Annotated in this window: 107 protein-coding genes and 3 riboswitches (2 of these 110 running past the window's edge); of the genes, 25 read left to right on the top strand and 82 right to left on the bottom strand. The window is 46.2% G+C overall.

Translation table 11 applies throughout. From position 1 onward, the window contains the following. The 6 genes from AB4Z30_RS13315 to AB4Z30_RS13290 all read right to left on the bottom strand — a co-directional run. A protein-coding gene (locus tag AB4Z30_RS13315; protein WP_441927027.1) for an HD domain-containing phosphohydrolase crosses the window boundary here: on the bottom strand, positions 1-281 show its 5' end (the start). 1243 nt of this gene lie to the left of the window's left edge; 281 of the gene's 1524 nt are visible here — the first part of the coding sequence; its start codon is at positions 279-281; its stop codon lies beyond the left edge, outside the window. 256 nt (positions 282-537) lie between these two features. After that, a complete protein-coding gene (locus tag AB4Z30_RS13310) occupies positions 538-1527 on the bottom strand; it encodes an anti-sigma factor domain-containing protein (RefSeq protein WP_441927025.1) in 990 nt (329 codons plus the stop codon). After that, positions 1524-2120: an RNA polymerase sigma factor gene (locus AB4Z30_RS13305; protein WP_441927024.1), complete on the bottom strand. Its 597-nt coding sequence runs from the start codon at positions 2118-2120 to the stop codon at positions 1524-1526. Before AB4Z30_RS13305 ends, AB4Z30_RS13310 begins: the two co-directional genes overlap by 4 nt. Before the next feature lie 1698 nt (positions 2121-3818). After that, positions 3819-3938 carry a sporulation protein YjcZ gene (locus AB4Z30_RS13300; protein WP_441927151.1) on the bottom strand — a complete coding sequence of 40 codons (120 nt, stop codon included), beginning with the start codon at positions 3936-3938 and terminating at the stop codon, positions 3819-3821. A gap of 392 nt (positions 3939-4330) precedes the next feature. Then, positions 4331-4435, bottom strand: a complete 105-nt coding sequence (locus AB4Z30_RS13295; RefSeq protein ID WP_222128662.1) for a YjcZ family sporulation protein — start codon at positions 4433-4435, stop codon at positions 4331-4333. A gap of 42 nt (positions 4436-4477) precedes the next feature. Beyond that, positions 4478-4582: a hypothetical protein gene (locus AB4Z30_RS13290; RefSeq protein WP_017690880.1), complete on the bottom strand. Its 105-nt coding sequence runs from the start codon at positions 4580-4582 to the stop codon at positions 4478-4480. Between the two features lie 525 nt (positions 4583-5107). Between AB4Z30_RS13290 and AB4Z30_RS13285 the strand changes: the two genes are divergently transcribed. Next, a complete protein-coding gene (locus tag AB4Z30_RS13285) occupies positions 5108-6229 on the top strand; it encodes a PsbP-related protein (RefSeq protein WP_441927021.1) in 1122 nt (373 codons plus the stop codon). A 311-nt stretch (positions 6230-6540) separates the two neighbouring features. Here AB4Z30_RS13285 and AB4Z30_RS13280 read toward each other — a convergent pair whose 3' ends face one another. After that, positions 6541-6867: an MTH1187 family thiamine-binding protein gene (locus AB4Z30_RS13280; RefSeq protein WP_090918642.1), complete on the bottom strand. Its 327-nt coding sequence runs from the start codon at positions 6865-6867 to the stop codon at positions 6541-6543. Between the two features lie 767 nt (positions 6868-7634). Between AB4Z30_RS13280 and AB4Z30_RS13275 the strand changes: the two genes are divergently transcribed. From AB4Z30_RS13275 to AB4Z30_RS13260, 4 genes are all read left to right on the top strand, one after another. Beyond that, positions 7635-9968: a ribonucleoside-diphosphate reductase subunit alpha gene (locus AB4Z30_RS13275; protein WP_441927018.1), complete on the top strand. Its 2334-nt coding sequence runs from the start codon at positions 7635-7637 to the stop codon at positions 9966-9968. A 233-nt stretch (positions 9969-10201) separates the two neighbouring features. Then, complete coding sequence (locus AB4Z30_RS13270) at positions 10202-11233, top strand: ribonucleotide-diphosphate reductase subunit beta (protein WP_434748235.1); 1032 nt, start codon at positions 10202-10204, stop codon at positions 11231-11233. Between the two features lie 230 nt (positions 11234-11463). Next, entirely contained in the window at positions 11464-12837 is a 1374-nt protein-coding gene (locus AB4Z30_RS13265) for an Imm51 family immunity protein (RefSeq protein WP_441927015.1), read from the top strand. A gap of 22 nt (positions 12838-12859) precedes the next feature. Further along, a complete protein-coding gene (locus AB4Z30_RS13260) occupies positions 12860-13894 on the top strand; it encodes a phosphotransferase family protein (protein ID WP_441927013.1) in 1035 nt (344 codons plus the stop codon). 250 nt (positions 13895-14144) lie between these two features. Here AB4Z30_RS13260 and AB4Z30_RS13255 read toward each other — a convergent pair whose 3' ends face one another. Further along, positions 14145-15956: a S9 family peptidase gene (locus AB4Z30_RS13255; RefSeq protein WP_441927011.1), complete on the bottom strand. Its 1812-nt coding sequence runs from the start codon at positions 15954-15956 to the stop codon at positions 14145-14147. 139 nt (positions 15957-16095) lie between these two features. Then, positions 16096-16515 carry a metallothiol transferase FosB gene (fosB, locus tag AB4Z30_RS13250; protein ID WP_441927009.1) on the bottom strand — a complete coding sequence of 140 codons (420 nt, stop codon included), beginning with the start codon at positions 16513-16515 and terminating at the stop codon, positions 16096-16098. Positions 16516-16675: 160 nt separating this feature from the next. Here fosB and AB4Z30_RS13245 point away from each other — a divergent pair, with 160 nt between their 5' ends. Both AB4Z30_RS13245 and AB4Z30_RS13240 read left to right on the top strand, forming a co-directional pair. Next, the gene (locus tag AB4Z30_RS13245) at positions 16676-17575 is read left to right on the top strand and encodes a glucose 1-dehydrogenase (RefSeq protein ID WP_441927007.1); all 900 of its coding nucleotides are present in this window, start codon (positions 16676-16678) and stop codon (positions 17573-17575) included. Positions 17576-17763: 188 nt separating this feature from the next. Beyond that, positions 17764-19374 carry a gamma-glutamyltransferase family protein gene (locus tag AB4Z30_RS13240; protein ID WP_441927005.1) on the top strand — a complete coding sequence of 537 codons (1611 nt, stop codon included), beginning with the start codon at positions 17764-17766 and terminating at the stop codon, positions 19372-19374. Positions 19375-19483: 109 nt separating this feature from the next. On the opposite strand, the gene AB4Z30_RS13235 is transcribed toward AB4Z30_RS13240, so the two are convergent. Continuing rightward, the gene (locus AB4Z30_RS13235) at positions 19484-19951 is read right to left on the bottom strand and encodes a hypothetical protein (RefSeq protein WP_441927003.1); all 468 of its coding nucleotides are present in this window, start codon (positions 19949-19951) and stop codon (positions 19484-19486) included. Positions 19952-20554: 603 nt separating this feature from the next. Between AB4Z30_RS13235 and AB4Z30_RS13230 the strand changes: the two genes are divergently transcribed. After that, positions 20555-21562, top strand: coding sequence for a BMP family lipoprotein (locus AB4Z30_RS13230; RefSeq protein ID WP_441927001.1), 1008 nt, complete (start codon positions 20555-20557; stop codon positions 21560-21562). A gap of 25 nt (positions 21563-21587) precedes the next feature. Further along, positions 21588-23240, top strand: a complete 1653-nt coding sequence (locus AB4Z30_RS13225; RefSeq protein ID WP_441926999.1) for a methyl-accepting chemotaxis protein — start codon at positions 21588-21590, stop codon at positions 23238-23240. A gap of 905 nt (positions 23241-24145) precedes the next feature. Here the strand turns inward: AB4Z30_RS13225 and AB4Z30_RS13220 are convergent. From AB4Z30_RS13220 to AB4Z30_RS13195, 6 genes are all read right to left on the bottom strand, one after another. Continuing rightward, the gene (locus AB4Z30_RS13220) at positions 24146-25882 is read right to left on the bottom strand and encodes an NAD(P)H-hydrate dehydratase (protein WP_441926997.1); all 1737 of its coding nucleotides are present in this window, start codon (positions 25880-25882) and stop codon (positions 24146-24148) included. A 48-nt stretch (positions 25883-25930) separates the two neighbouring features. Beyond that, the gene (locus AB4Z30_RS13215) at positions 25931-26563 is read right to left on the bottom strand and encodes an NAD(P)-dependent oxidoreductase (RefSeq protein ID WP_251509811.1); all 633 of its coding nucleotides are present in this window, start codon (positions 26561-26563) and stop codon (positions 25931-25933) included. A gap of 355 nt (positions 26564-26918) precedes the next feature. Further along, positions 26919-27332 carry a GNAT family N-acetyltransferase gene (locus AB4Z30_RS13210; RefSeq protein ID WP_441926994.1) on the bottom strand — a complete coding sequence of 138 codons (414 nt, stop codon included), beginning with the start codon at positions 27330-27332 and terminating at the stop codon, positions 26919-26921. 76 nt (positions 27333-27408) lie between these two features. Further along, a complete protein-coding gene (locus AB4Z30_RS13205) occupies positions 27409-28038 on the bottom strand; it encodes an imm11 family protein (protein WP_441926992.1) in 630 nt (209 codons plus the stop codon). Positions 28039-28295: 257 nt separating this feature from the next. After that, positions 28296-29123 (bottom strand): imm11 family protein, encoded by an 828-nt coding sequence (locus AB4Z30_RS13200; RefSeq protein WP_441926990.1) that lies wholly within the window; start codon positions 29121-29123, stop codon positions 28296-28298. Positions 29124-29233: 110 nt separating this feature from the next. Further along, positions 29234-29791, bottom strand: a complete 558-nt coding sequence (locus tag AB4Z30_RS13195) for an imm11 family protein (protein WP_441926988.1) — start codon at positions 29789-29791, stop codon at positions 29234-29236. Positions 29792-30178: 387 nt separating this feature from the next. Here AB4Z30_RS13195 and AB4Z30_RS13190 point away from each other — a divergent pair, with 387 nt between their 5' ends. Beyond that, positions 30179-31096 carry a hypothetical protein gene (locus AB4Z30_RS13190; protein ID WP_441926986.1) on the top strand — a complete coding sequence of 306 codons (918 nt, stop codon included), beginning with the start codon at positions 30179-30181 and terminating at the stop codon, positions 31094-31096. A gap of 162 nt (positions 31097-31258) precedes the next feature. On the opposite strand, the gene AB4Z30_RS13185 is transcribed toward AB4Z30_RS13190, so the two are convergent. The 4 genes from AB4Z30_RS13185 to AB4Z30_RS13170 form a co-directional block, all read right to left on the bottom strand. Then, positions 31259-31498, bottom strand: coding sequence for a YezD family protein (locus tag AB4Z30_RS13185; protein ID WP_441926984.1), 240 nt, complete (start codon positions 31496-31498; stop codon positions 31259-31261). A gap of 202 nt (positions 31499-31700) precedes the next feature. After that, positions 31701-32579, bottom strand: a complete 879-nt coding sequence (gene cysW / locus AB4Z30_RS13180) for a sulfate ABC transporter permease subunit CysW (protein ID WP_441926982.1) — start codon at positions 32577-32579, stop codon at positions 31701-31703. Between the two features lie 149 nt (positions 32580-32728). After that, entirely contained in the window at positions 32729-33568 is an 840-nt protein-coding gene (gene cysT / locus AB4Z30_RS13175; protein WP_441926980.1) for a sulfate ABC transporter permease subunit CysT, read from the bottom strand. Between the two features lie 171 nt (positions 33569-33739). Then, entirely contained in the window at positions 33740-34825 is a 1086-nt protein-coding gene (locus tag AB4Z30_RS13170) for a sulfate ABC transporter substrate-binding protein (protein ID WP_441927149.1), read from the bottom strand. Between the two features lie 628 nt (positions 34826-35453). Here AB4Z30_RS13170 and AB4Z30_RS13165 point away from each other — a divergent pair. After that, complete coding sequence (locus AB4Z30_RS13165) at positions 35454-36137, top strand: S-layer homology domain-containing protein (protein ID WP_441926978.1); 684 nt, start codon at positions 35454-35456, stop codon at positions 36135-36137. Between the two features lie 210 nt (positions 36138-36347). Here AB4Z30_RS13165 and AB4Z30_RS13160 read toward each other — a convergent pair whose 3' ends face one another. Together AB4Z30_RS13160 and AB4Z30_RS13155 are read right to left on the bottom strand one after the other, a co-directional pair. Further along, a complete protein-coding gene (locus AB4Z30_RS13160; protein WP_441926976.1) occupies positions 36348-36974 on the bottom strand; it encodes a nitroreductase family protein in 627 nt (208 codons plus the stop codon). Positions 36975-37237: 263 nt separating this feature from the next. After that, positions 37238-37699: an RrF2 family transcriptional regulator gene (locus AB4Z30_RS13155; protein ID WP_441926974.1), complete on the bottom strand. Its 462-nt coding sequence runs from the start codon at positions 37697-37699 to the stop codon at positions 37238-37240. Positions 37700-38130: 431 nt separating this feature from the next. Here AB4Z30_RS13155 and AB4Z30_RS13150 point away from each other — a divergent pair, with 431 nt between their 5' ends. From AB4Z30_RS13150 to AB4Z30_RS13140, 3 genes are all read left to right on the top strand, one after another. Continuing rightward, positions 38131-38856, top strand: coding sequence for an MBL fold metallo-hydrolase (locus tag AB4Z30_RS13150; RefSeq protein WP_441926972.1), 726 nt, complete (start codon positions 38131-38133; stop codon positions 38854-38856). Then, on the top strand, positions 38853-39428 hold the full coding sequence (locus AB4Z30_RS13145) for a TetR/AcrR family transcriptional regulator (RefSeq protein WP_441926970.1): 576 nt from the start codon (positions 38853-38855) through the stop codon (positions 39426-39428). Before AB4Z30_RS13150 ends, AB4Z30_RS13145 begins: the two co-directional genes overlap by 4 nt. A 1114-nt stretch (positions 39429-40542) precedes the next feature. Beyond that, positions 40543-41028, top strand: coding sequence for a CcdC family protein (locus AB4Z30_RS13140; protein WP_441926968.1), 486 nt, complete (start codon positions 40543-40545; stop codon positions 41026-41028). 439 nt (positions 41029-41467) lie between these two features. On the opposite strand, the gene AB4Z30_RS13135 is transcribed toward AB4Z30_RS13140, so the two are convergent. The 4 genes from AB4Z30_RS13135 to AB4Z30_RS13120 form a co-directional block, all read right to left on the bottom strand. Continuing rightward, positions 41468-42481: an NADP-dependent oxidoreductase gene (locus AB4Z30_RS13135; RefSeq protein ID WP_441926966.1), complete on the bottom strand. Its 1014-nt coding sequence runs from the start codon at positions 42479-42481 to the stop codon at positions 41468-41470. Between the two features lie 266 nt (positions 42482-42747). Then, positions 42748-43494, bottom strand: a complete 747-nt coding sequence (map, locus tag AB4Z30_RS13130) for a type I methionyl aminopeptidase (protein ID WP_441926964.1) — start codon at positions 43492-43494, stop codon at positions 42748-42750. Between the two features lie 606 nt (positions 43495-44100). Continuing rightward, complete coding sequence (locus AB4Z30_RS13125; protein WP_441926962.1) at positions 44101-44922, bottom strand: serine/threonine protein kinase; 822 nt, start codon at positions 44920-44922, stop codon at positions 44101-44103. 152 nt (positions 44923-45074) lie between these two features. After that, positions 45075-45773, bottom strand: a complete 699-nt coding sequence (locus AB4Z30_RS13120; RefSeq protein ID WP_441926960.1) for a hypothetical protein — start codon at positions 45771-45773, stop codon at positions 45075-45077. 556 nt (positions 45774-46329) lie between these two features. Between AB4Z30_RS13120 and AB4Z30_RS13115 the strand changes: the two genes are divergently transcribed. After that, positions 46330-47283, top strand: a complete 954-nt coding sequence (locus tag AB4Z30_RS13115; RefSeq protein WP_441926958.1) for an L-lactate dehydrogenase — start codon at positions 46330-46332, stop codon at positions 47281-47283. A 168-nt stretch (positions 47284-47451) separates the two neighbouring features. Here the strand turns inward: AB4Z30_RS13115 and AB4Z30_RS13110 are convergent, their stop codons facing one another. The 6 genes from AB4Z30_RS13110 to AB4Z30_RS13085 form a co-directional block, all read right to left on the bottom strand. After that, positions 47452-50160, bottom strand: a complete 2709-nt coding sequence (locus tag AB4Z30_RS13110; RefSeq protein ID WP_441926956.1) for a PAS domain S-box protein — start codon at positions 50158-50160, stop codon at positions 47452-47454. Between the two features lie 304 nt (positions 50161-50464). Next, the gene (locus AB4Z30_RS13105) at positions 50465-51199 is read right to left on the bottom strand and encodes an ABC transporter permease (RefSeq protein WP_441926954.1); all 735 of its coding nucleotides are present in this window, start codon (positions 51197-51199) and stop codon (positions 50465-50467) included. Position 51200: 1 nt separating this feature from the next. Further along, on the bottom strand, positions 51201-51917 hold the full coding sequence (locus tag AB4Z30_RS13100) for an ABC transporter permease (protein ID WP_441926952.1): 717 nt from the start codon (positions 51915-51917) through the stop codon (positions 51201-51203). Then, positions 51914-52828 (bottom strand): ABC transporter ATP-binding protein, encoded by a 915-nt coding sequence (locus AB4Z30_RS13095; RefSeq protein WP_441926950.1) that lies wholly within the window; start codon positions 52826-52828, stop codon positions 51914-51916. The genes AB4Z30_RS13100 and AB4Z30_RS13095 overlap by 4 nt, the downstream gene beginning before the upstream one ends. Before the next feature lie 98 nt (positions 52829-52926). Continuing rightward, on the bottom strand, positions 52927-54408 hold the full coding sequence (locus tag AB4Z30_RS13090; RefSeq protein ID WP_441926948.1) for an ATP-binding protein: 1482 nt from the start codon (positions 54406-54408) through the stop codon (positions 52927-52929). Positions 54409-54509: 101 nt separating this feature from the next. Then, complete coding sequence (locus AB4Z30_RS13085) at positions 54510-55193, bottom strand: response regulator transcription factor (protein ID WP_441926946.1); 684 nt, start codon at positions 55191-55193, stop codon at positions 54510-54512. Positions 55194-55560: 367 nt separating this feature from the next. Between AB4Z30_RS13085 and AB4Z30_RS13080 the strand changes: the two genes are divergently transcribed. Next, positions 55561-57315, top strand: a complete 1755-nt coding sequence (locus tag AB4Z30_RS13080; protein WP_441926944.1) for an alpha-glycosidase — start codon at positions 55561-55563, stop codon at positions 57313-57315. Between the two features lie 267 nt (positions 57316-57582). On the opposite strand, the gene sdaAA is transcribed toward AB4Z30_RS13080, so the two are convergent. The 7 genes from sdaAA to AB4Z30_RS13045 all read right to left on the bottom strand — a co-directional run bounded on the left by sdaAA (position 57583) and on the right by AB4Z30_RS13045 (position 64384). Further along, a complete protein-coding gene (gene sdaAA / locus AB4Z30_RS13075; protein WP_441926942.1) occupies positions 57583-58539 on the bottom strand; it encodes an L-serine ammonia-lyase, iron-sulfur-dependent, subunit alpha in 957 nt (318 codons plus the stop codon). Then, on the bottom strand, positions 58529-59218 hold the full coding sequence (gene sdaAB / locus AB4Z30_RS13070) for an L-serine ammonia-lyase, iron-sulfur-dependent subunit beta (protein ID WP_441926940.1): 690 nt from the start codon (positions 59216-59218) through the stop codon (positions 58529-58531). Before sdaAB ends, sdaAA begins: the two co-directional genes overlap by 11 nt. A gap of 116 nt (positions 59219-59334) precedes the next feature. Then, a riboswitch (glycine riboswitch) is annotated at positions 59335-59472 on the bottom strand. 4 nt (positions 59473-59476) lie between these two features. Then, a riboswitch (glycine riboswitch) is annotated at positions 59477-59659 on the bottom strand. A gap of 291 nt (positions 59660-59950) precedes the next feature. Next, positions 59951-61036 (bottom strand): LolA family protein, encoded by a 1086-nt coding sequence (locus AB4Z30_RS13065; protein ID WP_441926938.1) that lies wholly within the window; start codon positions 61034-61036, stop codon positions 59951-59953. Then, on the bottom strand, positions 61033-62547 hold the full coding sequence (locus AB4Z30_RS13060; RefSeq protein WP_441926936.1) for a sensor histidine kinase: 1515 nt from the start codon (positions 62545-62547) through the stop codon (positions 61033-61035). The genes AB4Z30_RS13065 and AB4Z30_RS13060 overlap by 4 nt, the downstream gene beginning before the upstream one ends. Next, positions 62544-63254 carry a response regulator transcription factor gene (locus AB4Z30_RS13055; protein WP_441926934.1) on the bottom strand — a complete coding sequence of 237 codons (711 nt, stop codon included), beginning with the start codon at positions 63252-63254 and terminating at the stop codon, positions 62544-62546. The genes AB4Z30_RS13060 and AB4Z30_RS13055 overlap by 4 nt, the downstream gene beginning before the upstream one ends. A 629-nt stretch (positions 63255-63883) precedes the next feature. Further along, positions 63884-64159, bottom strand: a complete 276-nt coding sequence (locus AB4Z30_RS13050; RefSeq protein WP_441926932.1) for a hypothetical protein — start codon at positions 64157-64159, stop codon at positions 63884-63886. A gap of 18 nt (positions 64160-64177) precedes the next feature. Continuing rightward, positions 64178-64384 carry a helix-turn-helix transcriptional regulator gene (locus AB4Z30_RS13045; RefSeq protein WP_441926930.1) on the bottom strand — a complete coding sequence of 69 codons (207 nt, stop codon included), beginning with the start codon at positions 64382-64384 and terminating at the stop codon, positions 64178-64180. Positions 64385-64805: 421 nt separating this feature from the next. Here AB4Z30_RS13045 and AB4Z30_RS13040 point away from each other — a divergent pair, with 421 nt between their 5' ends. Continuing rightward, positions 64806-65378, top strand: coding sequence for an RNA polymerase sigma factor (locus AB4Z30_RS13040; RefSeq protein ID WP_441926928.1), 573 nt, complete (start codon positions 64806-64808; stop codon positions 65376-65378). Positions 65379-65692: 314 nt separating this feature from the next. Here the strand turns inward: AB4Z30_RS13040 and pstB are convergent, their stop codons facing one another. The 24 genes from pstB to AB4Z30_RS12920 form a co-directional block, all read right to left on the bottom strand. Then, positions 65693-66448, bottom strand: coding sequence for a phosphate ABC transporter ATP-binding protein PstB (pstB, locus tag AB4Z30_RS13035; RefSeq protein ID WP_441926926.1), 756 nt, complete (start codon positions 66446-66448; stop codon positions 65693-65695). A 13-nt stretch (positions 66449-66461) separates the two neighbouring features. After that, positions 66462-67349 carry a phosphate ABC transporter permease PstA gene (gene pstA, locus AB4Z30_RS13030; protein WP_434753124.1) on the bottom strand — a complete coding sequence of 296 codons (888 nt, stop codon included), beginning with the start codon at positions 67347-67349 and terminating at the stop codon, positions 66462-66464. 2 nt (positions 67350-67351) lie between these two features. Beyond that, a complete protein-coding gene (pstC, locus tag AB4Z30_RS13025; protein ID WP_441926924.1) occupies positions 67352-68287 on the bottom strand; it encodes a phosphate ABC transporter permease subunit PstC in 936 nt (311 codons plus the stop codon). Between the two features lie 118 nt (positions 68288-68405). Further along, positions 68406-69341 (bottom strand): phosphate ABC transporter substrate-binding protein, encoded by a 936-nt coding sequence (locus AB4Z30_RS13020; protein WP_434748279.1) that lies wholly within the window; start codon positions 69339-69341, stop codon positions 68406-68408. Between the two features lie 682 nt (positions 69342-70023). After that, positions 70024-71316 (bottom strand): arsenic transporter, encoded by a 1293-nt coding sequence (locus tag AB4Z30_RS13015; RefSeq protein ID WP_441926921.1) that lies wholly within the window; start codon positions 71314-71316, stop codon positions 70024-70026. Between the two features lie 168 nt (positions 71317-71484). Continuing rightward, positions 71485-73575 (bottom strand): methyl-accepting chemotaxis protein, encoded by a 2091-nt coding sequence (locus AB4Z30_RS13010; RefSeq protein WP_441926919.1) that lies wholly within the window; start codon positions 73573-73575, stop codon positions 71485-71487. 204 nt (positions 73576-73779) lie between these two features. Beyond that, entirely contained in the window at positions 73780-74844 is a 1065-nt protein-coding gene (locus tag AB4Z30_RS13005; RefSeq protein ID WP_441926917.1) for an EAL domain-containing protein, read from the bottom strand. Between the two features lie 217 nt (positions 74845-75061). Further along, the gene (locus AB4Z30_RS13000) at positions 75062-77329 is read right to left on the bottom strand and encodes a bifunctional 2',3'-cyclic-nucleotide 2'-phosphodiesterase/3'-nucleotidase (protein WP_441926915.1); all 2268 of its coding nucleotides are present in this window, start codon (positions 77327-77329) and stop codon (positions 75062-75064) included. Positions 77330-77839: 510 nt separating this feature from the next. After that, positions 77840-78256 carry a pyridoxamine 5'-phosphate oxidase family protein gene (locus tag AB4Z30_RS12995; RefSeq protein WP_441926913.1) on the bottom strand — a complete coding sequence of 139 codons (417 nt, stop codon included), beginning with the start codon at positions 78254-78256 and terminating at the stop codon, positions 77840-77842. Positions 78257-78770: 514 nt separating this feature from the next. Beyond that, positions 78771-79229, bottom strand: coding sequence for an NUDIX domain-containing protein (locus AB4Z30_RS12990; protein WP_441926911.1), 459 nt, complete (start codon positions 79227-79229; stop codon positions 78771-78773). A gap of 46 nt (positions 79230-79275) precedes the next feature. After that, the gene (locus AB4Z30_RS12985; RefSeq protein WP_441926909.1) at positions 79276-80055 is read right to left on the bottom strand and encodes a LamB/YcsF family protein; all 780 of its coding nucleotides are present in this window, start codon (positions 80053-80055) and stop codon (positions 79276-79278) included. Then, positions 80055-81077: a biotin-dependent carboxyltransferase family protein gene (locus AB4Z30_RS12980; protein ID WP_441926907.1), complete on the bottom strand. Its 1023-nt coding sequence runs from the start codon at positions 81075-81077 to the stop codon at positions 80055-80057. The genes AB4Z30_RS12985 and AB4Z30_RS12980 overlap by 1 nt, the downstream gene beginning before the upstream one ends. Beyond that, a complete protein-coding gene (pxpB, locus tag AB4Z30_RS12975; protein WP_441926905.1) occupies positions 81077-81874 on the bottom strand; it encodes a 5-oxoprolinase subunit PxpB in 798 nt (265 codons plus the stop codon). The genes AB4Z30_RS12980 and pxpB overlap by 1 nt, the downstream gene beginning before the upstream one ends. A gap of 25 nt (positions 81875-81899) precedes the next feature. After that, a complete protein-coding gene (locus AB4Z30_RS12970) occupies positions 81900-82742 on the bottom strand; it encodes a DUF2785 domain-containing protein (RefSeq protein WP_441926903.1) in 843 nt (280 codons plus the stop codon). After that, on the bottom strand, positions 82743-83336 hold the full coding sequence (locus AB4Z30_RS12965) for a histidine phosphatase family protein (RefSeq protein WP_441926901.1): 594 nt from the start codon (positions 83334-83336) through the stop codon (positions 82743-82745). Positions 83337-83364: 28 nt separating this feature from the next. Further along, on the bottom strand, positions 83365-83931 hold the full coding sequence (locus tag AB4Z30_RS12960; protein ID WP_441926899.1) for a DUF1572 family protein: 567 nt from the start codon (positions 83929-83931) through the stop codon (positions 83365-83367). Positions 83932-83955: 24 nt separating this feature from the next. Beyond that, positions 83956-84285 carry a DUF952 domain-containing protein gene (locus tag AB4Z30_RS12955; protein ID WP_090918766.1) on the bottom strand — a complete coding sequence of 110 codons (330 nt, stop codon included), beginning with the start codon at positions 84283-84285 and terminating at the stop codon, positions 83956-83958. A 53-nt stretch (positions 84286-84338) separates the two neighbouring features. After that, on the bottom strand, positions 84339-84896 hold the full coding sequence (locus AB4Z30_RS12950) for a GNAT family N-acetyltransferase (RefSeq protein WP_441926896.1): 558 nt from the start codon (positions 84894-84896) through the stop codon (positions 84339-84341). Positions 84897-84925: 29 nt separating this feature from the next. Further along, complete coding sequence (locus tag AB4Z30_RS12945) at positions 84926-85339, bottom strand: DUF2809 domain-containing protein (RefSeq protein ID WP_441926894.1); 414 nt, start codon at positions 85337-85339, stop codon at positions 84926-84928. Further along, positions 85336-85887 (bottom strand): GrpB family protein, encoded by a 552-nt coding sequence (locus AB4Z30_RS12940; RefSeq protein WP_441926892.1) that lies wholly within the window; start codon positions 85885-85887, stop codon positions 85336-85338. Before AB4Z30_RS12940 ends, AB4Z30_RS12945 begins: the two co-directional genes overlap by 4 nt. A gap of 178 nt (positions 85888-86065) precedes the next feature. Continuing rightward, positions 86066-87172 carry an Ig-like domain-containing protein gene (locus AB4Z30_RS12935; RefSeq protein ID WP_441926890.1) on the bottom strand — a complete coding sequence of 369 codons (1107 nt, stop codon included), beginning with the start codon at positions 87170-87172 and terminating at the stop codon, positions 86066-86068. Positions 87173-87620: 448 nt separating this feature from the next. Then, on the bottom strand, positions 87621-88919 hold the full coding sequence (gene serS, locus AB4Z30_RS12930; protein ID WP_441926888.1) for a serine--tRNA ligase: 1299 nt from the start codon (positions 88917-88919) through the stop codon (positions 87621-87623). Positions 88920-89421: 502 nt separating this feature from the next. After that, positions 89422-89640 carry a helix-turn-helix domain-containing protein gene (locus AB4Z30_RS12925; RefSeq protein WP_441926886.1) on the bottom strand — a complete coding sequence of 73 codons (219 nt, stop codon included), beginning with the start codon at positions 89638-89640 and terminating at the stop codon, positions 89422-89424. Then, positions 89637-90071, bottom strand: a complete 435-nt coding sequence (locus AB4Z30_RS12920; RefSeq protein WP_441926883.1) for a sigma-70 family RNA polymerase sigma factor — start codon at positions 90069-90071, stop codon at positions 89637-89639. Before AB4Z30_RS12920 ends, AB4Z30_RS12925 begins: the two co-directional genes overlap by 4 nt. A gap of 326 nt (positions 90072-90397) precedes the next feature. Here AB4Z30_RS12920 and AB4Z30_RS12915 point away from each other — a divergent pair, with 326 nt between their 5' ends. After that, positions 90398-90577 (top strand): hypothetical protein, encoded by a 180-nt coding sequence (locus tag AB4Z30_RS12915; RefSeq protein WP_441926881.1) that lies wholly within the window; start codon positions 90398-90400, stop codon positions 90575-90577. Between the two features lie 343 nt (positions 90578-90920). On the opposite strand, the gene AB4Z30_RS12910 is transcribed toward AB4Z30_RS12915, so the two are convergent. Next, positions 90921-91406 carry a hypothetical protein gene (locus AB4Z30_RS12910; RefSeq protein WP_441926879.1) on the bottom strand — a complete coding sequence of 162 codons (486 nt, stop codon included), beginning with the start codon at positions 91404-91406 and terminating at the stop codon, positions 90921-90923. 305 nt (positions 91407-91711) lie between these two features. Further along, a riboswitch (TPP riboswitch) is annotated at positions 91712-91824 on the top strand. 215 nt (positions 91825-92039) lie between these two features. Here AB4Z30_RS12910 and AB4Z30_RS12905 point away from each other — a divergent pair. From AB4Z30_RS12905 to AB4Z30_RS12885, 5 genes are all read left to right on the top strand, one after another. Beyond that, positions 92040-93080 carry an ABC transporter substrate-binding protein gene (locus AB4Z30_RS12905; RefSeq protein ID WP_441926877.1) on the top strand — a complete coding sequence of 347 codons (1041 nt, stop codon included), beginning with the start codon at positions 92040-92042 and terminating at the stop codon, positions 93078-93080. A gap of 470 nt (positions 93081-93550) precedes the next feature. Continuing rightward, complete coding sequence (locus AB4Z30_RS12900) at positions 93551-93841, top strand: MTH1187 family thiamine-binding protein (protein WP_090918785.1); 291 nt, start codon at positions 93551-93553, stop codon at positions 93839-93841. Then, a complete protein-coding gene (locus tag AB4Z30_RS12895; protein ID WP_441926874.1) occupies positions 93841-94599 on the top strand; it encodes an ABC transporter permease in 759 nt (252 codons plus the stop codon). Before AB4Z30_RS12900 ends, AB4Z30_RS12895 begins: the two co-directional genes overlap by 1 nt. 52 nt (positions 94600-94651) lie before the next feature. Next, complete coding sequence (locus AB4Z30_RS12890) at positions 94652-95683, top strand: ABC transporter ATP-binding protein (protein WP_441926872.1); 1032 nt, start codon at positions 94652-94654, stop codon at positions 95681-95683. Positions 95684-95783: 100 nt separating this feature from the next. Further along, complete coding sequence (locus AB4Z30_RS12885) at positions 95784-96593, top strand: TatD family hydrolase (RefSeq protein WP_441926870.1); 810 nt, start codon at positions 95784-95786, stop codon at positions 96591-96593. A gap of 246 nt (positions 96594-96839) precedes the next feature. Here AB4Z30_RS12885 and nfsA read toward each other — a convergent pair whose 3' ends face one another. The 6 genes from nfsA to AB4Z30_RS12855 all read right to left on the bottom strand — a co-directional run bounded on the left by nfsA (position 96840) and on the right by AB4Z30_RS12855 (position 103255). After that, positions 96840-97583, bottom strand: coding sequence for an oxygen-insensitive NADPH nitroreductase (gene nfsA, locus AB4Z30_RS12880; RefSeq protein WP_441926868.1), 744 nt, complete (start codon positions 97581-97583; stop codon positions 96840-96842). Beyond that, positions 97576-98172, bottom strand: a complete 597-nt coding sequence (locus AB4Z30_RS12875) for a TetR family transcriptional regulator (protein ID WP_441926866.1) — start codon at positions 98170-98172, stop codon at positions 97576-97578. The genes nfsA and AB4Z30_RS12875 overlap by 8 nt, the downstream gene beginning before the upstream one ends. A 158-nt stretch (positions 98173-98330) precedes the next feature. Next, complete coding sequence (locus AB4Z30_RS12870) at positions 98331-99491, bottom strand: YhgE/Pip domain-containing protein (RefSeq protein WP_441926864.1); 1161 nt, start codon at positions 99489-99491, stop codon at positions 98331-98333. A 316-nt stretch (positions 99492-99807) separates the two neighbouring features. Next, positions 99808-102273: a heavy metal translocating P-type ATPase gene (locus AB4Z30_RS12865; protein ID WP_441927146.1), complete on the bottom strand. Its 2466-nt coding sequence runs from the start codon at positions 102271-102273 to the stop codon at positions 99808-99810. Between the two features lie 324 nt (positions 102274-102597). Beyond that, on the bottom strand, positions 102598-102798 hold the full coding sequence (locus AB4Z30_RS12860) for a copper ion binding protein (protein WP_441926862.1): 201 nt from the start codon (positions 102796-102798) through the stop codon (positions 102598-102600). A gap of 70 nt (positions 102799-102868) precedes the next feature. Further along, positions 102869-103255, bottom strand: coding sequence for a metal-sensitive transcriptional regulator (locus tag AB4Z30_RS12855; RefSeq protein WP_090918802.1), 387 nt, complete (start codon positions 103253-103255; stop codon positions 102869-102871). A gap of 508 nt (positions 103256-103763) precedes the next feature. Between AB4Z30_RS12855 and AB4Z30_RS12850 the strand changes: the two genes are divergently transcribed. After that, a complete protein-coding gene (locus tag AB4Z30_RS12850; protein ID WP_441926860.1) occupies positions 103764-104423 on the top strand; it encodes a hypothetical protein in 660 nt (219 codons plus the stop codon). A 185-nt stretch (positions 104424-104608) separates the two neighbouring features. Here AB4Z30_RS12850 and AB4Z30_RS12845 read toward each other — a convergent pair whose 3' ends face one another. From AB4Z30_RS12845 to AB4Z30_RS12815, 7 genes are all read right to left on the bottom strand, one after another. Next, positions 104609-105094, bottom strand: a complete 486-nt coding sequence (locus AB4Z30_RS12845) for a GNAT family N-acetyltransferase (protein WP_441926858.1) — start codon at positions 105092-105094, stop codon at positions 104609-104611. 189 nt (positions 105095-105283) lie between these two features. Beyond that, positions 105284-105472 (bottom strand): hypothetical protein, encoded by a 189-nt coding sequence (locus tag AB4Z30_RS12840; RefSeq protein ID WP_434748311.1) that lies wholly within the window; start codon positions 105470-105472, stop codon positions 105284-105286. A gap of 229 nt (positions 105473-105701) precedes the next feature. Beyond that, the gene (locus AB4Z30_RS12835) at positions 105702-106154 is read right to left on the bottom strand and encodes a hypothetical protein (protein ID WP_441926856.1); all 453 of its coding nucleotides are present in this window, start codon (positions 106152-106154) and stop codon (positions 105702-105704) included. After that, entirely contained in the window at positions 106151-106807 is a 657-nt protein-coding gene (locus AB4Z30_RS12830; protein WP_441926854.1) for an ATP-binding cassette domain-containing protein, read from the bottom strand. The genes AB4Z30_RS12835 and AB4Z30_RS12830 overlap by 4 nt, the downstream gene beginning before the upstream one ends. 836 nt (positions 106808-107643) lie before the next feature. Next, on the bottom strand, positions 107644-108483 hold the full coding sequence (locus tag AB4Z30_RS12825) for a hypothetical protein (protein WP_441926852.1): 840 nt from the start codon (positions 108481-108483) through the stop codon (positions 107644-107646). After that, positions 108480-109226: a hypothetical protein gene (locus AB4Z30_RS12820; RefSeq protein WP_441926850.1), complete on the bottom strand. Its 747-nt coding sequence runs from the start codon at positions 109224-109226 to the stop codon at positions 108480-108482. Before AB4Z30_RS12820 ends, AB4Z30_RS12825 begins: the two co-directional genes overlap by 4 nt. A 129-nt stretch (positions 109227-109355) precedes the next feature. Continuing rightward, the gene (locus AB4Z30_RS12815) at positions 109356-109790 is read right to left on the bottom strand and encodes a hypothetical protein (RefSeq protein WP_441926848.1); all 435 of its coding nucleotides are present in this window, start codon (positions 109788-109790) and stop codon (positions 109356-109358) included. Between the two features lie 363 nt (positions 109791-110153). Here AB4Z30_RS12815 and AB4Z30_RS12810 point away from each other — a divergent pair, with 363 nt between their 5' ends. Next, positions 110154-110717, top strand: coding sequence for an RNA polymerase sigma factor (locus tag AB4Z30_RS12810; RefSeq protein WP_441926846.1), 564 nt, complete (start codon positions 110154-110156; stop codon positions 110715-110717). Positions 110718-111106: 389 nt separating this feature from the next. On the opposite strand, the gene AB4Z30_RS12805 is transcribed toward AB4Z30_RS12810, so the two are convergent. The 5 genes in view from AB4Z30_RS12805 to AB4Z30_RS12785 are tightly spaced (at most 25 nt apart) and all read right to left on the bottom strand, a layout consistent with a single transcriptional unit that may run on beyond the window. Next, complete coding sequence (locus AB4Z30_RS12805; protein WP_441926844.1) at positions 111107-111907, bottom strand: nucleoside phosphorylase; 801 nt, start codon at positions 111905-111907, stop codon at positions 111107-111109. Between the two features lies 1 nt (position 111908). Continuing rightward, positions 111909-112580, bottom strand: coding sequence for a sulfite oxidase-like oxidoreductase (locus tag AB4Z30_RS12800; protein WP_441926842.1), 672 nt, complete (start codon positions 112578-112580; stop codon positions 111909-111911). A gap of 25 nt (positions 112581-112605) precedes the next feature. Next, on the bottom strand, positions 112606-113529 hold the full coding sequence (locus AB4Z30_RS12795) for an ABC transporter permease (RefSeq protein WP_251509755.1): 924 nt from the start codon (positions 113527-113529) through the stop codon (positions 112606-112608). Continuing rightward, a complete protein-coding gene (locus tag AB4Z30_RS12790) occupies positions 113513-114580 on the bottom strand; it encodes an ABC transporter permease (RefSeq protein WP_441926839.1) in 1068 nt (355 codons plus the stop codon). Before AB4Z30_RS12790 ends, AB4Z30_RS12795 begins: the two co-directional genes overlap by 17 nt. Next, a protein-coding gene (locus AB4Z30_RS12785) for an ABC transporter ATP-binding protein (RefSeq protein ID WP_441926837.1) crosses the window boundary here: on the bottom strand, positions 114577-115343 show its 3' portion. Its footprint extends 733 nt past the window's final position; the window shows 767 of its 1500 coding nt (coding positions 734-1500); its start codon lies beyond the right edge, outside the window; its stop codon occupies positions 114577-114579. Before AB4Z30_RS12785 ends, AB4Z30_RS12790 begins: the two co-directional genes overlap by 4 nt.

Genomic DNA, 115343 nt, shown 5'->3' with positions numbered 1-115343 from the left:
CGGTGAATCCGTTCATACATCCGATTAAGTTCAGCTATTTCATGATGCTCGGCAGCGAAGAATTGCCCTATTGGACCCAATTGAGCCCACAGTGTAATCAACTCCGCAACCAGCATAAACAGAATCGATATGAGTACAATGAAAATCAATCGAACATATTGAATATTGGGAACCTGCAAGGTTGATATCATGACCACGGAACCCACAACAAATACAGCCGATAATGAACCAATTAGATAATTGCGTAGCAGACGGAAGATAAATGTACGATATACTTCCAATCCAATCCCTCGCTCTCTATGTCTAACCCGTTCTGCCCTGATAAAAAGGGGAGAATAAGGATGTTTTCTCCTATATATTTATCGGTTATTCCCACTAAAAAAATTAATAAGATCATGCGAATAATGCTGCAATGTCCTGCTTGGCTCTCTTCGGGGATTGCAGCACAAAAACAGCCGCTCTCCAGGGAGCGGCTGTTTTATGTTGCTTTTGTTTTCGTTACTTATATTCCTTGAAGCTCCTTTGATGATTTGGCGTTTAGCTCGTTTTCATCTTAGCCGCCAAAATCATCGTGCCGCGTGGCTGATCCCCCAAGGCATCCGGTTCAAGCGTGATTGCTACGGTGTCATAATCGTTTGCGGAATCCAGCGTGTAATAAACTGCTCCCGTACCGTCGTGACTTAGGAATGTCCCCGCATTCTTAGGAGTATCCCCCTTGATCAGCCATACTTGGAATGCCTGATTGCCTTCCAGAACAGGCAGTTTCTCTGCCTGTACCACGAGGTGTGTGCCTTTGCTATCGATCACAATGGTCGCTAGACCTTGTGCAACAATATCTTGCGTTGCCGGGCTCAGCTTGACGGCCTCGCCTGTTTGCATGCCCTGCGCCGGTGCAAGCGCTGAGGCGAGTTGCTCTTGCAGCTGCGCATTCTGCGCTTGCGCCTGAGCCAGCTGCTCCTGCGCAGCCGACGTACCATCGACTTGCTGTGTCAGCGAGTCGATGCGGCTCTGCAGCTGCGCCGTGTACACGCCGAGCACCAGCGCTGCTGCCGCGAGGCCCGCACTGGCTGCGCGCCAAGCGCGGCCACCGCGCGCACGCGCGCGCTCTTGTGGCTGCCCCAGCGTTGCCTGGGCAGCCTCTTTGGCCCGGGCCGCTGGCGATGCCGCTGGCGGCAGGCCAAGCCCGGGCTGCGCCGCACGCTCATGCTGCGGCGCAAGATCTTCCTGAAGCACCGCGGCTGCGGGTGCTTCAGGCTGCTGCGCAGGAGCAGCCGGCGCCGTGCCGGTGCTCTCCTGCGCCTGGCCGAGCACGTTGCCCAGCACACGTGCTCGCATGCCTGACGGCGGTGCCACAGGGTCCGCCGCAAGTGGCAGGAAGCCAGTCACTTCCTGCAATTCCCTTACCTCCTGACGACACGCTTCGCAATTTGACATATGTGCTTCGAATGCCGCCACTTCCTCTGCTTCCAGTCCGCCCAGCACATACATCGGTGCCAGATCAGACCACTCTTCATGTCGTTCTATCATGGATGTATGCCCTCCCTTCCCGCGTCCGGATGCAATTCAGCATCAGCGAGCAGCTTCTGGAGCTGCCGCATGGCAAGCCTGACACGGCTCTTCACAGTACCCAGCGGAATCCCGAATCGGCTGGATACCTCTTGTTGCGTTAGACCTGCATAATATATCGATTCAATCACTTGTTTCTGGTCCTCATTCAATTGGGTCAACGCCTCCTTAATGCGTTTGCCTTCCCATTTGCGCTGGACCTCTTCTTCTGTATTTGTATATTCGTCAGCGTACGCCGCCAGTGTCTCATGCTCAACTGAAGTCGCCGCTGCTCCTTTCGATCTCCGCCTCAGCATGTCCACCGCGATGTTGCGCGTAATTGCAAACATCCACGTGGTCAGCTTCCCCTGTGAGGCATCAAATCGTTCAGCATTGTTCCAGATGCGCAGAAAAAGCTCCTGCATGGTCTCCTCTGCCGTCATCGGATCACCGACAATTCGGTAAGCAAAAGAATAAACGGCCCGTTCGTAACGGTCATATAGCAGTTCGAGTGCAGAAGCATCACGTTCTGCAATCTGCTGCATTAACCTGCTGTCCTCTATCGATTCAGTCATCCGAGGGCCCCTTTCTGTATCTTCCCTCATATTATAACCTACGCAGAAACGTTTGAAGAGGATTACCCTTACGAACATTTTTTTATTTATTTCTGCCGAACACTTATTCATTTCTTTCGAGCATTTTTCAAAAAAGTTGTTACCATCAGTCTTTCTGATCATTTTTCCAATATTTCTTCATCATTTTCATAAATATGCTTAACAAAATATAAGCCTTACTCACGATCATTCACTTAGCAGAACACTAAAGACACGATGCAGACTTAAGCCTGCACTTCGTTTTTGTCTTTTTTTAGAGTGTAGACTTGCTGTTAAAGAACGCAACACGCTTTTTTAAAATACTACTCGAATTGCCCTTTCAAGGACTAACCTTCCTTTTTATTGCAATAAATTACAGACTGTGGTATGATATAAAAGTTGTATTAACAACCTCATATGATTTTCCGTCTTCTATTTAACCCCGGAATATTTTCTTCATGCTGCGACCGCAGCGAATAAGCTCAACGAACCTATGGAGATTGACGAACCTGAATTACAATAACCCGGTAGACAGGGTTTACAAGATGTTCCCATTCACACTGGCGCGGTCATCGGAGCCGCAAGGACAAAAGAGAGGTAGGGCTTTTGTTGTTTTGGATATCACTTATTCTTGAGAAGATTGAAAACATACATCAAGCACCCGGAATTGGGTTCCGGGTGCTTTTCTATATCCAATTTTCTTTATCCCTCCCTGCTCCCAAATGAGCAAATTCCGCACCATACTCACCAAGTAATCTTCCCTACAACCTTCTCCTAAAATCTAACGATCTCCAGAAAGCTTATTTCGCCGATTATTGCACTTTACAAATTCTAACGATCACCAGAAACCTTATTTATCGATTTCACGCGATAATCACCTGTATTTTCAGAGAAAAATGAGTAATAGCGTCCGTACAGATCGTTAGAATGACCACACCTTTAAAATACATTAAATAAGGCTTCTCAGGATCGTTACACATGCGCATGTAAGCTGGCGTTGAAATTTCTTTTCTAATCCAAATATCGTAGACCATGATTTAGTTATGTGGGGCTCCAATGATAAATGTCTTTTCGGGTGTTATTTTGCAAGCCATTAGTGGGTTGAGAGAGCCCTCGTTTTCTAAACTAAACGCTCACCATCGCCCGAGTTATGTAAATCTATAGTGATAAATTTCATTTGACTTGCTATGTTGCAAACCTTTGTTACCGTTAGTTACTCTGACTCCTTGGCGGTTATTAATCGTTGGGTTATGTTTGTTGTTTCGCAGAATGTTCCCGTTATATCCAGATCCAGATGCAGTCATATAAACTAAATTAATCACTTGCCGAGTTTAACCCCATCCTGGTCGTCTCTTGACGTCACTTTCTTTTTAAATTGATACATCATCCCTCAGCCTTCAGCACGCTTCTATACGAGATAGTGTTCCTATAACATGTGTTCGTTTGTTTCAGTTCTTTAGTTCTTTTAATCCATGTGCCCCTCACCGTAATAAAGTACTCCTAAAAAAAGATAACCCCGACATTTTGCCGGAGTTAACCTATATACAATTTTCTGTTTTCTTCTTTCCAGAGAACGACTCTCTTCTGAGTAACGGATCTCTAATCGAATGAATCCAGTCAGGCTTTCCGATTGGCCCGATGTTGCAGTTCACGCTTGAACTGCGCCTCTCAGCAGAGGTTTTAAATAAACATCGTTTTGGAGATGATTACAAGCAGAATGAATAAAACAAGAATGGTTCCCATGGAGCTCCAGACGCCTCCACCACAGGCAGGTGCACAACCATGGTGGTACCCCTGCACGATCGGTGCTTGATTTGGCTGGTAGCCATAAGGCATTGTTCCGTAATTGTACATATCTTGACCTGGATATTGGTATCCGTACATATGTTCATCCCCTCCTTGTTGTCCGTATACTTGCCCCTGTCCGTTCGGTGAGTTCGGTTTAACTTCGCTCATCGTCATGCCTCCTTAACATTTGCCTACACCTTAAGCTATGTATTTGCCCTATACGGTGACCGGGCTATGGCCCCTATGATCTCAAAATGGGCGTTTTACCCCTGACCTTTATCTTTATATTTAAATTTTCTCATCATTCTTGATTCCACATCTTCTTAATCTTCTCTCTTCCCTTCCTCAACGTAGCTTGTCCACTCTCGTAAAACCCTGCCGGTTACCCGGCAGAGCACGACACATTATACCCAGAAAGACTTAGTGATGATTACGAGCAGAATGAACAACACCAGGATTGCTCCAGTGGATGTCCAGCCGCCGTATCCGATTCCTCCTACTTCACCCATCTTAAACCCTCCCCTACGTGCGAAGTTTACCTTAACCGTTTATTAGATCAGGAATGCTTTAGAGATGATCACCAGCAAGATAAAGAGAACCAGAATCGCGCCAGTCGATGTCCATGCACCGCCGTATCCACCAACTACTCCACTCATGTAAAACCCTCCTTTGATTTGAGGTACAGTTCACTATATGCATCAGACGTACAACCGACCGGGCGCAGATGTAAAATAGGCTAATTTCCAGTTCAGACTATATACTTCACCAAGTGGAATTGTATTGCTAAAACTTATAAATACATCCTTTATTGTATTTCACTTATCTTAATTACTACTTAGTGCTATAATTTATTAGATTTGCGGCCTTTATGTTCCTAATATCGGGATATTTTCTTTCCCTTTATTCAGAAGGGTTATCTGTTCAAATATCGATATGGAAAGGAGTTATGGAAGGGAGTATTTCTACTTGTCTTAAGCGATGTATTACGAGGTGCAGTAGTTTTTAGAATGAGCCATTCAATATCAATCATTACATGTCTGATTAGATGGAGTAAGTAACCTACAAATGACCAACCTTTATCTTGAAGAATAAAAAAGTACAAATTTTAGAGTTTGGCATTTCACCTGATGACTGGAGTAAAAAAACCCAACCGATGGGAAGCATATTAGGGGATTAGAAAAATGAAAACACGGGTTATGATTCTTGCTTTAACTGTATTGCTCAGCGCTTGCGGTAATTCGGAAACAACTAAAACAGCTGACAACCAAACTTCAGAAACAACGAATGCTGCTGAAACGGTCAAAGCTGAAGCTAAAGAAACAAAATATACTACATATAACGGAGAAGGATTTTCCTTTTCATATCCTGAGTCTTGGAAAAGTGTAGATACAAGTCAAATGCACGCAGCGGTGAAGGGTGCGTTCTCAGACCAATCAGGAACAAAGAAGTTTGCAGATAACATTAATCTAACTGTTGAAGCCAACACTTCAGGTTCCGTTAACCCGGAAGAACTTGCTAATAATACAGCAGACTATTATGTGCAGAATGGCGCATCGATTGGTATATCCGATTATAAGAAGACCAATTTTAGTATTAAGCCTTATAAAGACATAAATGCTGGTGTCCTTGAAGGAAGTTACACTAATTCCACGGGTACTAATGTCGTTCTAGTTCAGTATATGATTCCAACAAATACAGACCTGTATACCTTGACGCTAACTTATGGCAAAGATTCGTATCATTCAGATGAAGTCAGTGACATTATTAATTCCTTGGACATTACTTCCCCTGTGGCGCAAACAGCTGTAACTACATCTGCTGAAGATTCATCGTCCACAGCAACTGCTGCTGATTTCTTTAACGATCTTACATCATCCGTCTCATCTGAGACAGCCGTAATGGAGCAAGTATCTTATCATTTTCTCGCAAAACATACCGACCTGTTCCCTGCAGATACTGCTGAGCTTCGCAAAAAGGTAAACGGACTTGTTAAAGCCGATGTAACCACCCGACATCTCAATAAAAATGTAGCCAACTACTATGAAAATTTTGTCAAAATAAGCGGACAGGTTATTCAGGTGGAAGAAGACAATTCACTCGGATCACCTATTTCTATCTTGCTACTAGAGGACGATTATGCAAATTATATTACAGCCATATACCCTGCCTCGACCGGAGACTTGCTTGATGGGGATTATGCCACTGTTATCGGTGTACCTATCGCTAACTACTCCTTCGACAATGTTAGTGGCGGTTACACCAATTCTACTATAGTGGGTGCGTCTTTAATCATTGCTGAATAACTAAAACCCTGAATAGATACAAACAGGCCAGCTTAATTAAGTCTAAGCTGGCCTGTTTGTATTGCAATTTTTGATCACGTTAAAAGGAGAAACCGTTATGGAAGGAAAGAAATTCAGTTTGAGAGAAATGGTACAAATGACGAAGTTTAAACGAAACCGTATGAATTGATGCCTAAGTTTTTTGTAGCACACTTTGGTTATCAGTCTTGATATAGAGCAGAGCACCACGTATTTCGAGGCACTTGTCAGAAATTCAAAAACGGCAAGCCCCTAGTGGGACTTGCCGCGTAAAATAGGTTTTATGTCGTTTCTTAATTCGGCCTGTTGTGCAGCGAGATCAACTTATCCTGCACCGACTGCAGCTTCTGCACGCTGGAAGCATCCGGTTTGTCACGCCGATCATCGATTTTCACAGATGTGGAGACACGCTGGGCTCCTGACAGAAATGGAGCTTCATGCAAAGCCGCGATAGCGGTGAAAACTTCATTTAGCGGACCTTCAATAATGGTGCTCATCGAAGTCAGCTGGTATGTAATGCCACGCTGCCTCTCCAATATCTTTTGCATGTCCGCAACATAACTGCTCAGACTGGTTGTTCCTGTTCCAATCGGAATAACGGTTACTTCTGCAATTGCCACTTCGCTCTGCCTCCTCTGGGCACCGTTTGAACCGTTGCCGCTCAAGTTTTAGTCGAGTTTTGACTGATTTTATTTTACCAGTTTAAAGTGCTCCAATTCAAACTGACGTGATGACGTCATTCTGAATCTTTCAAATTTTTTTTCGCAGAATCTTCAAATCTTCCAGTCCTTTTCCTTTGCGGATTCCTGGCTTAGATGGTATACTCGGAATTACGTTTTATGGTTTCCACCCTGTTTACAAACACTATATGTTGGGGTACATTAGTAGGACAGTAACAAAATATAGTGAAACGTGATACCCCACTTCTTATATCCAGCATCTGGAATCTATCGAAAAACAAGATGAAATCACCTCCAAAGGCACGTCCCTGTAGGTGTAAATCGCTTTCTCGAAGACAGGGCTGGCACGGAGGTTAACGGGGCTGTTTGGACTGCGTCCGTTACCTTTATTCACAGGTATGAAATGATCAGACAAAAGCTTACATACAGCAACTTGTTCTGTTGAAGGCATGCATAGATAAGCCTGTCAAAAGCCAGAACATGAATGGGCATTTTCAGCCGTAAGGCAAGGGGAATGCTTTTTGTATGAGCAGGTTCTGTCCACTCCTTGTCGCATGATTTCATCCCAAACGTATCTGGTTACCGCCACTGTAGTCCGCAAAATCCGTATTTACTCACCGTTGTAGACCTCCAATTCTTATTTTCAAAGAATTGTTTAATTTATTTTTTTATCATTATTTTTTATCATGTGAAAGCGAGGAATATTCATGCCACAAGTTGTGACCAAGCCGAACAATCGCCAGCTTGCCTTTGACGAGATGCGCATCTCGGTATATGCCGACCGTATCCTGGAAGGACTGGACATGCTCGACAAGGAACGTCTGGTTCGCGGAGTAACGAGCAAACTTCGTCGTGACGAAGTTACCGGAGACGAGATCAGCAACGCTTTTATGATGAGCGCTCTGGAACTGGTAACGAAAGAAGAGCCGAACTGGAAATTTGCAGCAGCGAGATCCCTGCTTACTTCCCTTTACAAAAAAGCAGCAACAAATCGTAGATACAAGTCTTACCCAGACGAGCCTTACGGCGCATTCCACCCGCTGATCGTTGACCTTGTTAAAAAAGGCATCTATCGCGAAGAACTGCTGGAATGTTACACAAAAGAACAGATTGACGAGCTTGCGGAGTGCATTGACTATCGCAACGATCTGCTCTTTGATTACATCGGCTTGCTCACGCTGGCAGAACGTTACCTCGCCAATGATTTTGAAGGAAAAGTCATGGAATTGCCGCAGGAGCGTTACATGGTCATTGCCATGTACCTGATGCACCAAGAGCCTGCCGACAAACGTATGGATCTGGTGAAAGAAGCATACTGGGCGATGAGCAACATGTATATGACGGCAGCTACACCGACAATGTCCAATGCAGGTAAAAAGGTAGCCGGACAGCTCTCCAGCTGTTTCATCGACACAGTAGATGACTCGCTCGAAGGAATCTTCGATTCCAATACAGACGTAGCTCGTTTGAGCAAAATGGGCGGCGGTATTGGCGTGTACCTTGGTAAAGTCAGAGCACGTGGTTCAGACATCCGCGGTCACAAAAATACAAGTTCAGGCGTTATCCCTTGGATTCGCCAGTTGAATAACACAGCCGTGAGCGTAGATCAGCTCGGAACACGTAAAGGTGCGATCGCGGTTTACCTGGATGTTTTCCATAAAGATATTCTGGCGTTCCTCGACCTGAAGCTGAACAATGGTGACGAGCGGATGCGTGCACATGACGTTTTCCACGGTATCTGCCTGCCTGACCTCTTCATGGAGCGTGTCGAAAGTCGTGGTGAATGGAGCTTGTTCTGTCCGCACGAGACGAAAAAAGTGATGGGCTGGAAAGATGAGAACGGCCGCGCACTGGGTCTGGAAGACTTCTACGATGAAACTAAGGGTCAAGGTACATTCCGCGAGAAGTACGAAGAAGCCGTGAATCATCCGCTGTTGTCCCGTATTACGGTACAAGCGATCGACATCATGAAACGTGTCATGAAATCACAGCTCGAAACAGGTACGCCGTATATGTTCTACCGTGATACGGTTAACCGTTCGAACCCTAACCGCGTACATGGCATGGTATATTCGTCCAACCTGTGTACTGAAATTATGCAGAACCAATCCGCTACCGTGGTGGAAAAAGAAGAACTGGTTACTAAAGATGGTCAGACACGCATCGTGATCTCCAAAGTACCTGGTGACTTCGTGGTCTGCAACCTTAACTCGATTCACTTGGCTCGCGCAGTACCTCATAACGTGCTGGAGCGCCTGATTCCAATTCAGGTTCGTATGCTGGACAACGTCATTGACATCAACAACATTGAGGTGCTTCAAGCCCAATACACGAACAGTCAGTATCGCGCTGTTGGTCTGGGAACATTCGGACTCCATCACCTGCTTGCGCTCGAAGGCATTCGTTGGGAATCCGAAGAAGCTGTCACCTATAACGATAATTTGTATGAAAAAATTAACTACTTGCTCGTTCAAGCTAGCATGGAACTGTCCAAAGAAAAAGGACATTATCCGAAGTTCAAAGGCTCCGACTGGGAAAGTGGTCATTACTTCGATCAACGCGAGTACACAACGGGTGAGCGCGTAGGCGAATTTGTAACTACAGATCAATGGAAAGAACTGCAAGCGCAAGTGAAGCAAAACGGCGTACGTAATGCATGGATGTTTGCTATCGCGCCGAACGGTTCCACCTCCATCATTGCCGGTTCAACAGCAAGTATTGATCCACTTTATGAGCTGTTGTCCTATGAAGAGAAAACAACATACAAAATTGCCAACCCGGCACCGGATCTATCCGAAAAAACGATCTGGTACTACAAAACGGCATTTATGGTGGATCAACATGCTTCCATCAATATGGCCGCTGCCCGTCAGCGTCACGTTGACCAAGGTCAAAGCTTCAACCTGTATGTTCGTCCAGATATCAAGGCGACGGAGTTCCTGGAATTGCATCTTCACGCTTGGAGAGCCGGCATGAAATCGACCTATTATGTTCGTAGCCGTGCATTAACAATCGAGGAATGTGATTCCTGCGCAAGCTGATCCACATAAGAATGGTAACATCGTGATGGATATGGGCACCTCCATGCTGTCACGCTGATTATGATGACCACCGGGGCATCCCTGTTTTGAATGCAAAATAGCGTTGCCCTGGTTCTTTTTTGCCCAAAACCTGACCACAACATCGCAAGATGTTCAATATATGCCAAAACAGTACAATCTTGTTCTGCCATCGTTGTTATATAGTGTAAATTCATTCAAGGAGTGAACGGATTATGCAAGTACAGAAAATTTTCAATACCGAAGCACCTAACCAATCAACACGTATTATTGAAGGTGAATGTTCAGGTATCCTCAACTGGAATGACATTCGTATGCCTCATATGTACAAATTGTACAAAGTATTGTTGCTTAACCACTGGATCGCTGATGAGATTCCAATGTCCAAGGATGCTTCCCAATTCGCCCAACTGGACGAAGAAGAGAAACGTACGTTTAAAATTAACATCTCGCTGCTAGCTGTACTGGATTCCATGCAAACGATGTTTGTTGGTGACGTGAAACGTTATTTTACCGACTCTTCCCTGGAAGCCATCTCGGCGATCATCGGACAACAGGAAGTTGTGCATAACCAATCGTATTCCTATGTTCTTTCTTCCATCGTATCCGATCAGGAGCAGAAAGAAATTTTCGAATATTGGAAACATGATCCAGTGTTGCTGGACCGCAACCGTTTCATCGCGGATATCTACCAAACCTTCCGGGACAATCCATCTCCACAGACGTTCTTCCAAGCGATGGTTGCTGACTTGATTCTCGAAGGCATTTTCTTCTATAGCACATTTGCTTTCTTCTACAACCTGGCTCGTGATCAAAAAATGATGGCAACTAGCCAGATGATCTCGTACATCCAGCGGGATGAAAATCAGCACTGCTACTTCTTCGCGGAAGTATTCAAACAGTTGCTTGTGGACTTCCCTGAGCTCAACACACCAGAAAACATGGACTACGTGTACAAAACGATTGACCGTGCAGTTGAGCTGGAAACGAACTGGGCACATTATACACTCAGCAACGTTCGCGGCATCGACCTGAACGAGCTGGAAGACTACATTAAATACACAGCGAATAAACGCTTGCGTCTGATGGGTATGGAAAAAGCGTATGAAGGCGTTGATGTGAACTGCATGCCTTGGATCAAACCATTCTCCGACGAAGCGCTGAACGCAACAAAAACCGACTTCTTCGAAGCCAAATCCCGTAACTACGGTAAAGTTGGCGACGATAACGGATTTGACGATCTGTAAGAGTACTGGTTCAGATAAGGCTCTACAACAGATAAGAAACGACTAATCCAACACCATATTGGATGCCTCGATGTGTCCTGACAATCTCGACGATAACGTCTAGCACTTTATACTCTCTCATGCTGGGAAGCTTTACGACTACCAGCATGGGAGAGTGTTTTTTTGTCTCTAAACCTTGTAAAATAGTGGGTAGAGTTTCCTATTCTTTCACGATGAAATGAGGTCTAATCATGGATAGAGAGTTGCTGGAACAGATTAATGCTTGGCATGAACAGGAACACTATGCGCTCATCGTTAAACGTATTGAGGCATTACCGGAATCCGAGCAGGATGCCGAAACAATCGGACAGCTTGCAAGAGCATATAACAATTTGGAAGAGTATCGCAGAGCCATTAAACTATTACAAGGCGTTAAGGAACAAGGCCAACTAGACCCGTTATGGCACTTCCGGTTAGGTTATGCCTACTGTTACGTCGCTGAATACAAGCTGGCACAGGCAGCTTTTGAAGAAGCTAATCGACTTGAGCCCAATGATGAGTCTACCCTGGAATATCTGGACTGGATTCGCCCCAAAGCAGCTAAAATGGATCGGGATCGCACCCGCTGGGAGGCGGAGCAGGCAGAGTGGGAACAAAACGGAACACTCAACCAGCTCCAGGTTGCTTCAGGCACATACGATCCTGCAACGTTCTGGCGTTATAGCGATTATGCGCGAGATAACCATGTGTCAGCACCTTTTGACGAAGAACTTATCCAATCTATTGAACAGGAACTCGGCTACAAACTGCCTGCTTCCTATATTCAGCTAATGAAAACGCAAAATGGCGGTTTTCCTGCGCGCACAACGTTTCCGACTCAAGAGGAAACCACATGGGCAGAGGACCACATCGCGATTACAAGCATTAGCGGGATTGGCCGGGACAAAATGTATTCCCTTGGTGGAGAGCTCGGCAGTCGCTTTATGATCGAAGACTGGGGATACCCCGACCTCGGGATTGTCATCTGTGATTGCCCGTCTGCTGGTCATGATGTCGTCATGCTGGACTATCGATTCTGCGGACCGAAAGGCGAACCTTGTGTCGTTCATGTCGATCAGGAGAGCGATTATGAAATCACCTATCTGGCACCGAATTTCGAAGTTTTCATTCGGGGTTTGCTGGACGAAGAGGAGTTTAATTTGCTTGACGAGGATGGCTCCGACTCTCTTGATGAAGAACAAGCAATTACTGCTGTATTCACTGAGAACCAAAGCGTGTCAACATTCTCTAACGAAGCCATCGCCCCTTTTAGGTTCATTGATGCAGGAACCAATTCCTATTCTGTGATTCTGAATGCAGGTACATATCTACAGGACGTCTTTGACTCACGCGCAGATGAAGGTTTTGAAGGCGGCGGTTACGATTGGGCCTCCCTCGCATCTGTGTTCCTTGAAGAAAAGATGCCGCATCTGACTTCGGTTATTCGTTTCGATCCGGAAGCCGATATGTTCTGTGCTTATACAGATGACAAAGATGCACTTATATCCTTTATTCTCGGGTTCAAGCAGGCCTGCGAGCAGCGTGATCTTATTCTTGACCTATTTTCAAGAGCGGAGCTGGACTAAACAGAACATAAGGAGCCCTTTTATGACAACTCGCATCTACTTTGCTTCGAATAGTCTCGGACTTGTATCGGAGCCCGATCTTCAACGGGCGCTTGATCATTTCAATCTCGGGGAATTAGTCCATTTCCACCGGACAGCTGAAGGGGTGATGGGGCAAACCTTGCTCGTTCAAACTACGGAAGGTGAATTTATTCTGAAAGGCAATCCGTTATACAACGGACAGTTTCAGGAAGAGCAATTTTTCGTGGAGCAACTGGCGGCGCGCACTACCATCCCTGTCCCTGTTCCCTATCAAATTCAGGAAGACACGCAGCTATTGGGTTGGAGTTATGTAATGATGCCCAAGTTGCCTGGAAACCATCTGTATGATCCTGTTTTCCAAACGACCTTAACTTCACAAGATCATGAAGATATTGCAGATGTGCTGGCTGAAACGTTAGCCGAACTGCATCATTGGAAAGTTCCGGATGCCGGAGAATACGATCCAGTGGCAGACAAAATCATGCCTTTTGCCGGCTCGTATCTGGACTGGCTGTACGGAAGCATCCGCCACTGGTTGCATGATGCGGAGAAGTACTCCGTGATTACTGACGATGATGTACGCTGGGTGGATGAACAATTGAGGCAGTCCGAATCTGCTTTTTTAATCTCGACGGTTCATGAATTTGTCATGGGAGACTTCAAAGTTGAAAATTTTCTTATCCAAAAGGCGGATAATCCTGCATCCCCGTGGGAAATCAGTGGATTATTTGATTTTACGACGGCTTATTTCGGTGATGGCACAGCCGATCTGACTAAAATAACCGCAAGATACCTCCGGGAAGATCGGCCAGATCTGGCTGCGAGATTTCTTCATCATTACCGGGAAAACGTCTGTGCAGACGATGCGGAAAAATGTAAACATTTTCGTTCACGCCTTCTTATTCACCTATTGTATCAACGTATTCTGTGGTGGGGTGAAGCGAAGGCGACCGGAAAAGTGACCTGGGAAGCTGATCTACCTTTTGCCCTTTGGGCTGAACAGTATATCGAGAAGGTACTCTCTTTGCTGGACTGAATATTCAGAAGTTAAGGTCCATTTACTGCTTGCAGGTGCTAGGTGCTAAAGGACTCCGCGACTCCCCGCTGGTCTGAATTAACAGTAGTGGCCCCCCCTGATGTGATAACTCGATACGAAAATAGCCAGTGATCCTAAGGATCACTGGCTATTTTTCGTTTCCTATATAATACCCATGTTACATGCTAATTCAAATGACGCAATTCACATGAATGTTCCACTGAATTCTATAGTGATCGAACGATTCGAATTAAGCCTGTGCAACAGGAGTCTCTTGATGCTTTTGCAAAAACTCTACCATTTTACGATAAACTAAGATTTCATTCGTTTTTCTGGAGAAACCATGGCCCTCATCATCCAATACGATGTACTCGACGTCTACACCTTTCTCCTGTAGTGCGGCTACGATCTGATCCGATTCGGCCTTGACCACCCTTGGATCATTAGCTCCCTGAATGACCAGCATCGGGTTCACCATCTGATCCAGATACGTAATTGGTGAATCCTTGGTTAAGCGTTCGCGGTCACGTACCGGATCACCGAGCCATTTGTCCATCATTGGCTTCCAGTCCTCCGGCACAGATTCCAGGAAGGTGAACAGATTGCATGGGCCAAAGATATCGACGGCTGCGCGGAACAGCTCTGGATGACGACCTGCAAGCAGCAGGGTCATGTATCCTCCGTAACTGCCACCTACAACAAATAAGCGTTCCGGTGAACTGATGCCTTGATCGAACAACCACTGAATACCTGCAACACAGTCCAGTCTCGGCCCTTCGCCCCAGTCTCGCTCAACCATTTTCACAAATTCGGCACCATATCCTGTACTTCCCCGGAAGTTCGGTGCAAAGATATTGTACCCTTGCGCAAGCAGCAACTGGAACATGGGACGGAAAAACTTGGCTTCGGATGCCTGTGGCCCGCCATGCGGCCAGAAGATGCTGTAACCGTTCGCTTGCTCCGGTTTGGCTTTGAATAACAGCGCTTCAATCTCCAGTCCGTCATAGGAATCGTACCTTACCACATCCGGATATACGAGATCGTCCGGGTTCAGACCCGTGACCCGATTGGCTGTTAACGCCTCCCATGACTCAGATCCTGCGACAAGCCGATAGATATTATGCGGTTGCACAGCACCGCGGCCAAGAATGTAAACGTTACCGGATTTAGTCACGTTCACCTGTTCGATCGTATCGAGCGGCATGTCCTTGCGGCGAGGTTTTTCAGCATCTTTTTCCAGCACATACATGTGATACTCTGGCCCGGTCAGTGTCCAGATATATAACGTTTCAGATGCCTCATGCCAGCGGATCTCATCTACATCTTCACCCTCAATATGACACAACGCACGAAACTCTCCTGTATCGATGATGTACTCCGCCACATAGGCATATGCCGAATTATCATTCGTAATCAGCAACAAACGGCCATTACCTGCAAATAGAACATATGGAACCTGACTCTGCCGCTCCGTAACCGGTACTATGGCATGAGATTCCCCGTTCCGGTGCAGATGAGCAGTCTGATACGTATTGGAGTACATTTTCAGGATTACATAGGCTTCTTCATTGGGACTTACCGCAATCAGGCTGCTGGTTACCTCTTCTCCCTCATACAAAAGCTCATCTTCTCCAGTCTCCAGGTCACAAAGGCGTGCATTCAAATAATTCGGATTACCCGAACTGGTGTTGTAATATAAACGCTTCCCATCCTCAGATAAATGAGCATAATAACAGCGGTCACTCGGCTCTGCTGGTACAACAGGAAGCGGAACCCCACCTTCCGGCGGAAGCGCATAGAGGTGATAGTTCTCATTACCATCGTGATCAAAAGCAGTTAGCAGATGACGTCCCTGCGGATCGGCCTTAATAAATTGACTGCTTTGGTTCAAATACGTCAGTGGGTACGGATAACCACCAGGCAAGTCCATCGCCCAAATATTCGGCTGACCATTCAGATTGCTGTCCATATACAACTTCTTCTCATCTGCTGATACGGCAAAATGCAAAATACGATACGTCTGGAAATACTGTTCCACATCCGGTTTCGGAAACTGAATCATGACAAACCTCCTTAAGATTAAACCCATGAATTTAACATTGGTAAATTAAGGTGCTATTTGTCCAGTTTATCGTTTATTCCATTGTTTTCACAATAGATATGTGAGCTTTAATCCCATTTATTTTTTATTTGTACATACCTCATGAATAAAAAGTCATATGCGATTTTTCCTCACGATAATAGGCCAACCGCTGCTTCAAGCTGCCTGTATGCAGCTCAAATAAATGTCCGTCCGGGTCTGTAAAATAGACCGATTTCCCATCCCGCGCATCTCTCGCTCTTCCGGAAATGATATCCGCACCTGCGGCTCTTAACTGCTCCACCGAAGCGTCAAACTCATCTTCTTTTACCGTAAACGCGATATGGGTATAGGTTCGTTCCGTATAATTACGAAGGACATCCTCCTGATTCAAAGCAATCCAAAGACCAGCCAGTTCGAAGTAAGCCAGCTTGCGTCCTTTCACCTGAATTCGGGCACCGAGAGCCTGCTCAAAGAACGTAATGGATCGCTCCAGATTCGATACGGAAAAGCACAAATGATTAATTCCCTGAATGTTCATATGGCTCCTGACACCTCCGACAAATTTAAAGATCTTCATCCTTATTATGGTATATATGCCGTGTGAAAAACAAGCATTCTGCTCCTCCTCACCGCACCTTCTTCTGGGCGGACGCATAGGGTAGATTTATCAAGAAACGTTCGAGGAGGATGTCAAAACCATGAATCCTGTCTATCCATTTTACGGTGAGAAGAACGTGTGCAAACCACATAAACTAGCTTTTCCGCCCCAGCATCAGGATCAGCAGCCTGGTCTGGAATCGCTGATGGTACCCGAACCGATCAGTGAAGATCCTGCTTATATTGGCAGCTGCAAGCTTCAAGGCAAAGTTGCAATTATTACGGGCGGTGACAGTGGTATCGGGCGGGCAGCGGCAATAGCTTTTGCCAAAGAAGGTGCAGACGTTGTAATCGCTTATTTATATGAACGAACCGATGCGGAATGGACACGAGATCGGATCGTGGAGCTGGGTCAGCGCTGTCTGCTCATCGAAACGGATTTGCGGCTAAAACCAAACTGTGAAGCGGTCATTCGCAAAACAATGGAAACGTTCGGGAAAATCGATGTACTGGTCAACAACCATGGCGTACAGTATGTACAGCAAAGCATTGTCGACATCACCGAGGAGCAGCTCTATCATACGTTTCAAACAAATGTGTTCTCGTATTTCTTCCTGATTCAGGCTGCTCTTCCCCATCTGTGCCAAGGGGCATCCATCATCAACACTGCCTCCATTACAGCTTACAAAGGTGATGTACGTCTGATTGATTATTCTTCGACCAAAGGGGCTGTTGTCTCTCTCACCCGTGTTCTCTCCCAATCCCTGGCTGACAAAGGCATCCGTGTAAATGCTGTAGCTCCAGGGCCCATCTGGACTCCGCTTATTCCAGCCAGCTTCTCGGCTGAAGATGTGCAGGTATTTGGCACCGATACACCTATGGGGCGAGCGGGTCAACCTTACGAGCTTGCTGCAGCTTATGTCTATCTGGCGTCACGCGATTCCTCCTACGTCACCGGCGAATGCATCCATGTCAATGGCGGCGATATGGTTACAACGTAAGGGATACTGGCTTGAGTAAGTGTACGTTCACACGGCTTTGCTTATAGTTTATGTTCTTGCCCCTTGATGTCAGGTTGGATTTTTATGTTTGGGCAGGAGATTGGCTTGTTGGTTGCGAAAAGGGTTAGAAGCTACACTCCGGTTAAACAACGGAATCTGACATCTCGCGACAAGGAGCTGATTGACGAATGAACTTTGATCCCCTCTATCAACCTTATTCCTCGTACCGTGTGCCGGTATACGCCAAACAAGGCATGGTTGCCACGTCTCAGCCACTTGCTGCGCAGGCTGGTCTGGATGTGTTGAAACAAGGCGGCAATGCGATCGATGCCGCCATCGCCACAGCGGCAGCACTCACCGTGCTGGAGCCGACCTCCAATGGCATTGGTGGCGATGCTTTTGCCCTCGTCTGGACGGAGGGCAAGCTGCATGGCCTGAATGCCAGTGGGCCTGCGCCTCAGAGCATTTCGATTGAGGCGCTTCAAGCGGCAGGCTATACGGAGATGCCGAAGCTGGGGGTTGTGCCGGTGACGGTGCCTGGCGCACCGGCGGGTTGGGCGGAGCTGAGCCGTCGCTTTGGACGGCTCACGCTGGCGCAAGCGCTGGAACCGGCCATCCGCTATGCGGAGGAAGGTTATCCGCTTGCGCCGGGGCTGGCCCGCCACTGGGCACGGGCAGCCGAGGTCTATGCACGCCAAGGCGATGCGGCAGCAGGGCGTGCATGGTTTGAGACGTTTGCCCCTGGCGGGCGTGCACCCGCGGCGGGGGAACTGTGGCGCTCGCCGGGCCATGCGGCTACGTTGCGCCGGATTGGCGAGAGCGAAGCGCGAGACTTTTACGAGGGAGAACTGGCGGAACGCATTCACGCTTTTATGGCCGAGCACGGCGGTTACCTGACACGGGATGACCTGAAGGCTTATCAGCCGGAATGGGTTGATCCGATCTCCGTTTCCTACCGGGGTTATGATGTGTGGGAGATTCCGCCGAACGGGCAAGGGCTCATCGCCCTCTCCGCGCTCAATCTGCTGAAGGGATTCGACTTTGCCGAGAAGGAATCCGTTCTCAGCTATCACCGGCAGCTGGAAGCGATGAAGTTGGCTTTTGCCGATGGAGAGAAATACATTACGGAAGAACGTAAAATGGGCGTATCCGTGGAAGAACTGTTATCCGAAGCATACGCCGCAGAACGGCGCAAGCTGATTGGCGATAGAGCTCGCTCACCCGAAGCGGGTGATCCGCGCGGAAGTGGAACGGTGTATCTGGCTGCTGCGGATGGTGAAGGCAATATGATTTCTTTTATCCAAAGTAACTATATGGGCTTTGGCTCAGGACTTGTTGTGCCGGGTACGGGCATCGCGCTTCAGAACCGCGGGCATAACTTCTCGCTCGACCCGCAGCATGCGAACGCACTGGAGCCGGGTAAACGCACGTATCATACGATTATCCCCGGATTTCTGACACATGGCAGTGAGGCTGTTGGCCCGTTTGGGGTCATGGGCGGTTTCATGCAACCTCAGGGTCACGTACAGGTCATTATGAATACGATTGATCATCACCTGAATCCGCAAGCCGCACTCGATTCACCTCGCTGGCAGTGGATTAAAGACAAAACGATACTGGTCGAGCAAGGCTTCCCTCCCCACATTGCACAAGCGCTGGCTCGCAAAGGTCATGATATCCAAACCGAGCTCGATTCGTCCCAATTCGGACGTGGGCAGATCATCTGGCGCAACCCGGAAACCGGTGTGTTATGCGGAGGAACGGAAAGTCGAACGGACGGATCAATTGCGGCGTGGTAGATGAAAAGACTTAAAAAAAGAAACCTAAACACTATTAGTAGTTCTAAAGTGTTTAGGTTTCTTTTTAAGGGATGAGGTATTACTGTATAGAATTTATGTAGTATCTGCCTCATTTGTTTTTCATTTTTTTCACAATCTTTAAGATTAGCACTAATCCCCAGTCGATAATATGATAAAAAACCGCTATGGAAAGTGCAGACCAGTAATCAGATATATATATACCATTAAAACTAGAAGCTAAAATGTAAATAATCATGCTATCTATGACAAGTGTAATCGCATTACGAGTATATATAGAAACCTGTCTCTTGAATCCATAATTTAAGATAGTAATAATTATTGGATGAACAAAAGTCTCGAAAAGAAGAAATCCAATCATGATAAGCACTGAAAAAACAATAATATCTCCAATTTGATCAAAATGAATAAAATCACTAACTTTTTCTAAATTATAAAAAAATAAACTGTACAATGTTATAAAAATAACCACAGGCAAGATGATTAAAGAAGCTAATACAGGAATAAGCCATATCTTAACCTTAAGAGAAGGTGGGGGTTCCTTCTCTTTACCACTCATGTAATTGATTATCCAGTTTAGAGCAAGTAACAGAATTAAAAGCATGATGATGATAATGAGCCAGTGTGTTAAATTCATAATTTTTCCAATTATAAATCCATTTTTTTGAATTAAATACCTTATTTAAATAAAAATATACTTTACTTCATTAGAAGTAAAGTATATTTTTGCTTGATTTAAACGAAATAGTAACTAATTTAGAGTCCTGCCAACCAAACGACGTATTTTGTGATCTCATATGCTTCATTCTAACTTCGAACTAAAAAAAAGCTTATGCCGTGTGTCCATTAAATCCCCATTCTAATCATATTGAATTGTCTAGCTATTAATATTTCTTTGCACGTTATCTTTCACAAATAACAAATAAGTTCATATAAGACAGATTTAACAACACAATTGTAAAAACTATGTATAATTCATGAAAACGACTTATATTTATGTAAATTTTCATTATTGATCATAAAAAATCAACATTTTTCACCGATATAGATAAAGGAAAAACTCGTTGCATAGATGATTGGGGTTCTTTCATCTCCTCGTACATCCTCTTCCAGTATATTTCCAGATTGATACATAATAGCATACAGAAATGAGGGCATCTCAATGAAAACAAAGTTGTACATCCGTATGGGAATCACCGTACTTATGGCCCTGACGCTGATCCTGTTGGGGGCTTGTTCAACCGGCTCTAGAACCGCAGTCACTGACGCAAAGACCAGAGTGGGGATTGTACTTACAGAGGTCGGTCTGGGAGATCGATCTTTCAATGATGCTGCTTTTAACGGACTGGTCAAGGCCAGAGACGAGAAAAGCATTGTTTTTGACTATCGCGAACCAAGCAAGGATTTAACTGCGGAAGCTGCATTTGAGGAGTTTTCCAAAGAGAAATACGATCTTATTATTGGACTGAGCAACACCGTGATGGCAGATATGGAGAAGGTTGCCGCTAAATATCCTGACCAGCAATTCCTCTTAATTGATAGTCAGTCTGCCCTGCCCAACATTGCTTCCATTTCATTTCGTGCCGAAGAAGGTAGTTATCTGGCAGGTGTAATTGCAGCCATGGCTTCCAAAGAGAATCATGTCGGTTTCTTGGGCGGAATGGAAATTCCGGTGCTCAAAAATTTTGAGCAAGGCTTCAAACAAGGTGTGCTCGCCGTTAATCCGGAAGCTGCTGTAGAGATTGTGTATGCCGGTGATTTTGGGAATGCCGATCTGGGGAAACAAATGGCTCAAACAATGATTCAGGAGCAAGGTGCTGACGTGATTTATGTAGCCGCTGGCCTTACCGGTGTCGGCGCACTGAATGAGATTCAAACCCTCGGCAAATACGCCATTGGTGTAGATACGGATCAATTCTTTTTGGCGGAAAAAGCGATTCTTACATCCATGCTGAAAAATGTAGATGTCTCCATCTACAACGCCGTGAAGTCGTTTATCGAGAACAAACATACCTTCCCGAAAAAGGAGATCGTAGAAGGACTCGCCGAGAATGCTGTAGGCTTGACTGCGCTTCATAACATCACGCTGAGTGATGAACAACAGCGGACCTTCGATGATCTGAAAGCCAAAATTTCTTCGGGTCAAATCAAAATTACAGTGAATCCATAACCCGCGATCCGAGGAGGTACGCCATATGAAATTACAGGGAAAACTTATTACTAATGCTCTGATCTCACTTCTTCTATGCCTTGCGCTGGTCGCTTATATCATTATGGAACTGCTCAGCATGAATGCGAAAAATCAAAACCTGGTACCTGCCATGCTTAAGGTAACTGAACTAAACTCCAATCAGATTCAGACCCAGCAGGCGCTGGATGTCTATTCTTTCTCCATGACTGCCGGTAACCAGGAAGCCGTACTGCTTCTCCTGAAAGAAGGCCAAGCTATGGTGAAGGAACTGACAGAGGGATTGCTGGAAACGGATCAGGAGCTACAGCTCATTCAGACCGTTCAAACGAAGCTGCAAGCACTCGATCAGGGTGCAACTCAAGCGATGAGCAGCATGGACAGTGCAGAAGCCAAACGTTACAGCGCCCGGGTTCGAGGTATACAGAATGACATCTACTCTCTGAATGAGATAACGCGGGAGCGATACACGCAATATACGTTAGACTTGGAGAGCGACATCCAGAAGACATGGCAGATTGCTCTTGGAGGGGCTGTCCTTTTGTTCATCGCCGTCATGCTCTTTAATATGTACACATCACGTCAGATCGCCAAACGTATTCGTATGATTAAGGATGCGGCCGGGCATATCGCCAGTGGTGACCTGACCCAAACGCTGCCGGAAACTCGGGGTAAAGATGAACTGGATGATCTGAGTCGTTCCTTTGGGCAAATGACAAATAATATTCGCGGGATTATCCAGTCTATCGACACAGCTGGACAGCGTGTCGATCAGATGGCGCAGGATATTGATCGCGGCAATGATACGGTACAAGCCATCGTGCAACAGGTGTCCCGTACCACGGAAGAACTATCTGTTGGCAGCCAAAAGATTGCGGAAGATCTTAGCGAAACCGTTATGGTTGTAGAYAAGATGCAATCTACATTCGACAGTAACCTTCAGGCTACGGCCCAATCCGCTACCGATGGACGCGATGTTTTAGCCACGGTGGAAGAGGGAAATAAAGCAATTGAAGCACAGCTGCGACTCGCTGAAGTAAACCGCCATGCCATGTCCGAAGTAGAACAGACCGTGCTGGAGCTGGAAGAGAGTGCAGCTCGCATTACAACGATGACGGGATATGTATCCGAAATTGCCAAGCAGACCACCATGCTCTCCCTGAACGCTTCCATTGAAGCTGCACGTGCCGGGGAAGCCGGGCGCGGGTTCGCTGTTGTGGCAGGCGAGGTAAACAAGCTGGCTGAGCAGTCCGCTCAATCGGTCAAACATATCTATGCAGCGGTTAACGAAATTACAACCTCAATGGAAAAAGTAAAAAGTTCTGTGCTGCAAAGCATGCAGCTTTTTGGAGAACAGGAACAAGCTACCGGACAAACGCAGCAATCCTTCTCGGCTATTCGCGAGAGTGTGGAGCGCATCAGCTCAGGAATTCAGCAGCTTGCTAAAGACATGACACAATCCAGCAAACTTAGCTCACAGGTGCAGCAGGCGATTGAGAATATCAGTGCGATCACCGAGCAATCTGCTGCCAGCAGTGAAGAAATCACCGCTTCCACCGCGGAGCAACAACGCTCTTTCTCTGAAGCTAGTATCAAGGTCAAATCACTTCGTGATATTAGTGCCGAGATGCATCAGGAACTCCAGCGCTTCCGTCTGTAAGAGCAACACACGAGATATGCGTACCTATACAGTAGAGCGGATGTGTGATGGCTAGTTTAAAAAAAGGGGCTCTCTCCCCTGCTCTCCTTCTGTGTGTGATTGGCGATTGTGGCGGATTGTCGTCTAACTGGGGGTTAATATCACCTAAACAGGCTTCGAGGGGAATTGCAGTATATTCATGCGGAGTATGCGCGTAAATTTTAGCGTAATATAATCGTAAATGGACGTAAATTTTATCGTAACGATCTCAGATGACCTTATTTGAATGATTCTGAGTCGTTTGAAATTCTAACGATCCCCAGGGAGCTTATTTGGGTAAAAACCGAGGAAAATGGCCGCTTTTCATAGTAAAGGATTGAAATAAGGTTCCCTGAGATCGTTAGAAAATAAAATGGGTGAATATGTGCCAAATAAGGTTTCTCATGATCGTTAGAAATTTTCATTCTGAACAACTGGGGATTAACACTGGACAACGCTGCTTCGTCAAAACTGGAGTAGATTAAGTTGGTGGAATTGTTCAACGGTTGCGGGGATGAGTTAGACTGATAGCTTCTGCGACGGACGCATCGATGAGTTAAGTTGGTGGATTTGTTCAACGGTTGCGGGGATGAGTTAGACTGATAGCTTCTGCGACGGACGCATCGATGAGTTAAGTTGGTGGATTTGTTCAACGGTTGCGGGGATGACTATGGTTGATACTGCTGTGACATTTCCAGGTTGGTGCTGTGTACCAAAGATGTAGCGATGTTTCTAGTAATAATAAGTTAGCTTCATATCAAAAAAAGGAGCCTGCCACGATATGGATAGGGCTCCTTTTTGATGTATTTATACTTGAACATGATAAGCATTAAAACGTTAATGCTTTCGTATGATCATCTACGCTGGTTAACATGTTTACATATATCTCACAATGCATCAATGATATCTCCTGCCAGCAGAGAAGATGGATCGCCGCGTAGCAACGCAGCTCGTTCGGCGGCCTGTCCATGCAGGTATACACCGAACGTGGCAGCTTGCTCCGCGCTGAGGCCTTGGGCGAGCAGACCGGCGATGATGCCGGTCAACACGTCCCCAGCGCCGCCCGTTGCCATGCCGGCGTGGCCAGTGGTGTTGATGTACGCCTCGCCGGAAGGCGTTGCGATAACCGTTCGTGCTCCTTTGAGCACAAGGGTCACGCCCTGCTCGCGGGCGTAACGTGCAGCGTGTCCAATTCGGTCACGCTGCACTTCGGGGGTCGACATGCGCAGCAGTCGGCCCATCTCGCCAGGGTGCGGCGTCAGTATGGTCGCCGCACTGCGCTGGCCCCAGGCGCTTGGCCCATCCGGGCCTGCGTCTGCCAACATGTTGAGGGCGTCCGCGTCGATGACGAGCGGGCGATCCGCCTGTTGCCACAGACGGCGCAGCCAGTCGGTGTCGCCTTTGAAGCGACCGAGGCCCGGGCCGGTCGCAAGCACGTCGCGGCTCTCCGCAAGGCGCAGCACCGCTGCGGCGGAAGCCGCGTTCCATTCGCCGCTGTCGCCATCGGCTGCAGCGGCGAGCATGAGCTCGGGCACGGTGCCGATGACATGCGGCAGCAGTGCCGTGGGCAGCGCCCATGTGGCGAGCCCGCAGCCTGTGCGCAGCGCGGCTTTGGCCGAGAGCAAGCCTGCGCCGCTCATCGGCATGCTTCCTGCGGCCAGTAATACGTGGCCGTAGGTGCCCTTATGGCCGTCCGGTGCCCGGCGACGGCCTGTATCCACGCGCAGCGCACCACGCAGCACCTCGTCCGTCAACAGACGGACCGAGGAGCCATGCTCGGGCGCAAGCCGCGCGGGAATGCCGATGGCGCGCACAACGATGCGCCCAGCGGCAGAAGCGCCCGGGTACTGCACCAGCCCGCGCTTAAGCAGCGCAAGGCATACAGTCACCCTGGCTTCAATGCACGGCTCGTGCACCTCCCCGGTGTCGGCGTTCAGGCCGCTAGGCACATCGGCGGACACGATCGGCTTACCGCTGCCGTTCGCCGCCCGAATCAGCGCCGCGTACGCTCCACGCGGCGCACCCCGCGAGCCGGTGCCTAGCAACGCATCGACGATGCCTGTGCACCGGCTAAAGTCCACGGCTTCGCGCCCGTGGACAACGGCAGGGATGCCGAGCTTCGCAGCGGCATCCCGTTGCACTGCGGCTTCGCCCCGCAGTGCCTCCGGAGCATCGGCGTAAACTAGCGTCACGCCCAGCCCCGCTTCAACCAAATGGCGCGCCGCAACCAGCCCGTCGCCGCCATTGTTGCCCTTACCGATCAGCATGTACCAATGCTGATCACCGGTATGCGCCATCACCAGCGCCGAATCGGCGATGATGTCGCCCCCGTAACCTAAGCGATCTCCGGGCCCGGTATGTGCCCGCCACGCTTCTTGCGGCTGGCCGCGATCAGGCCAGCCATCACCACCCTCAACCTGACCATTTCCACGCTGAGCTTTATCAACTTCTCCGCAATTGCCTCCACCACGATCATTATCAAGCATTCCTTCCCGGCACAGCTTGATGACTTCTTCGGCAATCGCTCTGCCTGCGTTCTCCATCAGACTGACCGCAGGAATACCAAGCTGCTGAATCGTATACTCGTCCACAGCCCGCATCTGATCAGCAGTTACGATAAACAACGCTCATCCCCCCAGTCGCATAATGAACAGCAGTCATCCTTATACTGCTTAATAACCCACTGTAAACCGTGCTTGAACAAATTGCGGATCATCCAGTTCATCCACCAACGCTGCGGCAAAATCACCTACAGAAATGCTGCTTTCGCCCAGGTCATCTGTAATGACACGAGTCATGCCAATCCGAAATTGGCCTGTTCTCCGCCCTGTCGTGATCGTTGCTGCCGGACTCATATACGTCCAGTGAATGTTCGATTCTTCAAGAAGCCCATAAGCATCCGCATGAGCCTGCGCGAGAGGTTTGATTTCCTCAGGGAAACCAGGTGTATTCATCAGCATTTCGCCTGAATCTGTCATCAGACTGCCTGCTCCGCCAACAACAACCAGACGTCCGGCATTTGCGCGGCGCACCCCCTCGATCAGTGAACGCGTTACTTCCAGCAGTTCCTCTTCTTCGCCAAACTTCGGCCCGTAAGCACTCACTACCGCTTCTTGTCCCGCCGCAAAATCAGCAACCTGATCCGGGTTAAGCACATCCCCCTGCTCCACACGCAAGCGCTCATGCACCATCTCCACCTTGGACGGATCACGCACAACCGCTGTCACTTCATGACCACGATCCATCAATTCCCACAAAATCGTCTTGCCAATCGCTCCAGTCGCTCCAAAAATCGCTACTTTCATATCCGAATCCCTCTTTTCTGTCGATGTCATCTAATCAGCTATACCGTTATTTTAATACTTAATCCTGTTGTTATATACCTTAAACGGCTCACGCCATCTTAAACCGGATAAACCTACTTGTAAACTCGAATCTTCATTAGCGTTATCAACGCCTCAGTTGAACAACCTGACCCCAATCAAACATTGTAGATCTCTTCATAGGCTTCTTCCGTCCCAATCATCCTGAAAACTCATTCGCATCAGGAATTATCGCCCGATGGGATGAACTCAAGCAAAAAAACCTTTGGTTCCCCAAAGGCTGCGGTAACGATTTGGTTGACCTCTACTGTGTTCGAGGTGTTAACAAGCCTACATTCTACTCCCCCTGCCTCCACCACATGCCTTCGGATTTCGGACTTGTATATTCAAACCCAAACTGTGCGTATAAGCGATCCGCAGGGACATCCGCCAGCAAACTGACCAAGCCACGCGCAGGAACAGCTTCACGCAAATAGTTCATGATTTCGATCATAATCAGTTTGCCGTAACCCTTCCCCTGAAGATCGGGATGCACTGCAATATCAACCACTTGAAAAAAACAACCACCATCCCCAATGACACGTCCCATCCCGATGAGAACATCCGCTTCTCGCAAACTTACCGCAAATAAACTACGCGGCAGTCCAATCTCAGCCCCTTCTCGGCTCATCTCACTAAGCCCCGCGATCTGCCGCAGTGCTAAATATTCAACCGCGGCTGGCGGTGCATGTTCAATCTTCACCTCATTCATCCAATGTTCCCCTCTCCTGTTAGAATCTCTATAACCAGAATTAATTCTAAACTTTAGCTTTTAATTCCTTCATAACCTATGACATTTTTTCTGATGACTTGGCCTCATGCCAAGATTCCAATAACAAGACTGGTGGAATATACGTTGGCATCATCCATTGATAAGACAAATCTTTCAGCAACTCACCCAACCATAATCTCCCCTGATCATCCAGCTTCATTTTCCATCGCCCGCTGATCATCGTTTTTCCCTGAACCACAAGTTCACAGGCTTCGTCATAGGCATACTCTTTTCCTTTGTTTTGTTCGATCGATTCAATTGCTTGTTCATACAATCGTTGCTGTTCGTCTTCCTTCTCTTGGGTAAACTCGGAGTCAAACACGAGCGTAAAATCAAGCCCTTTAAACTTATGCTGATTCACTAATTCTTTAAATTCTTCTGTTACATAGATTTGGTGAGATGCAGTTTCCTTCAGCTTAAAAATCGCTGTCCCTGGTCGTATTTTAGATACATCGAAGAATATTGTATTGAATCTGGAGAAACGCCCCTTAGAGGTATACATCACATCCGAACGTTTCCAATCCACACAATCAAGGATAGTGATCACATTGACAACGTATAGATCCAAACTGTCATGCATTAATTCAAGAAACTCTACATGTGATTGTATCAAAGGAATCAATGCATCTTTTACTTCACCTGTCACAATGAGTTTTCCTAAAATGAAATCCGGGAAATCATGGTAACTCCTCTTGTTTAAAGTAATCACCTTAACCGGACTCCAAAATCCCCTTAATCGATCACCATTAAAGTCCGAGTTAAGCAAGTGCTTGGAACTTGAATCTTCTAAATTTATATCCATACTTTTTTGATGGCCACTCAGTTTGTAGACTTTCAGTATCCTCATCTTCTTTCTAACATTTCTATAGGGTAGGGGCATAGGAATATGTTAATTTCGCATGCTTATTGTTCCAGTAGATCAGCTTTATGCCAAGATTCCAATAACAAGACTGGTGGAATATACGTTGGCATCATCCATTGATAAGACAAACCTTTCAGCAACTCACCCAGCCATAATCTCCCCTGATCATCCAGCTTCATTTTCCACCGCCCGCTGATCATCGTTTTTCCCTGATCTAAAAGTTCACGGGCATCCTCATAGGCATACTTTTTTCCTTTGTTTTGTTCTATCAATTCAAGTGCAGCATCATACAATCGTTGTTGCTCCGCTTCCATTTCCTCAGTAAAGTCAGCATCATACACTTGGGAAAAACTAAGCCCTTTGAATTTATGCTCCTCAACCCATTGTTTGAACTTTTCAGTAACAAAAACCTGTACACCTGGAGTTTCTTTAATCTTAAACATACACGTCCCATGAGGTATTTTTGCAGGATCAAATACAAGCTTGTTAAAACGTGCCCATGATCCGTCTTTAAATCTCCCAATCTCAGAACGGTTATAATCAACACAATCCAAAACATTAACGACATTGAGCATAAACAATTCTTCATTATCATTTGTTAAAGGTAGAAATTCCACTTCACCTTCTAATAATCGATCTTTGTCCATCGCCTCTTTCACTCTTTTTGAGATTATAGGCTTACCAATAACATAATCAGGAAAATCATTATACGTTCTTTTGTAGAGAGTTTCTAAATTTATACTGGTCCATTCCGTTAACTTAGATTCACCATGAAAATCACTATTAATTGGGTGATCATCATTATCGACTGCTGCTAATAATTTCGATTTTTGATCATTTTTTAATGCATAAACTTTTATATTGTCCACCTCGCTAATAAATTACCTAATCCCCAATTCTAATCTTCCTTCGAGTAACCCCTTACGCACACACTCAATTCTATAAGGTAGGAGCATAGAAATAGGTTAATTTCACATGTTCATTGTTCCAGAAGATCAGATTCATGCCAAGATTCCAATAACAACGCTGGTGGAGTATACGTTGGCATCATCCATTGATAGGACAAATCTTTCAGCAACTCACCCAGCCAAAATTGCCCTTGATCATCCAGCTTCATTTTCCATCGCCCGCTGATCATCGTTTTCCCCTGATCCACCAGTTTTCTCGCATCATTGTAGCTGTACTCTTGTCCTTTGTTTTGCTCTATCGTTTCAAGTGCAGCATCATATATTCGCTGCTGCTCATCTTCCTTCTCTTCGGTAAACTCGGAATCATATACTACGTTGAAATTCAAACCTTTGAATTTATATTCTTCCACCACTTGTTTGAATAGATCGGTAACGAACACCTCTACGGTGGCGGTCTCTTTTATTTTAAACATGTATGTATCCACCGGGATTTTAGAAAAATCAAACACCAGCTTGTTAAAGTCAGCCCAAGAACCATCACTATATGTCCTGATTTCAGAACGATTCCAATCCACACAATCTAGTACATTGGTAACATTCACTACGTATAGCTCTAGTTCTTCATGCATTAAAGGAAGAAATTCTACCTCACGGGAAATACGAGGTTCAAGAACCGTTCTAACGTTTCTTTTGATAATTGGTACCCCTGGTAACAATCTAGGAAAGTCACTATATCTTTTTTTGTACAGTGTTTTCACTACTGTTGGAATCCAAATCCCCCCTTTTATACCCCCTTTAAAATCTGAACCCAGTTCATGTTGCCGATCAATATAATTTATCTCCATACAACTATCTTTATGTCTTAGTGCGTATACCCTCAATAAATCCCCTCCTCATTTTTTCTTGATCCACTGCTTCAACTGCTTGAATTCATCTACTTCCTGTGTAATAGTGAGAGAAAGCTTGCGTAAAGCATGTTCCACATACGTCAAGTTGGTTGTAAAGGAGGAAATGTTGTGTTTCAACGTTGGTTGGATAACCTGTCATCACATCCCGATGCTGCGTTCATACTACTGGGTGTGATTGCCTTGCTTCTGGCCGTTTATCTGTGGTCAGCCACAGAAATTCGTCGCAGCCATGAAAGGCGTATGCAAAAGATACGAGATACACTATACATAAGTACGAGACTTTTGGGACAACTCAGCATCGATGAACAACGAAAATGTGCAACAAGTGAACACGAACATCACGAACTGTTAAAAGCAATGCAAGCCTGCAAAACGGCCTCATGTCTCTCCCCGCAGCTTCAGGATCAGATTCGTGACTGTATTAAAAATGAGGATTCAGCCAGACTCGCCCTGATGCACAAAGCACTCGAAAGGGAATGCACCGCACTATCGGACGAACTCAGCCAAAATACACATTCCGTACACTGGGGCCGTGCGATCTGGACAATTATTCGACCTGGCGCTGAACCCGTTGCACTCGCAGCCACCGCCATTTTGATCGGAAACCTGTTCTACACTCAACGGATCGCAGGTACATCTTTAAATACCTGGGACAGCCTGTTGCCTTGGATTCAGGTCCTTTCCCTTATGCTTACGATACTTTATGGTTATTTGCTATGGTCCAGTCCAAAGCGCGGCACTTCAGGAACGTTGGTCAAATGGCTTGCACTCCTGATTGCACTGTGCTCTCTGCTTCACCTGATCGGACTGGCAGCAGCTCCATATGCGCTCGCCCTGCAACTCATCGTGTTTGCTTCAGGCTTCAGAATCACCGGATCACGTTCCCGAAGCGAACGTCCCTATGCCGGGCACACTGAAATGGATAATGACGCCAGCAATATGGCTACGCCGATACATGAGCCTATTGAAGAAGATACCTCTTCCACTGTTACACCCCGCAGATCGGGTTCGGCATCTGATAAATAACAAGTTTAAAGGAAATTGCCAAAATTTCCACACTTCAGAGTTACAACATTTTTCCGCTGGTACCCAGACGCATACAAAAACGGCTGTCCCTAAGTCATCATGACAAAAGGGACAGCCTGTTTATTTTTAGAAGTAACCATATAAGACAGAGATAAAACTGAACTATCCCTTGGCACTCGCGTTTGATCCACGAACGGAACGGGCAGAGCTGCTTCTAGCGGTATTGCCGGGTTTGGAGGCGCTGCCTGAGGGGGTATTTTCAAAACGTTTGCGCTCGGTTCGCTCCATCTGTACAATCTGTCCCTCATGAACCACGATGTGCAATGAACCAAACTCCATGTCATCCAGCTGTCCGGCAATTCGGTTTAACCATACCTCATCCACTTTTAACGGCTTAGCCACTTGAGCCGCCTCCTCTTCTCGGGTTACCACCCGTTATAATCCTGTGAGAACCTGCATTTCGTCCGTTTAATTATAATTCATTCTTATCCAACCTATATACTTGGTTTATACAATATCAGGGCTTCCAGCAGCTGTCAATTGATATTTTACTCCAAACAGCAAGTTTCTTCGGGAGCTTGTTTTCTTGTGCACTCGATCCACGCTACGCCTTTTCCGAAACAGCTTTATGCCCAAGCCAACTCTTGATTAGCAACGTAGCCAAGGCCAGAATCAGCAATAGTGAAGCCACCGCAAAAGAAGCCGAAAACTGATATTCGTTATACAAAATCTCGACGTGAAGCGGCAAGGTATTCGTTTCTCCGCGAATGTGCCCTGACACCACAGACACCGCTCCGAACTCACCCATAGCACGTGCATTACAGAGGATGATACCGTACAAGAGGCCCCATTTAATATTAGGCAATGTTACACTCCAGAAGATACGCCACCCGGAGGCCCCAAGCGTTACAGCCGCTTCTTCTTCCCGGGTGCCTTGATCCTCCATCAGCGGAATGAGCTCTCTCGCCACAAAAGGAAAGGTAATAAACAATGTCGCAATCACAATACCTGGCAACGCAAAAATAATTTTGATATCATGCTCGGCCAGCCATGGGCCAAACCATCCGTTTGAGCCAAACACCAGGACAAAGATCAAACCGCCAACGACAGGCGAGATGGAAAAGGGAAGATCAATCAGTGTGATCAGCAGCCCTTTACCCTTGAACTGGAATTTGGTGATGACCCAGGCTGCCGCCACGCCAAAAATCGTATTTAGCGGAACGGTGATTGCCGCAACGAGCAGTGTCAGCTTCAGTGCAGACCAGGCATCCGGTTCCGTCAGCGCAGCGATGTAGACACCCCAGCCTTGCTTCAACGCTTCCATAAGCACGATGACCAGCGGCAGGATCAGCAGCCAGATCAGGACGAGACTCGCAAGTCCGATCAGTAGCCATTTTACCCAAGGTGCTTCTGTTGTGGCACGATTCGTACTGCGGCCGGTTTTTACAGGTGGAACAGGACTAAGGGGGACAGAACCCGCCATAGATACACCTCCTTCGGTTTGGGTGAGTGTGCCACAAAGTGGCTGTGTATTCCGCCCGGGCCACCACGAATGGGCAAGCCGCACGGACAGAATGTGAAGTTAGAATGAGCAGTTAGCGACTGATCTTGTGGCATTACATGCCGCTGCCATCACACCCTTCCTGCCTTACGACTCCAGCGTTGCAGAGAATTAATGATCAGCAGCAGGATAAATGAGATCAATAAGAGCAGCAAGGCTACGGCTGTAGCTCCTGCATAATCAAACTGTTCCAGCTTCGCCATTATGAGCAGCGGCGCGATTTCCGTTTTCATCGGCATATTGCCCGAAATAAATACAACCGAACCATACTCACCAATACCTCTCGCAAAAGCTAACGCGAAACCCGTCAGCAGCGGTGGAATTAGATCCGGTAGCAAAATGGCACGGAATATCCGCCATCGCCCTGCACCCAGCGTCGCTGCTGCTTCTTCGACCTCGTCTTCAAGCTCTTCCAGTACAGGCTGTACCGTACGCACGACAAAAGGGATGCCGATAAACATCAGTGCGAGTGTAATCCCGACCTGAGAATATGCCAGCTTGATGCCAAGCGGCTCTAAGAATTGTCCGATCCATCCGTTTCCGGCATAGATTGCCGTTAACGCCACCCCGGCTACGGCTGTGGGCAGCGCAAAAGGAAGATCAATGACGGCGTCGAACAATCGTTTGCCGGGAAATTCATACCGAACCAGCACCCAGGCCAAAAGCAGGCCCAGGAACAGATCGATCAAAGCCGCTGCACCTGCTGTAAGGAAACTGACCCGAAACGAAGCCAGCACCCTTGGATTGGTAGCCACCTCCACCATCGTTGCCCAGGTTAATCCCGTAGAGTTTAATAACAGTGCCGTCAGCGGAATCAGCACTACCAGACTCAGATATAACACGCTGTACCCCATCGTTAACCCGAATCCCGGCAATGTTCGCCTTGCCCGGATCACGATTCCCTTGCTCATGCCTATTCATCCTCTCTGCCGTCAGCCGGTCAGGCTGGTTGGCCGCGTACAGCCCAGTATTTGCTTTGATGGGTTTGTTTTGATTTTTTTGCTTCGCTTGGGTACTTCGATTGATTGGTTTGCCTTGATTGATTCTTTTTGCTCACTTTTGATGCTGTTGCCCTTTTGTCCTTAGCTGCCCGGTACGTAAATCTGGTCGAAGATGCCGCCATCTTTGAAGTGTTTGGCCTGGGTATCCCGCCAAGTACCAAAGACATCTTTTAACGTAAACAGCTCCAGCTTCGGAAACTGATCCTTGAATTTCTCCTTTACGCTATCCAGCGTAGGACGGTAGTAATTTTCGGCAGCAATCGTCTGGCCTTCTTCGCTATATAGGTATTTGAGATACGCATTCGCCACGTCGCGAGTGCCTTTTTTGTCTACATTTTTATCCACGATCGCTACAGGAGGTTCAGCCAAAATGCTGATGGAAGGCACGACAATATCGAATTTGTCCGGTCCTAACTCTTTTACCGAAAGGAATGCCTCATTCTCCCAAGCCAGCAGCACATCGCCGATGCCACGTTCCACAAATGTCGTTGTTGATCCACGAGCACCCGAGTCGAGCACAGGCGCATGTTTGAACAACTCTGCCACGAACTGTTTTGCCTTCTCTTCGTCGTTGTTATTATGCTTCAGGGCATAACCCCATGCCGCCAAATAGTTCCACCGTGCGCCACCCGATGTCTTCGGATTCGGTGTAATCACCTGGGTGTCTCCTTTGATCAGATCATCCCAATCCTTGATGCCTTTTGGGTTGCCTTTACGCACCAGAAAAACAATCGTGGATGTGTACGGTGAGCTGTTATGCTCGTATTTATCCTGCCAACCTGCGTTAATCAGGCCTTTATCTTCGATCGCATCAATATCATAGCCAAGCGCCAGCGTAACCACATCTGCATCCAGTCCATCAATGACAGAACGGCTCTGCTTACCCGAACCTCCATGAGATTGTTTGATAGTCACTTCCTGGCCTTTCTCTTTCAGCCAATGCGCGGCAAACGCCTTGTTATATTCCTCATAAAGTTCTCGTGTCGGGTCATAGGAGACGTTGAGCAGTTCAATCGCTTTGTTTCCTTTCTTATTGCCATCTGTTCCTGTTCCCGTTGCTGCACCTGCTGTCTTTGACCCGCCGTTATCTGATCCGCAAGCCGCGAGCACCCCCGTTAACACCAATGCCAGCCCAACTAGAATTCCTTTGTGAACTCTCTTTTTCATCATCTTACACTCCCCCCGATATAAACTTGCATATCAACTCCAGGTCGGCAGAACAGCGATACGCACCAGAAAAGAACAAAAAGACGGAGGAACCCCCTGCGCACTCTTCCCATTATCAAGTCATACCAACCCCTGAGGTCGTGTATGCTTCATCGGTAAAATGCGCTGCGGTGTTCCTCCGTCTATACGGTGAGAACGTTATGCTGTTCACGTGTTTGCCTTGATGTGTCTGTCATGACTGACTCCACTAAAAAATCAGTCAATTTTATTATTCCTACCTGTTTAGTGAGTTATATACGTATAATAAAGGCAGTCTATATGACTGTCAAACATTTTTTCCGTTTTTTACCGAATTCCCGCAACTTTGATTCCCCCTCGCTGCTCTCACCATAATAAGAACGATAAGACCACTACACAGACTACCCCTGTTGGGTAAATCATATAGATTCCGGCAGCAAAAAATAATCTTGTTACCCGAATCTCTCCTGCTGGAAACCTCAGCGTCTCCGGTTACATGGAGATTGACGATATGTTGAAGCAACCTTTTGGACAAAAGGGTCGTCTATAGGGGCAAATCACTTTAAAACAAAGGGATATGAACTCTCCGGAAAAGCGAGGCGACACCGAAATGAAGAAAAATATGATTGCTGCTCTCACCGCAGGAGCTATGCTTACACTCTCATTAAGTGCAGGCCCACTCCATGCTGCACCGTCTAAATTTATGGATATTCAAGGCATTCCAGGCGCAGACAAAATTGAATCTCTGCATCAGGAGGGATTGATCAAGGGAGTTAGTGACAACTTGTTCAAACCAGAAGAACAGCTAAATACAGCACAGGGTGTTCAACTGATTGTGGACGGACTGGATTTAAACTTGAACGCCATTCGTTTTATCAAAATGCCTGTGCCAAGTGATTATTTCTCTGCTGTAAAAGATGGCGTCTGGTACAGCGATGCTTTTATCCGTGCGCAGTACAACAGTATCAAGCTGCCGCAAAATATCGATCCGTCCAAACCGCTTACCCGTGAACAGTACACCCTGTTCCTGATGCAAGCCATCGAGGCAAAAGGTGGTCTGCCTATGATCAAAATCCAGCCGATAGACATCGCGGACGAGAATGAGCTTACACCAGAATACCAAGGTGCGGTACAACGTTCCTTGGTGCTGAAAATCAGCACATTGGATGCGAATGGACAGTTTAATCCGAAACAAGCTGTTACTCGCGCTGATGCTGCCGTGATGATGTACAATGCTATCCAGCACATGCAATCCTTCCATACCCCACAAATCCCGGAGACACCGGAGAAGTAGAGCTGTTCTTTGGGCAAAATGTAGCATCGCAAAAACGAGTACCTTTCTTCCCTGGGAAGGTACTCGTTTTTTATAAGGTAATAGCAACCTTTTATAAGCTCATGATAACGCAGTGTGAATTATAAAATAACAAAAAAGCGAGCAAGACCCCTCCATAAAAGGGTCGTACTCGCTTAGAATATCACTGCTTATAATCCATGTTTTGATAGCTTAGAAAGAACCTTTTACAACCACTTCGGACAATGGGAAGCGACCTGATGGACGAGCTGGCTCAGCAGCTTTACCTACAGTGATCAGCAATGTTGGTACAAAGCGTGCAGGAATGTTGAACGCTTCGATCAATTGTTGTGGGTTGTATCCGCCCATTGGGCAAGAGTCGTAACCCAGGGAACGTGCTGCCAGCATAATGTTTTGGGAAGCAAAAGAAGCATTGCGGATCGCTTCATCACGAGCGATTTGTGGGTTTTGGTAAGCACCGTTAATCTGACCCACCAATGCGTCACGAACTTCAGCAGGCAGTGCGCCAGCTTCAACAGCTTGATCGTAGATGAATGTATTGCGGTTGGCTTCCAGATCACCAAGAACGGCAATCGTAACGGAGCTGTCCACTACTTGTGTTTGTCCGTAAGCGATAGGCAACAATTTTGCTTTGTCTGCTTCGGATTCAATCACGAGGAATCTCCAGTGTTGCAGGTTCCAGGCAGAGGGCGCTTCGGAAGCTGCAGTCAAGATTGCGTTCAGGTCTGCCTCTGGCAATACAAAACCTTTTTCATACTTTTTAACCGCGTGGCGTTCGCTGATGACGCTCAGTGTTTCATTTTTTTCAGTAACGGACATGTGTTCCACTCCTTAGTTTTGTTTGGAATATTATATTTTTACGTTCGCAAAGCACGCCTTGAAAGCCATTCCGCCCCAAGCACAGGCCTTCCGAAAATAACATCAGCGCAGACGAACGCTCCCCATCTGTGTTCACGTTATGCCCGGAATTACCTCAACTTTCAAACCATTTTACACCGGAGCATACGCCTGTTTACACTTCTCCCCCACGCCTGGCTAAGCCAGATCATGTTGCACTTCGTGCATGACATCCACAATACCAATCAGGACTTCTCTTTGGCAGATAAACCTTCCATCGGAAACGGGCCTTCTCCACGCTCAATGCTTTGCTGCACATCATGAATGGATATGCGATCGAAGTAAGCACTTAGTGCCTCTTCCCCTCCATCGTATATAGCTCCCATTACACCCTGCATATTAGAGGAGACTTTGCACGGTGAGCCCGATTCACCTGAACACCAGCTTGGACCCAGTGAACCTCCAGCGACAAGCCTGTACACTTCCCCCAGCTTAATCTCTTCACTCGGACGGCTAAGCAAGTAACCGCCATGAGCACCTTCCTTCGTCGTCAGGTAACCATGTTTACGCAGAACACTCAGAACCTTGCGGACTCTGGCCGGGTGTGTACCCACACTTTGGGACAGATCTTCACTGTTGGCCATACACTCGTTTCTCATGGATAGAAAAACAAGACAATGCACCGCAATGGTAAATTCGCTGTTCATAACTTACTCCCTTCCCGGCATATAGCACCGATGAACTTCATTCCAAGGTAAGTATAACTGTCATTATATGAATAACAGTTATGTTTGTCAACTTTTGCTCTGAACGTAATTAGAGAGCAGATTTCCTTGTTATATCAATACTTACACTCTCTCGATGTTCTTCTGAAAGCTGACTCAAAATATGATATTGAATACGTTCTATGCATAAAAAAAGTGAGCCTTTCGCTTCGCGAAGGGCTCCAATAAGATAGACATATGAAAGGGCTTACGTGATTATTATAATCGGTAATCTCCATTTTGAAAACGCTTTTTTTGTAAAGTTTTATTTTATTCGGATTAGGGGGTCATCAGGTTATTTTTAAAAACACTATTGCCAAAACTAATGCCATTAGTTATATTACTAACATCATTAGTTTTATGGAGGTTTTCCGATGCGTGTTGTCCGTGAATTCGATGTCCACCAAGTCACATTTCTTCCCCGCCTCTTCCCTGTAAATGTCTATCTGGTTGAAGAAGAAGAGAGCCTTACCCTGATTGATGCTGGGATGCCATTCAGTCTCAAAGGTATTCTGGAAACAGCCGTTTCCTTGGGGAAACCCATCACCACCATCATCCTGACTCATGCCCATGCGGACCATATTGGCGCACTTGATGGTCTTAAGTATGCGCTCCCCGATGCTGAGGTATGCATCTCTAGCCGGGATGCCCAACTGTTAACCGGTGACACATCGCTCTTGCCGCACGAGCCGCAGACCCCGATACGCGGCAGTGTGCCCAAAGGCATCCGTACGAAGCCGGATCGCCTGCTCGAGGATGGCGACCAGATCGGTTCGCTGGTCGCCATTGCTTCTTCAGGCCATACGCCTGGGCATATGGCCTTCATGGATACACGCAGCCGAGTATTGATCGTCGGCGATGCGTATCAGGTGCGCGGGGGCCTCGCCGTGTCCGGCCGCGTTCGCCCGCTCTTCCCGTTCCCTGCGCTGGCCACGTGGAATCGCGAAGCGGCACTAGCCAGCGCGAAGCGCCTGGCGGAGCTGGAACCGTCCGTGCTGGCCGTTGGCCACGGACGGATGCTTCGCCAGCCCGCGGCGGCCATGCGTGCGGCAGTCGCTGATGCTCGGCAGCGACTGCAACCAGCCGGGGGGCAGCGATGAGCCCCCGGCAAGGTCTGGATCGCCGCGCGCTGCTAGGCGCCGCGGCCCAGATCGTGGACAGCGACGGCTTTGAGGCGCTGACCCTTGCCGCTCTAGCGAAGCGGCTGGATGTGCGCTCTCCGTCGCTCTATAACCACATCAGCGGGCTTCCCGGGCTTCGCCAGGAGCTGGCGCTGATGTCAGTGCAGCAGCTTGCCCTCGCCGTAAACGCGGCTACGGCGGACCGCACGGGCGACGAGGCCATTCAGGCCATCGCCACTGCTTATATAGGCTTCGTTCGCCAGCATCCCGGGCTCTACGAAGCCTCATACCATGCGCCCGACCTGAATGAACCACAGCTCGTGGCATGCAAGACAGATCTGCTGAACATGCTGCTGCATACCTTGCAGCCATACCCCCTCACCGAAGCACAAGCATTGCATGCTGTTCGGGGGTTGCGTAGCCTCTGCCATGGATTTGCCTCCATTGAGGCACAAGGCGGCTTCGGCATGGATTTCAGTCCGGACGATAGCCTGCGTCTGACCGTGTCCGCCTTTCTCCACGGGCTGCGCCACCTTTCTGAAGACGTATAAACAAGGGCAAAGCTCACTCTGTCGGGACATACTCCAGCATGTTTAACTTATCGTTCCTATGCGCAGGAGGTAAACGTTTCTGGAGAACACTAACGCTAAGTAATCAAACAAGAGAAAACAGCCGCGACTCTCGCAAGTAACCGAACGAAGGAAGACATTCTCGGGAACTGAGCTATACCAAGTAACCGAACGAAGGAAGACACTCTCAGGAACTGAGCTATACCAAGTAACCGAAGTCTGTGTAACCAGACGAACGAAGTTCCCCCGCACCGCTTGTAGCTTCTAGCACACGCGGTGCCCCACTTCATGGCAAGCATGCCCACAACTAAGCTAACCTCCGCCGCCTGATCCGTTGAAGCTGACCGGTCTACTACAATCCCCCTCAACAAAGTTGAGGCTTCATACGTTCATCATAATTCTAACGATCACCACAGACCTTATATGCTCGATAAACAGCCTTTTGGAATTCTAACGATCACCAGAGACGCTATTTCTCAAAATCGGGTTAGAAACCGTGAAAAAGAACGAAAATTCACAAAATAAGGTTTCTCCTGATCGTTAGATTTAAAATGAGCCGAAAATGCGGCAAATAAGCTTCCTGGTGATCGTTAGCCCTGCAGGGCTTGTGCGCAGGAACAGGAGCAGGAGGTTAATGAGTTTAGATACACCATCCCACGCCTGTACATCTGTTGAAATAATGTCTTCTTAGTGCGGCCATTAGTACATCTGTTAGTACAGCCGGTCCATTTCCTCTTATTCGAATAAACGACAACTCAGCGGGAACAATACTAGAGCGTGTCTTGAAACCTACTGAAGTGCATCTTTTCCCCTTTTCGCCCCCTGCTACGTCGCTTACCCTTGACGTGCCCCGGCACGCCTGCGGGAAATTTCCTTGCTTGAAACGAAAATTCGGCAAAATCTGCTTTCTTCAGAGTTTTTCAGACACTCCATACATATTTTCCAAATAGAAACGATCAACATTGCCTGCATTTTTAAAATATATGCGTTCTATCGAACCCCTGCGTTTGTGCTATAATAGGAACTGAAAAATCAGGTCATTCGTATCTCATCCGGTAAATCGGATTACATATCATTCCAGAAAGAGGGCGTTTACGTGGCTCAAATCTCTCCGTACTACCTTCAAATCGGGGCGACCGTTGGCATGCTTGTCATGGCCTTGCTTGCCATCTTTATCCGTATGAAAGCCAGCCACAGGCCGGTCACCATCCGTAAAATTATTATTCCGCCGCTCGGCATGAGCACAGGCTTTTTTATGTTTGTTGTACCAGAGACACATGTTCCATGGTTATGGGCGCTGATCGCACTTCTGGTTGGCTGGTTTATTTTCTCGTATCCGCTTATTCGCAGCACCAAGTTTGAACGCGTAGGAGAAGAGATTTTTGCCACACGCTCCCGCAGCTTTGCCTTCATTTTGCTAGGACTTCTGGCTGTGCGCCTGATTCTGCATGAAATCATCCAGCAATATGTCAGCATTCCGCAAACAGGCGGCCTGTTCTTCCTGTTGGCGTTCGGTATGATTGTACGCTGGCGTGTATATATGTACAAACATTACAAGGAAGTGCTCGCTGTCCAGAACTAGATGGCAGCTAGAATCATCAGACTCTGCCCTGATTCTTTAGGTCTCGTTTAGGTCTAGAGCAATCAGGAAATAAACAATTAAGGTTTGAGCATCTAGCAATCACATCGATCACATTAACATCAACTTAAAAAGACACGTTCAACACACCATCAAAAGGTGCAAAGAACGTGTCTTTTGCTTTTGCGCTACTTTTGTTCTAGTTTGTTCTAGTTTGTTCTAGTTTGTTCTAGTTTGTTCCAGCCTTTGTTTTGCGCTTTTGGTTTCAATTTTTTGTTTCGTCCAGCCCTGGCTCTTACTCCTATTTCTGGTTTGTCTTCAACATCAGAATAGGAGACTCGCAGACTACAACCACTTGACCAGAACTGTCATGCGGAAGTCGCTTTGATAGGTGGAATGAATGAATTCATCCATCAACCCAAATTCAATCGCTCAACGCCATCTATTCAGGATCTGCAACCTTCACCAGCTGTTTGCCCAGATTATCTCCCGAGAAAAGACCCATGAACGCTTCCGGCGTCCGTTCGAAACCTTCCACAATATTCTCTTCATATTGCAGCTTGCCTTCCTGGATCCATTTTGCCAGCTTGGCACGGCCTTCCTTAAAGGACTTGGTATAATCGCCCAGCAGGAAACCTTTCATCAGCGCCGTGTTGGTTAAAAGTAACGTCTGTGGACGCATGCCAATGTCCGGCTTCTCCAGATTATAAGACGAGATCTGTCCGCACAGCGGAATACGTGCATTCCGGTTGATATGACGCAGCACCGCATCCGAAATGTCACCGCCGACATTGTCGAAATATACGTCGACCCCGTTTGGACAAGCCTTTTCAATCGCTGCCGACATATCTTGCTCTGTCTTGTAGTTGAGCACAACGTCGAAGCCGAGCTTTTCTCTCAGATAAGCGCATTTATCTTCAGAGCCTGCAATACCGACCACACGCGCACCGACAATTTTACCGATCTGGCCTGCAATCATACCTACAGCCCCTGCCGCACCAGAGACAACAACCGTCTCACCGTCTTTAGGTTTGCCGATATCCTCCATGCCGAAATAAGCGGTTAAACCGGTCAGGCCCAGTGCACCCAGATAGGCTGTAATTGGAGCCTCGTCCGAATCAATTAGTGACAGATCGGTCGTATTGACCGCAGCATATTGCTGCCATCCCCACATCCCCGTAACCAGATCACCTTTGCGCAAATTCGGCTCGGATGATTCCACAACCTGCCCAATTGCGCCCCCCTTAATGACTTCGTTCAAGGCGTATGGCGCTGCATACGATTTCGTATCTTTCATTCGTCCCCGCATGTACGGGTCAACCGACAAATATAATGTACGAACCAGCACTTGCCCAGCTTCCGGTTCAGGTAACGGCGTCTCAACGAATTCAAAATTCTCTTTGGAAGGAGCCCCTTCAGGACGGGACGCCAGTACGATCTGTTTGTTTACACTCATCAAAATAACCTCCTGATTCCCAGTGGCTTCAAGGTCAACCCTTGTCATCTGCAGTAACGCAGGTACACCACTGGCTCTATGTTGATCTTTCATAATAGTTTAAACCGAAACAGGCGGATCACAAACGTGGGCCGCCCGGAAATATATTAATATCTTCACATGATTGCTCTGAACCATGCTTAGTATCGTTTTTTCAAGCATCCTTATTAGGAATCTCAGTTATCCAGCCTTATCGCTTTTCAAACTAACTTTACCTATCAACCATCTTATTGCGCGGTCAGAATGATTGGTCCATCGGCTGTAATCGCAATGGTATGTTCATACTGAGCGGACAGACTCCCATCCAAAGTACGTGCAGTCCAACCATCTGAATCCAGCTTGCTGCGGAATGTTCCGATATTCAACATCGGTTCAATGGTGATGACCATGCCTTCCTTAAGCCGCGGACCACGATGCGGTGGGCCATAGTGAGGAACCTGAGGTTCTTCATGCATCTTCTCTCCGATACCGTGTCCAATAAATTCACGAACCACGGACAGACCTTCTCCTTCAGCATACGTTTGAATAGCATGCGAGATGTCTCCGATCCGGTTACCGACAATAGCAAGCTCGATGCCTTTATATAGAGAGTTTTTCGTCACGTCCAGCAAATGCTGCGCTTCAGGACTTACATTCCCCACAGCATAAGACCAAGCCGAGTCTGCCAGCCAGCCATTCAAATTAACGACCATGTCGATCGTGACGATATCGCCGTCTTTCAGCACATATTTTCCCGGAAAGCCGTGACAGATCACGTCATTAACCGACGCACATGTCGCATAAGGATATCCATTGTATCCCTTTTGCTCCGGTATAGCGCCATTTTTCTTCATAAATGCCTCTGCGAACTGGTCGATTTCCTGTGTTGTAATCCCCGGACGAATCAGTTTTGCGATCTCTCTATGGCACGCCGCCAGGATTTCGCCTGCTTTTTTCATATATTCAATCTGTTCTTTAGTCTTTATCGTGATCATGCCAACTACTCCTTGTCCGTTATGTTCTTATCCTGTCTTCTATTGTAACGCGAAACGCTCAAAATAAAAAATTCCCTTAACTTAACCAACATCCTATTATACGCCAAGCTACGAATGTAGGAGTACCTTTTTTCTCAAAAACACGAAACCCGTCTTGGATAAGCCACGTATTAGCATAAAATAACTGAAAACGAAAGGATGAACGACTCATGTTTAAGAAGCTTATAGGCAAACTTATCGACTCCAAGTCCTCATCTCACCATAAACGTTACAGTTCCTCCAATAGACGATCCTATAAAAAATACAGCAGTTCCTCCGGCAAACGCAGCTACAAGCGCTATTCCTCATCAGACATGAAGTACAGGGATCAGCGCCAGGGGTCAGGTTATTACAAAAACAGAAAACACAGCTCCAGCTAAGCGTAACAATGGATTTTGCCGGAAGGGAAAACCTTGGCTTGATTTTGACTTGATTTAGCTTGAGCCTGACTCTCGGACTCCAACTATAATAAAGGGATGTTCGCCGATACCGTACTCACGGTCAGCAGAACACCCCTGTTATTTTTATAAATACGCGCTTAGCTTCGTCCGCTTGCACACGTATATCTTAAAACAATAATAGCTTCAAAGATTTCATCTCGCGCTGAAGCTCTCCTGCCCCGCCATCATAACCTGGGCGAAGTCCAAGGAGCCGCTCCAGCATTTCATGCAGTCCAGGCGTAAGCCGAAGCTCTTCCTGCCAGCTGGCAGGAGTGCTGCCTTTCTGCGGCTCGTAGGCGGAGTACAACATGAAAAGTAGAAAGTGACCGATATCCTGCAGATCCTGATCCGGTGTAGCCGGTTCATCTTCAGGCTCAGGCATATCTTTCATTCGGCGTTTTAACTCTGGCAACAACGGCTCCCCCAAGCGTCTTGCCAGGCCAAAATCAATCAAATGTACTCGTCCCTCTCGTACAATGACGTTAGGGATTCGCACGTCGCCATGAATGAATCCCTGCTGATGTACATGAGCTACCGGTGCTAGTAGCTGACAAGCAAGTTCCACGCATTCAAGCTCTGTATATTGCTTTCCTTCTTCGAAGATCAATTGTTCCAACGTCTGTCCCCGCACATACTCTGTCACCATATAATTTCGTCTTCGCACGTTAAAAGTATCCAGAAGCTTAGGAATCGCTGGATGATACAGATGTTGTAACACATCCGCTTCCCTGTTCAGCAGCCTCGCAGCAAGCCTCCCCTTACTCGGCTTCGATTCCTTCAACGCGACTTCCTTTCCCGTCTGCTGATCCACACACAGATAGGTCAGTCCATAACTCCCAATACCTAGAAGCTCCCGTATCACATAACGCTCCCCTATGATCGTCCCTTGCCGCCCGGGGCGGTCTGTAAATAATCCGATCAATCTTTGCCAGCTTCGCTCCAGCTCCACGTTGCCTCCCACGCCAGCTTTCTGATGTCTGATCCGGTTTCCTCTCCTGTCATGAGAAACAGCTGATCAGCGGCTGGACTTCATGTTGGTATTGGAGCTAATTATAGCAGGCTGTATATGTGAAATCACGATCATCCATCATGTAGAATCATTTAGGCTTCATTATGTTTCTTTGGCATCAAGCCAAACAACATGCGAAGCGAAGTGATTTTGGACTTCCGTTTGCGGCCCTGATAACTGCGCAGATTAGTCACGAGTTCGCGATCTCTTTCCTCCTCCAGCTTCTCGTTCATCCACTGACGTTGCTTCTCCATCTGTTCCTGAAGCGCAAGATGAGTCTCCGCCAGATGCTGAAGTGTCAGCTCCAGTTCATCCACCCGATGCTGTAACACCTGCACGCGGTCGTCCTCTTCCGGCTTGGGTTCAACCGCACCGTAAGTGACCTCACTTACAAGCTGGCCGAGTCCTTCATAGGACCTCAATTGCCCGTACTGATCCACCTCCAGCGGCGGTAATGGATCAGATCCAGATACAATCATACTGGCTGCAGCACACTGCTGCTCTGTTTGCTCACGAATGGCTTGGACAGACTGCTGTTCTGTTTTCCCTTCTGCTGGGGATAGCACCGTAACCACTGCATCAGCCAGCGGCAGGTTATGTTCTCTAAGCTCAGTCATCAGACGTTCAATGCACTCGATATCATCGGATTTAAACAATCTGGATTTATTCGCAGAACGTTCAAAACGATATCCCTGCTCCTCAAGTGCTGCCGCATATTTTCGAAGAGTACTGGCACCTATTCCCAGGCTCTTAGCCGTTTCCGTCGTTGCTCCTACTTCTTCAATCATCATGAATTCCCTCCCGGTATGAAGTCTTTTGGGCTTGCAAAATAACGACTTTAGCGCTCCTGCAACGAACTGTCATCGGATCGGGTGACCTTTCTCCTGCACAGTAAGGACTGTGCACATGAAACCTTAAACAATCCTAAAACAACCTTCTACATGTAACCCGCCAGTGCTTCTCTTTTGCATGTCGGTAAGTATTCGTCAATCTGCTTGCAGAACCCTTTGACGGTTTAGTTCTGTTTCTGAGGATTCGTAAGAAGTTTTGTCAGGTACATATTTCGCATAAAATCCTCCTCATCCGACAAGCTACAGGAATGCTGTCGTGTCGAAAACCTTTTATGCAAATGCCGTCTAAATTTCGGTGTGAATCGAATTGATGTCAATTTTGTTAACTCCATTACTCCAATACGCTCCCGCGACAGAGGAAATCATTGCTGTATAGCTTTTCCATGTGTTATCTTATGTAACGTAGAATTGAATACCAGCATAAAATAAAGCACCATACTTAACATAACAATAATCAAGTAACGGATAAATCCAATGTAAACGGAGGCTGAAGGCAGTGTTAGGCAAATCAGGGAAAGTGGCGGTCATCGGGGCGGGTCTTGTAGGTTCAAGTTGTGCATATTCGATGATCAATCAATCGATATGCAGGGAGATTATGATGGTCGATCGGACGTATGACCGTGCGGTAGCACAGGCACTCGATTTTTCCCATTGTATGGACTTTACTCACAACCGAACAAAAGTATACGCAGGAACGTATGACGATTGCGGCAGTATGGATGTCATCATTTTGACCGCAGGAGCCAATCCAAAGCCTGGACAGACCAGACTGGATGTTCTGGAGGAAGCAGAGTCCATTGCCAAAGATATCGTGGTCCCGATCATGAACAGTGGTTTTAACGGCATCTTTGTTGTCGCAGCCAACCCCGTGGACATTGTTACGTATATGGTATGGAAATTGTCCGGTTTGCCGCGTGAGCGTGTCATCGGTACGGGAACTTCAATTGACTCTTCACGGCTCAAAACATTGCTCTCCGAGGTATTCTCCATTGACCCACGCAGTGTACACGGCTACGCACTCGGTGAGCACGGCGAGTCCCAATTTGTGGCTTGGTCACATGTTACCATTGGCGGCAAGCCTATTCTGCACATTTTGGATCAACACAAGGAACGGTTCAAACATCTGGATCTGGACGATATCGCCAAAAAAACGAAGGATGCGGGCTGGGAAATTTTCACCCGCAAAGGATCAACTCAATTTGGCATTGGGAATGCACTTGCCCATATTACTCGATCCATCCTGAATGACGAGCATAAAATCATTGCCGTTTCCGCGATTCTTGATGGCGAATATGGACAGCGGAATGTATGTGCAGGAGTGCCTGCGATCATCGGGGAGGGCGGCATTCAAGAAATTATCGAATTAAATCTCGATCAAGCGGAGGTTGAGAAATTCGAGCGTTCCTGTGAAATTTTGTCCGGTAATATTAACCGCCTAACCATCGCCTAAGTCTCCGTAAATTCTGGGTAATAACAGGTCTAATCTGCGAGCTTGTTGCAAAATACAATACAAAAAACAACCTTCATCTCACCACATTGTGGAAATGAAGGTTGTTCTGCTACACCTATCTTTTTAATCCGCTCTACTCCATCCAATTATTTACACAAGCATCTCGAATTAATTAGATCCAATTCGTGGCTCATCAGAAGGTCCCCATTGCTGAAGGACACGCTTCAACTCACTTAGCATAACGGGTTTGCTGATGAAATCCCGCATGCCTATCTCCAGACAAGCCTCTTTGTCTTCCCGCTTAGAATTGCCTGTTACTGCAATAATTGGAGGAATCCTATCCTCAGGAATCAGCCGGTGTAACAGATTCGTGGCTTTGAGCCCGTCCATCACAGGCATATGAATATCCATCAGCACAATATCATAGGCATTCTGCGAGATGGCATCAATCGCTTCTACACCATTAGTGCACACATCAGCCTCATAGCCCAGTTTCTCCAAATATTCCTTCAAAATCTTCCGGTTGACCGGATGATCTTCCGCCACAAGAATCCGCATAGCCACCTTGTCACTTTGACGTGTACGGTCGTGCTGGAACTCACTTGCAGACTTTTCACCTGATGCTTCAACACGCGTTGTTGGAATGGCAAACCGGAAAATGGAACCTTTCCCCTCAGTACTCTCCACACTGATACTACCACCCATAATCTCAACAAGTCTCTTGGAAATCACAAGCCCAAGTCCTGTACCGCCATATTTTCGGTTGATTACCGGGTGCAGCTGGGAGAACGACTGGAACAGTTGATCCAGCTTGTCGGCAGGAATCCCTATCCCTGTATCCTCCACGGCAAAATCCAACACACTATCCTCTGGTCTGCTTCCCTTGATAATATCGACGGTAATATCAATGCTCCCCTGATCTGTGAACTTCAACGCATTGCCAACAAGGTTGACCAGAATCTGCCGGATTCGCATCGAATCCCCTGCCATATAGTCAGGGATACTCGGATTAAGACGGAAACGAATATCCAAATGTTTCTCGTCCGCTCGCGGCTTGAACAGCTCCGCGACCTGCTCCAGCATCTTGCGTAGCGAAAATGGCTCATAGGCCAGTGCCATTTTACCTGACTCCAGCTTACTGAAGTCCAGAATATCATTCAGGATGTTCAGGAGCGCATCGCCGCTATCTTGAATGATCTGAGCATACTCTCGCTGCTCCTCTGACAAGTCTGTACCCACCAATAGCTCGGTCATGCCAACAATTCCGTTCATTGGTGTCCTGATTTCGTGACTAACGAGAGAAAGAAACTCGGACTTGGCCTGTGCAGCCAGCTCGGCTGTCTCTTTGGCACGAACAATCTCACGTTCACCAGTAACGTCATTAAAGACAACCACTGCACCTCGAATCTGACCTTCATCTATAATTGGAGTGACCTGATATTGAACGAGGAAGCTGCTGCCGTCTTTTCGCCAGAACACATCCTCTGTCACTGAACGTGCAAGTCCATCCAGCACGGTCATATGAATGGGACATTCTTCTTTTGGGAAATAGCTTCCGTCTGCACGGGAATGATGAATAATAGGGTGCGAGCTTTTGCCAATGAATTCATGAGCTTCATAACCAAACATCGAAGCGGCAGCCGGATTCATAAACATCGTAACACCATCCGCATCCAGTCCGTAAATCCCTTCAGTAACCGTATTTAGAATCAGCTCATGCTGCTTGCTCAGCTCCTGAATACGCTCCGTATACTCCTTACGCTCGGTTATATCGGATACAATACCGTAGGCACCCACCATTTCGTTATCCACAATAATGGGCACATTGGTTACTGAAACTTCGATCTTTCGGCCACTGGAACTCACAACACGAGTCTCGTAGTACTGAGGCTGCCCCTGCTTGACAAGCTCAAAGGAGGCTTCGCCCTTACGCATTTCTCTCTTGTCGAGATTGGACAGAAAGGACTGTCCAATCAGCTTACTACGCGGGATATCTAGCATCTGCACCATATTGCTGTTCACCGAGCTATACTTCCCTTCCAGATCCAAGGAATAGGCCGCAGCCGGATTATATTCAAACAAGGATTTGTAGCGCTCGCGACTTTCCCGAAGACGTCTGTCCGCATCCATTTGCTGAGTAATATCCCTGCTTATACTGACAATCTGCGCTATCTTACCATGTTCTCCAGCTACGGGCTTTGCCAGTGTCTCCATCCAGATATAATGTCCATCCTTGTGTAACACTCTCATCTTACACCCATTACCAATATTCGAAATGAGCAAAGGGTCCGGATAATCCCCGGGGTAACAGTAGGATTTAAACGATTTTCCTGTGACTTCCTCCGGCTCATAACCAAGCAGTGTACGAACAGATGGAGAGACATACAAGAGTTCGCCATCTATGGCACAGGTTGTAATCAGATCTTGTGCATGTTCGGCAAGCACCTGATACTTCTCCTGTGTCTCCTGTAGCTCTTGTTCGATGATCACCTTGTCTGTCACATCCTTGGCAATACCGTAGATGCCAACGACATCGTCACCTTCTGTAATCGGTATATAGGTCACCTGTGCATGCTTCACAGAACCATCTTTATGATAGAAAGCCATCGATTCACTGACTGAATGTCCAGCCACTACATCTTCGATGAATTGTATTCGTCTGTTCTCACTTTCAGGCGGGCTGATGCGATCCCGACTCACCCCTGCAAGCTCTTCAATCTTGTAACCGGATAACCGTTCAAAGGAAGGGTTAGCATCGATATGATTGCCTTCAATGTCCATGACATAGATGGCATCCGGGTGATTAAAAAACAATGATCGGTAAGAGCTACCCTCAGAAATAATTCGTTTCAGGGTTTCCGTTTTATTACGATCCAAAGGCCTACCCCTCTTTTCTCAGCCAAATCTTCTTTTCACAATGAGTTTGCGCCACTTTTGGCTGTAAACAGGCTTACCCTCGAATAACCATGTTCGCCTAACTAGAAACAGCTTTTTTTATTTTACCAGATTCTCGTCTAATTTTGCTTTTATTAGAGGATAAAATCTACATTAATCTGGAGGAAAAAGTTGGGATATTCATTCTAAGCATTGACACAAAAAAACCTAAGGCTGCAGACACACCAGTTCATTGGATGCCCAGCCTCAGGGGAGATTCATTGATTATTCTCATCGTACAAATACTTTATACTTCCTTCTTGGAAAAATAGATCATACCGATCGCAATAAATAGCACGGCGCTGCCACCTACTACGGTTAAAAGTGTACCCAGTGGAACATTGAACGCGCCAAACCCTGTTCCCTCAATTGGAAGCATAAGAATCATCGGTTGCGCCCAAGGATAATATGGGCCATATGTTGCGGAGTTTGCAACCAGAATGTTAGGTATCGTTAGCGCGAAGTTCAAGGCAAGCGGCGCGGCGAAACTACTCCAGATTAGAGACACAAACATCTGTAATGCTGCAAGCGGGATACATGCCAGAAGTCCGAGCAGCATTTTGCTCACAAGAAATCCCCAAGGTACCGGTGATTCCATCCCATGAATCAACCCTGTCAATACGATACTTCCAAATAGAAGCAACTGTGTACAGGCCAGGAGTAGCAACACCATCGTGAATTTGCCTAAATATACACCTGTACGTGTAAGCGGCAGAACCAAGAGCTGTTTCCATCCACCTCCTGCATGTTCAAAACGGCACACAAATGAGGTGAACACACCTGTCAGCATTGGCAACAAGAGCATACCGTGAATCATCACCATGGCTGACATCAATGCCCTCCAATCACCTGATGGGGAAGATAACAGACCAATGAGCAGTGCGATCAAGGGACTGATTAGAACCAAAAGCGAGATTGGCGATTTGGCCATTTTCAAACGTTCCGCTGATAAGATACGCAAATAGGTTGTAGCAAAATTCATATCAGGCCACATCCTTCCGGCTGAAATGCATCATGCCTATCAGCAGAATGATGATTCCTAATCCTGCACCCATCCCTGCGTAAAGGTACGCGTTAGGAGCACTCCACGCCATCTGTGCCCAAGCCAGTGGAAATTGTGGAGAGATCATGAGTGAGAACATACCGGTGATGGCAAGAATAATGCCGAACGTAACCGGTAGCGCCTGATTTTTGGATACTAACGTTAACCATAACTCAACAGATAACACCGGCAGGGCGCCAGCTAACGGCATAAGTCCCAGCTTCAGAGCCTGCCCCCAAGGGATATCCTTGGCATCGAAACCAAGTACAAGCCCAAGACCTACAATACCTGCTGTCAACAACAAACAGGAAATGATGAGCAGGAGACAAGCCAGCAAGAACTTAGCCAGATAAACCGCAGGTCTGGGAATAGGCAGTGCAAGCAATTGCTTCCACGAGCCTTGCTCATGCTCAATGCCGGCGATCATCGAACTCAGAATGGTCGCGCCCAGCATTAAAGCGAGTGGCACAAAAACAATCACGTTACCCAGCAGTCCTCCCCACAAATTATCGGCATACTGCTCTTTTAGATAATCCAGCCGTAATCCGAAATTCAAAGCCTGCATGGCCGTTAACCCAATTGGCGCGAGAAAAACCAGAAACCAGATACCTTTGCCACGGATTTTAAGCCAGTCGGCTGATAATGCACGTCCTGTCATAGGGAAGCCCCCTCGCCAATGACACGCATGAAGAGATCCTCCAAAGACTGTCTCTGTTCCTCGACCCGATATACATCGTGGTCCTGTTCAATCAAACGACGTACCAGCAGAGCAACTGCGCTGTTATCCATGTAGGGGAAGGTAAGCTCGGCACCTTGTCTCTGACCAAATTGTCCCTGCTCACGAGCAAGCTTCATGGCTGCCTCCGGTTCCGATACCGTGAGCCTGATTGAGCTGCCTGTCTGACTGTGCAGACTCGCCATCGTATCCTGCATCACCATTTTTCCATCTCGTATGATGCCGACACGGCTCGCCATCTGCTCCACTTCACTAAGCAAGTGACTGGATACAAGAACGGTGATGCCATGCTCCAGCGGCATGCGTTTGATAAGTTCCCGAATCTCCTGAATACCTGCGGGGTCAAGTCCGTTGGTTGGCTCATCCAGAATAAGTAGTTCCGGGTCGCCTAATAACGCGCTGGCAATGCCCAAACGCTGTTTCATCCCAAGGGAATACCCTTTTACATTTCGTTTAGCATCTTTCGTCAGATCAACAATAGATAACACTTCCGCAATTCTTGACTTGGGTACATTGATAATGCGGCGTAACACCTCAAGATTTTCTACCGCATTCAAATGACCATAATAGGAGGGGTACTCCACCAGGGAACCTACGCGACGTAAAATGTCCATACGTTCCTTCCGAATATCTTTATCGAAGACACGGATGACACCTTTGGTCGGTTTAATCAATCCGAGAAGCATACGGATCGTTGTTGTTTTGCCGGCCCCGTTGGGACCGAGGAAGCCGTAGATATCTCCCTTTTTAATATGAAGGTCAAGTTCACGAACCGCTGCACGGTCCTTGTATGTTTTCCATAAATTCGCTGTTTGAATAATATTTTCGCTCATTCATTATCACCTCGGAACTATCGTAACCCTCCAAGGTTAAAGCAAGCGTACGTCCAAGTTTAAGTTTAGTTTAAAAAGAAACCTCTGCTTTCTGGGGCTTAAAGTTCCAGTTCGTCATCTTTTCCGCTGTACAGATAGGTTCGAACACCGCTATCTGAGCTATCCACTCGCTTCCGTAGCCCCATCTCACGAATCAGTAAATCTACGATAGACAAGCCAAGTCCTGTACCTTTCGTACCCGAATCCGGCTGAATCCCCGGCCCGTGATCCTCGATCACTACGGCAGTTTGGCCTTGTATCTGCTCGGTAGATATGCGAATAAACTTGCCGCTCGCCGCATGACGAACTACATTTTGGAACAGATTATCCAGCACACGTCTTAAGCCTTGCTCATCTACATCCCAAATTAACGGAGTTTCCGGTAGATCAATATCGATCTCGAACTCCTCTTTCTCCCACACCGGGTACCAGGAGGCTGCAGCTTCTCTAATCATCCGCAGCACATCTTTCCGCTCCAGCTTTAATGTGTACCTTCCACTAGCCAGCAGATTAAAAGAGAGCATATTATCGATCAATTCACCGAGATCTTGCATTTTGCCTTCCATACGGCTCAACGCATGAACACCTTGTTCACTGAGGTTTTCTTTGTGTAATGCATGCATGTGCCCTCGAATTACGGTCAATGGTGTTCTCAAATCATGCGATAATCCTGCAACTAACCGTTTACGTAGCTGTTCTTCTTCCCGCTCACGCTGGCGGCTGCCCGTTAACTGATGAACCATCTGGTTAAAGGACTCCTCCAAATGTCCAATCTCATCCGACCTTCGAACATCTACAGGAAGCGGTATACCCTCCTTACTCGGAGTGACCATTGCTGACTGCAAATGAATCAGCCTTTTGCGAATTTTAGCGAAGAATAAAACGGACATAATGATAAAGATCACAAACACAATCAGCATCACTGCCCCAAAATAGACAAATTCGAGTAGCCCGTTACTGGAGGACTTCTGGAGCATGTTACGAGGGATTTCTATGACCATAAACCCTTGTCCCTTATTTACATTCCCCCCACCAATAAAAGCTACAATGGTTAGAGGATCACGAAAATTTGCTTTTTTCATGAACTCTACCGTGTAATTTGCGGTCCATACTGCAGGAATTCGGGTCTCTTCCGTCTTGCCGGTTGGCAGAGGCCATTTCAACACAACATCTGTACTTGGAGCCTCCGGCTTCCCTGATGTCATGTCCAAAGGTTTGGATGACCTCGACTTCAACACCTTCGTCCCTTCTCCACCAAGCACCATTGTCGTTCTGCCTGTTGCGTCTACACGATACATGGCTGATTTGGGATACTTCTTCTGCAGCTCTTTCATTCGCGCATTAATAATTGAATCAGATGATCCATCCAGTTTTTTAGATTCAATTGCCCAAAGGCTGGTGATTTGATCAGAGTCACCGTAAGGCGCATCTTCAACAGGATTTACATGATTGATAATTACAACGAAAACCGTAGCTACCACAGGGACCACAACAGGTACAAACAGTACAGCCGCCAAAATCAGAAGCATATATCTGGACATCAGAGATCGTCCAAACTTTATTTTGGGCCGCATAGGCCGTTCCTTGTTGCTTTCTCTGTTTTGTTCGGACTTTCTGGCCTTCCGTTCTTTCACCCACTTGATCATGGCTTCTTCACGCGGTAACCTACACCGCGCACGGTCTGAATAATAACCGGATTCGCCGGATCAAGCTCCAGCTTCTCGCGCAAATGCCGGATATGCACCATTAACGTTTTGTCCCCGTCCAGATAAGGCTCGTTCCAGACCGCTTCATAAATCTGTTCTTTGGTACGGATCATGCCCATATGCCGGAGCAAATAAGCGAAGATGTGGAATTGTTTGCCTGATAGTATAATCTCTTCTCCCGTCTGCTCATTGACGATCCGGTTATCTTGCTCATAGATCGACAGATGATCGAGCGTAAGAACGGCTTCACTGGATACCACCGTGCCTGCCTTCCGTAGCTGAACCTCGATTCGCGCAGCAAGCTCGTCCGGATGGAACGGTTTGGTCACATAATCATCGGCAAAATCAAGCCCATGCAGTTTGTCATCAATGGATGTTCTAGCCGAGAGCATGACGATGGGCACAGCAGGATGTTCTTTTTTTAAACGTTGCCCTACCGTAAACCCGTCAAGCCCCGGCAACATAACATCCAGTATGACCAGAGAACAGTCTAACGCAGCCTCAGCGGCACCTTCACCACTTCCAAGCCAGACAACCTCATACCCGCGCTCCTCCAGATCTTCCCTCACCCATGTTGCAATTTCCGTATCATCCTCGATGTATAACAGTTTAGTTTTCATCTATGTACTCGTTTCCTTTCCATCCTCTTTGGGTTAATGATATATCTGGGCAAAGTTGCTTATCTGTATTGATTTTAGTTTTGATATTGTGACTTTGATTTCGAAGTAGAGACGCTTTCTCGCTAGATTAAATGCAAACCCAACTGCACAAGCTACAATGTCTGTTACCTTGGCTTGATTGCCATCTCAAATTGATTCGTTGGAGTCAGCCTTCTCTTTTTATACCTTCATTATAACGCAATCTGCAGTTACGTAGTATGAGGCCACATGTTTCAATAATTACGATTTACATACTCTACGCACTTCCTGAATGTCTAATATTCTTTACTTTTTATACTTCATTTACATCTGACGGGAGGAACTTCACATGCTGCTCGAAGCTATATTTCATCAACCCAAACGGAACTGGGCTTATGCCTATGATCAGGATACAATCCGCTTGCGTCTGCGTGCCAAAAAGAATGATCTCACCGAGGTGTATGCTCTGACAGGAGACAAATATGCATGGGAAGAAACCCGAGATATGGTTCCTCTGACCAAATTCACGTCAGACACTATGTTTGACTACTATGAAGGGGAAGTGAAACCGCCATATCATCGATTGAAGTATGCTTTTCTGCTCAAAAGTGGCGATGAACAGATCTGGATGACCGAGACGGACTTCCAGGAAGAAGAGCCGGGGGATCCGGGCCGCATGTTCCAGTTCCCTTATATTCATGCCGGAGCTGTTTTCACACCCCCGGCGTGGGTGAAAGATGCCGTGTTCTATCAGATTTTCCCCGAGCGATTCGCAAATGGCGACGCTTCAATTAATCCCAAAGAAGTCGAACCTTGGGGCGGCGAACCTACGCCTTTCAACTTCTTTGGCGGTGACTTGCAAGGTGTGATCAATCATCTCGATTACATCAGTGAACTGGGTATCAACGCAATCTACTTTACTCCTATCTTTGAAGCTACAACCAATCATAAATATGATACCGAAGACTATCTTCGTGTAGACCGTCATTTCGGTGATGCAGATACAGTGAAACATTTGGTGAAGCTGTGCCATGAGCGTAGCATTCGTGTGCTGCTGGATGCGGTGTTCAATCATTCAGGCAAAACGTTCGCCCCCTTCCTCGACGTGCAAAAATACGGTTCCGATTCCAAATACAAAGACTGGTTCCATGTGCATGAATTCCCGCTGGACGTGAAGGATGGCATTCCGACCTATGAGACATTCGGCTTTGAACCCCATATGCCTAAGCTGAATACGGAGAATCCCGATGTGAAGGCCTACTTGCTGGAGGTAGCCGAGTATTGGATTAAAGAAGTAGGCACCGACGGCTGGCGCCTCGATGTAGCCGATGAAGTGGATGATGCCTTCTGGCGGGATTTCAGACGTGTCGTCAAGGCAGCCAACCCGGACGCCTACATTCTGGGCGAGATATGGAACGAATCTTCTGCCTGGCTGCAAGGTGATCAGTTCGATGCTGCGATGAACTATCCATTCACCTCAGCTGTAAATTCTTTCTTTGTGGAAGAAAAGATGCACGCCGAACAATTTGCCAATGCCATTGGGCGCCAGTTATCCCGCTACCCGCTCCAGGCGAGCGAGGTGGCGTTTAACCTACTGGATAGTCACGATACGCCTCGCCTGCTTACGTTATGCGAAGGGGATCAACGCAAGATGAGGCTGGCTGCCTTGTTCCAATTCACTTACATGGGGGCACCCTGCATCTATTATGGTGACGAGATTGGCCTCGACGGCGAACATGATCCGGGATGCCGTAAATGCATGGAATGGGATGAAACGAAGCAAGATCGGGAGTTACTCGGCTTTTATCAGAAGTTGATTGCTCTACGTTATGCGCATCCTGCACTGCGTGCAGAAGGCACGGTTCGTTTCCTGCAAGCTCAGGCAGGCGGTAGTCAGGTTGTGATGGAGCGCCAAAGTGCAGATGAGCGCATTCTGGTTCTGTTCAACCGTTCGGAGGAAACCGCCATCGTTGAACTGGATGCAGGAAGCCAGCCTTGGACTGAGCTGTTTGAAGGTAATCATCGCACCGCTCTGGACAACGGCGTGCTTGCAATCGAACTGCCTGCCTACGGCTATGCAGTTATGTGCACCGAAGTAGAGTAGAGCAGGGTGCATTGAAAAGGGCCTAAATAAAAACGTCTACCTCACCCTGTTGGACTGTTGATAGCAGATAAATAGCTTGGCTGATCTATCATCCCAAACCAAAATAAACTAAAACAAGCGTTCTGCAATCCTGAGCTATTCAGGTTGAAGTACGCTTGTTTTTTATAATTTATTCGTGTTATGTGGTGTAACGACCATACTATTTACTATCACTAGTCGATAAGCACCCCGAATCAATTCCTAATCCCATGACCCGGCAAGCTCTTATTACTTCTCATCCATTTCCGGTTGTACTCCCGGTGCTTCTGAATCTGTTTCTGATGTCTCTTCCGGCTCTGCCCGCTTCGCCTTAGGTTTCGCCAGCTTCTGCATCATCTTGCGGCCTGTAGGTGTCTGGGCCAGCCCACCCTGCGCTGTCTCGCGGTGACGGCTTGGCATGGCACTGCCTACCTCCAGCATAACGTCGATCACTTCGTCCGACGGAATGGCACTGCGTACGCCAGCGAGCGCCATATCAGCCGCAGCCAGTGCAGTAACGGCTCCGAGTCCGTTGCGCACAATACAAGGAATCTCTACAAGCCCGGCAACCGGATCACAGATGAGGCCCAGTGTATTTTTCAAAGCCAAGCCCACAGCATGCACAACCTGCTCCGGTGTTCCTCCACGAAGTTCCACCATGGCTCCGGCAGCCATGCCGATCGCAGAGCCAACCTCGGCCTGACAACCACCCTCAGCACCAGAAATAAATGAATTGTTGGCAATAACATAACCGATGGCTCCGGCGCAGAACAATCCATTCACCAGATGTTCATCCGTCCAACCGAAGCGTTCCTGCGAGCTAATAAACACACCCGGAATGATGCCGCAAGATCCTGCCGTTGGCGTAGCCACGATACGTCCCATGGAGGCATTCACCTCCGATACACACAGTGCATAGGCCATAGCAAGGGCAGAAGCATCACCAGAGCATGTCTCGCCTTGGCGAATGTATTCGGCCATCTTTTTCCCGTCTCCACCTGTCAGTCCGCTCCGCGAGGTTGTATCTTCTGTAAGTCCTTTACGAACCGCTTCCTTCATCACCTGGTAGTACTCCGACATCTGTTTCACCACGTCAGCTTCCGGTGTATTCGTCTCCTGCACCTGCTCTTCAATCATCAGCTGTGCAATCGTTTTGGACTCCGCAGTGCAGATGGTATTCAATTCATGCAAATGTTTAAACCGCATTCGGATCAACCCCTCTCTTCAGATCAATCACACGAATATTGAGCACATGATCCAGTGAACGCAATCTTTTCAAAATCTCTTCACTTGGCGGAGCATCCATCTCCATTGCAGTAAGCGCTTCACCATCACGGGCTTTCCGATCCACTTGCATATACCCGATGTTCACTCCGGAAGAGCTGATCGTTGAGGTTACGGATGCCAGAACACCTGCTTTATCCGCATGACGCAAAACAAGTGTTGGAAACTCTCCGCTGATCTGTACACGAAAATCATTCAGTGCATGGACAGACACGCTGCCGCCACCGATAGATGCGCCTATTAATGAGCATTCCCGTTCGCCGTGCCACAATTCAATCTTAACTGTGTTCGGGTGAGGAGCTGGCAGACCACTGGTGTAAAATTCAACTTCCATACCTGCTTCAACTGCATACTGTTCTGCATCTGGTATACGCGGATCATCCGTAACGTAGCCCAGCAAACCTCCGATCAGAGCCAGATCGGTACCGTGTCCCTGATAGGTATCTGCAAATGAGCCGTATAATGTAAGCCGAGCTCGTTCCGGAGTGCACCCCAGCCACTGACGCGCAATTCGGCCCAGCCTTGCAGCACCCGCTGTATGTGAACTGGATGGCCCCGTCATCGACGGGCCAATAATCGAAAAAACATCTTTAAATCGCACCTTGTAACCCTCCAATTGGTTTCGTCATCGTTCTCCAGACAAGAAGACCACCATTATGTTCCTGATTTACTGAATGATGACATAAAAAAAGGACAGAAGAAGGCCGTTAGCCCTCTCTCTGTCCTTGATACCTGAGAGTTTCATGATCGCTGCACCGGTTAAAACAGATCAAGTACATTCACATACAAGTCTGTTCAACGTGCTAACCCATCATATTCCCCTTGGGTGGCGCTTCTTCCGCGCACTCTCCAGAGTTGCGTCCAACGACGGTACGTTTACCTGAGAGATTAACAGTTATGCCGGGTGCATAACCACTTGCTCCTTCGGTGCCTTAAGCGGACTTACTAAAGTACGGTTTCGCAGCATCTGTACGATGTAAATTACTGATCTGTACCGTATTGTATTTATTCAGCCCGCTCAGGTCTCTCCCGCTCGTTATCATTCGCTGTATTCTGTTCATTCATTATAAAAGTTAATCATACTGGCATGTATTCAATCATATACAGCGTAATATGCCGCACTGTATATGTCAACAAAAGTGACGTAATCATACGGACCTGTATTGTAAGATCTCTGGATAATGGAAAATAACGATTCAACAGGATTGCCAAGGCAGGTTTTACCTGGAAATAAAAGATTTATATTTTCTATATCTATATCTATAATTTCTATATTTATATGCATCCTCTGATCGTAATGTTCAGCGTTCCCCGCACTCGCATATTAGTCACCTTACTTCGAAAACTGTAGAGATTCAGCCCACGACTGTAGTTTTTCAGCTGTCCATGCTTCATTCTCTCCCATGATCGAGTACCGCAGCCCATCCTCCGTCCATGACAAATTACGAATCATCGACATATATGAGCCTTCTGTATCACGGACTGTTGTTATCTCCTCATCCGGCAGCAGCTTTTCATCAACATTTTCCTCAGGTGCTTTAAATACGGTTATACTGATCTCAGGCTTGTCATTCTTCACATAGTATAACGTTACCTCATCCCGGCTATGTTCACCCATGGAAGAAGTCATCTCAATTCTCGATAATTGCAGATCTCCCTCCGCGTATTGTAAGAATGGCTTTCCTACGGCCTTCTCTGCTTCTTCCATTGTAATCTCTTTGTTATTCATTACATCATTCATTTTTTTCACTTCAACGTCTGCAGGAATGTCCAATGTAAACGTCTGATCCGTGAACTCAGGATTATAATCGATCACGTCATACAGAATCTCGGATTTGGTATCGCCATACGTACTCGTCGCTTTAATAACGGTCCACTTCTTGGGATCTATCCAATACTGGGATGACATTAACAACGAATTTCCATCTTTAGGGGTCAATTCGATGTGCATTACTTCACGATTTTGAAGCTTTTCTTGCCCCAGCATCTTCACGTTGTGAGTATCACGCATTCGTTCCAGTTGATCCAGCAGCATTTGCTTCTGCGTTGGGTTAGGTTCTTGCTGGAGTGTTGATGAGTCCATCGAAAATGCAGTCTTGGCCTCTTTTTCATAGAGCAGAATCTCCGACCCGTTGTGAACCGCATAGCTTACATTCCCACCGTCCTCTGTTTCAATCCGCTTTTGTCCTGTTTTTCCGTCCACCCATTCTTTCACTTGTATCGTGTTAGTAATCTGCTCATCTGTCCACATCTTCAATACACCTTCTGCGTAGTAGGATGCTTGCTCCGACTCGGCAGTAATAATTTTCTCAATCATATCGTCCCCTGACATGCCAAGCAGTTCCTTTTCGGCACAACCCGCAAACAGTGAACCTGCGATCAAGGCTACCCCTAGTACTTTCCATCCACTTTTAATCATAATCCTTCATCCTCCTTCGTTAATATCTCTGAAAAACCACCATTTCCTAGTTCCGGCAACCCGCATACTGCTACAGTTCCGTAATGTTCCGAGGACCACATGCGCATATCTCCCCCATGCTTCAATGCAATCCTTCTCGCTATGCTCAGTCCTAATCCAGAGCCCCCTGCATAGCCTTGTCTCTCCTGATTGTGATATTGAACGTAAGGCTCAAAAATTCGTTCCAGCTGTTCTGGCGGGATTGCCGGACCTTCATTTTGCACCAATATTATAGTCGCCCCGATTCTGTACGTATCCAGTTCCGCTCTCTGTGACAGATTGATCCACTCAGGTAACTCCTCCGATGAATCAATGATTGCAAGCCCGATTTTGCCGCTCGGTGGAGCATAACGAAGTGCGTTATGCACCAGATTATCGGTCAGACGCATCAGGGATTCAGGGTGAATTCGGTAGGAATGATTTGTGCATACAGACATCTGTATGGTGTAATTTTTACGTTCCGCAAGTTCTCTGTAACTGCCAAGCAGCATTTCGAAAAACTCTTCCCCTTCTACCTCCACCATAGCCAGCTCCGAATCATCGGAGCCTAATGCTGTATACATCTCAAGCTCCCCAATCATCTGTTTCATACGTCCAACATTCCTGGCAATAACCTCTTTGTACTCCTGTCTTTCCAATTGTTCAGAACGGATATCCATACTAAGCGCTTCTGCATAGGCACTGATGGACATCAGCGGTGTCTTTAAATCGTGAGACAGAGAAGCCACAATCATCTCCTTTTCCTTCTGTTGCTTCTCCACTTCCATTTGGGTGTGCCTGATCGTTTGTTGCATTGCATCAAACTGCTGTAACAACATACCCATCTCATCGTTACGTATGCGGCCCCTTATACCCTCTGGTTCCTCTCCACGGGCAAAGGTGTGCATTCGATTCATCAACATCTTCATAGGATAGAAAAGCTTGCGTGATAATAACCACAGCACCGTGCCGTACAACAGACCAAAGAATAATACTGCTCCGCTAACGACCCATGTTGTTCGAATTGAAATACCATCCAGCCAATCTTGCCGCAGCATCGTTATTTCATAAATGCCAACCAGTTCACCCTGATGCCATACCGGCTTTTTCAGCGAAAACGTGCGGTGACGAATCTGCAGATGATATAGGTTTCGGTATAGATCAGAAGTTCTCATGGTGTATCCGCTCGTTGTCCGCGCATCCCCTCCAGAAGTAAACACACGAATGCCTGAAGGCAAATACAGATTAAAACTTATTTGTTCGTTCGCAAGCTTAGGGAGGCTTGGATGACGCTCGGGAGACTGTAATTGGTAAAGGGTTGGATGATTCAGCACCTGCTCAATGGGGGCAAGACGTTCGGATAACTCTACGTACTCCTTTACAGATCGCTGGTTCTCGTAGTAGTTATATAGGGAAAATAATGCCCACCCTGCTGCAACGGGCAACAACATAACGATCAGAAACGCAAGTATCAGCCAGTATTTTAGCTTCATTTGATCCGTTCTCCAATAAAGCGATAACCGCTCCCCCATACAGTTTCTATCCAGCGCGGCTGGTGCGGCTCGTCACCCAGCTTGGCACGTAAGCTTTTTATATGCACGGTAACTGTGCCAGAATTCTCCTCTGCTGGCTGACCCCATACATGTTCATAAATTTCAGTTTTGGTAAACACTCTGCCTTGATTTGAAGCCAGCAGCATGAGCAGCGCCCTTTCTTTTCCTGTTAATTGCAGATCGGCACCATTCAACCTCACCTGCTGATTGAGTGGATGTATGGACAACCCGTCATTGTACAGCTGAAGAACCGAAGGGGATGGGCTACCTTGATATCTGCGGTATCTGCTCAGATGAGCTTCAACTCGCGCWGTGAGTTCTGCCAGACTGAAGGGTTTCGTAATGTAATCATCCGCACCCAAACCAAGTCCTTTGAGTTTGCTTTCCTCCTGTGTACGTGCGCTCATGATTAACACCGGAACATCACTGATTAACCTCACATGTTTACAGACCGTAAATCCGTCCATCTCCGGCAGCATCAGATCGAGCAGTACAAGCTGATATTCTCCATTTCTGAAATCTTCCCAGCTCTCCAGTCCACTCGACGCCCAGGTCACGGCATACCCCTCACGACGCAGATGGTCTAATAGAATACGAGCAATTTCCGGATCATCCTCCACGAGCAGTATGTTATCCTTATCTTTCATTGCGCTTTCATCCTCCCATGACTAAATTATAGCGAAGATTCCATATGATTCTGCAAAGTTTATACTTTCTTTATAATTATGGATACACTATGTGCACGCGTTCCCAAGTTCTTACTAAAAACAAAAAGAGCTTCCTGAACCTCAGGACGCCCGGCAGTCTATGTTTAATTCATGAACAAGTCCTACTCCGTCTCCAGACCAGCGACATTGGTAAGTCAGCACCATATCACTGATTTGATTTACCCGCCTTGAGATATACTTCTTTATTAATCGATGAGTTTTCATTATCAAACATGCCCCTTACTATCTGGAAAATCCCCCCTCCCTTAAACGTGGTCCCCAATCGATAAAGCACCAATTGGTTAATTAACACTCCGTTACGTCTCAGGTTAACGTTTAAAGCCAATGCTCCAGAGTGTCGATACAACCACTGCTATTTGTAAATAATTGTCGAATGTTACACGTTGACCTGTAATCTGTAGTCATAGGCACATTAAGCGTCTGAACTGTCATCTCTGTTGGAGTTCATTGTAACAGGTCCATTACATGGGTTCGTAAAAGCCAAAATGGAGAGAGTTTTGAAGATTACCGTGGACGTTGGACAAAGAAGCATTGATACTCCTCTCTTTTTATTTTTTTGAAATCACCGCTGCTATGCTTAATGAGAACACAAACAAAAGTAGGTACAACCAGACATATCTGATTTCCAGTACCTCTTTCCCTAAAAGTGTGAGAACGGCCAGAGCAATTACACCCAGAGAGCCAAAGACACTCGAAATACTTAAAGAAATTTTAAAAAATCTTAGCTTAACTCGTTCATCCGCATAAGGTATCCCCGTCTTTACTTGCTTCCTACGCTTGATAATATAAGGCATAGCTGCTGCAATGACAAAAGCAATTACCATTAAGGACGTACTCCATTTTCATAATTCATCATCCCCTCTAAAAAATATTTCCTCAATCGACTTCTTAAAATAATCAGCAATTCTGAATGATAATTCTAAACTTGGATTAAATTTGTTGTTTTCAATTGCGACGATGGTCTGCCTAGTTACAAGAAGAATTTTGGCTAATTCTTCTTGAGTAAGACCGCTTTCTTTTCTTAATTTTTGTACATTGTTCAAAATCACTGGTAATAATCACCCTTATAAAGAAAGTTTTGTATACATTAACATTAATCTACATCAGCCAAAATGTAAAGTTTTATATACTTTTTTATCGTATATGGTTTTCACCTGAAAAGCTGTAATCACACGAAAAATAGTGAATAGTTGACGGTTAAAAATATCCGTAGGTGTTCTCATAAAAATGCACGAAAAGAAAATATGTCTATTTCGTCGAAATTTCCGGACATTGGCAACCTTCTTCGCAAAACCTATACAACTTAGAGGCTAGAAGACAAGTTTCGAGGCTTTGTATAAGCTTCAGGAAATTATTGTTTCATAAACATTCCATAGTTTCCATGTTTTACTATTATATAGTTGTTAGATATAATATGAGTTATAAATTACATATAAGGGTTAGTGGAATAAATTGCATAGGAGGGTACACATGAAATATTTGCGGTGGTTGTATCTCTTGCGTAACAATTTCCATCTTTTAGACCGCGATACTCAAAAAATTGTCTACAAAACTTATTGGCATTTCATCTACCGTGATATCATTTATCTGACAAAGAGCCATGAACTGGCTGAGGATGTTGTACAAGAATCATTTCTTAAGGTAGTTGCCAGCGCTCCTAGTTTAAAATGTACCAAAAATTTTAAAGCATGGATTCAAAAGGTCGCTTTAAACCATATGTATGACCTTTTAAAAAAAACAAAAAAATATCATCATGTTGCGGAACCTCCAATCGTTAAAGATAAAGAGGTTCCTTTTTTACATTCTAGTGTAGCCGAACAAGTGGAGAATAAGCTTAGAAATAGAACTCTTTATGATGCTATGAATGAGTTGAGCCCCACTTATCGGAAAGTTTTATTGATGTTCTATTTTAACGAAAAGTCACAAAAGGAAATTGCACAGGAGCTAAATACAACTGAACAAGCTATTGCTCAAACGATGGTCAGAGCAAGAAAAAAATTATACGTCTATTTTTCCAGTAAATGGATCGACCCCAACTACTAATGAATTTATGCATCAAGAAAATTAAGTATTGTAAAGGCTATGCGCCCTATTTTTATCCAGAATAATTCTTAGATTATAAAGTTAGCTGTCTTCATTCCTGAATGGATGAAGACGGCTTTTGTTTAGGTCTAAAAAAAAGCCTACTTCCTTTATACATATGCAATATGAAGCAACAGAGTCAAAATCATAGGTGCTGGAGGGGAAACTCCTCACCGAACTGGTGAAATTCGTACAACGAAAAAAAGCATGATCCCTGAACACTTTCGTGCCCAAAATCATGCTCTAATTGAATATATCGCTGTGGTTGTTCCACTTTATCCAAAACGACCCATAATATATTCCTGCGTCAGACGATTGTCCGGGTTGGTAAAAATGTGCTCCGTCTCACCGTGTTCAATCAGACTACCGAGATAAAAATAAGCCGTATAATCCGAGATCCGTGCCGCCTGCTGCATGTTATGGGTAACAATAACGATGCGCAGCTCCTGTTTAAGCTCCGAGATCAATTCCTCGACTTTACCCGTAGATACCGGATCAAGGGCAGATGCTGGCTCATCGAGCAAAAGAATCTGCGGGTCAACGGACAATGCTCGCGCGATACAGAGACGTTGCTGCTGACCACCTGATAGTGCCAGGGCCGATTCATGCAGTCTGTCCTTTACTTCATCCCAAAGTGCTGCGCGGCGTAAGCTTTTTTCCACAATTTCATCCAGTGCCTTCTTACTCTTCGTACCGCGGTAGCGGGGGCCAAATGCGATATTGTTGTAGATAGACTTATGAAAAGGATTGGGCTTCTGCCACACCATGCCGATCTTCTGACGAAGCTTGATTACATCCGTACCTGGTTCGTTGAGGTCATTACCATCCATCCAGATGTGCCCCTCTGTGCGCGAACCTGCAATCTCATCATTCATCCGGTTCAATGAACGGAGAAATGTCGATTTACCGCAGCCGGACGGCCCAATCAGAGCCGTTACACTGGCTTCGGGAAAAGTCAGGCTGATCTGTTTCACGGCTTGAAAATGTCCATAATATATGCTTAACTGTTCCGTACCAAATGGTATGGCCATGTGGGATTCCTCCTTATTTCGAAGCTGTCATCCGGCGGTATACCACCCGACCGATCCAGCGTGCACTCAGATTGAATGCCAGTACCAGAATAACCAGCACGGCAGAAGCACCTGCTGCGATTTCTTTGGAATCTGGCCCAATGCCTTCACTGTTGACTTTCCAGATGTGCACAGCCAGTGTTTCCGCAGGACGCAACGGGTTGATCGGTGATCTTGGACTTGTTGGATTCCAGTCCGTAAAGTCCAGTGGTGGACTACTCATACCCGCAGTGAACATCAGGGCTGCAGCTTCACCAAAGATCCGTCCGGAGGCCAGAATTGTGCCCGTAATCAAGCTTGGTAACGCCACAGGCAACAGGATGGATGTAATGATCTTCCATTTGGACAAACCAAGAGCGAGTCCAGCTTCCTTCTGCTCTTTGGGAACGGCCCGGAAAGCTTGCTCCGTCGTCCGAACCATCAGCGGCAGGTTGAATATTGCCAGTGCCATCGCACCCGATAAGAGAGAGAATCCAAGGCCGAACGTATTGACGATCAGCAAGAGTCCGAACAAACCGATAACGATGGAAGGGAATGATGACAACACTTCGACAACCAGACGGATAAAGCTTGTAATTCGACCCGGCTTGGCGTATTCCGCCATATAGATGCCCCCGCCCCAACCGAGCGGGATCGTAATGATCAACGTTAGTACAAGCAAAAAGATAGAGTTAAAGAGCTGCGGTCCAATTCCGCCGCCGCCTTTGAGCAATTGCGGTGCACTCGTCAGGAAGTGCCAGTTGATCTGACCGATCCCCCGGAACAGAATAAATCCGAGTAAACCGAGCAATAGTACAACAATGAATAAAGCCAGAATCACGATGACTACTGTTGCAATTTTATCTGCTGTTTTTGGCTTCATTCTCATACACGGTTCCTCCTTTCAAGCAGGCGAACCAGAATGACAAATACAAAGGTCATTACCAGCAGGACAAGCGCCATGCTCCACAATGCATTGTTATGAACAGAACCCATCGTGGTGTTACCCATACTCAGGGTGATTACACTTGTTAATGTTGAAGCGGATTCGAGCAAGGATGTCGGTACATGCGGTGCATTACCGATAACCATCTGCACGGCGAGTGCCTCACCGAAAGCGCGAGCCATACCGAGAACAATACCTGTCAGCAATGCAGGCAGCACTGTCGGAATGATTACCCGATAGATCGTCTGCCAACGTGTCGCACCAAGCGCATAAGAAGATTCGCGCAGGCCTTTAGGCAAAGCAGACAACGCATCTGCCATAATACTTGTTACAGTAGGCAGGATCATCACGGACAATACCAGACATCCGGCTGCAATTCCGATGCCGGCTCCTCCGAAGATGCTGCGTAACATGGGAACAATAACACTCAGACCAATGAATCCGTACACAACGGATGGAATACCTGATAGCAATTCAATCGCAGGCTGTAAAATTTTTTTACCTTTACCCGGTACAATCTCTGTCATAAAGAGTGCTGCACACAGACTAAGCGGACTTGCAATCAACGCTGCAAGCAAGGTGGTTGTAAATGAACCGGTGATGAACGGCAATGCACCATAAACCGCAGGCTCGCCTGCCGGATTCCATGTTTTTCCGAATAAGAATTCACGCAGACTTATACCATCCTGGAAAAAGGTTGATAAGCCTTTGGACGCCACAAAATATACGATGGAAAACATGACAACGATCAGGAAAACGACACATATCGACGTGTAGATCCGTCCCGTCCACTCTTCCCAGTAATGTTTCTCTCTCAAGGGTCGGCGTGGTTTCAGCTTATTGTTCATTACCGTTCCCCCTTCGGTCTGTTCCATAACAACCATCCTTCTATAGTAGAATTAGTGCAAAATATGGGATAAATTCTGAGCAAACCGCGCAAAGAGGCAGGACCTGGGTCCGCCTCTTTCGCTGTATGCGCAAGTTCAAAGAATGTTACTGAGTCACATTACCTGCTGCATCGCGTTTTACTTTCATGCCGGATACCGGAATATAGCCCAGTTCCTTAACGTCTTTTTGTTGAACTTCATCGCTAAGCATGTAGTCGAGGAATGCTTTTGTGGCTGCATCCGGCTCACCTTTTGTATACATGTGTTGGTAAGCCCATACTGGATACGTTCCTGCTTCCACGTTCTCAACTGTAGCTTCAACACCGCCGTATTTCAGAACTTGTAATTTGTCATCCAGGTAAGACAGAGCCAGGTAACCAATTGCTCCTGGAGTTTCAGATACAAGTTTCTTAACTGTACCGGAGGAATCTTCTTGGATAGAACCTTGAATATCTTCTACTTTCGTTCCCAGAGCAAACTTCTCGAAAGTTGCACGCGTACCGGAGCTACCGGGACGGTTAACGATAACGATGGCTTGATCTTTACCGCCAACATCTTTCCAGTTCTTGATTTTACCGGAGAAAATATCAACCAGTTGTTCCTTCGTCAAATCCGTTACACCTGCATCTTTGTTGCTTACTGGTGCAATAGCTACGACTGCTACTTGGTGGTCAACCAGTTCTTTTGCTTTGGCTTCGTCTTTCAACTTCTCTTCAGCAAATACGTCAGAGTTACCGATTGTTGCTTGTCCTTCGGAAACTTGTGTCAGGCCCGTACCACTACCGCCACCTTGCACTTGTACCATTACGTTCTTATATTGATCAACTGCCATAAATTTTTGTCCAGCTTGCTCTACCAGAGGCTGCAGTGCTGTCGATCCAACAGCCAGAATGTTACCGCTGAGTTCAGAAGCAGCAGTATTTTCTCCTGATCCATTACTTGCGGCACCATTTGTAGTACCTGCGTCATTTTTCGATCCGCATGCTGCAAGCACCAGTACGAACGTTAAGGTCATCAAAATAAACGGCAACTTTTTAAACATTTTTTGTTTTCCTCCCCCAATGTAGTGATGGCGTTTTATGAATTTGTGTGATCACCATCAACTCTTTAATCATTGTAGTTTCGGTATGTCATCTGAAAATCAATGTTTTGTAAACGCAATGTTAAAAATGTGACTGCGGATAAAATACGAAACATACGAAACATATTTTTGTGCGCTGGTAGCCGCTTCGGGAACGGACGTTGTTTCAATCGCTGTTACCCCCGGATGTATTTGATTGTATATTTAAGAGAAATATATCCGGGGATAAAGGCGAACGCTCCGCTTTTCCACAATCGTTCCGTTCCCTCCGCTGGATCAGCGCTTAATCGTTCGTTTCCAAAAATGAATCCCTAGCCAAGGGTGGGGCAAGAAAAGAACTACTCCATGCAAGCCGTTCCGGTTACGGATTGTTCTTACGACCGCTGTTATCTCCAAATAGTTATGGATTATATTTTCCGAATGTAAACACTGCGAGACAAGGCGGGCGCTTCGCTTCTACAGAATCGATTCCGTTCCCTTCACTTGATCACTTCGTTAGTTTCTTCTATATAAGAGAACAATGGAAACTTTATTTGAACAAAAGCAAAAAAAGGCCGTCTCAACGGATGTGTTTAACACATCTGATGAGAACAGCCTTTTTGAATCATAATTATTTTATAATCTTTTAGCTCAATGCTTGTTATTATCCCAAAATCCACAGCCATAGCGCTAAACCAGCCAATGTAATTAACAATGTTGGAATGGTTAGAATGATGCCTGCCTTGAAATAATATCCCCATGTAATCTTAACACCCTTACGGGACAGTACATGCAGCCACAACAAGGTTGCGAGCGACCCAATCGGCGTCATCTTCGGACCCAGATCAGAACCAATGACGTTGGCATAGATCATTGCCTCCCGTACAATCCCCTCGGTGTGTGCCCCCTGAATGGCAAGCAAATTGATTAATACCGTTGGCAGATTGTTCATCACGGATGATAAGACCGCAGCGATCAGCCCCATACCTAGCGATGCAGCCAACAGTCCATAATCCGCTATTGCATCCAGCCAGCTGCTCAGGTGATCAGTTAACCCGGCATTACGCAGACCATACACAACAATATACATCCCCACCGAAAAAACAACGATAGACCAAGGTGCCTCTTTGACCACCCGTTTCAAATCCACCGCTTCGCTCTTGCGTGCTAGTATACCGAAAAGCAGTGCCACTGCACCTACAATCACGGAGACAGGAATCGGAAGGAATTCACTGGAAGCATACGCTACCAGCAGCAGTCCCAACATAAACCATGCAATCTTGAACACTCGTGGATCCCGGATCGCTTCCTTCGGGTCACGAGCAGCCGAGACATCATACATCTGCGGAATGCTTTTGCGATAAAACAAAAACAGCATCACCGTACTCGCTATAATGGAGAACAGATTCGGTACGATCATACGCACCGCATATTCTACAAATGTAATGCCGAAGAAATCAGCAGACACAATGTTCACCAGATTGCTGACCACGAGTGGCAACGAGGTCGTATCCGCAACGAATCCACTCGCCATGACAAAAGCCAGTACCATGCGTTCATCAAACTTTAATGCACGCACCATTGCTAGAACAATGGGTGTTAAAATAAGCGCCGCACCATCATTTGCGAACAAGGCAGACACTGCCGCCCCTAGCAAAATAGAATAAAGGAACAATCTGCGTCCGTTGCCTCCGGCCAGACGAGCCATATGAAGGGCAGCCCACTCGAAGAACCCGGTCTCGTCCAAAATCAATGAAATCATAATAATGCCTACAAAGGCGAGCGTAGCATTCCATACAATAGCAGCTACATCGGAAGCATCATTCAGGCTGACTACCCCTGCTGCTAACGCAAGGATTGCCCCTCCTGAAGCACTCCAGCCAATACCGATACCGCGAGGTTGCCAGATGACCATCGTAATCGTCAAAACAAATATTAATATTGCTACATATACCATAGTTCCTCCTGCTGTCCTGACTCAATATGCTTATTGATCATTACCTAAATTAAAATACATCGCACACTTGCTCGTAAGAACCAGACGATATATTTATACAGGGCTACAGGAGGAATGTCTATATTTATTTTCTTCTATATTATGAAAAAGAATGTTTCGCCTGAATGGTCAGGATTTGCTGCTGTCCTTAGAAGGATCATCCATCATTTTGAACATACCCAGCAAACCTTGTAACTGTTCAGCCATACTATTCAAATGTGCAGAGGACGAAGCAATTTCCTCAACAGAAGCCAGTTGTTCTTGCGATGAAGCTGATACAGATTCTGTACTCGCCGCAGATTCCTGAGTAACATTCGAAATATCCGTCATTGTTTGCGCCACATGGGAGGCGCCATTCTCCAATTGTTTTGTCGTTTCGGACAGTTCATCCAGCGTATGGACAGCTTCCTCCACAGCTCCCCTGATTTGGGCGAAGGATTGTCCCGATGTATTTACAGCCTGTATCCCCTCACCAACACGGCTTTGGGCAGCATTCATCGCTGTTAGGGCAGAGTCCATGTCTTGACGAATATTATGCACAAGTTCACCAATCTGAGCCGCAGAACTTCCCGATTCTTCAGCCAGCTTGCGTACCTCTCCCGCTACGACTGCAAATCCACGTCCGGCATCCCCTGCTCTTGCTGCTTCAATCGAAGCATTCAATGCCAGCAGGTTGGTCTGTTTGGATATAGAAGCAATGACATCAACCATACTACCAATCTCTACCGAACGGGCATTAAGGGACTGTACAACATCTCCTAACTGTTCTACTGTTTCCTGGATGACATTCATCTGTTCAACAGCTTCTCCCGCTGCCTCATTCCCTAAAGATGCTGCCCCGGATGTACTTCTCATCGTTGTCGTGATCGATTGAACACGCTCCGACATCTGACGTACATCTTCTGCCATGCGGCTCATCTGTCCAGACCCATCTTTCACACTCTTCACTTGCTGCTCAGCACCCTCAGCAAGTTCCTGAATTGCCATTGTCGAGTGTTCAATCGCTTTAGTTGTTTGGTCTGCACTCGCAGATAACTCTTGTGAAGATGCCGATACTTGCTCCGCTGTTTCCTGTACACCCAGAATCATCATGCGTAAGTTATCCACCATACGTTCAAAGTACTTCGCGAGCTCACCCATTTCATCTTTACGTTTACTATCCATCTTCACGGTAAGGTCGCCTTTACTTACAGCTCTTGCATTTTCCTGCAACCGTTTAATCGGACGAACTAACGAACGAGTGAACCAGATAATAAAGATTAGGGCTAAGAACACAGAAGCCAAAAGAACAATGAGGGTAGCGAGCCTTATTTCCTTACTTGCATCGGTGACTTCACTCTTGAACATCGTACCTGCAATTTTCCAGCCAGTTGCTTCATTGGTAGAGAAAATCATTGTTTTGGAACGACCTTCGTAATCATAGTCAAATTGGCCTTGTTTACTATCATACATTTGATCCAATGCTCCGCTGTCTTCCTTTGTACCTGCTTCCTGCACAGGTGATACAACAACATGTTTGTCTTGATCCAGGATAATAACGTACCCTTCTTTACCAACCTTAATCGCAGCCTGATCCCGTAGATCAGACAAATCAAGAGACAAGCTAATAACAGCCGATTGATCCTTAAGCGTTTTGGAGATAAAAACAACCGCGACGCCTTCTGTATTTTTGGTGACAGGTGAAACCGCAACAGTACCTGGGTTAGCCATTGCCAGCTTATACCATTCGCGCTCTCTTGGATCAAAAGCTTCTCCTCGCTGGCTACTCGCTGTCGGCTTGCCGCGGACTATGACTCCTTCTGTCGATCCTACAAAAATATTCAAAGCATCCGGATGCAGTCCCAGATACTGAGCAAGCTTGGCTTGAAGCTCCGTGCTATCATTTTCTCCTTTGATCAAGGACGGATCGAGTGAATCCGAGAAAAAATTAATGTCATAGATTTTGTTATTGACCTGACTTTCCACAATTTTATTGGCTGTACTTAAACTCTGCAAGGCGCTGTCATTCAACTGCCCTTGTACCGTATCTTCCGCGATATACAATGATACTAATCCAATTGCCAAACTCGGTACCAAGAGAACAACCAAAAACGAAACGAGCATTTTATTTCGGATATTCCAGACAAAAGCTTTCTTTTTACTGTTCTTTTTGTTCTTATTCTCTTTTGTTTTGACAGGTTTCTTCGTAATTTCTTGCTGGTATTCCGTAGTCTCTTTCAATCGGTTCTCCCCCTTTTATTATGTCACTATGCTCCCAGCTATGTATGAACTTCTATTGGTCTATACTATATATCGGCTAATGAAGAGGTTTTTTTGAATAAAAACAAAGTTCACAACAAACAAGCCACTTCAAGGGGAAAGTGACTTGTGCTGTAATGTTATGTTATGTTGAACATTAGTGTTTAGTCTACAGATGAACGGCATCTATCTTGCAGCCCTGTACGATGGACCTGTGTATGGACCATCCGGAGGATGTGCTACAGGTTTACCAAAATAATATCCTTGTGCAAGTTCGATGCCAACCGAGCGACAGAAGTCAAATTCCTCCATTCGTTCGATCCCCTCGGCTAGCACTTTACCCCCGAATCTACTGGATACCTGAACAATATTTAGAATCTTCTCCTGTTTCATTCGATCCTGATCACAATGATCAATCAGGCTGCGATCAATTTTGACAAAATCCGGCTCTAACCGGTTCATTAACTCAATTGTTGAATAGCCGGCACCTACATCATCCAAGGCTACCGACATACCACGAGAACGATAAACCTCAAAAATATGTTGTAAAGTAGACAGTTGTTGAATCTGTTCGGTCTCCACAACCTCAAAAACGAAGTCCTTTGGATCCAGCGCGAGACGTTCAATCGCCTCAAATGTATGTGTCAGACAATATTCGGGGTTATAAATAGAAGAAGGCAGGAAATTCACAAAGCGCTTCACACCGCGAGGCAGGTATCTGGCGCTGGTTTCAATGGCCGAAATACGAGCAGTGCGATCCAAAAACGAATGCAGTCCCGTTTCGCGGGCTACTTCAAACAATTCGTAGGGGCTAAATACTCTCCCATGTTCAGCCGGACGAAGCAAAAACTCATATCCGATAATGCACTCTGAGGCATCTACAATCGGCTGCATATAACTGCTAAACTGGCGTTCCAAAATAGTGGAAACGATATCAGCATATTTGATTCTGGCGTGCTGCATAGACAGACTTATCCATTCACCCTTAAGATCATTCATCAGCTTATCCGCAGCGGATTTCAACTGAACGGTCAGGGAAATCGATAATATCTTCTCCATCTGTATAATCTCTTCAATCCGATCCTGTAACTCCTGTACATCTGAAAAATCGAACCAGAGCATCTCTTCTGAATATGCAAGATGCCTTCCCTTGGTTTGCAGCGCTTCCAGCAAAGCAGGGGAGACGGGACGCAGGTACAACGTACCTTTACCCTCTATCGGATAGATCGGACTGCAGCCACTGCAATTCATGTAGAACCCCCTTGCCAGTTTATCGAGCTACATCATTAATGTTACCACGTTTATACCCAAAGTTTGTAAATAGTATATCATGGGTCTAGAAATTAATCTCTATTGTTTTGATGACTTCCTATATGACGTATATAGAAACATTTGTATTCTTTCTCGCCACAAAAAAGACCAGCAGTCTGATGACTGCCAGTCTTTTGACTATACCCTTTATTAGACTTTATGAAGCAGGAATAATAATTTGTTGTCCGACTTTCAGGTTGTGCACATTTGTGATCTGGTTTGTTTTTGCAAGTAAACGCCAGTCCACACCATATTTCAAGCCGATGCGGTACAGATTGTCCCCTTTTTTCACCACATGTATGACTTTATGGTTCGGAGTTGGTTTTTCCGGCTGTGGTTTAGGTGCAGGTGTTGGCTTCGGTGCTGGCGCAGGTTCTGGTTTAGGTGTCGGAGCTGGGCTTGGTTCTGGTTTAGGTGCTGTCGCTGCCTCACCTGTCAGTTTCAATCCGTATTCTGCGAAACCATCTTTATTAGTACCAATAAAAGACATGGCCGGATTCGCTTCTACCAGATCTTTCGCATCTGGAGAAGAGGCAAATACCACCTCAAGGTCATTCAGCGCTGCCGCTGTTACCCCTGCAGAAGGTTTAATTGGTGCGAGTGACCAGTTTCCATCTGCTGTAGGGTTAATCGTTTTGTTCTCACGAATATAATCAATAATTACTTGACGGTTCTCATCCGGTGCAGCCAGAACGATACGTTTGCCGTCCGGGTTAGCCAATTTGGATGAAGACGCACGATAGTTGTTCGTTGCTACGATAAATTTTTGTGCTGGATCTACTGGCTTTCCTTCAAAGCTCAAGTTTTTGATCCGGCTTGCCGACGCATTAACAACCGTTGCTTTGCTGTCATACTTGGCCGGTTGTGTAACGTCAATCTGATAGGTTACACCATCGATAACATCAAAGTTATACGTCGGGAAATCCATATTAATTAATTGCTGCTGACCGCCTTTAGCCGGATCAATCTGGTTGAATTGGCCTGCTGACCATTCCAGCCATTCTTTCAACTCAGCGCCATTGACCATTACAGCATGTACCGTGTTCGGATAAACGTACAGGTCTGCTACGTTTTTGATCGCGATCGTACCTTTAGGAATGTTGGTGTAATAGGAGGCACCGGAGCGTCCACCTGCTTTGAAAGGTGCACCCGCAGACAAGACTGGAACCTTCTCATAGTCCGTGCCTTGTAATTTCTTTTCCACGTACCATTTTTGTGCATTCGTCACGATCTGAATGGATGGGTCATCCTGCACCAGAGCAAAAAAACTGTTGATTGGTGCTGTTGTCTCGCCAACCGGGCCACGTACATATTTCAGTGTACCCTCGTGCTCGTCATGAACCGCATCTACAATCGCCTGATCTGCATCCACCAACGGTTTTTTGTTAGCAGTATCGTAGATTGGACGTGCTTCTGTTTTGGAATCAACGACTTGCCATTTGCCGTCCACTTGCTCCAGGTCCAGATCAATGATTCCGAGATGGTCACCCCAGAAGCCTGGCTCTACAGCAGGAACACCATTAATTGTACCTTTCTCCAGATCTACTCCCTTTTTGCCTTGGAAATCCGCACTAGGGAATACTTTGTGGGCATGTCCAAACAGAATGGCATTAATGCCCTCCACTTGGCTCAGGTACAATACGGAGTTTTCCATCAGATCGGTTTGCGGAATATCCTCAAATCCGGAGTGAGGGATAGCTACGATAATATCTGCACCTTCAGCTTTCATCTTCGGAACAAATTTTTTCGCAGTAGCGATGATATCCTTGGCAATAACCTTACCTTCAAGGTTAGCACTGTCCCATTGCATGATTTGTGGCGGCACAAAGCCGATCACACCCACTTTGATGGTATGCTCCTTACCATTCTCATCTGTTACTTTTTTGTCCAAAATTTTGTATGGTGTAAAGTAGTTTTTGTCATTTGTTTCATCTTGATCACCATCGTCTACATAGACATTGGCATTGATGTAAGGGAAGTTCGCTCCCTCCAGCGTCATATCAAGGAAATCCAGACCATAGTTGAATTCATGGTTACCGATGTTGCCTGCATCATAATCGAGCAAATTCATCGCTTTATATACAGGGTGAGTTTCACCCTTTTTCAGAGGATCAATCTTCGCTACATAGTCTCCCATCGGGTTACCCTGAATCAGGTCACCGTTATCGAACAACAGGCTGTTTTTTGCTTCTTCGCGGGCCTTTTTGATCAGCGTAGCTGTCTTAGCCAGTCCATATTGATCCGTCGCTTTGTCGGAGTAATAGTCATAGTTGATCAAGTTATCGTGGATATCCGTTGTTTCCATGATCCGCAATTTGACTTTGGCTGCATCTGCTGCCGATACAGGTACTGGAAATACCGCAAGCACGTTAAATGCAACGAAAGCGGCAGTCAGGCTTGCTAATACTTTCTTACTTCTCTTCAAAAATAACCCCTCCCGGTTTATGTACATTAAATCATGCCATACAGCAAACACAGGCACAGAAAATAATAGATTTCATGGGTTGTGCGTGCTGATGATTCAATGAGTATTCATTGATGTCTTCAGGTTAGTTAATCTCACATGAACATCTATTCATATCTGTACGTGTATTTACATATCAAATCATAACGTAATGTTAAACCATTGAAAAGCATTAATTTTTACGTTATCCGCACATACTTGACCAACTTTACATTTTCATGCGTGTTTTCGACATGTTTCGCAGTTTTTAAGGAAGGAATTAGGGTGTGAATACTTAAAATTACGTATATCACATCACTATTACATCAGGAACCCGTTATGCTACTTGGAATTATGCTAAAAAAAACCGCGAAGCCAAAAGACGGCGTTCACGGTTGATCTATGACTGTAATTTTTCGTCGCCTGACAACGAGGCTGCGAAAAGATGGTTTTACAATTAGGACTTACTAGATTTACAATTTACACCTGGATCTACTGCTCCCACACATGATGCTCATGGTCTTTGCCTGTATATTCAATTCGTGCAGGTGTAATATCCAAAATCACATAGTTGGGATCATTAGGTCCATCGAACCATGCCTTCAACTCATCCTTCCACACTTGCTCACGCAAGGCTTCATTTTTGGTGACTTCACACGTACCCTCAATTTCCACGACTTCCTTGGTGCCTCCAGCCTCGTAACCAAGCAGCAGGCTAACATTGGGATTGCTCTGCAGTTCCTCGACCTTGTGTGTACGACGGTTGGTTGCCAGATGAATATTTAATCCATCATTGAAAAGAGCCATATAACGGGACTTCGGCTTCCCGTTTTCTACGGTGGAGAAGCTGCAATACGGATTATTCTCCAAAGCCTTTACAATGTTTTGTTCCAATTCATTCTGGTTCATGGGAGTTGCTCCTTTCGGGATGGGGAAATGTTTGAGGAATTGTGCTGAGCGTTACGAGTACGGATCGTTCTTTTGATCGCTGTTATCCCCGGATTTATTATTGAATTTTCTAAAGGTAAATAATCCGGTGATAAAGGCGAGCGCTTCGCTTCTTCAGAATCGATTCCGTTCTCTCCACTACACACAATTCCTCAAATTTAGAGTTAGAATTTAAATTCAAAACAACGGGCGGTTAACTTGCTTCTTGAGAATCGATTTCGTCCCTTCCACTACTGCTGCAATTCTTCCATTGGTAGAAGCGCTCCAACCCCAAAAGCTTTTAAAACGATCCTGGATGTAAATGATTTTTAAAAGTCTTTGTCTTTCAATTGGAGATAGACTCCGTAATGTAAGCCATACAATTGTACATTTCAAGGACAGCCCTTGTAACATACGCCTGTACTTATAGTGTACCCGCCTCACCCATGATGAATCCCTGAACCAGAACGTACACGTACAAATTTGGAAATGTTATTTAATTTAGATCCCCAAGGTAAATGCGTTGCTCTCCTTTATTCCACAGCAATTCACCAATAGTTTTGGGATACAATCGGATCTTGTGCAGATCCTCAAGCGCAACCCACTCCACGCCAACCTGATGATCATCCGGATTAGAGCCTTCGAAGACCGATACGTTCGGATCGACCAGACAGCATGTAAAATAAAACTCCACCTGATGGATATCCGCATCCCACTCGGCGAACTCATGATTGGCACCGATATATTCACGAATATGTAAAAGTTCACCTACATCCACGGCCTGACCAATCTCCTCCAGACATTCCCTTGCAACCGCATCTTTCAGTTCTTCCCCCTTCTCCTGCCCACCTCCAGGAAAAACATGAGCATCGCCATATTGATCTTGTAAACGAATCAGTAACAAACGGCCATCCTGAACAATGACCGCTTTAGCCGAATTCCGTATAGGTTTCATCGTATGCAATTCCTCCATTTTCGATTCATATCATGCCCTCAATATTTTATTTCGCTTGATAAGCGGTCAGCGTGACACCCTCATCTTCCAGCATGTGGCGAATCTCTTGAGCAAATGTCAGCGCGTGTGAACCGTCACCATGGATGCAAACCGTATCTGCGATGATGGGAACAGGAGCTCCATCCGTAGATATGACTACCCTGTCCTTGATCATACGAATTACCTGATCCAGCGCTTGTTCAGGCCGTTCGATAAGTGCACCTTCATGACTGCGAGGTGTTAGCCTGCCGTCCGAACCATAGGTCCGATCCGCAAACACTTCATTCACACCGCGCACACCGATTCGTTTTGCCGCTGTGATCAATTCACTGCCTGCCAAACCGTATAAAAATAGTTCCGGCTGCACCTTATAGACCGCTTCGGCAATGGCCTCGGCAAGATTCGCATTAGCTGCTGCCATATTGTACAATGCCCCGTGTGGTTTGACATGATGCAGTTGCCCTCCACTGGCACGGACAAAAGCATCCAGTGCCCCAATCTGATATACGACCATGTCATAGGCTTCCCGAGGCGTAATTTCCATCATTCTTCGACCAAATCCTTGCAAATCAGGCAACCCCGGGTGAGCACCAATTGCTACATGATGTGCCATTGCCCGCTCTACGGTCAGTCGCATGACGGCAGGATCACCCGCGTGGAATCCACAGGCGATATTTGCCGACGTAATTAGAGGCAGGATGGCCTCATCGGAACTCATCATCATGTGATAAGCTCCATAACTCTCACCGAGATCACAATTGATATCCAGTTTATAGGAAGTGTCCATTATATCGTCTCCGTTTCGGCCATTTTCCTACGAATCAGTTGATTCAGCAGTCGCAGGCCTCGCTCTCTTTGGATATAAAGGCTGCGGGCTTCTTCATGCGTAATGGGTGCAAAAGATATGCGGCTTCCCGGTCTGGATTGAGCCAGAACAGGTAAATCGACTGTAGCAACCTGTGCAATCACAGAATATCCCCCAATTGACTGGTGATCCGCCATTAATACGATGGGCTGCCCATCCGAAGGTACTTGGACCGTGCCAAAGGTGACTGCCTCGGATAAACGATTCAACGGCTGATCCAGCTCCAACCGCCAACCCTGCATCCGGTATCCCATGCGATCGGATTGCGAAGAAACCACATAATCTTCAGCATAAAACTGCTTGAGACTCTCTGTGGTGAAATACGAATGCTCCTGACCTTGCATCACTCGAATGATAGGTTTACCGTAATAGTCGGGTCTCTCCCTCTCTGATAAAAGCCATGTAGGAGCCGCTATAGGTTTGTTTTTACCCAATTGTATGTGCATTACGCTTATCCATTGTTGAACTTCATCCGAGATGATACCTGTTTCAAGCACATCTGCCACATGCAGAGGTCTCCCGTGAACACCACCAAGTGCTGTTTTGAGATCCGTGCTTCGGCTGCCCATCACTTCAGGCACATCGATCCCGCCAGCAAACGCCAAATATGCACGCAAGCCGTGTCGACACGCACCAAATTTCAATATGCTCCCAGCCTGTAATAGCACAGGACGCCACATGGGCACAGGCTGCTGATCTACCGTGGCACCAAGATCTGCACCACAGAGCGAAATCAGCTGATTTTGAAGCAGTCGCAACTCCGGCCCGGCCATCGTAATTTCAAGTACCGCTTCACGCCTAGAGTTACCGACAAGTATATTCGCCGCTCTGGCTGCAAACGTGTCCATGACACCTCCAACTGGCACACCATAACGGCGATATCCGATTCTACCTTCATCTTGAACGGTCGTTAACAAACCAGGACGAATGATCTCCATACTCATCACTCCTCCTCCTTCCGTGCCAGTTCCAAGAATTCCTGCATGGTTACGGGCTGGAAACGCACATAGTCGCCAGCTTCAAGCAGACTTGGAGGATTCATCTCCGGGCGGAACAGACGGACAGGTGTCCGCCCAATGCATTGCCACCCGCCTGGCGTCGCCACCGGATAAATGCCGGTCTGTGAACCGCCAATGCCTACCGTTCCTGCCTCTACTCGAAGCCTTGGCGTTGCCCGCCTTGGAGTGGCAATTCGCTCAGGCAGCCCTCCCAAATACGGGAAACCAGGAGCAAATCCAATCATATGTACAAGGTAATCCACAGAAGAATGGATCGTAATGAGATTCTCTATCGTCAAGCCATGTTCATTAGCCACATACCCCAGATCAGGTCCAAACTCTCCACCGTAGCATACCGGAATGGACACAACCCTCCGGGAAGTTATCCCCTCAGCGGATTGCAAACCTTTAGATTTTCCCCATTGATTTGAGGGATTCAATTCATTTCGTTCAATCAGCTCATTTGGCTGTTTTAATTCATTGAGCCGGTTAAGTTGTTGTAGCAAAAAAATGCTGATTTCCCCGTAAGACGAAACACATGGATCGTAAAACAAAGTGACAGACAAATAGGAAGGCACCCACTCCACAGCAGCCGCCACAGACCTCTTCCCCAAAAAAGCACATACCGACATCACCCTCTGGTGTACCTCTTCAGATAGCGTATCGCCACAACGAATTACGATTCCACGCTCTCCGAGTGGAGATAACATGTCCTCCGTCCAGTCATAGGGGAGTGTGTTCATGGCTTTCCCTCCTCTTGTCAAGTTTCTAGCCTCTGCCGTCTAGTGCTCTCAACAGCAGTGAACGAACCGCCGGAAACGGTTCAGCCTCTTTCTCTCGTATAGCAAAATAAAGCGACTGCATGAACATTCGGATATTCAAGCTCATTTGACTGATTTCTTGTAAAGTTTTATCGTCCTTAACCTCTCCGTTTCTTTCCGTCTGAAGCAACTCAGTCCAGGCCGCAAGCTCTGCCTGCTCTATCCGATTGCGACTCAGAATCGTCACCGCTGCCTGAGCCATACGCTGATCTTCCTCATAGATGTACGCTCTGCTCGACTCCGTTACTTTTATCGAGAGTGCATGTAAAAGCTCCAGCAATTCTGCGCTTTCGAGATACGGTGATTGAGCTAAATCCTCAACCGCATCAGCGGCATGCGCCGGAGCGTGCGCCCACCCTTTATCCTCTACGTAACCCCGAACATCCCGTTCACTTTTTAGATAAGTGATTAAACTCCCCTGAATCCGTACCATATCTTCCCGCCGTAAGAAAGAACGCTGACGGTCGATGCCCAGGATCGGCGGCAGGATCAACACAGAAAACGTTCGCGTGAATACACTGTCTGTTCCCTGCTCCCCGATTCTATAGAAAAGATGCGCATCATCCAATGCTATATCCAGCAAATTCTTAAGCTGTTCATCCGAAAAAACGTTCTGACCAATCCATGTCGCCAGCGTAACGTAAATAAGCTCGTCTCGCAGCACTGGGTCTGGATTACCAATATGCTGCATCATATGCAGTGCCAATTCATAGGGTTGCTTTACCTGATCTGCGGCAAAATCCACTGCACAAAGCTGCTGTAGCTTCTGTTTTAATGTACTTGCGTCCATTTACAGTGTTCCTTTCCCTAGATCCAGATGCCGGCTGCAATTGTACAATTCGCACTGCCATGCCTGATCCTGATGGTTCACCCGTGTAATGGAGGTGTTCCCCAGTTTCACGCTAATATCCAATTCAGGCACCAGTGACCGCAGCGTATTACGAAGCACAGCCCCATGACTCACTACAATGACTCGACCATTCGGATACTGCCGAAGAATATCTTCTAACGCCGCTTTCCCACGGGAAGCACCTGCGTCCGGGTGCTCTTTTCCTAAATCGAGCGAACTCCAATCTGCTCCCCATTTCACCACACGTTCCTCTTCTGTTGTGCCCTCCACCTGACCTCCGCCCATTTCGCGTAATCTCGGATCGAGATGAATCTCCTGAATACCAAGCTGATCTCCGATAATCCGAGCCGTTTCACTTGCCCGCTCCAAGTCACTGGCGTAGATGGCATCCCAGGATTCCTCTGCCAGCCTCGCCGCCAGCAAAGCCGCCTGTTCTCTGCCCTCCTGATCAAGCGGATTGTCCGTCTGTCCCTGCGAACGTTTTTCTTTATTCCATGCCGTACTGCCGTGACGTATCAACGCAATTTGTGTCATCGCTTGTAATCCCTCTTTTCTCTAAAGCTCATTCAAGCTCGTCCTCTGTAAAATGTTTTCTGGTCTTTGGTTTCAAAAACTTGCCTTCGTTATACGTATTTGAACCGTTTCTGGGAATAGATAGGCTATCCCACGACGTTTCTTTCAACATTTTGGCCGTGTGAACAATCTGTCCCACATGATACGGATAATGCGCCAACTGCCGCATAATCGCCTCCATAATGGTATGGCCCTCATTCCGAATATATATGATCTGAGACATGTGATCCGGGGTAAACGAACGCAGTGCTCCCAGCAGAGAGTCCCAGCCCTCTTCCCATTTAGCAAGTAACTCTTCCCGCGTATGAAGATCACCCACGAACTCGGCGTCCCGCTCACGCCATGGTTTCTCTCCATCCGTTGTTAGCACATCCGTCCAGCGGGACCGCATATTACCCCACAAATGCTTCACAATCACCGCAATGCTGTTGGTGTCCTCGTTCCACGTTTGAAACAGCTGCTCCGTCTCCAATTGCTCCATTGCGCGTTCACCAAGCTGCTTATAGTAAAGAAACTGTTTCTCCGCCGTTTCCAAAAAAGTCTGATTCATGTCCATCCGTCTTACCCCCATTTCATAAAGTTATGCCGGGAAAGAAAACGTGCCATCTGCATTTGGCTCAAAGTTCAAGACCTTACTTACGGCATCCAGATTCAACTCTCCATAGATGTGTGGAAACAACTCGTTCAATTCATACAAATCTTCATAGACCAACTCTGCCTTCAACGTTCTCTCTTCAATCCCGAGCAGCAACAAGTCGGTACGTCCTGCATAATACTGTCCAGCCACCCACGGAATCTGCTCTGCAGTGGAACAGTGAATAAAGCCGTCCGTTTCTAAACTCTCTGGTGCATATGTGTCTCCTTTGGATACTTCCTCCCATACTGAACGGGAAATAATACTGTAGATCATAGACTCTTCCTCCTTGGTCGTCGCTGTGTAAGACAGCTCGTGTTAATCAACTATTATAGATCATCCCGGATACGAGCGTACAATTTCTGGTCGGTAAATACGCCTTTAATTTTCAATTGCTTGCGCAGCAAACCTTCCTGCACCATGCCCAGCTTTTCCATCACACGCGCAGATCCAATATTGCCCGCATTACATTTCCCCTCCAGCCGGTTACAATCCAGTTGCTCGAAGCAGTAATTGACGACAGGCTGCATCGCTTCCACGGCAAGTCCTTTACCCCAATAGGTGCTGCCGATGGCATATCCCAGTTCACCACTCTGCATGAATTCATCCAGATGGAAGATACCCCCTCTTCCAATCAGCGTACCGGTCTCCTTCAGCACAAAAGCCCAGAGATATACCGTTTTTTGCTCATAGTTTCGCAAAACCCGCTCCAGATAACCCATGGAATCCTCCTTGGTCTGATGGCACTGCCACAAGCTTTGCTCACTAACTTTCGGGTCGGACGCAAACGCATAATACTCATCGAGATCGTCCATCGTAAGAAGTCTGAGGTGGAGCCGTTCCGTTTCAAACTCAGGAGATGCTGCAAAAAGTTTATCGATATTCATTCCATGTACCTCCTATTTATGAATTGACTCTATAGGCGCATTAGTCTAGTCAGGATAAATCGGTCTATAAGATAAACGCATAAAATGCCGATGAGGTATCGGATGAGATCAATGACTAGAAATCCATGGCCCAATATCAGTGCTCCCAACAACGTCGAACGCAGCTCGTTCAGCCAAGGCACTTGAATCAACTGGGAAAATTCAATCATGCAACTGAATGTAGCACTTATCCATACAGCTCTAGCACGACTCCAGTGGATACATAACATACGTATACCTAAATAGATCATACCTGCCCAAAGCGCATCCCCCAAATGCTCATGCATCCATTGTGGCAAGTGTTCTCCATATGTTCTTGAAGCCAGTCCTGCAGCCATCGTAATGATCACGGCGATGAGGTATAATGCTCTGCTTTTAATGAACTTCCCAACCTGAAGCTTCACAGCCGTCCATCCAGAACCTTTAAGATGAATTCAGTTTTGGCGGTGGTATATGATTCTCTGTCGTCTTTATTCTCATCTGCAAGCTTGATTTTCAGTTCGGCGTAGGCCTTCACCAAATCCGGCCGAGATTTCAGTACATCCCGAAAACAAATCTGCCGCTCCCAACGTTCCTCACCTGGACACATGAGATGCAGATGCACAGCTCGTTTTCCATCTTTAACTCTGACCCAGAATCGTCTGTATTCCCGGCCATCCAGCTCAGGCGGGACATAATTCCAGCCTACAGGGTTCAACCGTTCGGCAATCAGACCCATATCATCCCAGGACTGCACCTTCCCCATCAGATCAATAATTGGCTTGGCAGACAAACCAGGTATGGATGTGCTCCCAATATGTTCGAATGTATGTATATCCAGGTTCTTCAAAAGTTCTCTTAACTGCGCAATTTCTTCCTCAGCCTGCGTACTCCAAGCGGAGTTAGCTTCTACAACTTCTACAGGTTCCGTGGCCCATGCAGGCCAATTGTCAGGGTTCATATGATCCGTCATTTCTATGAACACTCTCCTTATAAATTGTATTCTATGTTCAAAAAGGAGGCGCATAAGTACGCCTCCCTCTTAGTATACATGGATTCAATTCGATCTGATATTGATATGTAACAGGCTTCCAACAGGATTCACCTTGCTTCAATGCCTCATGTGGCAAGAAGACGTATTGTTTTAATGATTATTTCACCGTTACAGGTATCGTCACTTTTTTATTGCCCCATTTGGCCGTAATACTCGTTTTCCCTTTAGCAACAGCAACGATTCTTCCACCAGTTACAGTGGCGATATTCGGTTTGGAACTACTCCACACCGCACTTCCCGTTACCAGCGTGGTTTTCCCTGTATCATACTGAGCTATCACACCCAGTGTTGTGCTAGACTGCGGAGATAAAACCAGACTCTTCTGACCCGCAATCAGCTTTTGGAGCGTAGGCACTACGGTGACTGCCGCAGTGATGGTCTGACCCTGATATGTGCCCGTCAAGGTGGCTTGTCCTTCGCTCATCCCTTTGACCACACCGTTCTTCACTGCGGCCACACCAGGGTTGGATGATGTCCATATAATGGATTTGGATAAATTAACCGTCTTACCGTTAGAATACGTTCCCATCACTTTAAGTGGGGCAGACTTCTTGATAGTTAACTGAATCGTTGCAGGTGTAACAGCAATCTTGGTGATAATATCGGTGACGGTTACTGGTACTTTAACGATAGTTGATCCATATTTCCCTTGCAGAATCACTTTACCAGGAGTAACACCTTTAACCTTTCCGTTCTCGATCACAGCGAGTTTACCCGATATGGTCCATACGATGTCGGATGTAACATCCTCCTGCTTACCATTGGCACGCGTGATATTTACTTTGGGGAGCGTGCCTTCGTTTCCTTTTACAAACGTGTACGCACTGGGTGAAGCCTTGATACTTTTGATTTTATCCTGCACCTGAACGACCACCTGTGTTTTAACTCCGTTCACTTGAGCAACAATCGTTGCTTCACCTGCTGCAATCGCTTTAACTTTCCCCTTTGTGATTGCGAGAACAGTGGGATTACTAGTGGACCAGGTTACTCCCCCGGTAACATCCTGTTTCTGTTCCAAACCTTCAACTGTAGCCATCACCTGATATGATGCGGTCTCCCCCACATTCATCTTCTGCGGACTGCTACCTGAAATCTCCATTGAGACGACATCACCTGTTGCTGCCCAAACTGACGTAGGCACGACAACTGTGAGTGCAATAATCAGAGCAAGCATGCCTCTCAATGTCCAGTTTAATCTACTCATATCCAGTCTCCATCTCCCATCATGCAATCGTTTAACTTCTCTTATCGCCTAATATTTTACTATCCACTATACTTTATATCGGACTTAAGGTGGTTAAACTTAAATGACAAGTAGGATAGATAGGAGCATTTTATGATTTTCATTGTATGATCCACAAAGGTACGCTCAGAAGATGAGATGGTCTTACTGATGAAAACAGCCCGCAATCGTTTTGAAAAGGTACTCCAATCCGGAAGGATTGAAATTATTAACGAGCGTGAATGGAAGCTGCGTTAAGAATACAGGTGAACCATGGAACGTATACAAACGCCAGAAATATAGAAAAATACCAATGGTATAAAGAAAAGCTTATGAAGCAGCATATATTTGAATAAAGAGGAACCCGATAAAGGCTCCTCTTTATTGGTTTATTCTTTATTTCCTTAGATCGACATCACGTGTATTCCTTCTATTCACCCTGCTCATGCTCTGGCAAAATCAAACGTTCGGCCCCGCCCATGTAAGGACGTAGGGCAACCGGAATATAAATACTTCCATCAGCCTGCTGATGGTTTTCCAGCAATGGGATCAAGATGCGCGGCGAAGCTACGGCTGTATTGTTGAGGGTATGGCAGTATACCAGCTTGCCGTCCTCGTCAACACAGCGAATGTTCGAGCGACGAGCCTGAAAATCATGCAGATTCGATGACGAATGGGTCTCGCCATATGCTCCGCGGCTTGGCATCCAGGTTTCGATGTCATACTGTTTGTAGGTTTTCTGCGACATATCCCCAGTACATACCGCCACCACACGATACGGCAGTTCCAGCATCTGCAATAGCTCCTCCGCATGCCCTGTAATTTCCTGCAGCATCTTTTCCGATTCTGCCGCATCCGGCGCACACAGGATCACCTGCTCTACTTTGGCAAACTGATGCACACGGTACAGACCGCGAACGTCACGTCCGCCCGAACCTACCTCACTGCGGAAACATGTCGATACTGCAGCCAGCTTTACGGGCTGTTTCACGTCGAGCACTTCATCCGCATAATACGAAACGAGCGGTACTTCCGATGTGCCAACAAGCCACTTGTTCTCACCATGCAACTCATACACCTGATCCCGGCCTGTCGGGAAAAACCCCGTGTTCACCAAGGCATCCTCCCGAACCATGAGCGGAACTTCCAGCGGAGTGAATCCGTGCTCCATCAGCAGATCCAGTGCGAGCTGCTGTACCGCCCGGTGTAGTAACAGACCTGCCCCCCTGAGCACATAGCTGCGCGTTCCACCGATTTTCACGCCACGTGGTATATCGATCAGCCCGTGCATCTCTCCAAGCTCGACATGATCTCTTGTATCGTAGTCAAACACGGGAAGTTCACCTACCCGCCGTAGCTCTACATTGTCTGCATCCGAACTTCCAACAGGTGTATCTGGCGACACGGTATTGGGTACCAGCCATTGCAATCTGGTTACTTCCTCCTGTATTACCGCCAGCTTGGCTTCCTCTTGATCCAGCTGTTCATTCAATTCTTTTACCTGTGCCCGCATGGTCTCTGCTTGTTCACGTTCACCCGATTGCATTAGCTTTCCGATCTCCGCAGACAGCGCATTGCGCCGACGACGTGCCTCTTCCGTGTGCTGTAAAAGCGCTTTGCGCTCGTCATCCCGTTCGATCAGAACAGTAATATCGATCTTGATTTTTTTCCCGTCTGCTGCCTCCTGAACCTCTTCCACATGTGCCCGAACCCACTTCATATCTAACATGGTCACCGTCTCCTTTGGCTAAAAAAATACAAAGAGCGCCCTCATCCCTTGGGACGAGGAGCGCTCTGCTCGCGGTGCCACCCAACTTGCCGAACCGGTTCAAACCTCCTGATTCAGCCTCTTGGTCCGCGATAACGGGCGGTTCCGGTTAACTTGGGAAAATTTCAATTCGCTCCCTGGCGAAAACGCCTCCGAGTTGGATTCTCTTCAACGGCATAGTCCGATCTGTAATTGTGTCTTTCAGTATATATGAAGACAGCACTACATTGCAACCTGGTGTTTTGAGAACCTGTTTTTCTACCCATCCGTTCGCCAGAATCATAGCGAACATTAGCATTTATATGGATTTATGTATTATCATTGTTGTTATAAGAATAACACCTTAGAATTTTCGCATCATCAATATCACTGATTGACTTGTTATCTCGTCTGTTTAGATTCTATACTTAATTTGGAACCACAGCAAACACCATTAAAGCAATTGTTCTAGAAAGATAATACACTAGGCTCCTCTCATTTCTCTATGTGATTCCAACTCAAATCTATTGACAACTTCAATTAATTGTAGAATCAGCTCTTGCTTCAAATCTTCACGATTCTGGACATTTGTTTGGCACAGAGATTTTTTGATTTTGGGTTCAAATCGGTAAATCACCTCCATTAGTGCCTCTGGATTATTTTGTTTCGCTTTTCTGATGAGTTCTCCCCACGTCTCATTCATAATTGTCCCCCCTTATGCATGATAGCTGTTCTTAGTTTTTCCAAAGCTTTTTTTCTTGTCTTAGAGACACTTTGCTGTGAAATTCCAAGGATAAGAGCAATTTCCGTATCACGTAGAACCTTACAGATCGACAAGTTAATAATTTCTCTTTCGCGAGCTGTTAGACGAAGGAATGCAGCATATAAGAATGGATCACTGATCTGTTCTTCTAATATTCCAACTATTGATCCAAATGCAACATCGGTCTCGGTCATCAAGACCTCATCTCTTATTTCCATATCCTCCAAAACCAAAGCATAACGTTCATTGATCTTCCTTATTTTTTTATCAAAATGAATGGAATTATAATGAAGCATACTAGAGACGTATCCAATAAATCGTTTCTCCCCATCTGAAATATCAAATGAATGTGCCTTATTTTCACGGGTCATAGAATCTCCTCTCTTTTTGTAAAAATATAAATTAACAAGATTCAGAAATTAACGGAACGTATGTTCTTATTTTATTATAACTAACATCATTAATTATTACGCCTACGATATAGAGGTATTTGGAAGAAAAAAAGACGAAAATATAGAGTACTTACAATGAGGACAACAGAAGAAGAATGCTTGGGGATTTGAAAGAACGATAAAAAGACATTATGAGCTATCATTACGTCTTTGGAGAATTTCCGGAATTCACAGGAACCTTGCATTAGCTGCATATATCATAGTAAATATGCTAAATTATATCTACTGAAGGGAGCTGTGACTTTATGAATATGAAACCAAATAATCTAAATGGTTCCGAGGATGAAGCTACCAAACGAAGAGCAGAAGAAATGGCTCGTCAAGCTCAGGGAAGTTCTTTAAAGAGTGGTATAATAACGACTTTGGTTTTAGCAGTCGTCATTGTTGGTATTTTTTATGGTATAGCTTACTTTAGAACCAGCTAAAAAGATTATAAAAATAAAGTTTACATTAAAATAATTTCTGATTTTTCAGAATTAGAGTCTTTTAACTTATAACACACTCCCCACATTCCAGATGTACAGTAAATAGAAACCTGGAATGTATGGGGAGTTTTCTTATAAGATCCCTTTAACAATATTAGTGCAATCAAACTATCGCCTGAACGTCTATGCATGGGTTTTCGTAGTAAATAAGAATCTGATACGTTTAGTCGAACTCCCTTATTGCCCGGATATAACTATGAAGAGAAGCAAATTTAAAAAAACAATTTATTTTACTTAAAAACAAATCTAACTGTTCCTTCAGTTAGGTTATTTAAACGATTCGTTAAACGGACACCACCGCCGCTTGTCCTTTAAACAACTTGCCAAACACATAACGCACTAGCGGCCCGAGTACGATTAACTGATACGGCAAAGCCAGACTAAAGTTACGAGCAATCGTGTGAAGATACGCACTGAACACGGATACTCCATCTAACCGATCTACTGCATAGGCAGTAATGATACCATATAGAGACATGACCAAAACCATACCAATGACCATAAAAATTGACATGGTAACTACACCTTTGATTTTACTGGTTTTTGCAAATGGGATGGAAAACGCAATTCGTCTCGCTACGGGTCCTACGATGAACGACTCCACCAAAAATGCCAGGACAAAACAGATCAAAAATTGAAACAGCATCTGCATCACGGACATCTGACTTAACATCCCCGTATGCCAAAGATTGAAGGTCATCATTACTACGACCATTCCTGTACACATCATAAGTCCAAAAATCACTTGTTCTTTCTTGCTTACTGGCAATATACTCATCCTTTCTGTAACTTGGATCATTATAGACAATTGGAATCCCTTCACATAAGTGAACATTCTGTGAAAAATATTTTTAGTCCAACTTATGTAGGGTGTGTCTGAAAACGCTGAAGAAAGCAGACTTTGCCGGATTTCCGTTCCAAGCAAGGAAGTTTACCGCAGACGTGCCGGGGCACATCAAGGGGAAGCGACGTAGCAAGGGGCGAAAAAAGATACACTTCAGCAGGTTTCAAGATACGCCCTAGACACAATCCTGTCACTGGCCTATAATTACACCTAGTAATGCCCGTAACTTCATAGTTTCCCAGGGGAGTCGGAATTGGCCGGCTGAGAGTGTATCCCACCAAGATACTAACCCTTAGACCTGATCTGGATCATGCCAGCGTAGGAATCGGAGTATATTGCAACGGCACAGCCATAGGCTGAACGCCACTCTCTCACGCCTGCACGCGTCCCGGATTACGGGGCGCTTTTTTTGTTTTCTTTTGACATGCAGAAACAGAAAAATGACGTTATTCGGATAACCCGCAAGTATAAATTCGTCGATTTATGCAAAGGGATTGGATATGAAGCCAAGGAGTACCCCGTGCCATCCGGCCGGACATACCGAAGGAGAGAATCACAATGAAATGGCGCAAAACGATGGGAATGTTACTCATGTGTGTACTGTTGGTTACCGTGGCTGCATGTGGTGGCAAAGAAGCCGCTCCGGCTGAACAGAACGGTACGACCAGTTCGGAGAAAACGAATGAGAACAGCGGTGCTGCACCGAAAGATGTGAAGGTTGTGCTCGACTGGACTCCAAATACGAATCATACTGGTCTGTATGCCGCAGTGGATCAGGGTTTTTATAAAGCAGCAGGTCTCAACGTCGAGATTGTACAGCCAGGTGCTGGTGGAGCAGATACGATGGTTGCCTCAGGTGAGGTACCGTTTGGCGTCAGTTATCAGGAAAGTGTCACTCAGGCGCGTACGCAGGACGTTCCGCTTGTGTCGATTGCCGCAGTTATTCAGCATAATACGTCCGGTTTTGCAGCGCCGATGGATCGCAAGATCAAATCGCCTAAAGATTTTGAAGGTAAGACGTATGGCGGTTGGGGTTCCCCAGTAGAAGAAGCGGTGATGCAATCCATTATGGAGGGCGAAGGTGCTGACGTATCCAAAGTCAAAAACATTAACATGGGCGATGCAGACTTCTTCACAGCTGTGAAACGGGACATCGACTTTGCGTGGATTTTCTATGCCTGGACGGGAATTGAGGCGGAATTACGCGGAGAACCGATTGACATGTTGTATGTGAAAGATTATGCCAAAGCGCTGGACTACTACACCCCTGTCCTCGTAACCAACGAACAGACGATTCAGAAAGACCCTGAACTGGTGAAAGCTTTCCTAAAGGCCACTTCTGAAGGGTATCAATATGCCATTGACCACCCTGAAGAAGCAGCGAACATTCTGATCAAAGCCGTGCCTGATCTGGACAAGGAATTAGTACTGGCAAGCCAAAAATGGCTCAGCCCGAAATACCAAGATGATGCACCACGCTGGGGCGAACAAAAGGAAGAGGTGTGGAAGAACTACACCGACTGGATGTTCAGCAAGAAATTGCTGGATAAAGAGATCGATGTAACGAAAGTCTACACGAACGAATTTTTACCACAGTAATACGTAGCATTATCATCATTAATGTAAAATGAAATTTGATATTTTCACGTTTGAATGAAGAGGACACGGACAACTTGAAGAAGCGAAGCGATCGCTTATAAAATTCACCGAGTTTCCCCTTTCTACATCAGTTGAACTACTCGTTTACACATTAACGGAGAGGACAGAAAAAACCTGAAAAAGCGGAGCTAAAAGCTTTCTGAAAGAAAGCTAGCATCGGAAGCATACGCTTCGCCTTTATCACCGGATTTTCCCCTTTGGAAAAGGAATCAAAAAATCTGGGGATAACAGCGATTGGAAGGTTATTCTGTCATCGGAGTGTCTGTGTAAACTTTCTTTAGTTAAATTTATATAGAATGGTTCAAAAAGCTTGAAGATTACAGCAATCGGGAAGTTACTCTGGCATCGAAGTGGCACGTGTAACGATCAACTTTTCATTTTACTCACACTCGAAAGGAGAATTTTCTCTTATGGCAAGTACATTACTCAGCATACAGGTGATTCCCAAAACGCCAAACGGCGAGAACTCCTATCCTTACGTAGACCGCGCCATCGAAGTCATTCAACAATCCGGCCTGAAATATCAGGTCAACGCACTCGACACCACGATGGAGGGCGAATTGGATGAACTGCTGGAGGTTGTCCGCAAAATGCACGAAGTGCTTGTGGAAGCCGGCAGCCCAAGCATCATCTCCCAGATCAAAATCGCACATAGTCCAGACGGATTCAGCATGGATACACTGACGGAGAAATATCGCTAATGTCTACCTATTTCAAAAGTGTATGGCCGCCCCTCGTGGCGGTTATTCTCTTTATTGCGATATGGCAGGGGGCCGTCTCCCTGTTCCATATTGAGAAATGGATGCTGCCTGCGCCGTCCGATATCGCCCACGAAGCAGCTTCTCAGGCTGAACGTCTCGGCATGCATGCTGCCGCAACGATCCAATTAACCCTTATCGGATTCGTTGCCGGAACAATGGTAGGCCTGCTAATTGCGATGGTGCTGCATCTGATTCCTTTTCTCAAATCAGCCTTGTACCCATTACTCATTCTTAGTCAAAATATCCCAACCATTGCACTCGCACCACTCCTGCTGATCTGGTTCGGCTTTGGCCTGCTGCCCAAGCTAATCACGATTATCCTAGTCTGCTTCTTCCCAGTGGCGGTTGCGGCCATGGATGGACTAACACGCACCGATGCGGCGATGATGAACTATATGCGTATGGCAGGAGCGAAGCGCCATCATATTTTTTGGAAACTGGAGCTGCCCCATGCTCTGCCATCCTTATTTTCCGGCGTCAAAATTGCTGCCACCTACAGCGTAATGGGAGCCATCATTGCCGAGTGGATCGGAGCGGATAAAGGTATCGGTTATTATATGATGCTACAGAAGTCGGCTTACCGTACGGATCGCCTTTTTGTTGCCATTATGATTATTGTGGCGCTTAGTCTTCTGCTCTTCCTGCTCATTGCGCTGTTAGAGAAGCTACTTGTGCGCTGGCGCCCACAGAAGCGGTAGTTTTCTGCATATCAGAGGTTAACGTAATATGGACATTAGGATGTGATTCCCTATGAAAAGATACCCGAATGAACCTGTGCAATCCGCACAAGTTAGAAACACACCACCCGGAGATGACGACGCAGCTTACATAACTGCTCAGTCTTCAATAGCGGAATCCGAACCACCGGCAGTACCTTCTTCCGTTTCCACATTGACGCACAGTGAAGCGACCGATGCGGCTCTAAGCCTGGATCACAATAAAACGAACGGTTTGGGTTACGCCCCTGTTTCACCTGCGCTGGACATCATTGATGTACATGTGTCCTTTAAAGAACGACGGCGTAAGCTGCCTGTACTGAATGGTTTGTCCCTGACCGTGGAAAAAGGGGAGTTCGTCGCCATCGTAGGCCCTTCTGGCTGTGGCAAAAGCACCCTGTTCCATATCATCGGCGGTTTGCTGAAGCCGCAGGATGGCGAGGTATTCATGAACGGTAAGCGGGTTACCGGACAACGTGGACATATCAGCTACATGCCGCAGCAGCCCGCCCTTTTCCCATGGCGAACCATTGAGGAGAATGTGATGCTGGCTGGCGAAGTTGCTTCAGCAGCGGCTTTCGCTGCTCCAGGCGTTCAGCCTGCTCCACGTGCCGAAGCCCTCGCTGAGGCACGACAGTGGCTCGGCAGTGTTGGCCTTGCCGGATTCGAGCGGGCTTACCCTCATCAGCTGTCAGGCGGGATGCAGCAGCGTGCCGCTTTCCTGCGTGCACTACTCAGCCCGCAGGAGCTGATGCTGCTCGATGAGCCATTTAGTGCGCTCGATGCCCTGACGCGGAGCGACATGCAGCGCTGGTTGCTCGATATCTGGGAACAGAATCGCCGCTCGGTGCTGTTCATCACCCATAATATCGAGGAAGCGCTGTTGCTCTCGGATCGTGTCTATGTGTTATCGAACCGGCCTGCAGCCGTGCTGCACGAGGTTGAGGTTCCTTTTGACCGCCCGAGACGAGATGAGATTGCAGAAGAACCTGCCTTTCTTGAACGCAAACGACAGATTGCCCAGTGGATGAAAGAAGAACAGCAGAAGACCCGCCTATCTCGATAGCGCGGGTTTTTAGTTATATTTTTCCTGATTTGGGTGATCCAATACATTAAATAGAACGTTACATCATATAAATACCTAGGAAATAAGGAGGAACTCCCTCATGCATTCCCGAACGTTTGCACCGCTGATCGATGCCCATATCCATTTGGATCAATATACTCCCGAGGAACAGCAGGCGATGCTGACCAGCTTCAGGTCACAGGAGATCGAGGCCATGATTGCAGTCTCCATGAATCTGGCTTCCGCTCAGTCCAATCTGGAACTGGCCAAACAGCATCCGCACTATATCTACCCGGCGTTTGGCTATCATCCCGAACAACCGCTGCCATCCCTCGCCGATCAGGAGCAGTTTTTTCACTGGATCGAAGAACACATTGGACATGCCATTGCTATTGGGGAAGTAGGCTTGCCCTATTACAGCCGTGAAGAAGCACAGCGAACAGGCCTGAGCTTTGACCAGAGCGGATATATTGATCTGCTGGAGCAATTCATCATCCTCGCCAAGAAACACCATAAACCTGTTGTGTTGCATGCCGTGTACGAAGATGCTGATATAGCCTGCAATCTGCTGGAGAAACATCAATATGCACATGCCCACTTTCACTGGTTCAAAGGATCAAAACAAACGATTCAGCGTATGGCAAACAACGGATATTATATCTCCTTCACACCGGATATTCTATACGAAACGGAGATTCGTGAGCTTGCCCGGCAATATCCGGCGGAACAAGTGATGGCAGAAACAGATGGGCCTTGGCCCTTCGAGGGGCCGTTTCAGGGACGGATGACACACCCGGTGATGACACGTCAGGTGATTCAGGCTTGGTGCGAGATTACCGGTATGGGAACCGAGCGGGCAACACGGCTTTTTTACCGAAATACCAAACGTTTCTATCATCTCCCAGATTAAGCGAAGGAGAATTAAAGCGACTTCGAACAAGGATATACGCATGCAAAAAGCCAGTCGGACTCACGATTGAACGGCACTCTGTTAGCCAAACGTTGGTAATACCCAACTGACTTTGGGTGGCTGTTCAATCCTGTCCTACTGGCTTTTAAACCAACTTTTGAATCTGCTCTTGATCTACATCATTCATCCTGTTTGCGAATTGTACAGATGGTGCAATTCACAACGTATACAATGGCGAATTACGCACTAGCGCTTCAGAAACCCTCTGCGTTCCAGAAATGCTCTCACTTGCATACGAGCAGGCTCGGTAAGACGTTTCGCCATGAGTTCAGACCATGGAGTTTTGCGCTCACCGTGGGTACGTTCTTTCAGGTATTCTGTCGTGGTCACATCATACTCTTGAACACCTTCCAGAGTTTGTTCTGGTTGGTAGCGGTTATGATGTAATACAGCTTTTAGCGGCAGACGTGGGCGAATGCCCGTTTCCTGATCTGCAACCCCGATGCACATGCCATATACCGGATAAACGCCATCCGGTAATTCAAGTAATTCTGCTACTTCTTCAATACGAGTGCGAAGTCCACCGATATACACAATACCGAAACCGAGCGATTCGGCAGCAAGAGCGGCATTCTGAGAGGCCAATGCAGCATCAATCGTAGCAACCATAAAATTTTCGGTGGAGTCTGCATAAGACTCCTTCTCCGGAAGATGACGCTTCGCCGCATCTTTCAGTCGGTACAGGTCAGCACACCATACGAGAAAGACCGGACATTCATTGACGTAAGCCTGCCCCCCGGCGAGTTCAGCTAGTTTGGCTTTCTGTTCCTGATCTGTCACAGCGATAATCGAATAGGCCTGTACGTTGCTTGAAGAGGATGCCATCTGTCCCGCCGCTACTATAGCAGCGAGTTGCTCCTCACTGACTGGATCTGGCTTGAATTTGCGTACGGAGCGGTGTTTCATCATCAGTTCAATCGTTTCATTCATGGCTGTTCACTCCCAATCCTCGAAGTACAAACTCCACCGTCTGTTCGGCAAGTTCCTCTGTATTCATATCCTGATAATCAAAACCAAATCTTGAGTGCTTGGCCCGCTTGTGTGCAAGTGCTACCCCCATGACCTGAAGCATGGCATAGGATGCGGATTCAATCCGGAACACTCCCTGATCTTTACCTTGCTGCAGATACTCTCTCACTTTATTCCAGACCGGGTCCAGATACTGAAACACTGTTGCAGTCCGGTTGGTACGCAGTGTAATTTCCAGCTGCACAATGTCGCTCATCTCGCGATCCGTCATCGTAAACTTCACGACTTCACCAACAATTCGGCGAATACCTTCGACCGGGGACATCGATTCCGCAGCCAGCATACGCAGGATATGTTCGGGAAAAAAATGCTCAAATAACGCATCGAACACCTTCTCTTTACCGCCAAAATGATAAGACACCAGCGACACATTCGCTCCCGCCTCATCACAGATTTGACGAACACTCGTCCCATCATACCCTTGTAGTGCAAAAAGTTTCTTGGCTGCAAGCAATATCCTCGTTTTGATATCCAAATCCGGTTCCGTCATTTGTTTCTCTCCTCTTATCCGTTCATGTCAGTTGCTTCAGCCTTTTACCCAGACTGTAGCCCTCACTTCATCCCGTCTATTATATTACACCAAACACCCCGATGAAAATCACCGGGGTGCTTGGTTCAAACGTTGCAGCTTCATGATGCCTGCGTATATTAGCTGTTTGCCGGAGCTGGGCTTGGCATGCCAGCCGGTTTGCGTCCTTTTTTGAGCAGTGTCACCGCAAGGGACAGCGCAACAGCTACGAGCAATACAACAACGATGGAACCTGCGGCAGATTGCACACCTGGGCCACCTAGTTGAACGCTTAGAATACCCTGAACCGCATAAGTTGCAGGCAAGTAATGACCGATTCCGCTGTAGAAGCTGTTCAACAATTCGCGCGGCACCATCGCACCGGATGATACCAGTTGCAAGGACAGCGAGATGATGTTAAACAGGCTTCCAGCCGGCCCAAAGCAGATCAGGAAGAACTGGGAGAAGAACATAAATGTACACAGGAACAGTGCCTGGAACAACCAGAAGGCCACGAATCCTTGTGCAATCTGCCCACCCAGCGCCACGATCAGAGAAGATCCCAGCAAGGAAACAATCAGAGCAGAGCCTACATTAATGATGACCCGAGCACCGAATAATGTCAGGCGGGAATACATCGAAGACAACATCCCCATAGCTACCTGAAGATTCATACCCATAATCATGGCACCAACGTAAGATGCAAGCACCATCATCATCGGCACCATCTGATTGTTCATGCCGTTCACCGGATTAATCGATGTCGTTTTGCCTTCGACACGGTTGGTCAGGTTCGCAGCGGCCTGAGCTGCTTGATCCGCTGGAGCACCGGAAGCGGTCAGAACGGTCTGTACCCCTTGCGCGGAAGCTTGTTTGTTCATGGTGTTGGTCACGCTCTGTGACACACCTTGCATCATGCTTTTGATCGTTACCGGATTGGCTTCATTAATCGTATATTTGATCTCGGCTGTAGCGCCAGCCGTTTGAAGGGATTGATTAAATCCTGCTGGAATGTCCAGCACCATATGCACTTGATGATGATTCAATTGATCCAGTGCTTCAGAGGCACTCAGGTTAGCCACGGTATGGAAAGGCAATGTTTCTGCCAATCGATCCGCAATCCCTTTGGAGAGTTCACCATCCTCATTCACAATAGCTACGGTTAATTCTTTCGTCCGGTCGTTCACGCCGGAATATGCGGTCATCCAGATCACGCTAAAAATAACCTGGAACATCAGTGCAGTAACAATACCAATAATCACTGGTGGTTTTTTAAACAATGTACGTAGAGCTTGCAGCATATAATTGAGTTCCTCCATTTTAAAAAAAATAATTTAAATTTGATTTAAACACTCGTTTGAATCAAACAATCGTTTAAATTTTAAAGGTATATGTCTATATTGTCAATATACTTTCGTAACATTCAGAAAATTTATCCAAGTTTTCATGAATGAAGCTGGATTTATTTTCATAGAAGCCTATCCCACAATTGACTTATGACCCCTTTTGCACAAAAAAATACACGGTTCGCCGTGAAGCGAGCCGCGCATTTCCATGGATCATTGAGCCATCTGTCGCCCAGCTTTTCTATTCTTCCACATAAACGGATCTCTTTTTTTATGACTTGGTTCGAGTCAGCTTCATCCGCTGCAAACGCAGGGCGTTCAGTACAACGGATACCGAGCTAAATGCCATTGCAGCACCTGCCAACCATGGAGCCAGAAACCCTACTGCCGCAATCGGTATGCCGATCACATTGTAGCCGAGCGCCCAGAACAGGTTCTGTTTGATATTGCCCATCGTGCGGCGGCTCATCTCAATAGCATCTGCAATGCTGTTCAAGTCGCCGCGCATCAATGTAATATCTGCCGCTTCCATCGCTACGTCCGTTCCGGTTCCAATCGCCATGCCGATATCAGCAGTAGCCAGTGCCGGAGCATCGTTGATACCATCTCCGACCATAGCTACCTTCAGGCCGCTCTCCTGCAATTTTTTCACTTCTGCGGCTTTGCCTTCAGGGAGAACTTCTGCCAGAACGCTGCGGATTCCCGCTTGCTCCGCTACCGCGCGGGCTGTCCGTTCATTATCTCCTGTAATCATAATGACATCGATCCCCATAGCCTGAAGTCGTCCGATGGCTTCGCGCGAGGTATCCTTGATCGTATCCGCCACCGCAATAATGCCTGCCCACTGACCCTGAACAGCAACCAGCATCGCGGTACGCCCCTGTTCCTCCAAAGCGTTCATCTGTTGTATGCTTTCCTCAGGTACATCTACGTTTCCATCTGCTAGCAAGCGCCGTGTTCCCACGAGAATTTCCTCACCAGATAACGTTGCACGTACACCATAACCAGGAATGTTCTCAAATGTTGCTGCTGGCTCCAAAAGCAGACCTTTCTCCCGAATACCGTTTACAATCGCCTCGGCTAACGGATGCTCCGAGCTTTGCTCCGCCGCTCCAACACGCTTAAGCAGCTCCGATTCTGTCCAGCCCGGTGCAGCAACAACGTCAGTTAATACGGGCTTACCCTGAGTAACGGTTCCTGTTTTGTCGAGCACAACCGTCTGAATCTGCTGGGCAGACTCCAGATGCTCACCGCCCTTGAACAGAATTCCATATTCTGCCGCACGGCCCGATCCAGCCATGACGGAGGTTGGTGTTGCCAGCCCAAGTGCACACGGACAAGCAATAACAAGCACAGCTATCGCTTTTTCCAATGATCCGGCGAAGTCCCCAGGGCTTGCAAACAGAAACCAGATCAAAAAGGTCAGTACGGCGATCCCCACCACAATAGGGACAAAAATACCCGAGATTACATCGGCAATCCGCTGAATAGGTGCTTTTGATCCCTGCGCCTGCTCAACGACTTTAATAATTTGCGATAAAGCTGTATCCGAACCCACACGAGTTGCCTGAATGCGGAGAACACCGTTTTTGTTCAGCGTCGCACCCGTGACGGGGTCGCCAGGCTTTTTATCAACAGGCAAGCTTTCACCGCTCAGCATGGATTCATCGACAGAGGATTGGCCCTCTTCGACGATACCATCCACCGGAATGCTGTCTCCGGGCTTTACCAGAACAAGATCGCCAACGGCTACGTAGGAAGCCGGAATCAGAACTTCCTGTCCGTCCCGAATGACGCGTGCTTCACGCGGTGCCAGTTCAATCAAGCTTTTGATTGCCTGTGAAGAGCGTCCTTTCGCCACAGCCTCGAACCATTTTCCGAGCAAAATCAATGTAATCAGAATCGCACTTGTCTCATAGTAAAGTTCCACCATGGGCATAGCCGCAGCTCCTGCAGCAGTGCCTACATCCGTTCCCATTGCACCATGATTCATGCCCTGGCCCATACCGGCACCAGGTAAATACCCGCTCGTTAATGTCAGGTACAGACTGTAGAAGAAGGCTGCGCTGGTTCCGAGTGCCACAAGTACGTCCATATTCGCACTACCGTTCCGAAGCGCTTTGTATGCCCCCACATAAAACTGCCATCCAATAACAAATTGCACTGGCGTAGCGAGAAGCAGCTGGAACCATGGGTTTAGAAACAGTTCCGGTACATAAATGCCCGAGGTAAAGGAGAAATGAGCTACCATTGCCCACAATAGCGGAATGGACAAGAGTGCGGAGATCATCCACTTCCATTTCTTACGCTGCAGTTCTCGTTCACGAACAGAGGTGGATTCCTCTTGTGTTAATTGTAATTCGGCGCCATAGCCCAGCTGTTTGATCTTGGCCGTGATGTCGGATGGTTTGAGTGCACCCGCAGCATATTCGATATGCCCCGTCTCCAGTGCCAGATTGACATTAGCTTGAGAAACACCCGGTAGCCGGGAAAGCCCCTTCTCAATGCGTGCAGAACAGGCCGCACAAGTCATGCCCGTAATATCGAGATCGACGGATTCCATCACCGTACCATATCCAAGCGCCGCCACTTTATCCCGCAATGCGTTTACATTGGTCGTTTTGGGATCATACGAGATGGTTGCCTGTTCAATGGCAAGATTCACGTTCGCCTGATGCACCCCTTCCATACGAGACAAGCCTTTTTCCACACGCGTGGAACAGGCCGCACAGGTCATACCTGTGATGTGCAGGGTTGTCTTCAAACCTGAATTCTCCGTAGGTGCAAGCGTTGGTGCGGGTTCTATATTTTCAGATGCATTTGTTGTCATCATTTCAGCTCCTTTCCAAAAGAATAAATACCCTATGGGGGTATGTAAAAGACAGAAAATCAGGCTTAAACCGTCCCTGTGTGATGAAGTCAGTTAAGGATTGTAATCCTTTTAGAAGGAAAACCGAGCATCCCGAATTCCACTTCTTGTCCTGGCTTGATCCAGGCTCCATAATCACATACGGCTTAAGCCTGCACTGCTATATTTCATTAGTGAAGCATTTCGAATCCATTAAACGACATCGTATCCTTGATCTTCAATCGCGGCTTTGATCTGATCTACGGTAACCGCCTGCTCGTTGTATTCTACGGCTACTGTTCCGGCTGCCAGATCCACCTGACCACTTGCTCCCGCATTTTTCACCGCTTCTTCAACGGACTTTACACAGTGATTGCAAGACATTCCTTTGACATTCAACGTAACATTAGACATGTTCTGTTCCTCCTCGATTAAATATATTTGCAGATGGAGTATGTTCTTATGAGGTCTTATCCTTGTTGTACTACTTCATCAATTTTCTAACCGTAACCAGTAATTCATCCACGACTTCGTGTTCTCCCGCCTGAATACGTTCCACAATACAGCTCTTCATATGTCCTTCCAGCAAAAGCTTGCCTACCGAATTCAGCGCAGACTGTGCTGCAGCGATCTGGGTTAACACATCGTCACAGTATGTGTCCTTATCAATCAACCCTTTGATGCCGCGAATCTGACCCTCCACCCGGTTCAAACGAGAGATCAGGTTGCCCTTCATCTCCTGCGAATGGTGGCTTTTACGAATGGGCTTGCCGTCTTTATCAAGGTTCACGGCATGGCATGAATCCGCTTGTTGCTCGGACTGCTGTTCCGCAGTGTATACAGGCTCTTCGGGATGGCTTTGATGTTCCATCATAACACCCCTTTTCTTTCGTTCTCCATCTAGATTAACATACCCCCATGGGGTATTCAAGGACTTATTTTATTTTATTATCGAACGTTTTGTGTTAAAGGGAACTCCGTTGATAAGCTTATGCTTCCGATGTAGCTTTTTCCAGAAAGCTTTTAGACCAACGCTTCACTTTTTTAGCCTTTTTCTGTCTCTCCGTTATTGTTTAAATGAATCGTTCAACTGATATAGTTCTCACTAAATACAAAATAATTCACTAATGAACTTTATCAAAATATAATTGTTTATATTTTTTTCCTTTTATAGTTTAACTTTGTCTGCATTTCTGTTGTTAGTTATTTGAGAGAGGAACGATAAGCCATCCTACAACAAGATCTACAAATGAAACGGTAGGTGCTACAAGTTCTGCAACCGTATGACCTAAGAAATGAGGTTTTATCGAAATGTTCTATGCCGGGACACAGAAGAAAAGGGATCGAAAGCTCCCTTTTCATTATAAGGAGTGCTTCTTATGAAAAATTGTAAAACTATTTTAGCTGCAATTGTATTTATGACAGGCATATTAAGTGGATGCAGTAGCCAGGAAGCTAAAAGCAGTAAGGATTTATCTCCATCGGCAACTGAAAATAGCACTACGAGTCAAATCGAGAAAAAATACATTGAATACCGAGATCAATTTTTTGCTTTTAAAGAGAATTTCAATCCATCCCCAGGTTTCAAACTCATATCCCCAAATGACCATATTGCAGCTGGTACCGTATCTTTTCCGGATAGCGTAACTATAGATGACAAAAAATCGGATGGTTTGACCACCGAAGTTCCTACAAAGTACGATCTATTGTACAAATCAGAAAAATCTAACATGATCGTTCAGGTGAATTTTATTTATCTGGATGGCGCTGAGTTTAAAGAAGATTCCGAGTTTATTACCATTAATACTATCTCTCAAGCACGAAATGAGAATATTGCTAAGGAGTATCAGGATCTTGAAAGACCTATGATTGATGAGTATTTTTTGCGATACAAGAATAAGTTAATTGTGATCAATTTTATTGAACAAGTTGATTACAAATCTGAAGGACAGTATAAGAAAAAGTCTGAGAGCTATGTAGAAGAACAGTTAAAATTTTATGAATCTTTCGAAAAAGCTCTGAAAGTTAACTTTAAATAATTGGTCATGTATTCTAATACAGTCCAGAAGGATTTCTTTTTGTTGTCTCAGTGTAATTATCGTTCCAATCACAATTCTTTCGCATATGGGATGCATAAAATTTACACATAAAAAACTATAAACTGCTCAATCCGAAACTTAGATGGGGAATCAAAATGATTAAAGTTTTAAACATCTTGTTTAATCTACAAGGGGTATTCCATCCTGCTGCTACGCACCCTTAGCCCCATCTGTTCATAAAAAGYCTGTGCATGCGAGTTGAATGTAGAAACCGTTAATTCTAAGTGGTCTGCCTGAAGCTCTCTCCCCAGATCCAGCATGGTCTGCATTAACCGTTTGCCTGTTCCATGTCCTTGGTGAGTTGAATCCACCACGAGTTCGTGGATATATAACATCCTGCGATCTGTAAAAAGCGAATGATCCTGAATGATACTCAGTTGTGCGCTACTGAAGCCTACAATCTTTCCGCCCTCAACATACTCCGCCACGTAGAGATAACGCTGATCGGATGCGAGCCAATCGGCATATTCCTTTTCCCCAAGCCTGGGGTGCAAAGGTTTATAAATGTCCGGCCTTGCCTGCACATGTAACTCGTGCAATTGATCTAATAACGTGGAAACACCTGGATAATCAGTAGATAGTGCATTTCGAATCTGTATGTCATTCTTCATATTCGTTCCCCTCATCCTTCCTTATTATGTATTTACAACATTATACAAGGATGAAAAAGCAGATACCATAAGGTACCTGCTCTGTCGAATTGATTATTAAGATGTGATATCTTGCGCGCATGTTTGAAATCGATATCGTACTCAATTTCCAGCCCAATCCTCCTCCTCATAATAGAGGAAGAATCCGCCCTATTTTTGGGAAGAGGTATGGTTCCCTTCGTTAAAAGCAACCGGTGACGGCTTGGCTGCCCATTCATCTGCCTGCGGTTCGATATCCACGCCGTTCATGATCTTCTTTTTTTCCATCAAGGAATCGCCGTCTTCGTCCAGTTTGTTACGGATTGCTGCCTCATCCTGAGGTTGATTGTTCTGAGTCATCGTCTGAGTCCTCCTTTTGCCATTTCATATTGTTGAAATATGTTCCTTGTATAGAATGACCCAATGATTTCAAAATCATTCTATTGAATAATTTCGATTGTTCTCCTCATAAAGCTTGTTCGATTTCTGCACTTTGCCCCCAAAAATCTAATATGGTCATTGAATGTTACTTATTAAAACGAGACAAGCGGGAAAAATGTAATTGTTAAACAATCATAAAGACACTTTATTATTTATTATGATATTCATCTTCGTTAGCAAAAAATCTATAACTGTAAACTCCTTCTTCGGAAACTTTAGTCAGTTCAACAACGAAAACGATCGAGTCATGATCAATCCAAAATGAAGATTCGGGGAATGTAATGATACGCTTTTGATTATCATTATCTGTATATTCCATATTTATTTTTATTTTCTTCTCATGGTTCAAAGGAAATGAAGTTTGAAATTGTTCTTTAACAGCTATGTCAATATTTTGGTTAAATTCTTTATAATTTGTATTTAGTGTTATATTTTCTATCTTCTCGCTTGTAGAGTTAATGATCGTAATATTCACTTGCTTCGTATCCGTTATTGGTTCATCGGCTACTCGGTCTTTCCTCGCCCCTTCACAGCCCAATAATGTACTAATCAGAATAATCAATAAGATGAATCCATTTTGTTTATTTAATATTCGCATCAAACTAAATCCACCGCCTTCAACTTGCCCTGTTCCATCCGAAACACCTCATCACACAATTCGAATATATCCTCTTTATTGTGACTCGCCAACAGAATAGTGCATCCCTCTTGCCTTTTTTTCATCAAAATTTCTTTAACGAGGCGAACGCCGTCTTCGTCTAATGCATTCATCGGTTCATCTAGGATAATCAAACGGGGATTTTCCATAATTGCTTGTGCAATTCCCAGTCGTTGCCGCATTCCAAGAGAGTAATTTCTCACTTTCTTCTTTTCATCGGGATTCAAGCCTACCATAGTAAGAACATTTCTAATTTGTGAAACATCAATAACTCTGTTAATTTGAGATAAAAACTTCAGATTATCATACCCCGATTTATGAGGTAAAAAACCTGGTGTTTCAATTAAAATACCTAATCCACTTGGAAAAGAAGAATCTAAATGATGATTCTTGCCAAACACAGTCACGCTTCCTTCTGAAGGTCTAACAAAGCCACTTATAACTTTAAACAGCATTGTTTTACCCGATCCGTTATGTCCAATAATTCCATATATTTTTCCGGTTTGGCATTCAAGATTAATCTTAGAAAGTAGGACCTGACCCTTGATACTCTTAGTAAGATCTTGAACGGATACTGCAGTTGAATTCCGATTCATCAAAACATCCCCCAAACTTTAAATAATTCGATCTTTTCGTCTGAAAATAAGTAAAGATAAACAAGAAAATAATAGTATATATATAAAAAAACAAAGAAATGATCCACTCAAGGAATACAAGGTTCCTTCTCTTTCATGGTATAGATATTGAAACCCCATTGTTCTATTCAAGAAGTTGTACTCGCTCACCATGTTCAATCCTGTCAAGAACTTAGCATTGAAGAAAAGCAATGCAACCATATAAACAATAGAAAATCTCGAATGTCCCATTAGAATATTCAAAAGTAACATTATGCTAAACATACAAAAGAGCCCAAGAATCGAAATGAGAACGATGCTCCCTAGATTCAAGGAAAACCCATACAACTCAAAAGTCTCTATAAACTCATTACTTAAATTAAATTTGCCTTCAAAAAATATAGCACCATAGATACAAGCGAATAGGTATCCTATCAAAATATAAAAGCATGCGAAAACGAAGAGGGAAATTAATTTCGATAAAACATAAAGGCAACGGGAATTGATTCTAATTAACAAATACAGTCTGTTCGCTCTATAATCGCGATCAAGTGCATCACCTATTAAATATAAGGAAAAACCATAGATTAGAAGCCAACGTAGAATAAACCATATATTATCGAAATGATAGGGAATTCCTCCAAAAACAAACAAACACAAATCCATTATAGTAGCATGGGGCAAGGTTAGATTTATTTCATATGCTGCTGTTGAGAACATGCATATGTAGAATATTATAAGTTTCACTCCACTATTAAAACTAATAAACTGCCTTAAATCAAAGGAAAGCAAATTTAACATTATACCCTCCGATCTCATTAATAACGAGTATGCTCCTTGCTCAAAAAATCTCTTTTTTTACATACAAGAACACCACATAACAAGGATGTGATAAGAAGTATCGATATACCTAAAAAAGCAATATATATTGATATGCTACTTTCGTTTCTGGAGAATGCCTCTGGGGAAAGATTATTAAGAAACATATATTTGGAAAGACTAATATTACTCATTAATATGTGGTTGCAAAGCAACAGAACATAGGTGATCACACTTCCACCATAACCATTTTCGACCCATAGGACAAAACATATTGAAATAACACCTAATGCCATAAAAGTTAAGCTTAGAAGACCACCATACAACAACACAACCCAGAAGGGAGCAACATTAGAGAAGTTTTCTGGTACATGAGCCATAATATAGTTGTGATTAAATATAAATTTAGAATATGCACTCCAATCCCATCCTACAGATCGACCAAGAATCATAGAAACTATCGTTGGAATCGCAACAAGTAGTAACATATACAAAAGCACATTAAATGCTAGCAAGCTTATCTTATGCGCAAACCATCTGTTTCGGTTGGTTAATCGAAGTAAATTTACATACTCATGTTCTATAGTAGAGCTAAATAATAAATCGGACATTAAGACAAGAAAGATAGGTACATATGCAAACATCAACAAATTAGGATGATTAATAACAGCAAAAATGGAATCCCATACATTAATATCAAAAACATCTATAATTTCTGAGGAAAACATTGTAGTTAAGCGTACCCATGAAATTATAACTAACACAACAAACACACTGATCCATCGTACCAACATCTGTGTCCTCTCAAATTCACGACACAAAAAGGAAATTTTCATCATAATTTCCCCTTCCTCAACATTGCATAGAAGTAAACCCCGCTGCATAGTATGCCGATAGTGATAAAATCCTTAAATATAAACCAAGAACTAATATCGTGTCCCGCAGCATTTGGAGTAAATGTCGAAGCAGGAATAAAGTACGGATATCCAAAATAGGTCCCTAACAAATAAACCACATACGTTATCGAAAGTGCTATATAGCGATTGTTGCTCAACGCGGATAGGCTTAATCCAATCAAAACATAGGACATGCCAAATACAAACTTCAGACTAGAAAGAAACACCATATATAAAACTGGATTAGCCACAAGCAAGTCCGGATAATAATCTACATTAAAATGAATTAGTTCTGTATTGGCTGAAGTATAGTTTAGCGGATATAAAATGGCATAGATAATAAATAATAGTATGCAAGGCAGACTAGCAATGAATCCTCCGCTAAGAGCCGCAACTATATATTTAACACTTATATATTTTCGTGTGCTACTCCTGACCAGAAGATAGTTAATGAATCCAGTATTACGATCAATCCATAATGTATCTGTATAAACCAACGAAATAATAGCTGGCGCCACAAACATATATAACGATGTCTGACTCATTCCCATTCCCACTAACCAAGCTATTACATAAGAAGTATCACCAATATACTCAGGATCACTTATTAATTTATAAAAATCCAGTGAATCCATAAAACAAAGCAGTAATGTACACATTATTAAAAATAAAAATTTGTAATTCATTGCGCGTTGTAATTCCAATCTAAATAACCGACCAAAAACGGGGATCTCCTCCTCTTGAAGAAAAAATTTGAAAACCACAGGTACAATATATAAACAAAATATTGCACCTGTGGTTTTGTTTTAATTTAATTAGAAATCATCTTTGTTGTCAGGAGACCATGTACCACTTGCATAGATGTTAGATGCAGTTTCTTTCGAATTCGGTCCAATCTGCAACTTATATATACCATCTTTATAGACCTGAGAAGTATACGACATCGTAATTCTATTGCCTTCATCAAAACTAACCCAGTTAGTAACTGCTTTATCCTCATCGTTGTTTAGGATTCTGGACCGTAATGAGTATTTTGCATTAACGATCTCAGAATTATTATTCACAGCTTTACTTGTTACCTTAATTTTGGTGACTCCAGGACGAGTTACCGAATACAGACCTTTCCCTAAGTAAAAGCTATAATTACCGACCTTGGGAGTATCAGCTGCTGATGCAGAAAAGGCAGAAAGGCTGAACAACATACCCGCAACAAGAGACATTGAAACTATCTTCTTACTTGTCTTTCTCATACTTACCTCCACTATTCGTATTATAATTAGTGAATCCTATCAATCCATGTGAGCGCCCACACTAATATAAGACGATTAGATCAAAAAAATGCCACACTTTTTTATATTTTTTATCTAATAATATATAAATATTTATTTTTTGACTAATATTGTCATATGAATTATACTAAAATTGATACATATTATTTCATGATTCGACTCAATTTCCGCATCTATATAAGTTTATCTAATGTTATAGGGTTTGATAGGGTTTGATAGGGTTTGATAGGGTTTGATAGGCTTTTGGGAGAATGAATCCAAATGTTTATTTGGAGATTTAAGCTGCGTAATTGAGTATATTACTCTTCATAGGAGGAATATATAATGATCAACGCTTCTCATAATCCTCAGCTTTATTCTGATATAATCTTTTTCGAAAAAATCTATCGGAAATACCTTCCTCTCATGAGGAAAATAGCTTACGAAACAACATATGACTATAACATAAGTGACGATCTTGTCCATGATGCCTTTATCAAATTAGCTGACAAATTTGATCTATTGCAAGAATTAGATGAGAAAAAAAGGGTTGCATACATAACCAGAACTATAAGAAACATAAGCTTAGACTATAATAAAAAAACCAACATTCGTAATCAAAAAAAGCACGACCTATTTGATGATTCAATTATTGATTCAATTCCCGATTTATCTCTTATAACAATGGAAGAAGTATGTTGCAAGAATGAAAAAGTTGAGACTCTTCTTTTGGTTTTGGGTAAACTCCCCAAACGCGATTGTAGATTATTAGTTTGCAAGTACATCTTCGAGCTCAAAGATAGTGAAATATCTACAAAGTTAAACATTCCTTCAAACAATATACGTCAGTATTTAACCCGAGCACGTCGTAGAGCATCGCAAGAATGGAGTCACCTTGATAAGAGCTGATTTCCTAGTCCATTACTCATATCAGAAAATATCGGCAATCCCTATACACACAGATTTGCCGATTTTTTGTATGTTTTATAAGCACCCTTTCCCCTGAAAAGCGAGTGTAACGAAGCCAAGCTTCGATCTCTTCTGTTCACTGTTGAGACAGGTTGGCGCAGACAGACCTGCTGCTCGGCATTGATCTGAATCCACATATGGGCCTTCCCATCAGATTGTACCGTATTCACGAAAGGTGATGCTTCTATCAGGAAAGGACGCTTCAATTCCATTCATATCGTATATAACTAACAAACAATCTCTACTCGTAAAAGATAATTAAAAAATAGCGTCCCTGATCCGGCCATAACCGTAGGAACGCTATTCGGTATGCTCTATTTCAATAATTGCTACGCCTGGCGAGCAAGGCCAGCGAGCGCATAAAGCGCCGCGTCGATCTCATGCTCTACAGCCTGAGCGACCGCATCGGTATGCGGATCATACTCGGCAGCGAGATCACTGTCTGCGAAGCCGTCAATCGCTACGATGGCTCCAGCCCGTGCCCCGCGCAAGGTGCTTACGATATAGAGCGCAGCGATCTCCATCTCGGCGGCAAGCGCCCCAGCCTGTTTGTATTTACGGTGGGGAATCTCTTCTACCCCTGTGAAGAACGCATCCAAAGTTACCGTGATACCCACACCAACCTTGGTAGCGCCTGCTCCTGATACCACTCCAGCTTCTTCTGTTCCTGTCTCAGCGCTTGCTGCATCGCCCGTCCCACTTCCCACCTTACGAGCAGCAGCGACCAATGCGCTGGTCACATCGATATCCGCTACCGCCGGGAAACCCTCTGGTACAAGTTGACGTGTCAGCCCGTCGGAGCGTACAGCCGCAGTGCTGACAATAACGCTTCCTGCCGGATAATCTGCTGTATATGAACCTGCCGTGCCTACGCGAATCAGGGTTTTTACCCCTGCACGAATCAGTTCCTCGAAGCACACAGCTGCGCCCGGTGAACCAACGCCATGACTGACCACAGCCATCTGTACCCCTTCATAAACACCTACAAATGTACGATATTCGCGGCTGAACGCCAGCTCTCGGACATCCCCCAGCTTGCGGGAAATCTTCTCCGCACGAGCCGGGTCACCGCACACGATTGCATACGCTGGCATATCTTCCGAATGAATCTGCAAAATCGGCATCAACATCTTAATCAAACTCCTTCTTCGTCCACTCATCCTCAGGAATCGGCAGATCCTCACCCGAGAAACGCTGCTCCTTGAATGGATCGGCAAAATGGTGGAAGCCATTGCTTTCCCAGAAGCCGTTGCGATCCTCTGTCATAAACTCCAGCCCACGTACCCACTTCGCACTCTTCCAGAAATAAAGCTGTGGAACAACCAGTCGCAGTGGGAAACCATGCTTCGGCGTAAGTGGCTCACCGTTATATTTGAACGCAAGCAATACATCCTCATACATCAACTCTTCAATTGGCACATTCGTCTCATAGTCATGATCCGCATGAATCATGACATACTTTGCTTCTGGTTTAACACCAAGAAGCTTCATAAACTCAGAGAAACGGATACCTTCCCACGGTGTATCAAACTTCGACCAGCGGGTAACGCAGTGAATATCACTTACCATGTTCACCTGAGGCATCGCCTGAAGCTCAGCCAGAGAGAACACCTTCTCTTCTTCGACTTCACCAAAAACCTTCAAATCCCAAGTGGAAAGGTCATATTCCGGCACTTCCCCTTCATGCAAAATCGGGAATTTCTCCGTCAGCATCTGGCCCGGCGGCAGCCGATCTCCGTAATCAGCGCCTGCTTTCGGTGGGAGCGTTTTGGTTTTTTTCAAACGTTCAGCCTTGTTATGCATGTCCCTGATTCCTCCTTTGCTACAATTAACGCGAGCTTCCGCCCGCTTTCAAAGCATCCTGAGCATACGTACGGTCTTTGAAAAAGAACATCGCCACGAGTGTCACAATATACGGTAGCATCATGGTGAAATGCGTTGGCAAGGAGAACCCTTGCAGACGAATACTAAGTGCTTCCATGAATCCAAACAACACGCTGGAACCCATCACGCCGAGCGGATTAGCCTGTCCCAGCATTGTAGCAACCAAAGCAATGAAACCACGTCCTGCCGTCATGCCTTCGGTAAACATCGTCACCTGACCAAGCGACAGCTGCGCTCCAGCCAGTGCACACAGCACACCACACATCAGCACAGCGCCATACTGGATGCCGCGCACCTTGATGCCGATGCTCTGTGCTGCGATCGGATTCTCACCTACGGAACGCAGACGGAAGCCGGATACACTTTTAAATAGATAGAATTGCAGAGCAATAACGATAATAATGCCTAGATATACGAGCGGACTATGTCCTGAGAACACCGTACCCACCCAAGGAATATCCTTGATCAGTGGAATGTCCCATTTTGGGAGCCCCACCATATTCTTGTCGTAGTATGCACCTTTTACATCAAAGATCGCTCGCAGTGCAAAGGTCGTGAGTCCCGCCGCCAGGAAGTTCAACGATATACCAACGACAATGGCATTCGCCTTTAGATTAATACTAATAAACGCAAAAAGCGCCGAAAACAGCATCACGATAATAATAGAGAACAGTACCGCGAGCAGTACGTTACCAAATAGATAGTTGCCCACAATTGCGGAGAACGCCCCAATCAGCACAAGTCCTTCCAGACCCACGTTGAACAGACCGACGCGCGAGCATAAAGCCCCGCCGAGTGCGGCAAGTAAGATTGGCGTCATAATCCGCAAGGTTGAGCCAAACATGGCTGCATCAAACAGTTGTTGCATTGGACTTTTTCTCCTTTCTCCGCTTCAGGAAGGAATAACCGATCTGTGCTGAAACAAATAACGTCAAGACGGCCTGAATTACACTGCCGACCTCCAGGGGCACATCCGTGTTCCGCTCCATGCCCATCGCACCTGTCTGTAAGGCAGCGAGTAAAATAGCCGCTACAGCTGTACCCAGTGGGTGCGAACGCGCCAGCAATGTCGCCATGATGCCACTCCAGGCATAACTTGCCGAGGATAACGAGCCATCCAGGAAGCGGTACTGTGTACCGAGCACTTCCCCCGCTCCTGCGAGTCCTGCAAGTCCACCACTGATGACCATAGACAGCATCATCATGCGAATACGGCGTACACCGCCGTAAGCCGCGAAGGATGGATTGCTACCGAGCATGCGGATTTCATAACCGGTTACCGTTTTATGTGTAAACCAGTAGATCAGTATGGCCGCTGCAATCGCTATAATGAAGCCGGCGTGCAGGCCCATACCCTGAAAAAGCTTCGGAAGCCAGACCGTCTGATCGATCATTGGTGTCTGCGCCATCGCTGCCGATCCTGTCTTATCTTTAAATGGATACGAAACCATATATCCACCGAAATACGTCGCAATATAGTTAAGCAGCAATGTTGTAATTAACAAGTTCATACCAAAGCGTGCGTCCAGCCAACCTGCAAAAAGGGACCACACACCGCCGGCAATAATTCCCGCCAAGATGGCAGCAATACATACGAACCAGCCCGGCCCTGGCAGATAAAGCGCCGTGAGCGCCGCACTGAGTCCGCCCAGAATCATCTGACCTTCCGCACCCATATTGAAAAATCCGGCACGGAATGCCAGTGCCACACCAAGCCCCGCCAGAATAATCGGCGTTGCACGCGCCAGTGTATTGGTGAAGAAGTAGAAGTTGCCAAAGGCCCCTTTCCACATCTCGGCATACGTATCGACGATATTACCGCCAACGACCAGAATGGCAATCGCACCGGCGAGCAAACCGATCAGTACGGCAAGCAGCGGCTGTACAAGTCCGCGAAGTGTTTCTTTTACCCGATTCATACCCGCTCTTTCCCTCCTGCCATTAACAAACTGATCTGTTCTTCTGTCGCTTCCGCTGCCGGAAGTTCTCCGGCAATCTCACCTTCGTACATGACAATAATGCGATCCGATAATTGCAAAATCTCCGACAACTCGGACGAGATCAGCAGGATACCCGCTCCCTCATTCCGTTTGCGCAGCAATTCGGCATGGATAGTCTCCATGGCACCGATATCGACTCCGCGTGTAGGCTCTGCTGCAATCAGAAACGGCGTATCCTGCGCAAACTCACGTGCAGCAATCAGCTTCTGCAAGTTACCGCCTGACAGGAATTGCGCTTTCGTTTCCGCCGAGCCTGTCTTGATACTGAACTGTTTGATCCAGCTCTCCACCATCACTTTGGCTGCTTTGGCCTTGATCATGCCCCGCTTTTGCAACCGATGATGGTGTCCCATCAGTCCGTTTTCCTTCACGCTGGCATCCTTCGCGGCCCCCCACATATATCGGTCCTCCGGAATATGGGCGAGACCATGCTCCCGAATCCGGCGTACAGGCCAGTTGGTCGTGTCCTGCCCGGATAAAAGCACACGGCCTCCATCCGGCTTCCGCAACCCGGCAATCACCTGAATCAATTCGGATTGACCGTTACCGGAGATACCTGCAATCCCGACCACTTCACCTTTGCGAACCTTCATATGAATATCTTTAAGAGCAGAGCGGTCTTTGGCTCCCGAGAGTTGAACGGCTTCCACCTGAAGCACTGCTTCACCCGGAACCGATGCGG

The sequence above is a fragment of the Paenibacillus sp. 2TAF8 genome (assembly GCF_052114825.1).
Taxonomy (GTDB): Bacteria; Bacillota; Bacilli; order Paenibacillales; family Paenibacillaceae; genus Paenibacillus.
This window is presented reverse-complemented; position numbering and strand designations above follow the sequence as displayed.

Coding starts and splice junctions, on each gene's coding strand:
- AB4Z30_RS13310 (WP_441927025.1), bottom strand. CDS start 1,527: ATGATAGAACGACATGAAGAGTGGTCTGATCTGGCACCGATGTATGTG.
- AB4Z30_RS13305 (WP_441927024.1), bottom strand. CDS start 2,120: ATGACTGAATCGATAGAGGACAGCAGGTTAATGCAGCAGATTGCAGAA.
- AB4Z30_RS13295 (WP_222128662.1), bottom strand. CDS start 4,435: ATGGGTGAAGTAGGAGGAATCGGATACGGCGGCTGGACATCCACTGGA.
- AB4Z30_RS13290 (WP_017690880.1), bottom strand. CDS start 4,582: ATGAGTGGAGTAGTTGGTGGATACGGCGGTGCATGGACATCGACTGGC.
- AB4Z30_RS13285 (WP_441927021.1), top strand. CDS start 5,108: ATGAAAACACGGGTTATGATTCTTGCTTTAACTGTATTGCTCAGCGCT.
- AB4Z30_RS13275 (WP_441927018.1), top strand. CDS start 7,635: ATGCCACAAGTTGTGACCAAGCCGAACAATCGCCAGCTTGCCTTTGAC.
- AB4Z30_RS13270 (WP_434748235.1), top strand. CDS start 10,202: ATGCAAGTACAGAAAATTTTCAATACCGAAGCACCTAACCAATCAACA.
- AB4Z30_RS13265 (WP_441927015.1), top strand. CDS start 11,464: ATGGATAGAGAGTTGCTGGAACAGATTAATGCTTGGCATGAACAGGAA.
- AB4Z30_RS13260 (WP_441927013.1), top strand. CDS start 12,860: ATGACAACTCGCATCTACTTTGCTTCGAATAGTCTCGGACTTGTATCG.
- AB4Z30_RS13255 (WP_441927011.1), bottom strand. CDS start 15,956: ATGATTCAGTTTCCGAAACCGGATGTGGAACAGTATTTCCAGACGTAT.
- fosB (WP_441927009.1), bottom strand. CDS start 16,515: ATGAACATTCAGGGAATTAATCATTTGTGCTTTTCCGTATCGAATCTG.
- AB4Z30_RS13245 (WP_441927007.1), top strand. CDS start 16,676: ATGAATCCTGTCTATCCATTTTACGGTGAGAAGAACGTGTGCAAACCA.
- AB4Z30_RS13240 (WP_441927005.1), top strand. CDS start 17,764: ATGAACTTTGATCCCCTCTATCAACCTTATTCCTCGTACCGTGTGCCG.
- AB4Z30_RS13235 (WP_441927003.1), bottom strand. CDS start 19,951: ATGAGTGGTAAAGAGAAGGAACCCCCACCTTCTCTTAAGGTTAAGATA.
- AB4Z30_RS13230 (WP_441927001.1), top strand. CDS start 20,555: ATGAAAACAAAGTTGTACATCCGTATGGGAATCACCGTACTTATGGCC.
- AB4Z30_RS13215 (WP_251509811.1), bottom strand. CDS start 26,563: ATGAAAGTAGCGATTTTTGGAGCGACTGGAGCGATTGGCAAGACGATT.
- AB4Z30_RS13210 (WP_441926994.1), bottom strand. CDS start 27,332: ATGAATGAGGTGAAGATTGAACATGCACCGCCAGCCGCGGTTGAATAT.
- AB4Z30_RS13195 (WP_441926988.1), bottom strand. CDS start 29,791: ATGCATGAAGAACTAGAGCTATACGTAGTGAATGTTACCAATGTACTA.
- cysW (WP_441926982.1), bottom strand. CDS start 32,579: ATGGCGGGTTCTGTCCCCCTTAGTCCTGTTCCACCTGTAAAAACCGGC.
- cysT (WP_441926980.1), bottom strand. CDS start 33,568: ATGAGCAAGGGAATCGTGATCCGGGCAAGGCGAACATTGCCGGGATTC.
- AB4Z30_RS13170 (WP_441927149.1), bottom strand. CDS start 34,825: ATGAAAAAGAGAGTTCACAAAGGAATTCTAGTTGGGCTGGCATTGGTG.
- AB4Z30_RS13165 (WP_441926978.1), top strand. CDS start 35,454: ATGAAGAAAAATATGATTGCTGCTCTCACCGCAGGAGCTATGCTTACA.
- AB4Z30_RS13160 (WP_441926976.1), bottom strand. CDS start 36,974: ATGTCCGTTACTGAAAAAAATGAAACACTGAGCGTCATCAGCGAACGC.
- AB4Z30_RS13155 (WP_441926974.1), bottom strand. CDS start 37,699: ATGAACAGCGAATTTACCATTGCGGTGCATTGTCTTGTTTTTCTATCC.
- AB4Z30_RS13150 (WP_441926972.1), top strand. CDS start 38,131: ATGCGTGTTGTCCGTGAATTCGATGTCCACCAAGTCACATTTCTTCCC.
- AB4Z30_RS13145 (WP_441926970.1), top strand. CDS start 38,853: ATGAGCCCCCGGCAAGGTCTGGATCGCCGCGCGCTGCTAGGCGCCGCG.
- AB4Z30_RS13135 (WP_441926966.1), bottom strand. CDS start 42,481: ATGAGTGTAAACAAACAGATCGTACTGGCGTCCCGTCCTGAAGGGGCT.
- map (WP_441926964.1), bottom strand. CDS start 43,494: ATGATCACGATAAAGACTAAAGAACAGATTGAATATATGAAAAAAGCA.
- AB4Z30_RS13120 (WP_441926960.1), bottom strand. CDS start 45,773: ATGATGATTGAAGAAGTAGGAGCAACGACGGAAACGGCTAAGAGCCTG.
- AB4Z30_RS13105 (WP_441926954.1), bottom strand. CDS start 51,199: ATGAATTTTGCTACAACCTATTTGCGTATCTTATCAGCGGAACGTTTG.
- AB4Z30_RS13100 (WP_441926952.1), bottom strand. CDS start 51,917: ATGACAGGACGTGCATTATCAGCCGACTGGCTTAAAATCCGTGGCAAA.
- AB4Z30_RS13095 (WP_441926950.1), bottom strand. CDS start 52,828: ATGAGCGAAAATATTATTCAAACAGCGAATTTATGGAAAACATACAAG.
- AB4Z30_RS13090 (WP_441926948.1), bottom strand. CDS start 54,408: ATGTCCAGATATATGCTTCTGATTTTGGCGGCTGTACTGTTTGTACCT.
- AB4Z30_RS13085 (WP_441926946.1), bottom strand. CDS start 55,193: ATGAAAACTAAACTGTTATACATCGAGGATGATACGGAAATTGCAACA.
- AB4Z30_RS13080 (WP_441926944.1), top strand. CDS start 55,561: ATGCTGCTCGAAGCTATATTTCATCAACCCAAACGGAACTGGGCTTAT.
- sdaAA (WP_441926942.1), bottom strand. CDS start 58,539: ATGCGGTTTAAACATTTGCATGAATTGAATACCATCTGCACTGCGGAG.
- AB4Z30_RS13065 (WP_441926938.1), bottom strand. CDS start 61,036: ATGATTAAAAGTGGATGGAAAGTACTAGGGGTAGCCTTGATCGCAGGT.
- AB4Z30_RS13060 (WP_441926936.1), bottom strand. CDS start 62,547: ATGAAGCTAAAATACTGGCTGATACTTGCGTTTCTGATCGTTATGTTG.
- AB4Z30_RS13050 (WP_441926932.1), bottom strand. CDS start 64,159: ATGGTAATTGCTTTTGTCATTGCAGCAGCTATGCCTTATATTATCAAG.
- AB4Z30_RS13040 (WP_441926928.1), top strand. CDS start 64,806: ATGAAATATTTGCGGTGGTTGTATCTCTTGCGTAACAATTTCCATCTT.
- pstB (WP_441926926.1), bottom strand. CDS start 66,448: ATGGCCATACCATTTGGTACGGAACAGTTAAGCATATATTATGGACAT.
- pstA (WP_434753124.1), bottom strand. CDS start 67,349: ATGAAGCCAAAAACAGCAGATAAAATTGCAACAGTAGTCATCGTGATT.
- pstC (WP_441926924.1), bottom strand. CDS start 68,287: ATGGAACAGACCGAAGGGGGAACGGTAATGAACAATAAGCTGAAACCA.
- AB4Z30_RS13020 (WP_434748279.1), bottom strand. CDS start 69,341: ATGTTTAAAAAGTTGCCGTTTATTTTGATGACCTTAACGTTCGTACTG.
- AB4Z30_RS13015 (WP_441926921.1), bottom strand. CDS start 71,316: ATGGTATATGTAGCAATATTAATATTTGTTTTGACGATTACGATGGTC.
- AB4Z30_RS13005 (WP_441926917.1), bottom strand. CDS start 74,844: ATGAATTGCAGTGGCTGCAGTCCGATCTATCCGATAGAGGGTAAAGGT.
- AB4Z30_RS12995 (WP_441926913.1), bottom strand. CDS start 78,256: ATGAACCAGAATGAATTGGAACAAAACATTGTAAAGGCTTTGGAGAAT.
- AB4Z30_RS12990 (WP_441926911.1), bottom strand. CDS start 79,229: ATGAAACCTATACGGAATTCGGCTAAAGCGGTCATTGTTCAGGATGGC.
- AB4Z30_RS12985 (WP_441926909.1), bottom strand. CDS start 80,055: ATGGACACTTCCTATAAACTGGATATCAATTGTGATCTCGGTGAGAGT.
- AB4Z30_RS12980 (WP_441926907.1), bottom strand. CDS start 81,077: ATGAGTATGGAGATCATTCGTCCTGGTTTGTTAACGACCGTTCAAGAT.
- pxpB (WP_441926905.1), bottom strand. CDS start 81,874: ATGAACACACTCCCCTATGACTGGACGGAGGACATGTTATCTCCACTC.
- AB4Z30_RS12970 (WP_441926903.1), bottom strand. CDS start 82,742: ATGGACGCAAGTACATTAAAACAGAAGCTACAGCAGCTTTGTGCAGTG.
- AB4Z30_RS12965 (WP_441926901.1), bottom strand. CDS start 83,336: ATGACACAAATTGCGTTGATACGTCACGGCAGTACGGCATGGAATAAA.
- AB4Z30_RS12960 (WP_441926899.1), bottom strand. CDS start 83,931: ATGGACATGAATCAGACTTTTTTGGAAACGGCGGAGAAACAGTTTCTT.
- AB4Z30_RS12955 (WP_090918766.1), bottom strand. CDS start 84,285: ATGATCTACAGTATTATTTCCCGTTCAGTATGGGAGGAAGTATCCAAA.
- AB4Z30_RS12950 (WP_441926896.1), bottom strand. CDS start 84,896: ATGAATATCGATAAACTTTTTGCAGCATCTCCTGAGTTTGAAACGGAA.
- AB4Z30_RS12940 (WP_441926892.1), bottom strand. CDS start 85,887: ATGACGGATCATATGAACCCTGACAATTGGCCTGCATGGGCCACGGAA.
- AB4Z30_RS12935 (WP_441926890.1), bottom strand. CDS start 87,172: ATGAGTAGATTAAACTGGACATTGAGAGGCATGCTTGCTCTGATTATT.
- serS (WP_441926888.1), bottom strand. CDS start 88,919: ATGTTAGATATGAAGTGGGTTCGGGCACATGTGGAAGAGGTTCAGGAG.
- AB4Z30_RS12925 (WP_441926886.1), bottom strand. CDS start 89,640: ATGAATGAGACGTGGGGAGAACTCATCAGAAAAGCGAAACAAAATAAT.
- AB4Z30_RS12920 (WP_441926883.1), bottom strand. CDS start 90,071: ATGACCCGTGAAAATAAGGCACATTCATTTGATATTTCAGATGGGGAG.
- AB4Z30_RS12915 (WP_441926881.1), top strand. CDS start 90,398: ATGAATATGAAACCAAATAATCTAAATGGTTCCGAGGATGAAGCTACC.
- AB4Z30_RS12905 (WP_441926877.1), top strand. CDS start 92,040: ATGAAATGGCGCAAAACGATGGGAATGTTACTCATGTGTGTACTGTTG.
- AB4Z30_RS12900 (WP_090918785.1), top strand. CDS start 93,551: ATGGCAAGTACATTACTCAGCATACAGGTGATTCCCAAAACGCCAAAC.
- AB4Z30_RS12895 (WP_441926874.1), top strand. CDS start 93,841: ATGTCTACCTATTTCAAAAGTGTATGGCCGCCCCTCGTGGCGGTTATT.
- AB4Z30_RS12890 (WP_441926872.1), top strand. CDS start 94,652: ATGAAAAGATACCCGAATGAACCTGTGCAATCCGCACAAGTTAGAAAC.
- AB4Z30_RS12885 (WP_441926870.1), top strand. CDS start 95,784: ATGCATTCCCGAACGTTTGCACCGCTGATCGATGCCCATATCCATTTG.
- nfsA (WP_441926868.1), bottom strand. CDS start 97,583: ATGAATGAAACGATTGAACTGATGATGAAACACCGCTCCGTACGCAAA.
- AB4Z30_RS12875 (WP_441926866.1), bottom strand. CDS start 98,172: ATGACGGAACCGGATTTGGATATCAAAACGAGGATATTGCTTGCAGCC.
- AB4Z30_RS12870 (WP_441926864.1), bottom strand. CDS start 99,491: ATGCTGCAAGCTCTACGTACATTGTTTAAAAAACCACCAGTGATTATT.
- AB4Z30_RS12865 (WP_441927146.1), bottom strand. CDS start 102,273: ATGACCTGTGCGGCCTGTTCCACGCGTGTGGAAAAAGGCTTGTCTCGT.
- AB4Z30_RS12860 (WP_441926862.1), bottom strand. CDS start 102,798: ATGTCTAATGTTACGTTGAATGTCAAAGGAATGTCTTGCAATCACTGT.
- AB4Z30_RS12855 (WP_090918802.1), bottom strand. CDS start 103,255: ATGGAACATCAAAGCCATCCCGAAGAGCCTGTATACACTGCGGAACAG.
- AB4Z30_RS12850 (WP_441926860.1), top strand. CDS start 103,764: ATGAAAAATTGTAAAACTATTTTAGCTGCAATTGTATTTATGACAGGC.
- AB4Z30_RS12840 (WP_434748311.1), bottom strand. CDS start 105,472: ATGACTCAGAACAATCAACCTCAGGATGAGGCAGCAATCCGTAACAAA.
- AB4Z30_RS12830 (WP_441926854.1), bottom strand. CDS start 106,807: ATGAATCGGAATTCAACTGCAGTATCCGTTCAAGATCTTACTAAGAGT.
- AB4Z30_RS12825 (WP_441926852.1), bottom strand. CDS start 108,483: ATGATGAAAATTTCCTTTTTGTGTCGTGAATTTGAGAGGACACAGATG.
- AB4Z30_RS12820 (WP_441926850.1), bottom strand. CDS start 109,226: ATGAATTACAAATTTTTATTTTTAATAATGTGTACATTACTGCTTTGT.
- AB4Z30_RS12815 (WP_441926848.1), bottom strand. CDS start 109,790: ATGAGAAAGACAAGTAAGAAGATAGTTTCAATGTCTCTTGTTGCGGGT.
- AB4Z30_RS12810 (WP_441926846.1), top strand. CDS start 110,154: ATGATCAACGCTTCTCATAATCCTCAGCTTTATTCTGATATAATCTTT.
- AB4Z30_RS12805 (WP_441926844.1), bottom strand. CDS start 111,907: ATGTTGATGCCGATTTTGCAGATTCATTCGGAAGATATGCCAGCGTAT.
- AB4Z30_RS12800 (WP_441926842.1), bottom strand. CDS start 112,580: ATGCATAACAAGGCTGAACGTTTGAAAAAAACCAAAACGCTCCCACCG.
- AB4Z30_RS12795 (WP_251509755.1), bottom strand. CDS start 113,529: ATGCAACAACTGTTTGATGCAGCCATGTTTGGCTCAACCTTGCGGATT.
- AB4Z30_RS12790 (WP_441926839.1), bottom strand. CDS start 114,580: ATGAATCGGGTAAAAGAAACACTTCGCGGACTTGTACAGCCGCTGCTT.